Source organism: Microbacterium sp. NPDC055312, assembly GCF_053645675.1.
In genome coordinates, this window is the sequence record NZ_JBSHMU010000002.1 from 112,531 (window position 1) to 224,007 (window position 111,477).

Sequence of the window (111,477 nt, forward strand, 5' to 3'; positions counted from 1 at the left end):
CTTGTCCAGCTCCAGCATGGGATCGCCGTCTTTATCAAGAACGGGCGCACCGTTCTCATCGAGCACGGGAACCTTCGGCCAAGCGACGGAACCTGGGCCGACAACATAGCCGCCAGTGCCGCGAGTGTCGATCGCTGAGGCGAGATCGCCAGAGGCGGTTTTCAGCCAGGTTCCCTCAGGTGCCTTGAAGTAGTAGTGGTATCCGCCGGATGTGGTGGCCACCGTCAGGGTCTTGGGCTGAGTGGCTCCCTGCTCTTCAAGGATGGCCTCCCACTGTTCGACTCCGTCTACTAGCTCGCCATCCTTGGCCTGGTGGTTGCGGTCCACATCGATCACAAGAAGGCCGGAAGCTGAGCAGTCAACTCCATAGCCGGTAGCGCTCTTGGGAAGAGCCTTGGGGTAGTTTCGCCAGCTCTTGACTCCACTTGCGAGCTTGGGATTCTTGTCGAGAGCGACAGGGAAAACGGTAGCGCCCGCGAGAGCGGGATGAACGATAGCAGCCATTTCGGCATCTCCTGATTTTGGATCTGATTGCCCGACCGTGCGACGGGGCAAAGTCCCATATCAAAACGGCCGAACAGCAGTCAGAGGATCGAGCTACCCATAAGAAAAGCCCTCGGATTGTGAAGAGGATCCGAGGCCAGGAGGCCAACTCATTCACAATCCGAGGGCTGAAGCGTTGGGCACGACTCCAAGCTCCCCGAGAAGGTAAGACTCTTATATCAATACGGGAGCATCTGGCTTGCGTGAGTGCTCAAGCGCTCCTGAGTTGAGGAGGACACCACTTAGGGCACCGGAGGACACCACTTCTGAAAAAGTGGTGTCCTCCCAGAGGCCCGATCTCATACGCCCTGTAGCCTGTTGGGTCGCCTGAGGACACCAAGACACCGCTTTGGCAGCAACTGCTCCAATGTAGGAGAAAAGCGATTCCCCTTCTCTCCTTTTTCCTCTCGCGTAAAACTTCAGAAAAAGTGGTGTCTTGGTGTCCTCAGTGAGAAAAAACAGCTAGAGCCCCGATATCTGCGCGGTTCTAGGAGGACACCACTTTTTGGCGAGTGGTGTCCTCCGGTGTCCAAGTGGTGTCCTCGCTCCAGCCCGTATCCTCAGTCGTGGTGTCGCACACAAGCAGCAGAGAACCCCTCCCGACACAGGACTGCCCGCCCCAGCCTGTAGATAGGAGAGGCGGGCAGGTTGTGCGTTGGACTGTCGAAAGTGTCTCAGAACGCAGGAGCTGGTGAGTCAAAGGGGAATCTTCGTGAGCCCCAGCTCTTCGATTGCTGGATCGAGCCTGCCCGTGTCCTTGAGCCTCTCCCGGTCAGGCACCTCGCCATCGATCTCCCAGTTCTCCAGCCTCGTATGGCAGACCATCCAGCCTCTACCCTTAGAGCGCTTGTCCATACAGAGAGCGATCGCATCCCGCCTGCTCATGGCGAAAAGTGCTCTAGGGGGCCTGGTGGATAGGGGGCCGTAGGCGAGGAAGATCACGGAGAGCCGTCCGCTGTCCTCCAGCCACTCCTCATAGGCCGCATCCTCTTCTGGAGTGTTCTCCCGAGCGATCATGCTGATGCCTCCTGCATGAGTGAACGGACCCGGCTGCGAAAGCCACCGGCTTTCAGCCCACGCGCCCGCTCGTAGGAACCGGGGTCAACTTCCCTGAGTCGTGAATCAACGGCTGCTGGCGTCGAAGGATTCCCCGCGAGACTGAACCGCATCCAGTAGGTGTCTTCCTGTGCCAGGGATTCGAGTACATCTGGCGGTGTCATCAGATTTGCAGCCACGCTCTGGCGAACATCGGCACTTGGATCTTCGGCAAGCTGACGGAGCACACTCTCAGGTGTGCTCCAGTTGAGAGCAACCCTAGATCTGATCTCCAGATCCCGACTGCTGGCGTAGTCAGCCAAACGCTCCGGGCCTCGCTCGTCCTGTACTTCGACCTCCAGCTCCCTGTTTCGGTAGCACTGGCGTAGGCGCTCCTGCTCAGCGTAGAACGGCTGCATATTCACACTCATCTTGTTCTCCTCCAGGTGAAGATCCGCCCGTCTGAGCGGTTCTGCTGTTCTTCTACCGAGATTCCGAGTGAGTGTGCGCGCACCAACAAAAAGATGGGCCGGTGCCGAAGCACCAGCCCATCTGCCGCAGAACTACCCGCTCCTCAGCGAGTGAGGAAATCCTGAGCGTAGGTAGTAGCCGTGAGATCGATGGCGTTGATCTTCTTGGCTACATCCTTTCCAGCCTTGGAGATATTGCCGTTCTTGCCGAAGAGGTCGCCGCCGAAGAAGACGAAGAGAGCAGCGAGCACGGCCATGGCGGCGAAGGTCAGGAAGCCAGCGAACTGACGCTTCCAGAGTAGGACGACAGCCACGACGGCGATGATGCCGACGAGTACGGGGCCGATCCAATCGCTGATTGCCGAATCAACGAGGTTGCCGAGCGCAACGGGGATGAGTTGGTGCATGGTGATTCCTCCAGATGAGTGCTGTCCCTGCTGGGACGCGACTCATATCGAGGCGGTAGCTGCGCCTCTGAGGCTGTCTCACCTCCAGATCGTCGGGATGTGCGCCTCCTGCCCGTGAGCGTCTTAGATCGCAGGATCTGGCGAGTCAGGGGCGATCGCTGCCTGTTCCGCGCTGCGCTGTGCCCTCATCGCGCCTCTACGAGAGTTCGGTGCAGTTGGAACACGATCCTGCTGATTTCTCGATATGACATCTCATCGCCAACCACGGCGGGATCACAGGAGGTAGACCCATGGCAAACCCAATCGCAATCAGGACCGCAAAGAAGATCGCAGAAGAGGCGGCAGGCCGGAGCGTGAGCTACGACCGGGTATGGATCGAGAAGGGGATGAACGCTCATCTCAACGGCTACGAGGTTCGCTTCACCCTGCCCCGCACTGATGGATTCTTCATCTGCGACGAAACGCTCGATCTCACAGCGGAGGAGTTCGCAGACTACGAGGCCTGGCAGGAAGCTCGCTGACATCCACAACACGAACCCCGGCACCTACCATCAGGTGCCGGGGTTCTTTGCTGTCGGCAGGCTACTCCGCCTGTTCCCTCGCTCGCTTCGCTGCGAGGAAAGCGTCGTAGCCGCTCAGCCCCGGCTTCCTCCTCGGCGCTGGCACGACAACTTCAGGCTGCACGAGCATCTTGGCCCGCCGTCGAGCTTCCATCTCGGCAGCGTGCTGTGCTGCCTTCTCTCGCTGGGTGAGTGGTTCTAGCACATGCTCAACCTTGCCGCGCTCCACGATCTCATCGATCGCCTGCTGTGTCTCCACTTTCTTCCTCCATGCTCTCGCCTCGGTGGGCGTCATCCGTGTTCCGTCCGCCCAGAAGGTCTGGGATCGCTCTGCAGTCCTGATGGCGTAGCCGCCTCGAATCAGCGGGGCTATTGTCTGGGGCCGCTTATGGATGGCAACTTCGCCGCCTCCAGCCTCAGCAATACCGAGCGGTGTGCTGTGCTCGTTGTACCAACAGGCCCGCTCAGCTATGCAGGGCATCCATCTACTGGTTCTGCTGGAGTAGTGCAGTCTGTGATCTGTCATGGTTCCCCCCATCTGCCTGGGATCCATATCAGTTCGGTGCAGTTAGAACACTCGGTGAGCGTGTGCGGTTGTGTCGCACACCTCGCGCGCGAGGCCGGCAACAATCGCCAGGAAAACAGGATCCATGTATCGTCATGCGCGCTGGACGGTATCAGGCAAAGGTTGCAGCCTTGGGGCTGAGACGCCCGCCAGAGCATCGAGGGGACCGACGCTCTAGGCTGCGCGCTCAGACTGCGATTTCGGCATGTCCTGAAGGCACGAGAAAGCCCCCGGCCGATGGGGTGGCCGGGGGCTTTCCTGTTGGCACTGATCAGGCCTGGATGCTCATGGTTGAGCAAGAACCGCTGCCGTAGGAATCCAGTGAAGCGGAGCTGTCGTAGCGGTAGATGACTTCGCCGTCCGCGAGGACCTGAGTCTCAACGGTGAAGCTGCCGAGCGGCAGATCGCTGATGGTGATCTCCTGACCGACAGCCCTGGCATCGTGGGCGGTCATGGTGGGAGCACCTGCGCCCCGGACTGTAGTGCGAATCTCATCCAGCTCGGGGAACTCGCTGGCATCCCAGCTCAAGATGAGCTGCGCCGTGCCGAGCTGGCTGTTGGGATCCAGGCGGCAAGTGAGGTTCGGCGCAAGCGTAGGATCCTCGGCAGCCTGCTGAGTGGATTCCTCCTCGCTGCAATCCTTCCCGCCGTGGAGCGTCTGGAGCAGCCTCTCCTCATCAGTCCTGGCCTCGATGCAGAAGCTTCCAGCAGACTGGCCGCCGAGAGCGGGTGCGGGGATGAGCGAGTTGGGGCCGCCGAAGATGAGCATGGCGAGGCCGATGCAGATGAAGTAGGCGCCCGTGCTGAGCCTCTCCCGCTTGGTGCTCTTCGCCTTTGCGATTTCTTGAGTGTTCTTGTCCATGATGATCTCCTCCAAGGTCAATCAGGTTGAGAAGCCATATCAATATGCAAGTGCGAGCGCAGTTAGGTAGATGTTGGCGGCATGAGAGAAGCCCCCGGAGCTGGAGGCATCCGGGGGCTTTGTGCGTTTTCAGATCAGGGGTTCATGGTGAAGGTGCTGGAAGTAGCCGGTTCTTCGAGTTTCAGAGTTGCGCCCTTGCCGTAGGGATCTACCCTCCAACCCGTCGCGTCGCTTCCCTTGAGCTTGATCTTCTGGTTGGAGGGAGCGTAGCGGAGGGTGTAGGACTCGCCCGAGAAATGGGCGTTTATGCGTATTGGCGCTATTACCGTTGCTGAATCCACCTCTTCTCCGCGAAAAATCGGGTGATCACTTGGGATCCATTGCCCGCATTTGATGACCGCAACAGTCTCGTGTTCCACGTTTCCAAAGCGCATGCGGCCACATTGTCCTCCACTCTCGAAGACATCGACGGGTTCTCTACTCTCGTCGATGGCAAAGAAATCGATCACCTGCGCCATCCCATATGCATCTGGTATCGGAACATCGATCTGGAATGACACCATTACTGCAGTATGAGTTGCGGTCGGAGGCAATGTCGTGGGTGGCTGCGGGGTGGGCGGCTGGGTAGTAGGCGGCTCGCTCGGCTCAGGGGACGCGACGGCTTGACTCCCTGCGTAGCCCACATTGCTGTCAGTGTCAGAGGCTTTGATCAGGAACTCGCCATCACCGGGTGCGGCTGATGCGCCGCCAGCCATCAGGGGTAGGGCGAGTGCGAGAGCTGCTGCGCCTGCGATACCGATCCACAGTCCGCGCCTGGGCGGCTTGCTGTTGGTGAGCTGGGTCTCTTGAGTCTTGATTCTCATAGTGATCTTCCTCCATTTGTCGAGATCGAGATCCCATATCAATACGCAAGTGCGAGCGCAGTTAGGTAGATGCTCACGGCAAAGAAGGAGGGCCACAGCCGCTAGGTCGGCTATGGCCCTCTTGATCTGGAGGAGATCATTCTTCACAACACCAAGGAATCCGAGAGTAGAGATCAGCACCCTCGGCGGATGGATATCAGAACGGTGCTCATGCCAGACCGAAGGAGCGAGCAAGCTGCTTCCTCACCCGCGCCTGTGCCCGGGCATCGCCCTCCATGCTTCCGAAGAAGTCCAGCATCCATCCCGTGATCTGGGGAAGGTGCAGCTCCTTGCTGAGGCGGCTGGGGAGCTCGACGAGCCACACGCCATCGCTACCGAGCACCCGCTTGGCCACCACATTCCGAGTCCAGCCAGTGATCCGCACCGCCCGCCTGGTCAGCCTCCCGAGCTGTTCCACCGCGAGCCGGATGAGGCTACGGCGTGCCTGGGTCGGCTTCCGTTCCCAGACCTTCTTGGGAGTCGTAGCGAGCACAGCGGCGGCGGGCGCCTCTTCAGTGAGCCGGGGAAGAACCCCGTCGCGCTCCATGCGCGCGCAGGCTTCCCGCTCAGCCTCATCCCGCTCATCCTGATAGCGGGCGCTCAGCTCTTCTCGCGCGGCGAGCCGGTAGAGCTTCCAGCCCTTGTCCTCGCTGAGCGCAAGCTGCTCGAGGGTGTGGGTGGCTGTTGCAGGATTGCGGACAACAGTCAATCTGATGGCAGGGTCGGTGGAGCTTGCGAGCATCGCGAGCGCCCCGGGGTCCGTACTCTTTTCGGCGAGCTCGAAGGGCTTGTAGCCGGTGGGGACAACAGCCGGCCCGGAGGCTGGAGCACTCTCGGGATCGCTGGCCTTGGCCTCAGCCTTGGCCTCAGCCTTGGCTTCGGCCTCAGCCTTGGCTTCAGCCGCAGCACGCGCCTCTTCCTCGGCCTTCGCCCTTTTCGCCCTCCAGCGCAATGACTCGCCACGAGGGAGCTTGTTGCCCGCCTCATCGTAGACCTGGCATCGCTGCTCCGTGCCCATCGAATACTTCCCATCGATGAGGCCGCTGATGGTGAGCACCGTGCTGTGGCCGTGGGTGGAGATCTCAGCTCCACCGGCCTTGGCGATCCCGACTGGATCGGTGTGAGCCTCTCCGTAGGGGCATCGGTACTCAGCGACGCAGCGCATGTAGCGTTGTGTCGCATCACTCCAGTGGTAGCGCATTGTGATTGCCTTGCTCATTACCAACCCTCCTGCCTTAGCTCGAAAATCGATCTGCCTGTTCGCTCGCTCTCGCCAAGCAGTGGCAGATCCCTCTTGGTGAATGACGGCAGCAGCTTGGCCGCTGCCGAGTCTCGATGCCCTCGCATCTGTTCAGCCGCCTCGATGCCGACCACATGCTCGCCGCCGGTTGAGCAGCTTGCTGGGTCTTCGCACCATTCGGGTTCGGTAGCTCCCCAGGGCAAGTGAAAAACCAGAGTGGCGAGCGTTGCTTTCTCCTCCGGCGTTAGCTTGTGCTGATCCATAGTTGATCCCCTCCTTAGTGGGTCAGGAGCTATATCGGAGTTGCCACCATCGGCGCAGTTAGGAGATCACTTCCGCAGCTCTGCGAGCACCTTCTCGGCCTCCGCCTCATCCTCGTAGCGGATCATCCCTCCCCGGCAGTCGCTACAGGGAGGCCAGCACACTGTCGGTTCGGGCCAATCTGGATCTGCGTGGTAGCCGACCCTCTCACCCATGAGCTTCTTCGATTCCATACGCCATCACCCCTGCGAGGACTATCAGCCGAAGGCTTGCCACCATCGGCGCAGTTAGGAAAGTCGGTGAGCGCGATCCTCCTAGTCCCGAGCTGACTGTTTCCATCAACTGCTGTTGTCATTTGCTCAGGATCAAGGAGGAGCTGTGTCCCAAGCCTCACGCTCGAAAACAATCCAAAAAAGACCAGAGGATACTGCCGCCGCTGCTGCTCCCGCTTCCGCTGCTTAGGAAGCTCAGATTCCTGTTAGTCGGCTCATCGTTTGGAGCTGGGTAGTGCTGTTGCGTAAAGGTGCCAGTACTTGATGGCAGCTTTCAGCACTCCACGGGCTGTAGTAGTGGAACTGGTCTCGACAGTTGGGAATGCGTCGAGCGCTGGATGAAGGTGTGCGCACACTTCCGTAGTCCACTGGGCGGGTTCGCAGTGGAGAGGAGTGAAGACTGCTGGTGCAGCCTTCGGCGGGTTCTCAGAGGCCTACGGCCTGAGAGCAGGTTGGAAGGGTGCTTACACCTTCCAGCGGGAGACCAGAGAGGCTTCGGTCTCTGGCGGGGAGCGTAGCTCCTCGGCCCGCGCAGCGCTGGCGGGATACCGAAGATGCCTCAAGGTCTTCGGCTGGGAGCATCGCTCCTAGGGCACCGGCCACGCCGGGGCCTGATGACGAGCGGAGCTCGGCATCCTGCTTTTCCCCCCCGGGAGGTCAGCGGAGCTGTCCTCCTCACCCGCAGTCTTGAAGGCGAGTGGGGCAAAACGCACCGACGCAAGTGAAGTTTGCAGCCATGTTTGCAGTTGATTCCCTCCCGCTTTGATATCCGATGTGTGTAGTTCGCGATTCCTATGTGATCAGTCGTAGGAGCGCGATCCTAAGCCTCACTCATCGGAAAAGGAGAACAAAGATGAGCACTGCAAACACCAAGGACGCCCCCTCAACGGTTCCAAACTTCATGGAGGACGACGAGTATGAGAGCGGCGTCGCCACTCAGCCAGGGGCTGTCCAACAGCCTCAGAAGGTCGCTCAGCCATCAAGGCAGACCGTAGATAAGGCAGTGGAGAAGCCCGCAGATGCCACCATCGGCGCAGTTATGAAGGCGGAAGAGGTCGAGTCTAACCCAGTTCTCGCCACCGATCAGGATGAGTTCGACGGTGAAAGCACCGTCGAGAAGGCACCCGAAGCCACCGCTGCACCCACGGGGAAGGAGTGGAAGCAGCGCGTAGCAGCCGGTGAAGTGAAGGGGTGGGAGCACCCGAACCGGGGCAGGGATGCAGCCAGCCGGACGAAGAAGAACGGCTCTACCTATCGCAGGAAGCGGCTCGGTGAGAAGGATTTCACGGTGCTCGCGGTGCTTATGCTCCACGAGTTCCTGACCACAAAACAGGTTGGAATCATCCGTGGGATCAGCGCTCCCAGCGCTCGAAGGCTCATGCTCGGACTCCAGGAGCTGGGCGTAGTCAACCAAGAGAAGTTCCCCTATGGTCCTCAGCTCTGGTACCTCACAGGCAAGGGACTGACCTTCCTCGGGGGCGTTATGGAGATCCCGCCAACGGCTCAGCCGCTCCATCGCAAGGGCCACTTCGACATCTCAAAGATCCGTCCGAACCTACTCGCAGCGCAGATCACGGCACAGCTCATCGCTGGCACTGACACGATCCGACAGTTCGTCGAGATTCCGCTCAGCACTGGCATCGATCTGATTCCGCACATCATCCCGGAGTCCTACATCCGTAGTGAGTTCACGAAGGCGATTCAGAAGTCGGGCGGTAAGGGTGTCTTCGGAGACAGACAGAAGCGGGTCATTGCGATCCGAGACCACTGGGTGAAGCTGCGGCAAGAACCGACCGAGGACAAGCAGACGCTGTTGCGGAATCACCCGGAAGTGTGGATGACTACTGGCCGCTCAGTGATCGACGGCGGTGAAGCAAAGCACTTCCACCCCGCCGATCTGATCCTCAATCTGCTCCCCGCTGGTGGTCTCCCCGTCCATGTGGAGATCGAAACGAGCATCAAGAGCGAGAGCGAGATTCGGAAGATCATCGGCACCTACATGGATCCAAACACTCCAGCAGCGGTCGGCCCGGTGGTCTATCTCACTCATGAGAAGGCCATCGCACAGCGCGTTATGGAGATCGCTCAAGAGGTCTACGAGAAGACCACCAACATGAAGAGCAAGCCTAAGTCCGAGTGGAAGAAGCAATCTCTGGTCCGAGTCGGGCTACTTCAAGACGCTGACGGCAAACCGTTCTCAGGCAAGGTCTGGGATCTCTGAGAGCAAACGAACTGCACACAGCAGACAACCAACTGACCTTAGGAGGTCAACAACCATGGATATGAAACTGAGTAGAACTGTAAGCGCGATGGCGACCATAGCGGAGCTTGTGGGCAAGGCAAGCCTGCCCCATTCTGGCTGGGTCTCACTGGAGAAGGCGGTTCTGCACGCATTCTCTGGTGTCCATCCAACCAGCGGCGCCAGCCTGCGGAATGATCACGGTCAGCTGATCAACCTGATGGCTGACATGGAGGCCCTGCTGAAGGATGACGGCCACAGCACTGAGCTTGAGGTTCGCCGTTCAGGTCGCTACCTCCACGAAGGTGAGCAGCTCATCCGCTGGAGTGCGGCCTACGAGCTGATTCGGGAGTACAACAGCAACGACGCCGCTCGGCACTTCATCGAGCGCGAGATCGGGATTAGCAACATGCTCGACATGTGGACCCCCGGCAACACTGGACGGCTGAACTCTCCCCAGACAGCAAGCACCTGGGAGGATGCAGCATAAGAGGTGCGCGCATACCAACGGCGGCGAGGATCTACCACCCTCGCCGCCGTTCTCGTTTCGTCTTAGTAGTTCGGCCCATGCCCCTTTACGGGGTATCCGAGTTCGACTTCACGCTGGCCGTAGGGTTCCCAGCTGTACTCGTTGAAGAGAGGGATGGGTTCTCCATCTGAGTCGAAGCCGACCACCGAATAGCCGTCGATGATGTGGTTCTTATCCCCGAGCGTGTGGATGCCAACGGTTCTACTGATGGGGAGTGCGGCACGCTCATTGATGAACTCCCGGCGTACCTTCTCCAGCGCAACCGGCTCTGTGAGCCCCTGCCTAACCCAGAAGGAAACCGCCTCCTTGGCCTCCGCTGTTCCGGCGTCCCACTGAGCGGCGAAGTGCTCTTGAAGCCAGTCGAACGCATCGAACCATCGGACGATCCAGTGGTTCCCGCTGTGGTCTCGCCCTACGGAGTAGCGCTGGCCGAGGATCTGGAACAGCTCGTCCGCATCGACTCCGGCGTGCTCAGCGATGACGCCGAGCTTGATCCAACCTGAACGTGCTTCTTCCGCCAATTCCGACGCCCCTATCTCTCTGCGGACAACTTCCGGCCATCGTATCGATCGGCCAGCTACCTACAGGAATCGATGCCTCGCGCATCGTCATCCAGGATGAGCACTCTCCGGCTGTGGTAGCGCTTCCAAGACTGGAGCGCAGCCCAGAGGGTCAATGTCATCGGGGCTGTAGCAGGCGCGCCCAGACCAGCTTTCCTGCATCCTGCCGATCAGCAGCTTCAGCGCGGTCCGATGGTGTCGCCCCGGTAGAGATCGCCTTCCACATAGCTGATCACTTCGCCTGTCCGGGAGGTTCCGAGCCAAAGGTAGTCGCCCTCGATCCACTCGATATGCCAGCCTGCCGCCGAGAGAGAATCGCCCAGGGTTTCATCGGCTCCTCCGGGGAAGAAGGCTTCGCCGGAGGACGGAGGCCAGAACTCATCGAGTATGGCTTTCACCCCATCGAAGGTCTGTGGCTTCTCTGCCTCGATCCTGTCGAGCGTGAGCTGATACTGCTTCCAGTAGCTATCCATGCGGCGACGATACGCGGATGCTGGCGGGAAGGAAAACCCAGGTCAAAAGAGTTTTCCAGGGGAGTTGACTCCTACCAGGAGTCCATGAATATTTGGCCATGCGACACCACATCCACTGCTTCGAAAGGCAAACATCATGGCAAACGCAACCGCTTCCCAGACCACCGCTCCCAAGGCCGACGACTTCGACCGCAAGGACATCACTCGGATGTTCGCTCGCCTCAAGCACGAGGTCGGTGGCCTCGTCGACGACGCGAACCGCACCCGTCCCTTCTACGCCAAGAGCCGCGAGGAGGCCGTGGCCAAGCGCAACGCTGCCGTCAAGGTGCTCAACGAGCTGGCCGACCGTATCGACACCCTCAAGAAGGATGCCTGATCGGAACCAGCAGGGCCGGGGATGATCCCCGGCCCTTCCTCGTTAACCATCTACCAGAAAGCAGACCATGGCCAGTCAGGTTCTCCTCAACATCTCCGACAACGGCGGCTACTCACCCGATCAGATCAACACGAGCTTCACGCTGGGCCGGCTCCTCGAAGAGGTCGAGCAGGCAATCGAGGTCTACGGTGCAGACTCGGTCATCGTGCTCAACAACGGCCAGCGCTACGGCGCTACCTACGGCTCGATCATCGACTCTGAGTTCGGTGATCTCTTCTACAGCCCCGAGGAGGAGGAGAACTGATGGACATCGACGGCCTGCTTGAACTCATGCGAGTCTCTGCCGCCATCGCCTTCGATGCGGTGCTCGACGGCTACGAGATCATCCGCCCCTCGCTCCACTCTGCCGCCCAATCGCTGGCCGACTTCCTCGCGAAGTAGCCCGCTGATCCCAGCCCCCGGCCAATGGCCGGGGGCCTTCTCGTGCTTCATTTGAGCTGGTCTGCGAATCGTGGCGCAAGCTCGTGATCGTCGTCCGCGATCTGCTTGGCTGTGAGGCCGAAGAGTTCAGCCGCTCGCTGCACCCGCTTGAAGTAGGCGCAGTCGCATGTGTGGTCGCAGTGAGCGCGCTCGGTGTCGGTAAGTTCAGCTCGAAAGCCGCCCATCAGGATGTCGGGGTCTTCGAGCGGGGGAGTGATCTCGCACATGAGCGCGTGCCAGCATCCATCGATGTTCTGCTCAACTTCTGGCAAGCCGAAGTGCTCAGCGAAGAACTCGATGATCTCGGCATCCGTTGCTGCTGCTGCACTGTTGCTGGAGACGGCGCTCATCAACTGAGCGCCACCCGCCGACTTGTTCGAGCCGGAGAGAGGGTCGCCGCACTTTGAGCACGACACCGCTGCCTCGTGCAGAGGAAGCTCGATGAGCAGGTCGTGCACGACGGCATCAAGTTGGTCAGCCGAGAAGTGTCTCCCGAAGATCAGCGCATAGACATTGAGCTGCCTGACAAACTCAACGATCTGCGTGTTATTCGAAGAATGCGACTGCTCCAGCTCGCGCCTCAGCTCATTTGCATAGTCCTCAGCGCAGTGATCGTGGACGATGCGGCAAGTGTCCTCGGCATCGACGCAAAGAGATGCGAGGAAGTCCCGTAGCGCACCGCCGAAGATCGTCGCGATTGCCTCGGTGGGCGCGAGATCCATGAGGTAGGGATCGTCAGCACCTTCTCCCCAGCCGATCAGCGAATCGAGCAGCGCTATCCTCTGCTGTGAGGTGAGGCTGGCTCCGATCCCGCGGAGCACTTCGCGATTCACGGCAATGGCTGTCATGTTCATAGCGGATTCCTTTCTGTCTAGTTTCAGACTTCGATTGAGCCGTGGATTTCGCGATCGCCCCAGTACATGACGGCGTGATCAGCGGCGCGGCGAAGGTGATCGGCTGCACTGCAGCGCAGATCCGCGGTGAGCGCTTCAGAGTCGTCCTTGAACCCGGCAAGGAACTCTTCGACAAGCCGCTCCGGCGCTTCAGACCAGAACTTCTTGAAATCCGCATCGCCGCCGGTCTCGTCGATCAGCAGGAGCTTGCGGAATCGCTCACCGGCTGCGCGAGCGCTGCGCTCCTCCGCCTTCTTTGCCCTACTCTTGGCCTTCCTGAGCTTCCTCTCAGTCCTCGCAAGCAGCTGAAGCGAGGACTCTTCGCCGAGCTGGTCGGCGAGCTCACCCGCGAGCCCTTCGAGGAGGAACATTACGCTCATCTTTTCACCCGCGGTCTCGACCTCTTCGAGGAGGGCAACCAGGAGTTCACGCGTGAAGCCGAGCGGGCTTTCAGATGCCCACACCTGCTGGACGATGGCGTTGATCTGAGCAGTCTTGTTCGTAGTCATGGATAGTCCGTTCTGTTGTTTCAGGGGGTGAGTCGCAGCGGTTCGGTTTCCGCTGTCGGCTCTCACACCGTTGGTTTGCCGAAGCGCGAACCAGATCTGCGGAACATCCTCGAAAAACATTGATCTTTTCGGTTTCCTACAACTGATCGGGTTGATTTGACGGACATCGACTCGTGCTTTTGTAGACTATCTACAATGCGGTGGAGAAGCGATGCCGGCCACGGGAGGCGATCTCAGCGCCCGAGCCGGGTAGCCGGTGTGATCGTTCGCCCTCAGTGCGGTGGACGCAGGAGCAGGCAGCTACGACAAAGCCCGGGGCATGGATGCCCCGGGCTCATGTGTGCAGCGTGCTGACTGGTCAGTCCCGCCAGACGGGATCGATCCGCGCCTTGAACTGCGCCTCACTCTGCCGCCCCGCCTTGCCCTTCTTGATCACGACCATCTCAAGCTCACTCCGCAGGAGCCGATTGAGTTCTTCCGTCTCCTCGGGGGATGCCACATAGGGCAGCTCTTGCGGACGCTCCTTCTTGACCTTGGATTCCTCGGGGTGTCCAGGGCTCGCAGCGCGTTCGTCGATGGGATCGAAACTCTCCCCGGGCTTCTGCCCGTCTTCGAGCTGACCAGGCGTCTCACGGAGGAACGGCCCCTGGATTTCCATGAGCCATTCGAGCACTTCGCTGGTCCTCCTCAGCGGGCTCTGGGGTGCTGGCTGCACAGCGAGGAAGGCATCGAGCTGCTTCTGTAGATCGCTGCGCTCCCGGTCCAGCTCGTCGACCTGAGCGAAGGCGATAGCCGCTGGGAGTTTGCCCGCCTTGTACCCGTCCATCAGCTCATCGATCAAGCGGCTCTTCTCGCGCAGCTCATCGAACTTCGGCCAATCCTCAGCCACCTTCGGCTTCGGTCGATCAGCCGACCGCTTCTTGCTCGCCTCGTAGGCGCGGCGAACGCTCTCCTTGATCAGGTATTGCTCAAGGAGGCCCGCCGAGATCCCCACATGGCCCTTCTTACAGGCGTAGATCGCTCTGCTCCGGGTGCCTGACGGCAGCTGACCATAGAGCGGCTTGGTGCACTCACCACAGCGAAGAATGCCGGCGAGCGGCCAGCTCCCAGTGCGCAGCTTCTTCCGGGAAAGCCTGCCGAGCATGGCGAGCGCCTGCTCCCGATCCTCCAAGCTGATGATCGGTTCCCAGGTGCCGCGCACGAGTTGTCCATCAGCTCCTCTCAGTGGCTCTCGGTGCCGGGTTCGGATGCCAGCCGTTCTCCAGCCGAGGAGCACGCGGTAGACCACCGACCACTCCCATTGCCCGTCAGGCTTCTCTTCCTTCTTGGACTGCTCCGGATCGACGGCGGTTCGGACCCCAGCGTGGTTCCATTTGTGCTGGATGCTTGCGATGGATGCTCCAGCCTTGATGTCCTCTACGGCCTGACGGATCAGGGCCGCTTCGCTCTCTCGGATAGTGATGCCATTCTCTTCCCACCCGAAAGCTCGCTGGCGCTGGCGCTTCGGCTTCCCAGCGTATGCGTGGCGCTCGAAGGTGAGCCTCTGTCGCTCGGAGATCAGCCGAGCTTCGTTGGCAGCGATTGCGCTCATGATTCGAGCGTTAACCACACCGGGCCCGGTAGATAGGTCGTAGTTTTCTACCCGATGCGTGCGGATCTTGAGGCCGGTATCCTCGACGAGCTTGATCAACACTTCGAGCTCCATGGGCCGTCGTGTCAAGCGGTCATCAGCGTAGGCAAGCACATATTCGAACTCGCGGTTTCGAGCAGCGGCGAGCATCCTGTCATACTCCACTCGCTTCTTTGCGGTGGACTTTTCTGAGGCTCCAGTGCCATCAGGTTCCCGGTAGATGGCCACAACATCGAGCCCATACTTGTCAGCCAGCTTCCGGCATAGGTCGATCTGACCGTCCAGGGTGTCGCCGTCATCCTTCTTGTCTCGGCTGATCCTGGCGTAGATTGCTGCCCTCTTGCCCGTGCCCTCACCCATCTTTCGAATGTACATCAATAGGCATGCCGAATCAGCTCGGTCCCGAGTACAACCTGCACGTGCTGCAGGCGTTCGCCGAGCACGTCGCGCCGGCGCTGGGCTGGAAGCCGAACACCGAGGGCCCCGTGCAGGGCGACCCGATTCCCTGACGCCGGGGCGAGAAACCACTTCTCGCATGAGGCATGCGCGCTGAGCGCGAGCCTCGTGCAGGAAGTGGTTGCTCAGCGGGCGCTCACGACCCGCCGGGCGGGCCGAACAGCCCGTCGCCGTGCTCGTGCAGCAGACGGTAAGCGTCGGCGAACGTCTCGGGCTCCGGCTCGTCGGGCCGGCCGTACCGGGCGATGAGCAGACCCAGCAGCCCCCGAGCGGGTTGCGTGAGCGGCTTGAGCTTCGCGGCCTCGCCCGGCGCGGGCGCCGTGCTCTCGGGATTCGGCGGCGTGTACGCGGGAGAGGTGACGGGCCAATCGGCCGGATGCCGGGGCTGCTCGAGATTGACGACGGTGAACAGTGTGTTCGCCGAGGCGTCGCGGTCGTTGAGCGGCTGCAGCCCGTGCAATCGGCTGAGCGTGGCCGTCACCGACCCGTGATGCATCTCGTCGTGGATGATCGTGCCGCGCCGGGTGTACGCCGACACCGCGATGGCCGGCACCCGGCATCCGAGACGATCGAAGGTGAAGCCCATCTCGCCAGGCCCCGTGTCGGCGGTCGGCCGGGTGGCCGGCGGAGGCGGCACGTGGTCGAAGCATCCACCGTGCTCGTCGAACGTGATCAGCAGCAGCGTGTTGACGGCGTTCGAGCCGTCGGGTGACGCGCTCGTGCGCACCGCCTCGTAGACGTCGTGGACGAGCCGGTCGCCGGCGCGCACGTCGGAGACGGCGCTGTCGAACACCTCCTCGCCGTCAGCGGTGCTCTCGCGCAGCGCACCGAAGGGCGGATGGAAGTCGTTGTGGTCGTAGACCATCCGCGGCTCGATGAACGCGTACGCCGGCAGGGAGCCGTTCTTCGCATCGGCGTAGAAGTCCTCCATCGTGCCGAAGTGCTCGGTTCGCCAGTACTTCTCGAGCACGGATGCGTGCAGCATGCCGGTGAACGAGACCAGCTGGAGGCGGTCGATGTAGATCCGCCAGCTGAGCCTCTTCTCCTCCAGCCGGTTGAAGATCGTGGGGGCGGCCGGCGCCTCCAGCCACTTCAGATAGCCGTCGCCGGCCTGATTGGTGACGAAGCCGTGCGAGGTGGAGGCGTGGAAGAACGAGCGGTTGCAGAACGTCTGGGACGGAACCGCCGCGTACCAGTGGTCGAAGACGGCGAACTCGGACGCGAGCGTCGACAGCACAGGCAGCATGTCGGGCGAGAACGAGCCCATGCTGTGCGCGGCTTCCTCGGGCGTGGGCTCGGCGCCATGACGCAGCCGCCGGACGTTGATCAGGTAGTCCTCGAGAAAGCCCGACATGGTCGCCTTCTCGCCGTGAGTCGGGGCGTTGAACGGCGCCGCCATCCGGTCGACGAAGAGCTCGGCGTTGGTCTTCGGATCGACCGTCCCGAAGATCTGGGTGTTCACGTGAGGGTATTCCTCGCCCGGGTCGGGATCGGGGAGGCTCATGATCCGGTCGGTGTTTCCCGTGTAGACGTGCGCGGCGACCACCGTGCCGTCGGATGCCGTGTTGCTGTGCGCCCCGAAAGCGAGCCCCTCGAACGTCTCGCCGTCGGGCAGGTTCTCGGCGGAGTACAGGTAGCCGAGCAGGTTGTCGAAGGATCGGTTCTCGCCCATCAGCACCACGATGTGATCGAACCCGGGCTCGCGGCGCGGGGCGAGGGCGGCGAACGGGTCGGGCTCGCTGGCGAAGCCGCCTCGGTGCCGGGATACCAGCGACGCCCCGATCGCCGCTCCGCCTGCGCCGCCGACGACCGCGCCAGCGAGAGCGGCCCCGCTCATCTTGAGGAAGCCGCGCCGGGAGGGCTCCTCCGCGGGTTCGTGCGCGGGTGGTGGTGCGTCGTCGGCCACGAGGTGATTCTAGGCGGGTGAAGTCAGCGGCGGAATGCCTCGGCGCAGCGGTCACAAGGGCACCCGATCTGAGCGGCGATCGTGGGAAACACACAACGGAAAGGCGTTTCCAACCCGTCGCACCCCACGGATGCCGAAACCGGCGCGCCAGCGTGGGAGAACCAGCGGTTCATCACCAACCCGGCCAGCGGTGCCACCGACTACTTCCAGACGCTGCCGGTGGCGAAGCTGACCGTCGTGCAGTACGAGACCGTCGAGCTGAAGAAGGTCATCGTCGCCAGCGGCACGATCTACACGGTCGACAGCCCCGACCCGTCGCAGGGAAGCGTGTACTCGGGCACCACCGATCTGTCGACCTGACCCGCGGGGCGCTGGCCATCTGCGCCCGCCCCGGCTGCCGCCCGATCCACCTGGCCTGCGCAGCAGCATCCGCCCCGGAACACCACAACGCGCCGCACCCCGAAGGGATGCGGCGCGTTGCACAACGAGCGGGTAGGGCTACTGCGCAGGCTTCAGCACCCAGGTCGCACCGGACAGCGTGAGGGTGGGCTCATCAGGACCGGAGTACTGGCTTCCGGTCACCGTGAAGATCCGCGCGGAGCGCTGCACATTCGCGGCGAACTGCTCGAGCGCCGCGCGATCGCCCGAGGCGCTGAGGGTGACGGGCACCTGCACGAGGGTGCCGCTGGCGGGTGGCGCCAGATCGACCCCGGTGGGAGCCGTGTACGACACGGGAGCCTCGGAGGTCAGCGTCGTGACGGTCACTCCGGCCGCTGCGGCGGCGGCGTGGATCTGGTCGATCATCGGCTGCTGGGCGCGGTCTGCGGGGATCTGCGTGCGGTTGGTCTCGAGCGTGCCGCGATACTCGTCGATGCGCTCGTTGTCGGCGGCGAGGGCGGCGTTCCTGGCCTCCTGCACGGTGTTCTGCTGCACGGCGGCGGCGGTCTGCGTCTCGGCACGACCGATGCGGTCGAGCTGCGGCTGCACGCCGACGAAGAAGGCTCCGAGCAGGATGCCGGCGGCGAGCACGCCGATGACGATGAGACTCAGGCGGTACTTGTCCATGTGCTTACTCCTGGGTCGCTGCCGTGTCGTCGGCGGTCTCGTCGTCCGTGCTCTCCGCAGCAGCGGGAGGAGCGGTCACGGCCGTCTCCAGCGCCTGGCGCAGCGCCGTCAGCTTCTCGGGGTCGAGTCGGCCGCCGCGCTCGGTGCCGCCGAGGGCAGCGGCGGTGAGGTGCACCACGCCGGTGATGACGTAGCCGTCTTCGCCGCCGCCCGAGACCGCGGTGACCGTGGCGCTCGAGTAGCCGGTGAGCGACTGCAGCGCGCCCAGCAGCGGGCTCGAGGTCTCGAAGACGTCGGCGGTGGCGGTGAAGGTGATCTCGATCACACCGGGCGCGTCGAGCCCGACCTCGTCGACGGGGCTGTCGGATGCGGTGGACAGGCCCTTGATCGTCACCGCTTCCGAGCTCAGCACGACGCCGGCGGGCAGTGCGGCGTCGAGCTCGCGCATCAGCCGCGGCCAGTCCGTCTCGGCGAACAGCGCCGAGAGCTCCGCCGACTCGTAGTCGGCGAGCTGGGCCGTGATGGCCTGCACCTCGGTGTACTGCTGCTGCTCTTCGACCAGCTGCACGCTGCGCGCCTGCTCGTCGGCGAGCCGCTGCTCGGCGGAGCCGGCGAAGAACGACACGGCGAAGCTGCCGGTCACCGAGATCAGCAGCAGCCCGGCCAGCCCCAGGCCGAGCAGACGCAGGGTGGCGCTCTGCCGGCGGCGCACCTCGACGCTCGGCGGCAGCAGGTCGACGCGCGCGATGAGCGCCGGCTGCACACCACCCCCGCGGCGTCGCGCGGGCGCCGCAGCGGCATCCTTCTTCCGCGTCTTCGAGATCGTCCGCGTCTTCTCGATCGTCGCCATCATCGTCTCTCTCCCACGGTGGCTCCCATGCTGGCGGCGAGCTCGAGCGCCCACCGGTCCACACCCGATTCGCGCACGCCCCTGCCGAGCGCGAACGCGGCCAGCGGATCGGCGTGCTCGGTCGGCACGCCGAGCGCCCGGCTGAGCACCGGTGCCAGTCCGATCAGGCGGCTGCCGCCGCCGGTGAGCAGCACGCGTGCGATCGGCGTGTCGGGGTGCGCCCCGACGTAGAAGTTCAGGGTGTTGCGGATGCTGTCGATCAGCGCCGCGACGTTCTCGCGCAGCACGGTCTCGGCCTCGATGTCGCGAGGGTTGGTCGCTCCGCCCTGCAGGCCGCGGCTGATCTTGTCGTGCTCGGCCTCCGCGAAGTCGATGCCCAGGGCGCGCTCGATGCTGCGGGTGATGTCGTCGCCACCGCTCGGCACCATGCGCACGAACTCCGGGGTGGTGCCGTTCGCGATGACGACCGTCGTGCTCGACGCGCCCACGTTGATGATGGCCTGTGCCTGCCCGGGGGTGCCGGGCAGGATGCGCAGCAGCGAGAACCCGGCGAAGTCGATGGCGTCGACGAACCGGCCGGAGCGCTCGATCACGTTGACGGTCGACTCGAGGCTGCTGCGGGCGGTGGCCACCAGCAGGCCCTCCTGCTTCGCGCTGCCGTCGGCGGCGGGGCGCAGCGGCAGGAAGTCGAGCACGGCGTCGTCGAGGTCGATCGGCACCTGGCCCTCGACGGCGAAGCGCAGCGCGGCGCGGTTGCCGGCGAGTTCGGGCAGAGCGACCTCGCGCACGACGACCTTGCGGTTGCCGAGCGCGAGGGCGACCTTCTTGGTCGTGAAGCCGCCGCTGCGCCACAGGTCTTTGAGTGCGGCGATGCCGCGGCGCTCATCCACGATCTCGCCGTCGAACACCGTGCCCTCGGGCAGGTCGACGGCGGCGAAACGGGTGATCTTGGGTCGAGCGGTGTACGGAGCGTCGATCTGCACGCCGCGCAGGGTGCGGCGACTCAGATCGAGAGCGACGACGGCTGCCATGGTGGTCCTTAGCTGGTTCGGTGGGGAGAAGTCGGGATGCCGGGGTCAGGAGAGTCCGGTCAGGCTCAGGTAGAGGTCGGCGAGAGTGGGTCCGGCGGCGATGCCGATGACGGCGCCGAGCAGCATGAACGGACCGAACGGCACGCCGGACTTGCGGCCGGCTCGGCCGGTGAGCATCAGCACGACGCCGACCACCCCGCCGACGACGAAGGCGCTGAAGCCGCCGACGATGAGTTGCGGCCAGCCGAGCCAGGCGAGCAGCATGCCGAGCGAGCCCGACAGCTTCACGTCTCCCAGCCCCATCCCGGCCGGATAGGCGAGGGCGAGCAGCAGGTACATGCCGCCGAGCGCGATCAGGCCGATCGTGGCCTGCAGCATCCGCCCCCACTCGCCGGTCACCCACGACGCCGCGAGCAGCGACACCGCGGTGATCGGATAGGCGGGCAGGGTGATCACGTTCGGCAGGCGGTGGTGATCGACGTCGATCAGCGCCAGCGCGAGACCGCCGGCAGCCCAGATCAGCAGCGCTGGGGCGACCGCGGGCGGCAGGTCGCCGAAGACAGCGCCCGCCGCGACGGCGGTGAAGAGCACGGCCGTCGCGGCCTCGACGAGCGGATAGCGGATGCTGATGCCCTCGGCGCAGTGCCGGCAGCGCGCCCGCAGCAGCAGCCACGACACGATCGGCAGGTTGTCGTACCAGGCGATCGGGCGCTCGCACCGGGGGCAGGCGCTGCCCGGCGACACGATGCTGAGGCCCTGCGGCACCCGCCACACGACGACGTTGAGGAACGAGCCGATCAGCGCGCCGAACACCGCGGCGAACCCGATCGGCACCCACGCGGGCAGCACGCCGGCGATCATCCGATCTCCTTGTAGCCGCCGAGGGACGAGCCGGTGATCAGTGCGGGCGCGTTCCACTTCTGGGTGGTGGAGCCGCTGCACGGCACGAGTCGCACGTGCGACCAGGCGTAGCCCGACTCGGGTACGGCCGCCAGGCACCGGGTGCGGTCATCGGCGAGCTGGAAGGTGTAGCTGGTGAGCGTGTTGCCGGTGTTGCCGTTGCGGATGAACTTCTGCTGGCTGTTCAGCGATCCGACATTGACCGGGTCGCACGACTTGAAGTGCACGTCGGTGTTCGCCGCCCCGCTCGTGGTCAGGCAGTACGGCGTCGTGTTGTTCAGCTTGACCGAGATGCTCTGCGCGGCGCTCGTGGTCGCGGCACCAGTCGGCTCGGAGTAGTACCACTTGTGGTTCCACTTGAGGTTCGCGCCCGACTTGGTCGGGTCCTGCTTGCACGGGTAGACGATCATGAACGCCTTGCCGATCTGCTCGTCGGTGACGTCCATGCAGCGTCCGAACTCGCTGTAGTTCACGATCTGGTTCGTGTTGTAGCTGGCTGCCCCGGCTCCGACGCTCGGAGCCGGATTGAACAGCCCGGTCGTGGAGGACTTCTCGACGACCTTTCCGCTCTCGAGACTGAGCCAGCGATTCGAGCGCGCGTCGTTCGCCTTGTTCTGCCCCACCCACGACCCCGGAGGCTCCCAGCTCCACAGCTGGTTGCCGTCCGAGCTCTGCAGCTTCCCCTCTGCACACGGCTGGAGTGTTGCGTCGTCGCTGGTCGCTCCGGACCACTTCTTCCCGGTGATGCACAGCGTCGTGGCCTTGCCGATGGTGCTGGCGAGCTTGAGACGGTAGTCGGTGTCGTAGACCCACAGGTTCAGCTTGTCGTCAGTGCATTCGGCGGAGGGCCGCATGTTGATGCGGCTGCCCATCTTGTCGTTGACGGCCTTCAGGCAGCTGTTTCCATCGGAGCTGTTGATGCGGCCGCCGGGGATGTTCACGTTCGTGGTTGTGAAGGTGTACAGCGCGGTGACGGTGCGGTTGATCGCCGTGCCCGCGGCCGCGCCGGCGTCGCTTCCCGTGGAGACGATCCTTGCGAAGCGCGGTTGCTTCAGCGGCTTTGTTCCTGCCGCGAACTTCAGCTCGTTCGCGTCGAGCCACGTGCTGTCCTTGTTCGTGGGATCTTCGGCGTAGTACTTCACGGTCACTGAGTAGGCCAGGTCACCGTCGTCGACCTTGCCCGTGATCGTTTGGGGAAGCTTCGACGGATTGCCGTAGTCGGCGGCCGTGCCCGCGACGACCTTGCTCTCGGTGTTCGAGCGCAGCGTCGAGAGCGTGGACTGGATGCCGGCCTGCGCGGCGTAGCCGGTGCGCGTGTTCTTCTGCGCCAGCTGGATGGCTTGCATCTGCGAGAGCAGCACCGACAGCAGCACGAGCATGATCCCACCGGCGAAGAGGGTGAACACGACGGTCAGCAGCAGTGCGGAGCCCTCATCGTCGCGACCGAGGTGACGGCGCCGCCGCGCGGCGCGCAGGTGGTACAGACGCATCATGAGCGGTACCCGCTTCCTGCGCAGATCGGGGTAGTGCTCTGACCCCCGGCGTTGACGGTGTTCGAGGGCGATTCGACCGAGCTGTTCTTGGCGTAGATGGTGGTCATCGCCTCGGATCCGGCGCGGTCGTCGAGGCCGGCGCGAATGTGCACGGTCAGGCCCTGGTAGTTGCTCACTCCGGCAGCGGCGACCATCGTGGCGAAGGGGTAGGTCGTGGTGGCCGTGCCGATCACATCGCGCATGATGACGCTCCACTTTCCGGTCGACGGCGATTGGGTCGCGGGCCAGCTGCGCAGGGCGATGGTGCCGTCGTCAGCGCGGTAGCGCAGCTGCGTGCAGGTGGTGACATCGGTCGACGACGAGACGGCGTCGGTGCGCCATTCGACGTAGGCGGCGGTGCCCACCGCTCCCGGCTGGTTGATGGCATCGGCGTAGCGCGCCGAGCGCTCGATGCGCTGCAGGGCGATGCCGGCGGCGCTCGAGGTCTGCGCGTCGACACGCGCCTCGGTCGATGCCCGCGAGACGGCGACGACGGCCCCGATGAACAGGGCGAGGAAGACCGAGAAGACGGTCATCGCGACGGTGAGCTCGACGAGCGTGTGGCCGGATTCGGCGTCGCGGCGGTGCTGTGCGCGCCCCGCACGCAGGCGGCGCGAGGTCAGTACGCGATCCACGGCACGTCACCCTTCGTGTCGAACAGCGCGGAGGTGGTGAACGCGCACGAGTCCGATCCGCCGCAGACACTGTCGTACTGCACGATCACGATCACGCGAACCATGCGGCTGAGAGTCTTCGGGGTCGGCGCGGGCGGCGAGGCCGCTTCGGGGTCGGTGGTCTGGCCGGCGATCTTCGTGCAGTCACCGCCGGCGATCGGCTGATAGCAGGTTCCGATGAGCACCGTGGAGTGGAAGTCAGTTCCGCTGCGGCGCACGGTCTGGGTGATCGGGATGACGGCCGTCGCGCCGGAGCTCGTCGAGGCCGGGTATGTGGTCGAGACACCGGTGATACCGGCGGATGCGTGAAACGCGGCGGTCACGGCCGCGGCACGGCGCCCGGAGACGAGCGTCGCGAGCTGTGCGTTCGAGCCGGTGAGCCGCTGTACCTCGTCCATGCGGGCCGAGGCCACCGAGACAGCGAGCTGCGCGCGCTGCTGATCGGCTGCGAGGCGCAGCCCCTGCATGGCGAAGGCGCCCAGGGCGACGGCGACGCCGAGCAGCAGGACGACCGCGATGATGACCTCGATGAGCGTGAAACCCTCGTCGTCGCGTGCGGCGGGATCGGACACGTCAGCTCCTCTCGGTCGGATGGGGGAGAAGGGTTGCGCCTGCACGGCGAACCGTGCAGGCGCAACCACTGTCAGGAATCTGCGCTTACGGCGTCACCTTGCTCCAGGTGCCCTTGCCGGTTGAGCTGTTGTACGTGTACTTCTCGTTCGTGATGTTCTCGTTGTCGCCCACGATCGTGTAGGCGCCGTCCTTGGCCGTCGGGAAGGTGAACGTCACCAGGTTGCCCGCAGAGACTGTGCCCTCCACGATGTCAGGCTTGGCTGTGGTGCCCAGCTTGTAGGCGGTTCCGCGTGCAGGCGTAGCCGGCGTCGTCTGGGAGAGGCCGCTGGCGCTGCCATTGTTGGCGGTTGTTGCCTGCTCGACGACGAGAACGGCGTTGGTGACGTCGCTCTCCACGGACGCCTTCCACGCGCCCTGGCGCATGTTCAGGAAGACGGGGATGGCGACGGCGGCGAGGATGCCGATGATGATGACGACGACGAGCAGCTCGATGAGCGTGAAGCCCTTTTCGCCGTCCTGACGCTTCTTGAGGACGTTGGCGATTGCCTTGTTCATGGTGTTCCTTATCTGGGGTCGGGACTGAAAGTGATGAGGCGTCGAGGTGGGTGGTCCCGACGCTTTGACACTACTGATGAAGTGCAAGGTTTCTGCAAAGAAAACCCTGGTTGTTGCGCAATTCTCGATTTGGGGAGGGCACGCCGATCAGCGCCTGCTCATTCGCGAGACACGCGCGTCGGGCGGCGCGGAGATTCGGGTCTCCGCGCCCGGGTCACATCGACTGGATCTGCTGGAAGATCATGAACATGGGCATGTAGAGGGCGACAATCATGTAACCGAGCAGACCGCCCATGAACACGATCATCAGCGGCTCGAGCAGCGCGGTCAGCTGCGAGCTCATGGTCTCGACTTCGTCGTCGTAGAAGTTCGCCGTCTTCTCGAGCATGGTGTCGATCGCGCCCGACTCCTCGCCGATCCCGATCATCTGCACCATCATGTCGGGGAACACGTCGGCCCCCGACAGAGCCTCGGCGATGGGGCGGCCCTGCCGCACGGCATCCGCCACCTCTTCCAGCGCATTCGTGATCACCTGGTTGTCGGCGGTCGCCCCGACGATGCTCAGCGACTGCAGAATCGGCACGCCCGACGCGAGCATGGTCGAGAAGTTGCGCGCGAAGCGCGTCAGCGCGATCTTCGAGTTGAGCTTGCCGAACACCGGCACCTTCAGCTTCAACGGGTCGACGATCTGCCGCACGGCGGGCGTGTTCTTCGCCCGCCACCACCACATCGAGAACGCGATCAGGGCGACGACGAGGATCGGCAGCACGATCGGCATGGCGTGCGAGAGGTCGACGAGCATCTGCGTCGGCCCGGGCAGCTGGCCGCCGAGATCCGTGAACATGTTCTCGAACACGGGGACGATGAACACGAGCATGGCGGCGACCGCGACCACCGCGATGATGAGCACCACGATGGGGTAGGTGAGCGCCGACTTCACCTTGGCGCGCAGCTTGGTCTCGGCTTCGAAGTTGTCGGCCACCATGATCAGCGAGCGATCCAGGAACCCGCCGGTCTCGCCGGCGCGGATCAGGTGCACCATGATCGGCGGGAAGATCAGCGGAAACTCCTCGAGCGCGAGCGACAGTGCCGTGCCGCCCTCGACCCGGCTGGCCACCTCGGCCACCGTGCGCTTGAGCTTGGGGTTCTCGGTCTGCGCCTGCACGATCGTCATGGCCCGCAGGATCGACACACCGGAGCTGACCATCGTCGACATCTGCCGCGTGAGGATCGCCAGGTCCTTCAGCTTCGGGTTGCGCTCGAGGCCCGGGATGGTGATCTCGCGCTGCAGGCCCGTGCCGCCGCCCTTCGCGGCGAGCTTGTCGGGGAACACGCCGCGGGCTTTCAGCTGCTGGATCGCCGCGGCCTCAGAGGGCGCCTCGAGCACGCCCTTCACGGCCTTGCCGTCGCTTCCCATGCCGCGGTACGTCCACTGCGGTGTCTGCGTCGCGGCCATCTCAGTGCGCTCCCGTCGTTCCGGCGGTGCTCTGGCGCACGCCTTCGGGGGTGAGATCGCCGGCCGCGGCGCGACTGATGCCGCGGTTGCGCACCATCTGATCGAACTCGGTGACGTCCTGCGCGAGTTCGACGGCCGCGCCGTACTCGATCTCGCCGGCCAGCACCAGGCGCGCGAGATCCTGGTCGAGGGTGTGCATGCCGATGTCGTTTCCGGCCTGCAGGGCGGTGCGCAGCTGGTGCGTCTTCCCCGCGCGGATCAGGCTCTGGATCGCCGGGTTGGCGAACATCACCTCGGTCGCCACCGCGCGGCCGGTGCCGCCCGCCCGCGGGATGAGGGTCTGCACGATCACCGCGCGCAGCGTCGCCGCAAGCTGCGTGCGCACCTGCGCCTGTTGGTGCGCGGGGTACACGTCGATCACACGGTCGATCGTCTGCCCGGCATCCTGCGTGTGCAGGGTCGCGAAGACGAGGTGGCCGGTCTCGGCGGCGGTGAGGGCGGTCGAGATGGTCTCGAGGTCGCGCATCTCGCCGACGAGGATGATGTCGGGGTCCTGACGCAGTGCGTGCTTGAGGGCGTCCGAGAAGCTGCGTGTGTCGGCGCCCACCTCGCGCTGGTTGATGATGCCGCGCTTGTGGTGATGCAGGAACTCGATCGGATCCTCGACGGTGACGATGTGCGAGGCGCGGGTGCTGTTCGCCTTGTCGATGATCGCGGCGAGCGTGGTCGACTTGCCCGACCCGGTCGGGCCGCACACGAGCACCAGCCCGCGCGGCAGGTTGGCGAGCTCGACGAGCTCGCGCGGCAGCCCGAGCTGACCGACCGACTTGATCTCGGTGGGGATGATGCGCAGCGCCGCACCCAGTCCGCGCTGGTCTTGGAAGATGTTCACCCGGAAGCGGGCGATGTCGCCCACCGAATAGGCGAGGTCGAGCTCGAGTTCGCGGTGGAACACCTGCATCTGCTCGGCGGGCACGAAGCTCTCGATGACCCGGCGGATGCGGTCGCGATCCCAGATCGACGTGCCCGAGACCGAGCGCAGCTGACCATCGATGCGCACCACGGGCGTCGACTCGGCGACCAGGTGCAGGTCGGAGGCGCCGTCGTCGATGATCGACGCGATCGAGCGGATGAACTCGGGATCAGCATCCGGGATCTCGGCGCGGATGACGCGCTCGACGTCGGCCGCGCGCGACTCGCGCACCGGCTTCGCCGTGGCGCGACTGAAGTCGGGCAGGAGGTCGCCCGCGAAAACCGGAACGGGCGCGACGGATACCGGTGCGGGCGCCGTCGGCAGCGGCACAGTCGGCGCGGGCGCGGTCGCAGCCGTCTCGGCCGGTGCGGTCACGATCGGCACCGTCAGCTCGACGGGAGCGAGCACGGGTTCGACGGGAGCGAGCACGGGTTCGACGGGAGCGAGCACGGGTTCGGACAGCTCAGCCGGAGTGAGCACCGGCTCGTCGAAGGGCGACTCGATCACCGGCATCGCGCCGGTCATCGCACGACTGCGCCGCGTCGGCTGCGCAGCGGGGGCGCCGCCCGGCAGCGTGACCCCGGCGACCCCGTCGAGGAACGAGCGCAGCTCGGGGTCGACGTCGACGCCCCCGAGGAGCGCGTCGAAACGCGGTGACGTCGCAACGGGAGTCGTCCCATCGTCGTGGTTCACGGTGTTGCCCTCTCGTGAAAGGAAGTCATGTCGGAGCGGAGGGAGTCGCGCGGGCCGGTCATACGGTGACCCGCAGCACTTCCTCGATCGAGGTGTGCCCGAGCAGCACCTTCGCCCAGCCGTCCATCCGCAGTCGTGTCATGCCGGCGGCCTCGGCATGCGCGGTGATCTGAGCGGTCGGGGCGTTCGCCGAGGCGAGACGTTCGATCTCGTCGTCCACGGCCATCACCTCGTGCAGCGCGACGCGTCCGCGATAGCCCGTGTTCGAGCACTGCGAGCATCCGGCGGGCCGGAACACGGTCGGCGGCTCCTGGCGCGGATCGAGCAGCCCGCCCACCATCCGCATCTCGACCTCGGTGGCGACGGACTCGGTCTTGCACCGCGCGCAGAGGCGACGCGCCAGTCGCTGGGCGACCACGGCATCCAGCGCCGACCCGACGAGGAACGGCTCGACGCCCATCTCGATCAGCCGGGTGACCGAGCTCGGGGCGTCGTTGGTGTGCAGGGTCGAGAGCACGAGGTGGCCGGTGAGCGACGACTCGATGGCGATCTTCGCCGTCTCCTCGTCACGGATCTCACCGAGCAGGATCACGTCGGGGTCGGAGCGCAGGATCGAGCGCAGCGCCGACGCGAACGTCAAGCCGGCGCGAGGGTTCACCTGCACCTGGTTGATGCCGGCCATGCGGTACTCGACCGGGTCTTCGACGGTGATGACGTTCACCGTCGGCTTCGAAATCGCAGCGAGCGTCGTGTAGAGCGTGGTCGACTTACCCGACCCGGTCGGCCCGGTGACGAGGATCATGCCGTAGGGCTTGGTGAAGCTCTTGCGGTAGACGTCCATGTTGCGATCGAGCATCGACAGGTCGCTGAGCTGCAGGCTGGCGACCGGTGCGTCGAGCACACGGGCGACCACCTTCTCGCCCCACACCGTGGGCAGGGTGGCGACGCGCAGGTCGACGCTGCGACCGCTGTGCACCACCGTGATCCGGCCGTCCTGCGGGCGACGGCGCTCGCCGATGTCGAGCTCGGCCATGACCTTCAGGCGGCTGATCACACCGGCGATCATCGAGCGCGGCACGCTCTGCACGGCGACGAGCACGCCGTCGATGCGATAGCGCACCCGCAGCTCGTCGCGCGTGGGCTCGATGTGGATGTCGGAGGCGCGGTCGGTGATCGCCTGGCTGATGATCAGGTTCACGAACCGGATGATCGGGGCTTCGTCGCTGGCGGCGTCGACGTCCTGGCTCCACAGGTCGCTGTCGCTCTCGCCGCCCTCGAAGGCCGACGTCAGCTCTTCCAGCTCGGAGTCGACGCGGTGGTAGCGGTCGATGGCGGCGAGGATCGCCTCGGCTTCGGCGACCACCGGGATGACGGGAGTCTGCAGCACGGCGGCCACGTCGTCGAGCACGATGACGTTCGCGGGGTCGGCGACGGCCACCATGATCCGCTCCCCGATGCGCGAGATGGGCAGCGCGACGTGGCGGCGGCACAGCTGGTCGGGGATCAGCGTGACCACCGACAGCTCGACGGCGAACTCGGTGAGATCGACGAACGCGAGCCCGAACCGCTGGGCCAGCGCGACCGCGCGCTCGCGCGGTGTGGCAGGTTCCGCCTCCTGCTCGGGTTCGGCGGGCGACGCCGGCTCGGGTTCGGCCTGAGGCTCGGGATCGGACTCCGGCGCGTCGTCGTCTGCGCCGGGCAGCGCGTGCGTCGCCGGCGGCACGGCGACGGTCGTGCGCTCGTCGGCCGCGAACTCCTGCAGCAGCGCGAACGTGCTGTCGCTGGCGGGCGGCAGCGTGCTGGCAGGCGGCAGCAGGCTGTCGTGCGCGGCGGGCGTGTATCCGGACGGGGACTCCGCGGTCGCCTTCACGGTGGGCACGGTCTGTGCCGCCGCCCCTTCTGCGGGCGTCGCGTCCGCGGGCGGCTCCTCTGCATCCGCCGCTGCGGCGAGGGCATCCGGCTCCGCGTCGAGTGCGGCAGTGGCATCCGGATCGGGGGAGGTGCGCCGCTCCTGGGCGGCCGGCGCGTCGAGCTGCCCGGCCGTGAGCAGCTGCTCGGTCGCGAGCCGCTGGCGCTCGGCGCGACGGCGCGAGCGGCGCGACAGCGGCTCGTCGGCGGCGGCCGGTCGCTGACCGGCGACCTGATCGACGGGAGCGCCGGTGAGAAGCGCGTGCCAGATGGCTTCGGAGGTCGCGGCGGACTGCAGGGTGAGCGGGCCTGCATCGGTCGAGGGCTCGCTGAGCGAGCCGAGCGAGTCCGGCCCTTCTCCGTCCTCGAACCGTGCATGACGAAACATCGTCATGGTCCCCTCCCCAATATCCAGTTCTTCAGCGGTGACTGTCAGCCGCTGCGCCTCGCAGACATCCTCCGAAACGGGGAGTGTGACCGAGAGCGTCGCCCGGGTGAAGCGATGCGCCACTGCATTCCTCTCGTAATGGTGCTGGAGTTGTCGCAGGATCTGCTCAGGCGGGCAACTGCTTAGCCTGAGGATCTGCTCAAGACGACGTGTCGGGGCCGGCGCGGCGTTCGGGGTCTTCGCCCATCTGCGGCGGGCCGGAGTTCACTGAGGGTTCACACAGCCGTCGAAGAAGCAGGCATCCAGACACCTGGGCGACACATCGGATGACTACGAAGAGAAACGGCATTCGCCGTCTCCCTTCCTGAAGAGGTTCTTTCTCCATGCCCCACTCCTCACTCCGCCGTGCCGGAGCCGGAGCGCTCGCTGCGGTGGTCGTCGCCACCGCGCTGGTGTCCGGTGCCGTTCCGCAGATGGCACCGGCCGCGTACGCCGCAGACGGCGCCTCGACGCCGGCACCCGAGAACAGCACTGCCGCCCCGCAGCCCGAGCCCACCGCCCCGCAGCAGACCTCGCCCCCGGAGGCGTCCGCCGCGCCCGAAGAGACGGTGACCCCTGCTCCGGATCCGTCGTCCTCCCCGACGGCAGAAGCCGGCCATGCAGAACCGGCCCCCTCCGAGCCTGATCCCGTAGAGATCGCTCCGAGCACCGAAGACGCCACGCCCGCGGCATCCGACGACGCGCCCGCCACCGGCGAGAGCGGCAACGCGGCTGAGCACTCGCCGCTGCTGATCACCGAGATCAACGGTGACAACGTCGGTGCCGACACCTATGAGTTCGTCGAGGTCACGAACACGACTGCCGAGCCCATCGACCTCACCGCCGAGGGTTTGCAGATCAGGTACCACACGAGCCAGTGGAACGCCGGCACCGCGCAGCCGCTGATCCACCTCGACGGCGAGGGCGACAGCCCGGCTGTCATCCCCGCCGGCGGCACCGCGGTGCTGTGGATGAACTACGCCGATGGCGACACGCGCCGCAGCCTGACGAAAGAGCAGTTCCGCGCGTTCTACGGCGTGTCCGAGACGGTGCAGGTGCTGCGCTTCGGCCCGCAGGGTGGGTTCGCGAACAGCGGGTCGCGCGGTTTCAGCTTGACGGATGCCGAGGGCGCTCCCCTCACGCGCGCCTGGGTTCCCGCCGATGACGGCGTGAGCTCGACCCCGTGGAACGCGCAGTTCGCCGTGCCGAACCAGATCGGCTCGACCGACGCACGCCTGGTCGACTTCGACCCGACCGGCGCGGCCGCAGCACCGACCCCGGGGTCGATCACGATCGATCAGGTCACCAGCGAGCTGATTCCCGCCCCGAAGCCCACCGACCCTGACGCGACGGGCCCGATCCTGCAGATCACCGAGGTCGCTCCCGACACGGCGAACGTCGCGGGCTCCGACGCGTTCGAGTTCATCGAGGTGTACAACGCCTCGGACGCGCCCGTCGGCTTCGGCGACTACGCGCTCAGCTATCTCACGACCGACAACGCGCTGACCGGGCCGACGACGAACGCGTCCACGCTGTGGCCGGCTGGGCCGGGTGAACCCGCCATCGCCCCGGGCGAGACGCTCGTGCTGTGGATCCAGAACCCTGCGGTGCTGAGCGCCGGATACACGGTGGCCGACTTCAACGCTGCCTTCGGCACCGAGCTGGTGCTCGGCGAGAGCATCCTGACCATCGCATCCGGAGGCATGGCCAACGGCGGATCACGAGGGCTGCAGCTGAGCACGAAGAGCGGGCACGACATCTCCCGCGCGTACTACTTCGACGACGCGCAGACCACCGCCTCCACGGCGATCCAGTACGGCTGGAACCCCGCTGACGTCAGCGGCGCCCTGTGGGTTCCGGCAGATCCCGCCGGCACCGGCCAGACGATGCTGGGCCTTGCGACGCCCACCCCGGGTGCCGTGAGCGAAGGACAGGTCGCGGATTCCTACGTGCCGTACCCCGCCGCCGGCACGGCGCCGACGATCGTCGACCTCACCGGGGGCTCGGAGCTGCCTGGCGGTGAGGGGGTAGAGCTCGGTTTCGACATCGCCGACGACGTGCTCGTACGGCGGGTGACCGTGACACTGACCGACGATCTGGGCGCCACCGAGACGCGCGAGCTCACCTTCACCACCGCCGGCCGCTACGTCTACGGCATCCCGTCGGTCGACGTCTACGGCAAGCGATGGCTGGAGTACTCCGTCACCGCGGGTGACGGCAGCCAGACCGTCACGCTCGGGCCGGTGCGTCTCACGCTCGACGACAGTGCCGATGAACCCGTGCGGCTCAATCTCGCCGAGGAGCAGTACGTCGGCGGGCAGACCCCCGTCGTCGCGACGACCGACGGCGATCCGGCATCCTTGTCCCTGTCGATCGATGGTGAGCCGGTCGGCGAGACGACTGCCTCGCTCGAGCGCGCACCCCGATTCGCCATCGAGGCGACGAGCACCGACGCCTTCTTCCGCAACGGGCTCAAGCTCGGCGACACCGTGCTCACGGTGTTCGACGAGGGCTATTACGACCGCATCGTCACGGTCGACGCCGAGGTTCCCGTGCAGGAGGTGGTGCGCGGCGAGCAGCTGACCCTCGGCGTTTACGCCGGCACGAAGGCCTGGCCGCAGCCCGACCCGAACGAGAACAACGACGACTACACGGCGATGAACCCGCGTCTGGTGCTGCCCGACGGACGAGTGCTGCGACCGACGTCCTGCGCGGGAGCCGGCGAGGGGCAGGAGCCGACGGCGCGGGCATGCCCCACCACCTCGACCGAGCGGATCAACTTCAGCGACGCGAACCTGGTGTACTTCCTCGCGACGTTCACCATCCCCGACGACGCCTTCGACTCGGTCTCCACCCTGTGGGACACCACGACCGTCGCTGACGGCGAGCACGTCGTCACCGCTGTCGAGTCGAACGACGCGGCTCGCGCCGAGGCGCCGGATGCCCGGACCGCGACCCGCACGGTGCTCGTCGACAACACGGCCCCCCAGATCGACGCCACGCTCGTGGACGGGCGCCAGTACCGCGGCGAGTTCACTATCGACGCGACGGTCACCGACACCGGGTCGGGTTTCGAATCGGTGACGGCCGTGCTCGACGAGAAGGAGATCACGCTGCCGCTGGCGACATCTTCGCTCGCGCTGTCGCCTGGCGACCACACGGCCGTCATCACGGCGAAGGACGCGGTGGGCAACGTCTCGACGAGCACGACTGCGTTCTCGACGGCCGATGAGAAGCCGCGCACGCAGCTGATCAGCCCCGACGACGGCGCCGAGCTTACCGGCGACGAGGTCGACCTGGTCGCGCGTCCCGGTTCCCAGGTCGACGACCGTCTGGAGCTGTGCTTCGCCGAGGGGTACTCGTACACGCCGCTTGATAGCGCGGTGCGGGTCTGGTCGGGCGCGACGTCGAACTCGCGCTCGACCGACCGCACCGAGGCGAGGCCGCTCAGCGAAGACCAGCTGGCGCGCATCGCCCACCTCGACGGAATCGAGGTCGCCGAGAGCTCGGACACCGCCATGCCATACCAGCTGTTCACCGTGCGGGTCCCGGCTCGTGTCGGTGCCGATGCGCAGGTGCGGGTGGCATGGGAGGGGTCATCGAACGCGGACGCCAAGGTGCTGCTCTACGTGCAGAAGACAGACGGGTCGTGGCGCGAGATCGACCGTCACGTGACCACCGGAGGGGCGCCCACCTCCTTCTCGCTGGACGCGGAGGTCGCCGTCGACGGGCACGCGAAGAACGGGGAGCTGACTCTGCTGGTGCAGCACTCCGAGGGCTGGGCGGGCAGCGACACCAGTGCGCGCGACTCCCAGACGACGCCGTTCCATCCCGGTGCGACACCTCGCGATCAGTACGACTTCACCTTCGGGTGGCTGTCTGACACGCAGTACTACAACCGCAACGAGGGAGATCTGGGCGGCAGCGGCGGCTCGGACATCTGGTACCAGCATCAGGTGAAGATGAACGACTTCCTCGTCGCGCAGCGAGACGCGCTCAACCTGCAGTACGTGACGCACACCGGCGACATCGTCGACAACTATGATCAGCCGCACCAGTGGAAGAACGCCGACGAGGCGTACCGCAAGCTCGACGACGCAGGCATCCCGTACGGCGTGCTGGCGGGCAACCACGACGTCGGTCACTGGGACGGCGACTACACCGCGTACAGCGCCACCTTCGGCGAGGCGCGCTTCGCCGAGAATCCCTGGTACGGCGGGTCGTACAAGGACAACCGCGGCCACTACGACCTCGTGACCGCCGGCGGGATCGACATGCTCATGATGTACATGGGCTGGCCCGACCCCAACGACGAGGCCTCGAACTCCGAGGACATCGCGTGGATGAACTCGGTGATCCGGCAGTACCCCGAGCGCAAGGTCATGATCAACCTGCACGAGTACATGCTCACGACGGGTGGGCTCGGGCCGTTCCCGCAGCGCATCTACGACGAGGTCGTGGCGCCCAACGCGAATGTGATCTCGGTGGGCTCCGGCCACTATCACGACGCGTACACGCGGCTCGACGAGTTCGATGACGACGGAGACGGAGCGGCCGACCGGACGGTCTACTCGATGCTGTTCGACTACCAGGGTCTTCCTGAGGGCGGCCAGGGATACCTGCGCCTGCTGCACTTCGACAACGAGCAGGGCCGGATCATCGTGCGCACGTACTCGCCGTCGCTCGACGACTTCGACTCCGACGACGCGTCGCTGAACAACCCGGCCGGTATGCAGGAGTTCGAGATCCCATACGCCGCCGGCGGCATCGCGCCGGTGACGAAGGTGCTGTCGACCGACGCGTTCCGCGCCGACATCCTCACCACCAACGTCATCGACTGCGTCCAGGACGTGGTGAGCGGTGAGCAGACGGCGGTCTCCTGGGCAGGGCTGGATGCCGGTGAGCACGGCTGGTACGTGCGCACCACCGGCCCGTTCGGCGGTGCCGAGAGCACCGAGGTGCGCTCGTTCACCGTCGACGGCAAAGCGACGACCGACCCCGACGAGGGCGGCCCCGGTGGCGGCTCCGGCGGCGACGGTGGAGACGGAGGCTCGGGTGGCGGAGGCTCGGGAGGCGCTGACGGTTCGAGTGGATCGGGCGCCGACGGTTCGGACGGTGGCGAGAACCCGACCGTGGCCGGTCTCGGCAACCCGCTCGCGACCACCGGAGCGTCGGGCACATGGACGATCGGCCTCGGCATCATCGCGGTGCTCGCGCTCGTCGCCGGCGGCATCCTGTTCCGCGGCCGACGACCCCGCGACTGACTGCTGAGCACGAAGACCTCGTCGGCGCAGGCCGGCGAGGTCTTCGTGCTCAGCCCGGATGTGCTGACCCGGGTCGCCGGTGCCACCCCGGTACCCTTGAATCCATGCTCAATATGGCCGAGGGACTGTCCCGACTCGGCGCGCTCGCCGCGAATCCCGTCGTCGCCGCGCTCGCGACCGCCTTCGCCGATGCGGGCTTCGACCTCGCCGTCGTCGGCGGCCCGGTGCGCGACGCGCTGCTGGGCCGTGAGACGCACGACCTCGACTTCACGACGAACGCCCGCCCCGACGAAATCCTCCGCATCGTCACGCCGATCTCGAGCACTCAGTGGGACATCGGCCGCGCCTTCGGCACCATCGGCGCGCGCGTTCGGGGCGAGCAGGTCGAGATCACCACGTACCGCGCCGACAGCTACGACGGCGTCACCCGCAAGCCGGTCGTCGAGTTCGGCGACACCATCGAGGGCGACCTGCTGCGGCGCGACTTCACCGTCAACGCGATGGCACTGCAGGTTCCGGCCGTCAAGCTGATCGATCCGACGGGCGGCGTCGAAGACCTCGTCTCGGGCATCCTGCGCACCCCGATCGATCCCGAGATCAGCTTCGGCGACGACCCGCTGCGGATGCTGCGCGCGGCGCGCTTCAGTGCCCAGCTCGACTTCGCGATCGATGACGCCACCTTCGCCGCCATCGAGAAGCTGCGCGAGACGCTGACGATCGTCAGTCCCGAGCGCGTGCAGGGCGAGCTCGTGCGGCTGATGCAGACCGACGACCCGATCCGCGGCATCCGGGTGCTGGTCGAGAGCGGGCTCATCGAGGAGTTCTTGCCTGAGGTGAGCGCGCTGCGGCTCGAGGTCGACGAGCACCACCACCACAAAGACGTCTACGAGCACTCGCTCACGGTGGTGCGTCAGGCGATCGACCTCGAGAAGGCGCGCAACCCCGATTCCGCCCCCGACGTGCCGCTGCGCCTGGCCGCGCTGCTGCACGACATCGGCAAGCCGCGCACCCGCAAGCTCGAGAGCGGGGGAGGGGTCACTTTCCACCACCACGACGTCGTCGGTGCGCGCATGGCGCGCAAGCGCCTGCAGGCGCTGCGCTTCGACGGCGGCACGATCGATGCGGTCGCCAAGCTCATCGAGCTGCATCTGCGCTTCTTCGGTTACGCCGAGGGCGCGTGGACCGACAGCGCGGTGCGACGGTACGTGCGCGACGCCGGTGACGTGATCGAGCGCCTGCACATCCTCGTGCGCGCCGACGTCACCACCCGCAACAGGCGCAAGGCGGCTCGCCTCGCCTCCGCCTATGACGACATCGAGCGGCGCATCGTCGAGCTGCGCGAGCAGGAGCAGCTCGACAGCATCCGCCCCGAACTCGACGGCAATCAGATCCAGCAGATCCTCGGCATCGCGCCGGGCCGCGAGGTCGGCGAGGCGTACCGGTTCCTGCTCGAGGTGCGGCTCGACGAGGGAGTGATCGGCCCGGATGCCGCCGAGCAGCGTCTGCGCGAGTGGTGGGCTGCTCGCGGCTGAGCTGCGCGGCTTTGCCACGTTTTCGCAATCTCCGTCGCGAGACTTGGCTTGCAGCACGAGACAGGGCTTACACAGGCAGGTCTCGTGCTGGAACGGAAGTCTCGGCGCCGCCCGCGCGCGCGGCGCTGCGCGGGCGGGGGTCAGCGGGCGAGCTCGGCCGCGACGGCCCCACGCAGCCACTGCATATAGGTGTCGGCGTCCCATCCCGACTGTGCGACAAGCTGCTGATAGCTCTCGGGCGAGAGCAGGAACGACAGCGTCGCAGCGGTCGCCTGGGGGGCGGCCTTCGGGGCGGCCAGACCGCGGGCGATGAGTTCGTCGACCAGGCGTCGGTAGTCGTCGGCGCGACGATGCAGGATCTGCGTGAGCACCTCGTCCACCCGCTCATCCGACAGGGCTGCGCCCAGCAGCACCGTCCACAGCCGATGCCCGCGTGCGTTCGCGTCGGTGATCTGAGCCAGCACGGCGTCGAGGAACACATCGTCGGGCAGCTCCAGCACGCCGGCGGCGACATCCGTGTCCGTGAGCGATTCGGCGCCCTCGTATCCCGAGAACGTCACCTCGAACGCCGCGATCAGCAGTTCGGCCTTCGAGGCGGCCGTCTTGACGGTCTCACCGGAGACGCCGGCCGCGCGCGCGATCGCGGCGATGGTGGTCGCCTGGTACCCCTGTCGGGCGAACAGCTCCCCGGCCGCGGCGATGATCCGGGCGCGCGTCTCACGTGCCTGGCGGGCACGGAGTTCGGAGCGGTAGACGCGAGCGGTCGATTCCGTCATTGACTTTCCTTGCAAGCAGATGAATACTGTCTCGGTATATCGATCTTAGAGAAGGAGTGCCATGTCCACCCACCTCATCGCCTGCACACCGGCGCACGGGCATGTCATGCCGCTGCTGCAGATCGCTCGCCATCTCATCGAGCGCGGTGACGATGTGACGTTCCTCACCAGTTCCCGCTACGGCGAACGAGTCGCGAGCACGGGAGCCCGGTTCGTCGCTCTTCCTGCTGCGGCCGACATCGACCTCGACGACGCCGACGCCGCGTTCCCGGAGCGCGTGGGACTGACCGGAGCGGCAGCTCTGCGCTTCGACATGAGCAATCTGTTCGTGAGGCCGGGAGTCGCTCAGCTCGCCGCTGTGCGCGCCGTGCTGGCAGAGCAGCGCATCGACACCGTGCTCGCCGAACCCCTCTTCCTCGGCGCCGCTCTGCTGCAGCAGCTGCCTCGGCACGACCGGCCGCCGGTGATCGCGCTCGGAATCTTCCCGCTCGGGGTCCGCAGTCGCGATACGGCGCCGTTCGGCCTCGGCGTCACGCCGATGGCCGGTCCCCTTGGGCGACTGCGCAACGCCGCGCTGCGGACCATCGCGGAGCGGCTGATCTTCCGCCGCGTGCAGCGGGAGGCCGATCGGCTCGCCGCTCGCGAGACAGGTCGTGGCCTCGGAGGGTTCGTCCTCGACTGGGCCGGGCGAGCCGACGCCTACATCCAGTTCACCGTTCCCGAGTTCGAATACCCCCGATCGGATCTGCCCCCGACGGTGCACTACGCCGGAGCGATTCCCGCCGTGATCTCCACTCCCGCTCTGCCGGAGTGGTGGAGCGATCTCGACGCCGGCACACCCGTCGTGCACGTGACCCAGGGAACCATCGCGAACCGCGACTTCTCGCAGCTCGTGCTGCCGACCCTCGAGGCGCTGCGCGACAGCGATGTGCTCGTCGTCGCATCCACCGGGGGGCGTGCCCTCGGAGACCTGGCATCCGATCTGCCGGCGAACGCCCGAGTAGCCGAGTACCTTCCGTACGATCAGCTGCTGCCCAAGGTCGACGCCATGGTGACCAACGGCGGCTATGGCGGTGTTCAGCAGGCGCTGCGGCACGGCATCCCACTGGTCGTAGCAGGACGAACCGAAGACAAGGTCGAGGTCTGCGCGAGGGTCGGCTGGTCGGGAGCGGGGATCGACCTGCGCACGCAGACGGCCGATGCGCCGAAGATCCGGGACGCCGTGCACCGCGTGCTGAACGAGCCCGCATTCCGGGCGACCGCCGCGCAGATCGGTCACGCCCTGCGCGCCGCCGATCCCTGGCGGACGCTCGACGAGGTCATCGACGCGAGCACGATCCAGCGCACCGCCCTCACCTGATCCGGGTGCGGTGAAACGCGTGACCGAACAGGTCGCGCACACATACACTGGGCACACCCATCAGCGCCGATCGGAGCCAGCGTGCCGTCCCCCTGGTCGTCATCGCGTGACGCCTCCCCGGAGGTCTCGCGCCTTCTCATCGAGCGCGCACACGAAGAGCTCGTCGCCGGGAACCTCGACGATCGCCGCCTGCAGCAGGTGCGCCCGCTCGTGCGGGCATCGTGGGAGCGTGCCTGGCAGGGGCGCGTGGGCGCCGAGGGACTGCCGCCGCTCGATTTCGGCCACGATGCCCTGGAGGCGTACCGCACCGGGCATCCGCTCGCCGGGGTGATGGATCTCATCCGCTCGCTGCTGCTGCCGGGCAGCGCCGAGGACTCGGGAGTCGTCGTCGCGGTCGGCGACCACGCCGGCCGGCTGCTGTGGGTCGAGGGCGACCTTCGACAGCGCGTGCTCTCGGGCGAGATGGGATTCGTCGCGGGCGCGAACTGGTCCGAGCAGACCGTCGGCACCTCCGCCCCCGGCACGGCGCTCGCCGTCGGCGAGTCGGTGCAGATCCACCACGCCGAGCACTACAACCGACTCGTGCAGCCGTGGTCGTGCACGGCGGCCCCCGTGTTCGACCCCGAGACCCGCCGCATCCTCGGGGTGATCGACGTGACCGGCGGGGCCGAGGCCGTCACACCGCAGGCCCGGATGCTGGTGGATGCCACGGCGCGAGCCGTCGAATCCGAACTGCTCGTCGCGCGCCTGCGGGCACGCAGCGAGGCACCCCGCGGCTCGGAACGATCGCCGCGCCGCTCGCCGCGTGACACCAGGCACGCGCGCCTGCAGGTGCTGGCACGCGACCGCGCCCGCCTCGAGGTCGACTCCGCCGATGGGGAGACGACGATCGAGCTCAGCGCCAGGCACGCCGAGATCCTGCTCATGCTCGCCGTGCACCGACAGGGCCTGTCGGCCGAGCGGCTCAGCGAGCTCGTCTACGGCGAGGGCGCGTCCCCCGACACCCTACGGCCCGAGATGGTGCGTCTGCGCAAAGTGCTCGAGCGGGTCTCGCCAGACCTCGCGCCGCAGTCCCGGCCGTATCGGCTGACCGCACCGCTCGAGACCGACGCGCAGAACGTGCTCTCGCTGCTCGACCGCGGTGCGCACCGCGTCGCGCTCAGCGCCTATCCGGGTGCGGTGCTGCCCGAGTCGGCATCACCCGGCGTCGAGGAGTTCCGCGAGACGGTGCGCGCGGCCCTGCACGAGGTGATGGTCAGCGAGGCCAGTCTCGACGTGCTGCTCGCGTACGCCGAGATCCCCGAGGGGCAGAATGACGCCGAGGCGCTGCGCCTCGCCCTCGAGATGCTTCCCGCCCGCTCGCCGAGACGCTCGGGTCTCGTCGCGCGGATCGAGCGTCTCGACGTCGAGTGACCGCAACCGACTGCAACGTTGCGCACGGGGGCGCAACCTGACGCCACCTACCTTCGAACCCAACAGCCGCGCAGCATCGAGGCCGCGGCCCGTCGAAGGAGTCAACGATGCCCATCGTCGAAGAAGACGTGTCCACCGCGTACGCCGCCCCCGGCCAGCCCGGTGCCGTCGCGAACTACCGCGCCCGGTACGGCCACTACATCGGCGGCGAGTTCGTCGAACCCGCCAAGGGCCAGTACTTCGAGGACATCAGCCCGGTCAACGGCAAGCCGTTCACCGAGGTCGCCCGTGGCACCGCCGAAGACATCGACCGCGCTGTTGACGTCGCCTGGAAGGCGTTCGAGTCGTGGAAGCGCACCTCACCCGCTGAGCGGTCGGTCATCCTCAACCGGATCGCCGATCGCATCGAGGAGAACCTCGAGGCGATCGCCGTCGCCGAGACGTGGGAGAACGGCAAGCCCGTGCGCGAGACGCTCGCCGCCGACATCCCGCTCGCCGTCGACCACTTCCGCTACTTCGCCGGCGTGCTGCGCGGACAGGAAGGCGGCATCAGCCAGCTCGACGAGAACACCGTCGCCTACCACTTCCAGGAACCACTGGGCGTAGTCGGGCAGATCATCCCGTGGAACTTCCCGATCCTCATGGCGACCTGGAAACTGGCTCCTGCGCTCGCCGCGGGCAACTGCATCGTGATCAAGCCAGCCGAGCAGACCCCGGCATCCATCCTCTTCCTCTTCGAGATCATCGGCGACCTGCTGCCCGCCGGCGTCGTGAACATCGTCAACGGCTTCGGCATCGAAGCCGGCGCACCTCTGGCGCAGCACAAGCGCATCCGCAAGGTCGCATTCACCGGCGAGACCACCACGGGCCGGCTGATCATGCAGTACGCCTCGCAGAACCTCATCCCGGTCACACTCGAGCTCGGAGGCAAGTCGCCGAATGTCTTCTTCGAAGACGTCGCCCGCGCCGACGACCCGTTCTACGACAAGGCGCTCGAGGGCTTCACGATGTTCGCGCTCAACCAGGGCGAGATCTGCACCTGTCCGTCGCGCGCGCTCATCCAGCGCTCGATCTACGACGGCTTCCTCGCCGACGGACTGGAACGTGTCGGCAAGGTCATCCAGGGCAATCCGCTCGACCCCGCCACGATGATCGGCGCGCAGGCGTCGAACGACCAGCTCGAGAAGATCCTCAGCTACATCGACATCGGCAAGCAGGAGGGCGCGAAGCTGCTCACCGGAGGCGGGAGGGCAGACCTCGGCGGCGACCTCAGCGAAGGCTTCTACGTCGAGCCGACAGTGTTCGAGGGCAGCAACAGCATGCGCATCTTCCAGGAGGAGATCTTCGGCCCCGTGCTGTCGGTGACAAGTTTCAGCGACTTCGACGACGCCATCTCGATCGCCAACGACACGCTCTACGGTCTCGGCGCCGGCGTGTGGAGCCGCAGCGGCGACACCGCGTATCGAGCCGGCCGTGCCATTCAGGCCGGTCGCGTATGGACGAACACTTACCACCAGTACCCGGCCCACGCCGCGTTCGGCGGGTACAAGCAGTCGGGCGTCGGCCGCGAGAACCACAAGATGATGCTCGATCACTACCAGCAGACGAAGAACCTGCTGGTGTCGTACGCCGAAGGCCCGATGGGCTTCTTCTGATCGGCCTCCCCAGTGCCGGGCGGGCGTCGCGTGACGTCCGCCCGGCAGCCGTTCCCGAGCGAAGGAGTCGCAGATGGTCAGCATCGGAAGGTACGAGCGGGTGGATGTGTCGGATGCCGCGGCCGAGCTGCTGCGCGAGCTGACGACGCAGCACGGGCCCCTGATGTTCCATCAGTCTGGCGGATGCTGCGATGGCTCGTCGCCCATGTGCTACCCGATCGGCATGTTCATCACCGGACCGAGCGACGTGCGCCTCGGTGAGCTCGACATCGCGGGCCTCGAACCGATCGAGGTGTTCATGTCGGAGGCGCAGTTCGAGTACTGGAAGTACACGCACCTCACGATCGACGTCGTGCCCGGCCGCGGGGCGGGCTTCAGCGTCGAGGGTCCGACGGGCATGCGCTTCCTCATCCGGTCCCGGATGCTGAACGATGCCGAGCTGGAGTACTTCGGCCTCGCTCCGGCCTAGGCATCCGGATCAGAGCATCCGACCATCTCGGCGTACCGCGTGCCGACGCGTCACACCGCCGTCAGGGCACGACGACCGCGCGTCCCTGCACCCTCCCGTCGTGCAGCCGCGTGTATGCCTGAACCGCCTGGTCCATCGAATAGCGCTCGACGTGCACACCCACCGATCCGCCGCGGGCCAGTGCCAGCACCTCCATGAGTTCGCTGCGGGTGCCCCAGTACGGGGCACGAACCGATGCGCCGAACGGGGTGGAGAAGAAGCCGGTCGGCAGCAGGCCGCCGCCGATCCCGACGATCTGGATGTCGCCGTCGACGGCGACGACCTGGCGCGCGATGTCGAGAGTCGGCTGCACGCCCGTGAAGTCGAACACGGCTTCGGCTCCGCGACCCTCGGTGAGGCGGCGGATCTCATCGACGGCCGACTCGTCCGACATCAGCGCGTGATGGGCTCCGACATCCCGCGCCAGCGCGAGCTTCTCCTCGGCGATGTCGAGAGCGATGACGGTCGCGGATGAGATCGCGCGCAGCAGCTGGATGCCGACGTGGCCAAGTCCGCCGGTGCCGATGACGACGGCCGTCGACCCGGCGACGAGCTTGTCCCTCGACGACATGATCGCGTGGTACGGAGTCAGACCGGCGTCGGTCAGCGACACCGTCTCGACCGGGTCGAGGTCGCCGATGGGAACGAGATGGCGCGCGTCGTCGACGATCAGGTACTCCGCCATCGCACCCGGCGAGCCGAGGCCCGGAGGCTGGATGCCGAGTTCCGCGGCCCTCGTGCAGTAGTTCTCCGCACCCCGTGCGCAGGCGTGGCACTGCCCGCACCCCCATGGGCCGTAGACGGCGTACGAGGCCCCGAGCTCGATGCCCTCCACGCCGTCGCCGAGCTTCTCGGCCACACCCACTCCTTCGTGCCCGAGCGTGAGGGGAAGGCCGTACACGTACTGCTCGGCCGGGAGGTTCATGACGAACCAGTCGGAGTGGCACAGGCCGGCGGCGGTGACCTTCAGACGGATCCGGCCCGGCCCGGGTTCCGGCGTCTCGATGTCGACGAGCTCCGGTCCTCTGCCGATCGTGCGGTACTGGATGGCCTTCATCGTGCAACCTCCTGATCGAGCTGCGGCGGCGGGCGCGGCCGCATGCTCGTCCAGCATCCTCCATCCGGGGATCGACCGAAAGCCCGCCGCCCCGGATATATTCCGGCCGTGTCAGCGGAAGAAGACGAAGGACAGCAGGCCGAGGAAGTGCGGCAGAAGCGTCACGCCGAACACGACGATGATGATCACGAGCGTCACCCACGAGAAGCCCTTGCGCAGGCGGCGGCCCTGCGGTGCGACCCCTGCCGGCGGCCGCAGCATGGCAGCAGGCGGGGCGAAGGGCAGCGCCGCGGGCGAAGCCGGGGGCGGCGGCAGCCGGGTCGCCGGATGCGGCGCGGCAACGTGCTGCGCCGATCGCAGCCGGTCGTCGCGCCAGCGCGCCCATTGATCGAACTTGCCCAGCAGCGCACCGACCGTGCTGAACAGCCAGGCCCAGGTGCTGACGTCGGTGGTCGAGGCGGGCCGTCGCATGTAGAGGAACAGCCAGTCGTCCACGATCTCGACATCGAGCTGCGCCGCATGGTCGATGAAGCGCGCCATGATGTCCGGCGTGAACAGGTAGAGCGCGTCGGCCTCGTACCCGCTCGGGCAGTACAGCGTGAAGTGCCGGTCGAAGTCGCCCTCGAGTGAGAGGCGCTGGTCCTTCGAGAACGTCGACGGCAGATTCGACCCGAGCCCGTTGTTGCCCAGTGCGTCGAGGACGATGTTCGGCAACGGCACATCGAGCTTCACGGCGACGTAGCCCCAGCTGTGCGTCGTCTTGTTCTTGCCCGACCCGGTCGTGTACCGGTAGTTGCCGAACTCGACGAAGCGCGGCTCCTGCCCGCGGACGAGCTGTGACCCCATGCGCGAGTGGCCAAGGTGGAAGATCATGCCCGGAAGCGGCGGGTCGCTGACGAACGGGCGGAACGTCATGCCGTTCGCCTGCGCGAACCGGGCTATCCGGTAGGTGCTCTCGCGTGTGCGGCCGCGAGAGATCACGAGAAGCGGGATGGCGATTGCGGCGATCACGAACGGGATCAGCGCCGGCAGCGAGAACAGCGCCCCGAACCCGGCGTCCCCGGAGGCGATGCCTGCCATCAGTCCGAACAGGGTGAAGCCGATGGTCGGCAGGAACACCATGCCGAAGACGACCGCGACGATCACGCCGATGACGATCTGGGCACCCGACGTAGGGTTCTGCGCCTTGACCGTCCGCCAGAACGCGCTCACCGCGCGCGGGTCGACCGGTTCCGTCAGCGGCCGCGTCTCGAACGGGTGCTGCTGCGCCGGCGCCGGATCCATCCGTCCACGGTACCTGCCATGATCGATGGGTGACTCAGACTCGAACCCTGCCCACTCTCGACGGCCGCACGTTCAAGATGGTGTCGTCGACGACGTCGGTCGTCGACCACGACGCCCCGAGCGTGTTCCACTACTTCGAGCAGGACGGTGCGATCTGGGGCGACTACGCCGGCGACACCGTCACGATCGGCCGCTTCGTGGGAACCCGCACCGGCGACACCATCTGGGTGTCTTTCGTGCACGTGCTGGCCGCCACGGGCGAGGTCGTGACCGGCGACGGCGAGAGCGAGATCGAGATCGGCGACGACGGGATGCTGCGCCTGGTCGAGCATTACGAGATGCACGGCGCCGCGCAGCTCAGCGTGTGCGTCGAGACCGCCGCGGCCTGACCCGGTCGTCGCGGTCACCGCGGCGGCAGGGCATCCCGTCCCGCCGTCGCCGGCGTCCACTGGGTCATGCCCAGCGGCACGTCGAGGCTGCGCTCGGGCAGGTCCGGGGGAAGCACGAACGGCCGACGGATCACCTCGTCGAGCACGACGACGCTGACCACCGTGCGCACCTCGGGAAGCTGAGCGATCACCCCGGTCGAGAACTCGTGCACGCCGCTGACGTCAGTCGCGCGGATCAGCAGCATGGCGTCGTGCTCTCCCGTCGTCACAGCGCAGTACTCGATGTCGGGCATGTCAGCGATCTGCGCTCGGAATGCCGCCCACGCCTGCGGATACACCGTGACGAAGATCAACGCCCCGATCGAGAGTCCCGCCTTGGCGGGGTCGACCCGCGCGCTGAAGCCGGTGATGACGCCGTCGCTCACGAGCGACTCCACCCGGGTGTACGCGTTGGCTCGCGAGATGCCGACTTTCTCGGCCAGCGCGGCGATCGAGATGCGCCCGTTCTCGCGAAGAAGATCGAGGATCCGATACGAGACCGGATCGAGGGCAGCGGCATTTCGTCCAGAATCCCGGTTGTCTTCAGCGTCAGTGCTGGACATTCTGCATCCCAATCTCCATTGTTCGGACAGGCTTTGTCTACATGACGCAATGTCATTGGACAAATCGTCGCACACCATGGGAATCTGATCACGGTCGTCCACCGTTGGATGCCCAGGACTCCCGATCCACCCTGCCAATGGAGGTACCCATGCTGTCGACGCTGCGCACGCCGGCGATCGCCCTCGGAGCGGTCGCGCTCCTCGCCCTGACCGGATGTTCGGGAGGAAACTCTGCGAACAGCAACGGCGGGGCGAAGTCCGGTGGTTCCCTGGTCATCGACACCGCGTTCTCGGTCGAGACCGCCGACCCCGGGCACACCTACGACCCGACCGGCAACATGCTCGCCAAGGCGATGTACGAGACGCTCGTCGACTTCAAGGGCTCGGATGTCTCGACCCCGATCCCCGGCCTCGCGTCGTGGGAGGCCAACGACTCCGCCACCGAGTTCACGTTCACGCTCGAAGACGGCCGCGTCTTCTCGGACGGCACCCCGATCGAGGCGAAGGACGTCGTCTTCTCGCTGCAGCGCATCCAGGGCATGGCCGACGCCAAGCCGAACTTCCTCCTCTCCGGCGTCACCATCACGGAGGTCGACGAGAAGACGATCCTCTTCAGCACCGAGACGCCCCTGCTGCAGCTGCCCGCCATCCTCGCCAACCCCGCTCTCGGCATCGTCAACGCCGACGTGGTGATGAAGAACGGCGGCAGCACCGACGGCTCCGACTCCGCGCAGAAGTACTTCGACGGTGCCTCCGCAGGTTCCGGCCCCTTCGTTCTCGACACCCTCGACCTCAGCTCGCAGATCGTGCTGAAGAAGAACGACGAGTACAACGGCGACGAGAAGCCGGCCTACGACCGCGTCGTCATCCGCAACGTCTCCGAGAGCGCCACCCAGCTCGCCAACCTCAAGGGCGGCGACTCGATGGTCGCCATGGACCTGAACGGCGACCAGGTCAGCGGTCTCGGTGACGGCCTCAACGTCGACTCGGTGCCGTCCGGGCAGACCATCTTCCTGCTGCTGAACCAGTCGACCGGCGTCGCCGGCGACCTGGCCAACGTGAAGCTCGCCGAAGGCATCCGGTACGCACTCGACTACCCGGCTCTGCTCGAGCTCGCCGGCGCCGGTGCCGAGCAGGCCACCGGCGTGATCCCGCCCGGATTCGAGGGCGCCCTCGACAAGGGCGTCACCCAGGACCTCGGCAAGGCGAAGGCGGCCTTCGACGCGGCCGGCTACACCGGTCAGACACTGAAGCTGCAGTTCCCGAACGACTACCCCGTCGGCGGTGTGGAGTTCACGCCGCTCGCCGAGCGCATCCAGGCGCAGCTGAAGGACGCCGGCGTCACGGTCGAGCTCGCCCCCGCACCGTTCGCCACCGAGCTCGACGCGTACGTGAACGGCACCGAGGGCTTCGGCCTCTGGTTCTGGGGCCCGGACTACGCCGACTCCGCGAACTTCCTGCCCTTCGGTCCCGGTCTGAAGGTCGGTCTGCGTGCGGGCTGGGAGCAGTCGGCCAACCCCGAGATCGCCGCCATCGCCGCGGATGCCGCCAGCGCGACCGACCCCGACGAGCGCACCGCCGCGTTCACGAAATTCGCCGAGACGATGCAGGCGAGCGGCCCGTTCGTTCCTCTGATCGTGCCCGGACGCAACATCGCGACCTCCGACAAGGTCGACGGCGCTGTCTACAACTCCGTGTGGGAGATGGACATCGCCGAGATCACTCCCGCCGGCTGAACGGATCGACCGTGATGACGACAGTGGCTGTGCAGACACAGGCGCAGCGCAAGAAGTCGCCCCTGGCGGGGTACCTGCTGCGCCGGGCCGGCACCTCGGTGCTGCTGCTGATCGGCGTCACGGTCGTGACGTTCCTGCTCACCAACCTGGTGCCCGGAGACCCCGTCTCCGCGGCACTGGGTGAGGGGGCCTCTCAGAACCCCGCGACGCGCGAAGCCTTCATCAAGGCGCAGGGGCTCGACCAGCCCCTGTTCGTGCAGTACTTCATCTACATGGGCAAGCTGCTGCGCGGCGACCTCGGAACCTCGCTCGTCACCGGACAGCCCGTGACCGCGGATCTCGCCACGGCCGTGCCCGCCACGATCGAGATCGCGCTCTGCGCGATCGTGCTGAGCCTCGCGGTCAGCCTCGTGCTCGGCACGCTCGCCGCGTACCGGCGGGGCATGGTCACAGACCAGATCGTGCGAGTGGTCACCCTGATCGGGCTCAGCGTGCCGACCTTCTGGCTCGCGCTCGTGAGCTTCTACGTGTTCTTCCTCAACCTGCGCATCGCGCCCGGGTCCGGTCGCATCTCGCCGTCGATCATCCCGCCGCCCCGGGTGACCGGGCTGTACACGATCGACTACCTGCTGAACGGCGACGGTGTGGGCTGGGCCGACGCCATGGCGCATCTGGCGCTGCCGGTGATGGTGCTGTCGCTGGTGACGATCGGTCTGCTGACCCGGTTCATCCGCACGTCCGTGCTCGAGGTGCTCGACAGCGACTACGTGCGGGCGGCTCGTGCGAAGGGCCTGCCGGCCATGCGCGTGGTGCTCGACTACGTGCTGCGCGGAGCTGCTCTGCCGGTGCTGACCGTCGTCGGTGTCGCCTTCGGCGCACTGCTCTCGGGCACCGTGCTCGTCGAGTCGGTGTTCGCCTGGCCGGGCCTGGGCACGTACGCCTACAACTCGGCGGCCAATCTCGACCTGCCCGGGATCATGGGCGTCGGCCTCATCGTCGGCGTCATCTACCTGGTCATCAACTTCGTCGTCGACCTGCTGTACGGCGTCCTCGACCCGAGAGTGAGGATCGCATGAGCTCTCGCGAACCCCGCATGCCGGGGCGGCTCAAGCTGCGCTGGCCCCGTGCTTGGCGCACCCCGCTCGGCGTCATCGGCACCGTCATCGCCGCGGCGTGGATCCTCGTCGCCTTCACCGCGCAGTGGTGGGTGCCGTTCGAACCGAACGCCCAGGTGCTGCCCCGCCTGCAGGCCCCCGGCATCGACACGCTGCTGGGCACCGACGGCAACGGGCGCGACATCTTCTCGCGCCTGATGACGGGCGCGACCGTCACCATCCCGCTCGCGCTCACCCTCGTCGTCGCCGCCCTCGTCATCGGCGCCGTGATCGGCGCGCTCGCGGGATACTTCGGCGGCTGGATCGACGAGACCCTCATGCGCATCACCGACCTGTTCATGGCGTTCCCGACCGTGATCCTCGCGATGGTCGTCGCCGCGTCGCTCGGCCCGTCGCTGTTCAACGCGGTGATCGCCGCGGTGGTCGTGTCGTGGCCGCAGTACTCGCGCGTCACCCGCAGCATCGTGCTGTCGCTGCGCAATCAGAACTACGTGATCGCCGGTCGCCTGCTGGGCCACTCGCCGGCACGCACGCTCGTGGTCGACATCCTCCCCAACGTCGCCGGCCCGCTGCTGGTGCTCGCGACGCTCGACATCGGTTCGGCGATCCTGCTGCTGTCGGGCCTGTCGTTCCTCGGTCTGGGCGCGCAGCCGCCCACGGCCGAATGGGGTTCGATGATCTCGGCCGCGATGCAGAACTTCGACGCGTGGTGGCTCGGAGTCTTCCCCGGTCTCGCCATCCTCACCGTCGTGCTCGCGTTCAACTTCCTCGGCGACGCGCTGCGCGACATCCTCGATCCGACCGCCGAGGTGACGCACGAGAAGCAGACCGAACTGGTCGCATCGAGCGGAGGCGGCGCATGAGCATCCTCGACATCCGCGACCTCACGGTCGACATCGGCCGCCCTCTCGTGAAGGGCCTGTCGGTGCAGCTCGACGCCGGGCGCATCCACGGGCTCGCCGGGGAATCCGGATCGGGCAAGACGCTGACCGCCATGGCGGTGCTGGGTCTGCTTCCGCGTCACGCACGCACAGGCGGCTCGATCCGGCTGGGCGACACCGAGCTGCTCGGACTCGGCAGGCGGGCTCTGAACCGCATCCGCGGCAAGCGCATCGCGATGGTCTTCCAGGACCCGTCGTCGTCACTGCACCCGCAGATCCCGATCGGGCGTCAGCTGACCGACCACATGCGCGTGCACCTCGGACTGCGCGGGGCGCCCGCCCGCCAGCGCGCCGTCGAGATGCTCGAGCGCGTGCAGGTGCCGAACCCGGACGAGGCGCTGCGCCGCTACCCGCACCAGTTCTCGGGCGGGCAGAGGCAGCGCATCGCGATCGCCTGCGCTCTCGCGTGCGATCCCGATGTGCTGCTCGCCGACGAGCCGACGACCGCGCTCGACGTGACCGTGCAGGCCGGCATCCTGACATTGCTGCGCGACCTGGCCGGCGAGCGGCAGATCGCCGTTCTGCTCGTCACACACGACCTCGGGGTGATGAGCGCGATCGCCGACGTCGTCACCGTGATGAAGGACGGCAGAGTCGTCGAGCACGCCGATCGGGAGACGCTGTTCCGTCACCCGCAGCACGAGTACACCCGGCAGCTGCTCGCCGCCCTGCCGGGTTCACGCATCGAAGGAGGCGACGATCATGGCGCATGAGACCGTCCTCGACGCTCAGGGCATCGTCGTCCGCTACCCCGGCAACCCGCCCGTCGTCGCGGTCGACGACGTGTCGCTCCAGGTGCACGCCGGTGAGACCGTCGCCCTGGTCGGAGAATCCGGCAGCGGCAAGTCGAGCCTCGCCCGCGCGGCCGTCGGCATCGAGAAGCTCGCGGGCGGCACGGCCCGCTTTCTCGACGGCGAGGTGACGCCGCTGCGCGTGCGCCGGCGCCCGAAGCACCTCACCGGAATCCAGATGGTGTTCCAGGATCCGTCGACCTCGCTCAACCCCCGTCGCCGGATCGGCGACCAGATCGCCGACGGCATCGCCACCGCGCGAGCGCGCGGTGCGGAGGGCTCGACGGTCGAGGAGTGGCTCGAGAAGGTCGGCCTGCCCGCGGCATCCGTCTCGAAGTTCCCGCACCAGTTCTCGGGCGGTCAGAAGCAGCGCATCGCGATCGCGCGAGCCCTCGCCGCCCGCCCGCAGCTGCTCGTCGCCGACGAGCCGATCTCGGCTCTCGACGCGTCGACCCAGACGAGCGTGGCCGCGCTCATGCGCGATCTCGTCAAAGAGGCGGGCGCAGGGATGCTGTTCATCTCGCACGACCTCGCCGTCGTGCAGCGCATCGCCGACCGGACGTTCGTGATGTTCGGCGGGCGCGTGCTCGAATCCGGGCCGACCGCGCAGCTCTGGGCCGACCCGCAGCACCCGTACACGCAGGCCCTCCTCGCCGCGATTCCCGAGCCCGACGGCGCGGGCCGCATCCCCGCGGCGCCGTCGGCCGCCGAGCGCGCGGTCTGGGCCGACGTGCCCGCCATCCAGCGCTGACGACGTCACCCGCTGTTCACCGGGCGGACCGACGCCCGTAAGAGCGGCCAGGCACGATGACGCCGTGCCCGCACCGTCGATGACCGTGATCGTCCCCGCGAAGGACGCCGGCAGGTTCATCGGCACGGCTCTCGAGACCCTCGTCCGCCAGTTCCCCGACGATCACGCGCTGAAGCTCGTCGCGATCGACGACGGCTCGAGCGATGACACCGGGGTGATCATGCGCCGGTACGCCGAGCGGTTCGCGCATGCCGAGGTGATTCGCAACGGCACCCCCAGAGGGCTCGCCACAGCCCGCAATCAGGGCCTGGCGTACGTCGAGGGCGACTCCTTCTGCTTCCTCGACGGTGATGACTGGATGCAGCCCGGCCGGTTGCCTGCCCTGCAGCGCGCACTGCGCGCCCTCGGCTGCGACTTCGTGCGCACCGATCACGTCACGGTTCAGGGAGCGGAGCGGCGGCTCGTGCGCGCCCCGTTCACCCATCGCGGGATCGTCGTCGATCCGCGCGAGGCGATCCTGCCCGTCGAGGACCGCACGATGGTCGACTATCCGTTCGCGTGGGCGGGTCTGCTGCACCGCCGGATGCTCGACAGCGGCGTCGCCGCGTTCAGCAATGGTCTGTTCACCGCCGAGGACCGCCCCTGGATCTGGCGGCTGCACCTGCACGCGCGGTCGTTCGCCGTCGTCGACGCCCCGCACCTGCTGTACCGCCGGGGTCTCTCCGACTCGCTCTCCAAGACGCTCGATCGGCGCCAGTTGCACTTCTCCAGGGCTCTGAGCGAGGTGCTCGATCTCGTCGAGGCGGATCGGGATGCCGATCAGCTGCTGCCCAAGGCGGTGTTCAGCGTGCTCGCGCTCAGTTCGCATCACCTCGTGCGCGCTCGCCGCATGCGGCCTGCCGTGCGGAGAGAGCTGCGTGCCGGCATCCGGGATCTCCTCGCTCGCCTGCCTGGCGACCAGGCGCGGACGGCGATCGACCGCATCGGCGGCTCCCGTAGGCGGGTGCTCGCGCGGGTGCTCAGGGACGCGGATCACGCATGAGCGGGACGATTCAGCTGTTCGCCCTGCACAGCGCCTACGGGCTGATGACGGCAGTCGCCGCCATCGACGCAGGGCTGCTGGGAGATGACGATGTCGAGCGCATCCTCGTGCCGATGAACACCGCCGCGGTGCCCGAGACCGCACCCGATCTCGAGAGCGTGCCCCGGCTGGCCCCGCTGCGCGCACGGTTCGACCGCATCGAGCCGCTGAACCCGCTGCTCGATCCGCTGCACCCGACCACCTGGCGCCCCGATGAGCAGGATCTGCCGATACTTGAGCGGCTGCTGAGGCGTACGTGGGCCCTCGACGACGCCCGGCTCGAGCTGTTCGTGCAGTCGCCGCAGGTCGCACCGGCGCGCACGCTGATGGCGCTGTTCTCGCAGGCGCAGCTGAATGTCATCGGCGACGGGCTCATGACGTACTCGCCGATCCGCAGCGCCATGCCACGGCAGGTCACCGAGCGCGTCGCCCGCGTCGTGCACCCCGATGTCGTGCCGGGCGTCGTACCGCTCGTCTTCGCCGAGACCGGCGCGATCCCGGTGCCGGTCGACCCTGCGGATCACGGGCGGGTGCTGTGCGAGGTGGGGCAGGCGCAGCCGGATGCCGCTCTGGACGCCCTCGTGTCGCCCGACGTCCCGACGGCGCTGGTCCTCGGGCAGTACCTGTCGGCTCTCGGGCTGATGAGCCAAGACGACGAGACGTCATTGCAGACGCGGATGATCGACCGGGCGGTGGATGCCGGCGCGCAGCGCGTCGTGTTCAAACCGCACCCCTCCGCGCCGCCTGCGCTCTCGGATGCGCTCGGGCAGCGGGCATCCGCTCGAGGGGTCGCCTTCGCCACCTACGCCGGCGACCAGCCGGCGGAGTACGTCGCGCACCGCCTGGGGGCAGCGGCGGTCATCGCCGGGTTCTCGACCGCTCTGCCGACAGCGCGAACGGTGTTCGGGATCCCCGGACACGCCGTGGGATCCGACACGGTGCTCGCACGACTCACACCGTACGAGAACAGCAACCGAGTGCCCGCCGCCATCGTCGACGCCCTCGAGCGCGGCGTCGCGACGGATGAGCTGCAGGGCATCGTCGACGCCGTCGGATACGCCATGCAGCCCCACATCGTCGGGCATCTTCGGCCGCGCGCGATCGCGGCGCTGGCGCCCATGACCGGCCGCGACCGTGAGCGATACGTGCCATCCGACCGACTGCGCGCCCTCGACCTGCCCGGTGCGCCCGCGCGGGGTCGGTGGCAGCGGCCGGGTGGCCAGGCCGGGGGAGTCGGGCGCTGGGAGGAGCTGCAGCTCACCGCAGCGGGCGCGAAGCGCCGCGCCCGCAGAGTCTGGAAGGCGGCAACCGGCCGATGACCGAGAACGAGCTCACTGTCGCGATCATCCCCGCGCGCGGCGGGTCGAAGGGCGTGCCGGGCAAGAACCTGCGGCGGGTCGGCGGGATATCGCTGGTCGAACGCGCGGTTCGCGCTGCTGTCGAGGCTCGAGGCGTCGACCTGGTGGTCGTCAGCACCGACGATGCCGAGATCGCACGCGTCGCCGCCGCGGCGGGTGCGCGGGTCATCACGCGCCCAGCCGATCTGTCGAGCGACACCGCGACGTCCGAGAGCGCGGTGCTGCACGCCCTCGACGCGCTCGCCGCCGACGGCGTCTTGGTCGGCACCGTGGTCTTCGTGCAGGCGACGTCCCCCTTCATCCCGAGCGAGGGCATCGCCGAGGCCGCCGCGCACATCGCGACCGACCGCTACGACAGCGTTTTCTCCGCTCACGAGACCTATGGCTTCCTCTGGCGACGGGATGCCGATCAGCTGGCCACCGCGGTCAACCACGACGCCTCGAACAGGCCGCGCCGGCAGGACCGCGAGCCGCACCACCTCGAGACCGGGGCGTTCTACGCCTTCACCGCCGATGGCTTCCGCGCGGCGGGTCACCGGTTCTTCGGCCGCATCGGCATCGTCGACGTGCCCGAGACCTCCGCCATCGAGATCGACGACGAGCACCAGCTCGCCGTCGCAGACGCTCTCGCGGCGCTCGACCCCGCACCGGATGCCCCGATCCCGGCATCCGTGCTCGTCACCGACTTCGACGGGGTGCACACCGACGACACGGCCACGGTCGACACCGAGGGCCGCGAGTCGGTGCGGGTGAGCCGGGAAGACGGTATGGGCGTCTCGCGGCTGCGCCGCGCGGGTATCCCGATGCTCATCCTCTCCACCGAACTGAACCCCGTCGTCGCTCGTCGGGCTGAGAAGCTGCAGGTGCCGGTGCTGCACGGCATCGAAGACAAGACCGCCGCTCTGGAGTCGTGGGCCGCCGAGAACGGCATCGCGCTCGCCGACATCGCCTACGTCGGCAACGACGTGAACGACCTCGCCGCCCTCGACATCGTCGGCTGGCCGATCGCCGTGGCGAACGCCCACCCCGCCGTGAGGGCGGCCGCGCGCGTCGTCCTGACTCGTCGCGGTGGCGAGGGAGCGGTGCGCGAGGTTGCCGAGCGCATGCTCGCCGCGCGCTGATTCCCGCCGCCCCGGTTCGCCGTACGAGCGTCGGCAGCCGGTCACCGGCTCGACGCCGCAGGTTCACCCGAGCCGCGTAGACCGGGAGGACACGACCGGAAACGGAGGGTCCTCATGACCGTCACCATCGCAGACCGCGTGATCGGCGGGGGCCGTCCCACGTACGTCATCGCCGAGATCGGCCTGAATCACAACGGCGATGTCGAGATCGCCAAGCAGCTCATCGACGTGGCCCGCGCCGCCGGCGCCGACGCCGTGAAGTTCCAGAAGCGCACTCCGGAGATCGCCACTCCCGAGCACATGCGCGACGTGTCCCGCGAGACGCCCTGGGGCACCATGAGCTACCTCGACTACCGCCGCAGGGTCGAGTTCGACCGCGAGCAGTACATCGAGATCGGCGACTACGCGACGATGGCAGGCCTGCACTGGTTCGCCTCGCCGTGGGATGTGCCGAGCGTCGAGTTCCTCGAGGACCTGAACGTGGTCGCCCACAAGGTGGCATCCGCCAGCCTCACCGACACCGAGCTGCTGCAGGCGCTGCGCGCGACCGGCAAGCCCGTCATCCTCTCCACCGGCATGTCGACGATCGAGCAGATCGACCGGGCGCTCGACACGCTGGGCACCGACCGCACCATCCTCATGCACGCCACCTCGACGTATCCGATGGAGTCGGGTGAGGCGAACCTGAAGATGATCGCCACGCTGCGCGACCGCTACGCGGGCGTGCCGGTCGGCTACTCCGGCCATGAGCGCGGCCTGCAGATCTCGCTCGCCGCCGTCGCGCTCGGCGCAGTGGGGGTCGAGCGCCACGTCACACTCGACCGCGCCATGTGGGGCTCGGATCACGCCGCGTCCCTCGAACCGGCGGGTCTCGAGCGCCTGGTTCGCGACATCCGCGTCATCGAGGAAGCACTCGGTGACGGAGTCAAGCGCGTCTATCCGGGCGAGCTCGCTCCCATGGCCAAGCTGCGTCGCGTCGGGGCATGACTTTCCCCGGCAGCCGGCCGCCCCGCCTGCGGGTGGTCGCCATCGGCGACGCCGACTCGTTCGTGAAGTGGGCCGCCCACCTCATCGACCAGGTAGACGACATCAGTCAGCACCTGCTGCTGGTGCACACGCCGCTGGTCGTGAGCGATGCGCAGCGGGATGCCGCGGTCGCCGGCACCCGCTTCGCTGACCACCCCGCGTCGATCACGCGGATCGCCTTCGACGACGTCGCCGACTGGCTCGCCAGAGACACTCCCGACGTCGTCGTGCTCGCGGGTCGCGCCCCGTTCGTGCGTCTGCTCGGACGCGAGATCGACCGGCTCACCCGCCGTCCTGTCGTGGTCAGCGGTCTGCCGGGTATGTCGATCCCAGCGCTGCGCGGCGCACTCGAGTATCGCCGGCACTGCGACCTCGTCGTGGTGCACTCGCACCGCGAGGTCACCGCGTACACGCGCCTCGGCCGTGCCCTCGGCGCCACGGTGCCCGTGGGGCTCGCGACGCTTCCGTTCGCGAAGCCGGCTCGGGTGGCGAGCACAGGCACCGACCTCGTGTTCGCCGCGCAGGCGCTCGTGCCGGGTGATCGTGCCGAGCGGCGCCGCATCGCCGAGGTCCTGCGCCTCGCGGCGGTGGCCGACCCGTCGCGCCGCGTCGTCGTCAAGCTGCGCTCGCGGCCAGGTGAAGTCGAAGCGCATCAGGAGCGCGACGGCTACACCGACCTGCTCGAGAACGCCCCCGAGAACCTCGTCTTCTCGTTCGCGCCGATGGCCGAGGCACTGGCCACTGCCGAAGGCCTGGTCACGGTGAGTTCGACGGCGGCCGTGGAGGCGCTGGCCGCGGGCGTCCCGGTGATCGCACTCGACGACTTCGGCATCCGGCCCGACCTGCTCAACCGCGTCTTCGACCGCAGCGGGCTGCTCGGCGGCGGAGACGACGTGGTGGCGCGGCGCTTCCGGCATCCGGACCCGCAGTGGGCGGCGGCCAACTACTTCCACGATTCGCGCGATTCGCGATGGTGGGAGCAGGTGCGCGCGCTGGTCGCGCAGCGACGCCGCGGCGCCCTGCCCGCGTGCACGGTGCCATTGCCGCGCGGCGGTGCCCTGCACGCAGCGTGGCACCGCCGGATGGTGCTCGGCGACGCCGACCGCACACCGTCGGGACGCATCGCGGCCGTGCTGGTGACGCCGGCGATCGCAGCGCTGGCCGCGCTGAAGCGCCGCCGTAGCCGAGCGGCTGTTCCGGATGCCCTGGCAGCGGACTTCACGCTCGCGCCGAGCCCGCTCGCAGAGCCGGTGCGACGACGGTCGGCGGCATCCGAGTCGATCCGGTAGACTGCTGTGGTTGTCTGCCCGTCGGCATCCATTCGGGAAGCCGCGTCAGACGACGTGCTACACACCCTCCTGCTTCCGGGAAAGTCCCGGGAGCCGTTCTAGTCCGAAGGAGGTGGGTAAGTGACGCACCAGTACGAGCTCATGGTCATTCTGACCCCCGAGCTGGACGAGCGCCAGGTTGCCCCCAACCTCGACAAGTTCCTGAAGGTCATCACCAACGATGGTGGCTCGATTGACAAGGTCGACATCTGGGGCAAGCGTCGTTTCGCCTACGAGATCAACAAGAAGAACGAGGGCATCTACGCCGTCGTCAACTTCACCGCCACCAGCGAGGCCACGCAGGAGCTCGACCGTCAGCTCGGTCTGAGCGAGCTCGTGTTCCGCACCAAGGTCCTGCGTGCCGAAGAGGCACAGGCCATGGTCGCCGCCGAGGCCAAGCGCGCAGCCGACAGGGCCGCTCGCAAGCCCAAGGTCGCAAAGGCCTAAGGCTCATGGCCGGCGAAACCGTCATCACCGTGGTGGGCAACCTCACCGCAGATCCCGAGCTGCGCTACACGCAGAACGGCCTGCCGGTGGCGAACTTCACCATCGCCTCGACCCCGCGCACGTTCGACCGTCAGGCCAACGAGTGGAAGGACGGCGAAGCGCTGTTCCTCCGCGCGTCGGTGTGGCGCGAGTTCGCCGAGCACGTGGCGGGCTCGCTGACGAAGGGCATGCGCGTCATCGCGCAGGGTCGTCTGCGTCAGCGCTCCTACCAGGACCGCGAAGGCAACCAGCGCACCTCGATCGAGCTGGAGGTTGACGAGATCGGTCCGTCGCTGCGATACGCGACGGCACAGGTCACGCGGGCCGCATCCAACGGCGGCGGTGGACAGTCGCGTCCGCAGCAGCAGCAGCAGCAGGTCTCGGACGAGCCGTGGTCGACCCCCGGCTCCTCGAGCGCTGACGCCTGGAGCACTCCGGGCAGCTTCGGCGACGACACCCCGTTCTAATCGCTGGGTCCCTGAGCCTGTCGAAGGGCCGGGGCATCCGCAACTTCTTCTTAAGGAAAACTCATGGCTGGAAAGTCGAGCGGCGATCGCCGCAAGCCGCGGAAGGGTGGCAAGCCCACCGCTCCCGCGAAGTCCATCCGCGTTGGCGTCATCGACTACAAGGATGTCGCAACGCTTCGCAAGTTCATCTCGGAGCGCGGCAAGATCCGCGCCCGTCGTATCACCGGTGTCTCGGTGCAGGAGCAGCGTCTGATCGCCAAGGCGATCAAGAACGCTCGCGAGATGGCCCTGCTGCCCTACGCCGGCGCTGGCCGCTGAGGGGTGCTGACATGGCAAAGCTGATTCTCACGAACGAGGTCGCCGGGCTGGGTAGCGCCGGTGACGTCATCGAGGTCAAGAACGGGTACGCCCGCAACTACCTCGTCCCCAAGGGCTACGCCGTGGCGTGGACCCGTGGTGGCCAGAAGCAGGTCGAGTCGATCCAGGCAGCCCGCAAGGCCCGCCAGATCCACGACCTCGACGAGGCGACCGCACTCAAGAACAAGCTCGAGGGCACCAAGGTGCGTCTGGCCGTCAAGGCCGGCGCCGAGGGTCGCCTGTTCGGCTCGGTGAAGACCGCCGACGTGGCCGACGCTGTCGCCGCCGAGGGCCTCGGCTCGATCGACAAGCGCAAGGTTCACTTCGCCGCTCCGATCAAGTCGACGGGCGAGCACGAGGCGACGGTTCGTCTGCACGACGACGTCACCGCCGTGATCACCCTTCAGGTCATCGCCGCGAAGTAATCCCGCTGCACCAGCAGGCCCCCGACATCTCCGGATGCCGGGGGCCTTCTGCGTGCGCGGGATTGTGCCTTCTTGGCTCGGTGCGGGGTCAAGAATGTACGTTCTGCAGCGTGTTTGTGTGCGTTTCTGACCTCGGCAGGTCGGGTGGGGCGGATGCCGGGGGGCACGCCTCTGCGGCGGATGCGACCTCACGGGTCGCATCCGCCGCAAGGGCGGGCGTCAGGCCGTTGCGCGTGCGCGGCGGACCAGCGCTCCACCCACGAGCAGCATCAGGCCGGCGAACAGGGCGAGGGCCGGGGCCCACTCACCGCCACCGGTCGCGGCCAGTGCCGGGGTGCCGGTCGCTGCTGCCGACATCACCGGAACCCGAGGCGAGGTCACCAGAGCCGCCGTGACGATTCCGGGGTCCGTCACCTGGTCGGTTCCGGGCTCGGTGCCCGGGTCGGTTCCGGGCTCGGTGCCGGGGTCCGTGCCAGGGTCCGTGCCCGGGTCCGTGCCCGGGTCCGTTCCCGGGTCGGTTCCGGGGTCGGTGCCCGGGTCCGTTCCCGGGTCGGTGCCCGGGGTCTCGACCGTGCTGTCGCCGATCAGCGAGATGCTGTTGCCGCCGATGGTGATCGGTGCGGTGATCGGCAGCAGCACCTGGGTGCCACCGAGGATGCCGCCGTTCCCACCCGTCGAGGCGTCGGTCGTGGGGGCTTCAGCGGGTGCTGACGCTCCGTCCGAGCCGGTCACGGCAGAGTCGCCCAGCACGGCGATGCCGTTGCCAGTAACAGTGACGGGAGCGGTGATCGGTGCGAGCACCTGCGTGCCCCCGAGGATGCCGTCGCTTCCGCCGGTGGTGGCATCGATCGATGGTGCTTCAGCGGGTGCCGAAGCACCATCCGAGCCGGTCACGGCAGACTCACCCAGCACCGCGATAGCGTTGCCGCCGATCGTGATCGGTGCGGTGATGGGTGCGAGCACCTGGGTGCCACCGAGGATCCCGTCGTCTCCGCCGGTGGTGGCGTCGGTCATGGGGGCTTCAGCGGGTGCTGACGCTCCGTCCGAGCTGGCCACGGCAGACTCACCCAGCACGGCGATGCCGTTACCGGCAACAGTGACCGGTGCGGTGATCGGTGCGAGCACCTGCGTGCCCCCGAGGATGCCATCGTCTCCGCTGGTGGTGGCGGCGGTCGCGGGTGCTTCAGCAGGTGCCGAAGCTTCCCCCGCGCCACCGGCGACGGCAGAGTCACCCAGCACCGAGATGCTGTTGCCGGTCACGGTGATCGGTGCGGTGACAGACACGAGACCCTGCGTACCCGACAGGATGCCGTCCGACCCCGAGGTGGCGGCCGCAGCCGGCTCAGGCGCCTGCGCCGACTCAGGTGCCGGCGCAGCGGCATCCGATTCAGCGGCGGACGATCCGAGAACGCTCACGGCGTTCCCCGAGACGGTCACCGGAACGACCACATCGACGAGCGCCTGCGTGCCCGAAGCCACACCTCCCTCGCCGGTCGTGACGGCTGAAGACGGGGAAGGCGCCGCGGGTGCGGCATCCGTGCTCGATCCGGTGGCCGCAGTGCCGAGCGCCGAGACGGCGTTGCCGACGATGTCGATGGGTGCGGTGACCGGCGCGAGGATCTGCGTCCCCGAGAGAAGACCTTCGTCTCCGTTCGTTTCGGCCGCGCTGGCGGCCGTGGCGCCGAGCAGCGAGACGCCGCCGGCGATGAGCACGCCCCACATGGCGTGCTTGACGATAGTGCGCATGAGTATTGCTCCTGATCTGTGCGAGATGAAGACCACACGGTCGCGTGGTCCGGGCATGCCGATGCAGAATCGGCCGCCCTCTCGTCAGTCAGGAGAGACGTCGGTGCCGCCCGCCGGAGAAGCGGGCAGGGCGGCATCCGAGGGGATGCCCGTGCGCCACGACGCATCGATGTCGACGCGCGCGGAGGCAGGACGGTCAGAGGTCGCGCTGGACGCCGATCCGCCGCTGCCGGCGGCAGACGCCGGACTCACACCCGGAGCGCTCGCCGGCCCACCGGGCAGATCGCCGGACGGCGCGGACTGCTGAGCGCCGGCATCAGGCGGCGCCACGCCGCTGCCGCGCGGGACGACACGCGGGGCGGATGCCGCGGGCTGCGCCGTAGGCGTCAGCGTCGCCACGGCCTCGAGCCTGAACTCGGCAGCCGGCACGGCCGCGCTGTCCACGTCAGGGGCAATCGCAGAGTCGCCGAGCGGAAGCTCCGGCTCGGGGAGGCCGGCATCGTCGGAGCCCGGGATGCCCGGCTGCAGAGCGTCGACGACGGGAGTGACCGTGCTGTCGATGACCGGAGGCACGACGTCGAGAACCCCGTCGACGCCGGTCGCCAGCTCGTCGACGAGGTCGGTCGCGCCGAGCCCGTCGACCGCCGCGCCCAGCACGGGAACGCTGCTCACGGCATCCGTCACCGGTGTCACGATCGCGCTCACCGGAGCCGATGCCACCACGTCGTCGACGGCCTGCGTCACGTTCGACACCGTCTCGCCGGTCTTCGCCACCACCTGCGCGGTGGGCGCTCCGACCACGGGCACAGACGCCACGGTGGTCGTCGTCTTCGCCACGACCTTCTCCACAGTCGACACGACGGGTGCGGCGACATGCTCGACGGTCGAGGTGGCCGCCTTCGCGACCGGAGTCACGACATCGCCCAGCGTGTCGCCGACGAGTGAGGTGAGTCCCGACAGAGGCGCCGGGGTCTCGTCATCCGCTCGGGCCTCACCACCGGCGAACACGGCGCTGAGCAGGCCCCACGCGAGCACGAAGAGCGCGCCCCAGAGGTACACCGCTGATCTGCGGCCCTCTGTCGTCTCCACCTTCATGCTCACCCCCCTGGGCAATCTGCGAAGTCTCTCCGATCGTGCCCGAGACGTTACCCGAGGCCACAGAGATCGTCCACCCCCGTCGCCCCGAGGATGGGGCGGCGCAGCGCGGCGCGCCCGGGCGAGATCGCACTTGACTTTCCCCAGGTTCTGCACATCGGACGTCCCGGTGCACCAACCTTCAATCTCACGTTGAGGCGGAAATCCGTCCACAGGGTGGGGAACCGGAGAAAGCCCGATCAGACCGAAGAAAAATTGTTGAACGGAAAACTCTCCACCGAGTTGTCCACACCTGTTCTGCACAGACACTCCAGAGTTCTTCGCAGACTCTCCACAGAGTTATCCACAGGCCCGCTTGCATGGGGATAACCCGCCTTCTAGCTTGAGGGAGACCGGATGTCGGTGGCGCGTGTTCTGCTTGTGCTCGAGGCCGACTGCCCGCCGGTCTCAAGTGCCGGTGACGAGCGTCCAGTCGTGCCGGCCGGGAGGAGCACGGTGTCGATCGCAGATATCTCGAATGAGCGTCTCGGTAGTTCTCGCGCGCCCGAGCGCACCCCGCCCCACGACCTTCTCGCCGAGCAGAGCGCCCTGGGCGGCATGCTGCTGTCGAAGGATGCCGTCGCCGATGTGATCGAGATGCTCAAGGGCGCCGACTTCTACGTGCCCAAGCACGAGCTGATCTTCGAGGCGATCCTCTCGCTGTACTCGCACGGCGAGCCCACCGACGTGGTCGCCGTGACCGACGAGCTGATCAAGACCGGTGAGCTGGGGCGCGCCGGCGGTGCCGACTACCTGCACACGCTCACCTCGATCGTCCCGACCGCGGCCAACGCAGGATATTACGCGGGCATCGTGGCCGAGCGCGCGATCCTCCGTCGCCTCGTCGACGCGGGCACCCGCATCGTGCAGCTCGGCTACGCCGGCGAGGGCGACGCCGCCGACATCGTCAACAACGCCCAGGCCGAGATCTACTCGGTGACCGGCTCCGAGACGGCCGAAGACTACGTGCCGCTCACGATCGCCGTCGACGCGGCTGTCGAAGAGATCGAGGCGGCCAACGGTCGCGACGGCACGATGACCGGTATCCCGACCGGATTCCGCGAGCTCGACGAACTGACCAACGGCCTGCACGGTGGTCAGATGATCGTCGTCGCGGCGAGGCCGGCCATGGGCAAGGCGCTGGCGCTCGACACCCCACTGCCCACCCCGACCGGGTGGACCACGATGGGCGCGGTGCGGGTCGGCGACGAGCTCTACGATGCGCATGGTCGCCCCACTCGGGTGGTCGCGGCGACGGATGTCATGCTCGAGCGTCCTTGCTACGAGGTCGAGTTCTCGGACGGATCGGTCATCATCGCTGACGCACAGCACCAGTGGGTGACCGAGACGCGCGCGACGCGTCGTTCACCGGCGGGCGGATCGGTGACGGTCACCACCGAGCAGATCCGCGACACCCTCACCGTCGGAGCCGACGCCCGCGCCAACCACTCGGTGCAGAACGCGGCCGCGCTGCGCGCACCGGATGCAGCGTTGCCGATCCCTCCGTATGCGCTGGGTGCCTGGCTCGGCGACGGGCACAGCGACGGTGCGCGCATGACGAGCGAGACCGAGGAGATCCCTGGACTCATCGCAGCGACCGGCATCCGCGCCGAAGCACGCGGCAACATGCTCTACGCGCTGAAGCTCCCCACCCAGACCATCGTGCGCGACTGCGAGGTGTGCGACACGTCATTCACTGCCCGTCATCCGCACGTGCGCACGTGCGGCCGCACCTGCGGACCGAAGAACAAGGGAGCTCACCCCGAGCGGCTGCGCTGCCCCGACTGCGGTTCGCCGTTCTCGGGGGAAGCGCAGCGGTGCGCGGACTGCTATCGCGATCACGGCTCGTTCACCGCCCTGCTGCGCGGTCTCGGTGTGCTCGGTGACAAGCACATTCCCACGCAGTATCTGCGCGCCTCGGTCAGCCAGCGTCGCGAACTGCTCGCGGGTCTGATGGACACCGACGGCACGGTCGTGCGCGGTGTCGGGTCATGCCAGTTCGCGGTGACGAACAAGCGGCTCGCCGACAGCGTGTATGAGCTGATCGTGAGCCTCGGATACAAGTGCGGGCGCACGTCCAAGCGGGTGGCCGGACGGTCCGAATCGTCGTCGACGTGCCACATCCTCAATTTCTCGACCGTCGACGACGTGTTCCGCCTCGAGCGCAAGCGTCGCCTGCACGAGCAGGAGCGGCCGGTCAGCGTCGCCCGGATCGGCCGTCGCTATGTGAAGGCCGTGCGCCCGATCGCCAGCGTTCCGGTGCGGTGCGTTCAGGTCGACAACGCCGCGCATCTCTACCTCGCCGGCGACTCGATGATCCCGACCCACAACTCCACGCTCGCCCTCGACTTCGCCCGGGCTGCAGCCATCGGCCACAACGAGCCGTCGATCTTCTTCTCGCTCGAGATGGGCAAGAGCGAGATCGCGATGCGCCTGCTCAGTGCCGAGGGAGCGATCCCGCTGCAGAACATGCGTAAGGGAACGCTCGACCCGCGCGACTGGACCACCGTCGCTGCCACCCGTGGTCGTATCAACGACGCGCCGCTGTACATCGACGACAGCCCGAACATGACCCTCGTCGAGATCCGCGCGAAGTGCCGTCGCCTCAAGCAGCGCGAAGGCCTGCGGCTGGTGGTCATCGACTACCTGCAGCTGATGACGAGCGGCAAGCGCGTCGAGTCGCGTCAGCAGGAGGTCTCGGAGTTCTCGCGTGCCCTCAAGCTGCTCGCGAAGGAACTTCAGGTGCCGGTGATCGCGCTGTCGCAGCTGAACCGTGGCGCCGAGCAGCGCTCCGACAAGAAGCCCGCGATCAGCGACCTGCGCGAGTCCGGCTCGATCGAGCAGGACGCCGACATGGTGATCCTGCTGCACCGCGAGGCCGCGTACGACAAGGACATCCGTCCGGGCGAGGCCGACCTGATCGTCGCCAAGCACCGCAACGGTCCCACGGCGACGATCACCGTCGCCTTCCAGGGCCACTACTCGCGGTTCAAGGACATGGCACCGGGTGACTTCGGCGGCGGCGGGGGCGGCGACTTCAACTGACCCGGCGCTGCGGCCCGAGGCTCAGAGCACGATCGCGTCCGACCCCGCCAGCAGCGGCAGCGGCGTCGTCCAGCTCCTGCAGCGGCCGTCGCGGACCACGTCAGTCGTTCCGCATCACCTGCGCGACGAGGGTGTCGGCAAGCCACGCCTCGAACCGATCAGGGCTCCACCCCGAGGCGCCGACGAGCTCGCCGTAGACGCCCGTCGCGCCGAGAGCGCGGAAGATCGCCTGTGCATCGTCGAGTGGGATGCGGAGGTCGTCGCGAACCGATGCGATCAGCTCGTCCATGACACGGTTGCGCCCGCGCAGCTTGCCGCGCAGCAGCGCACGCGTGTCGGCGTCTTCATCGACGGCCGAATCGAGGATCAGCGCGACGTCGAAGTCGGTCGCGTACAGGGTGGCCATCCAGTGCGCCGCGCCACGCAGCCGCGACTCGGCATCCGGCAGGGAGAGCACCTCGCGGGCGAGCGGTCGTGCGCCCGCGCGCTCGAGCCAGCGCTCGCAGATCAGATTGAGGATCTCGCGCTTCGCGCCGAACGCCGCGTACACCGTGCGCGTCGCGACGCCCGCGCGCGCGGCGATCGACTCCATGCTCGTGACGCTGTAGCCCTCGCCGGCGAACAGCTCTCGCGCGGACTCGGCGATCCGCACCTTCGTCGCCTCGGCCTGCTGCTGCCGATAGGTCATGGTCTCGCTCTTGACACCGTCCGCCATTCCGACATACTATCCCTGCATTCAATGCAGTACGCCTGCAATGAATACAGGCAATCTGTAAAGGAGTCCATCATGACTGACACCACGACCGCGCGCGAGATGCTCGCCGTGGTCGAACGCATGCTCGTGGAGGGGTTCGCCGGCGGGCGCCTCGACGTCGCCGAAGAACTCTGCTCGCCCGATATGATCGAGCACCAGTTCGGGCTGGCCGGCCGCGGACCCGAGGCGATCGCGAAGGTCCGAGCCGGCATGAAGACCGTGCACGACGCCTTCCCCGACCTGCACTTCACGATCGGGGACTGGGCGGTCGCCGACGACATCATCTGGGTGCGCGCCGAAGCGACCGGCACGAACACCGGTCCGTTCATCGGGCCGCCGACGGGCCGACCGGTGCAGTTCACCGTCTACGACTCGGCACGCGTCGTCGACGGCCGCATCGTGGAGCACTGGGGCGTGCCCGACCGCTTCGAGATCATGGTCCGCCTCGGCCGGATCCCTGAACCGCAGGCCGCCTGACACCGATCTCGACGGATCGCACGCTCGTCGATCCGGCCCGCCGGTGACACGGGTCGCTCGGGGTGGTTTACTGGCGCGATGGCAGCCACGGCGATGTTCCCGCTGGAGACGGTGCTGTTCCCGCACACGCCTCTCGCGCTGCGCGTCTTCGAGGAGCGCTACCTGAAGATGCTCGGCGCGGCTCTCGAATCCCGCGAGCCGTCGTTCGGGGTCGTGCTCATCGAACGCGGGTCCGAGGCCGGGGGAGGGGACACCCGATTCCGCACCGGCACGATGGCGCGGATCGTCGAGGTCGCCGCGACCGAACGCGACATCGAGCTGCTCGTCGTGGGCGGGGAGCGCATCGAAGTGAGCGCCTGGTGGACCGACGAGGCCTACCCGACCGCCGAGGTGCATCCGATCCCCGAGCTGACCTGGGATCCTGCGCTCGCCCCCCTGCGCGATGAGGCCGAGAAGCATGTGCGCCGCGTGCTCACCCGCGCCGCGCTGACCTCGGGGAGCCGGTGGGACCCGAACATCGAGATCTCCGACGACCCGCTGGAGTCGTCCTGGCAGCTCGCCGCGATCGCGCCGCTCGGGCCGATCGACCAGCTCGAACTGCTGCAGGCCACCTCGCTCGCCGGGCTGCTCGCCCGCATCATCGACCTCACGCTCGAGGCTGAGCAGATCCTCACGGCGACCTTCGACGGCGGTCACGACAACGACGGGCCAGGTCTCACCGCCTGACGGTGCTCACCGCCTGACAGGTCTCACCGCCTGACCCGGGTCATCACCACCCCATCGAGCCCGGTGCGCCCTTGAACGGGCCGCGGATGCGTGAGGTGATCCAGCCGCCGTAGAAGCGACCCGGCTGCGGCGTGACCTGCTCGTCGCCCACGGCGCACGCATCCATGTCTCCGGCGTAGACCGCGACCCGCCTAGTCAGCGCCTCGAATCCGCGCGCGGGGCGCGGGTAGGTCCATGCGGCTCCGGGCACGACATGGTCGCCGCCGTGCACGTCGAAGTACGCCGCCTCGCCCTTGAACTCGCAGAACGACGATCCGGATGCCGCGACGAGCGCCCCCTCGATGAACGCGTCGCTCGGCAGGTAGTACACCGGCGGATGGCTGGTCTCGAGCACCCGGACGGCATCGACCGTGTCGGCGATCAGCACGCCTCCGAGCCGGATCGTGATCCGCTCGGGCACCGGTTCGACGCGCGGCGGGCGTGGGTAATCCCACACCGACTCCTCGCCCGCGTGGATGGGGTCGGGTACCGGCCGTCTCATACCGCGAGAGTACCCTCCGCCCGCTGAACCGGCGTCGTCACACCCGCGCCGCGATGACCCGCGCGGTCGCCGTCGGATCGGGGCGGTGCATGACCGACTCGGGCACGATCACCAGCTCGGCGCCGTCGACCTGCTCCGCGAGCCGGTCGGACGACGCGATGAGGAACGGGAAGGTCTGCGCACCGCGCAGCACCGTCACCGGCACATCGACGTCGAGCAGAGCGGCATCCGGATGCCGATAGCGCAGCGTCAGCCGTGCGTCGTACACGGTCGACTGCGCGAGCGGGGCGAGGGCGGCCAGCTGACCGCTCGCACGGCCCGCCTCCACCATCTCGGCGGGCAGTCCGACGGCGTCGCGCTGGAATGCCGCGACGGCGTCTTCGCCGCGCCCGGTGTCGATCAGCTCCTGCAGCCGACGCGGCAGCTCCTCGCCCCAGCCCTGCGCGTCGAAGTCGATCGGCGGCTCCGACAGGAACAGCGCACCGGTCGGCACCCCGCGCGATGCGGCGAACAGTGCGAGGATCGCGCCCGATGAGTGGCCGAGCACGGCATCCGCCCCGCCGACCGCCCCGATGACGGCGGCCAGATCGTCGGCCTCGTCAGCCGGCGCCGACTCCGCGCGGTCGCCGCTCGCTCCGCGCGCCCGGCGATCCCAGGTGACCGCGCGGAAGCCCGCTTCGGCCAGCGCTTCGGCCAGCGGCCCGGCATCCGCGGCGGTCGACAATGCGCCGTTCACGACGACGACCGCGGGCCCCGCTCCGGTCGTCGTGTAGGAGATCTCGGTTCCGTCTTGAGAGGTCGCGATGCTCATCACGCCACGCAACCACCTCGGCGGTTCCGACGCGACGGGTTCTCGACGACCGCCTCAGGCCACGTCGACGGCAGTGCTGTGCGACGCCTGCGGCTCACGCGGCTTGCGTCGGGCCCACTTCGCCGGCAGGTGCTCGCCGTCCCACACCTGGATGATGCCCCACACCGCGGCGGTCGTCGGCACGGCGAGCACCGCGCCGATCAGGCCGCTGAGGGCGGTGCCGACCGCCAGAGCCACCAGGATGACGAACGCGTGCAGCTTCATCGTGCGTCCCATCAGGAACGGCTGCAGCAGGTTGCCCTCCAGCTGGTTGACCAGCACGACGACGCCGACGACGAGCAGGGCGCTCACCCAGCCGTTGGCGACGAGGGCCACCAGCGCCGCCAGTACGCCGGCCAGCGTGGCACCGACGATGGGGATGAACGCCAGCAGGAACACGAGCACGGCGAGGGGGATCGCCAGCGGCACCTGCAGGATGAGAAGACCGATGAGGATGCCGACGGCATCCACCAGCGCGACCGTCGCCGTCCCGCGCACGTACGACCCGAGCACACCCACGGTCTTGTGGCCGATCCGGCGCACCCGGTTCTCGTTCTCACCGTGGAACGGCCGCAGCAGGAACTCCCACATCTGCGGGCCGTCCTTGAGGAAGAAGAAGAGGATGGTGACCAGCAGCACGAACCCGGTGACGAAGCTCGCCACCGCGCTGACGCCGGCGAGGGCACCCGAGCCGAACTGTGCACTGGTGACGAAGTCGGTGAGGGTCTTCGTCCACTCCTCGATCTGGTCGGGGGTGAACAGCTGGAACGGCAGCGTGTCGACCCAGTCGAGCACGTGATCGATTCCCTGCAGGGCCTGCGAGTACAGGTCGTCCCACTGATCGCGAACCGCCCACACGATCAGCCAGCTCAGCCCGCTGAGCACGACGACGATCGTCAGCAGGGTGATGACCGTGGCCAGCAGATCCGGCACGCGGTGTCGACGCAGCCAGTTCATCGCCGGCGCGAACGCGCATGCCAGGATCAGCGCGATGGCGAGCGGGATGGTCACCAGGGTGAGGTACTGGATGACGTAGACGATGCCCGCCGCGACGGCCACGACCAGCAGGATCTGGATCGAGCGGATGCCGAGGCGGCCGAACGCGTCGGCCCACAGGCTCCACGGTGGCCGGGTCGCACGCGGCTCCACCGTCGGATGGTCGAGCTGGATGCGGCGGGGACGATCGCTGCTGCGGAACAGGGGCATGACGCGAGCCTAAACGCCGCGCGTCACGCGCGGCGAGCGGTTGACCGCGCGCCGGAAACGCCGCAGAATGCCCGGCCTACGCGCGCGGTCACCGCCGGCGGGCATCCCGATCGGCGAGCAGGATGCGCGCGGCGCGATCCCCTGAGACCAGCGCTCCTTCGATCGACGGACTCGTGCGGTGATCTCCCGCGAGGTAGAGGTGGTCGGCGGCGCGCACCGGCGACGGACGCAGCGGGGCAGGCCGGGCGGGCAGCGCGGAGCGGATGTCGTCGCGGCGCAGCAGCGGCCAGCTTCGGGCATCCGCTCGCCAGATCTCGCCCAGCTGGGTGCGCACCTCCGCCTCGGGCGCGCCCGCGTCGGCGAGCAGGCAGGTGGCCTGCACCAGGTGACGGCCGGCCGGCGCGTACGTCGGCGCGGTGCGGGAGATGATCGCCGTGTTCACGATCGGTCCTCGCCGTCGTCCGTCGACGGCCAGCATGCCGGATGCCGAGGGTGCGACCTCGGGCGCGAACCACCACGTCTGCAGCCCGCGCATCGGCGCAGCGCCGACGCCGGTCAGTGAGGTGAGGTGCGGCGCATCGACGGCCACGATGACCGCGGCCGCGCTCGCCGCGTCGGCGCCGACGATGTCGACGTCGACGCGCCCCCGGTCGCGGCGCACGCCGGCGACGCGATGCTCCAGACGGATCTCGGCACCCGCAGAACGAGCCCGCGCCGCCAGCTGGGTGGGCAGCGCCTGGATCCCGTCCGCCGGCAGCCCGGGAGTGCCCCGCAGGAACAGGCTCACCAGCCACCGCACGAACGTGTCGGACGTGTCGAAGCGGTCGTCGGCGAGCACCCCGGCCAGGAACGGCTCAACGACCTCGGCACGCAGCGCACCGTGGAATCCCGCCGCGTCCCACCCGTCTCGCACCGCGCGATCGGCCCCGCCCGCGGCCCGCCGCAGCAGCCGTCGCGGCGCGAGCACGGCCGGCGCCGCCCAGCGTGCGAGTGCGAACAGGGCGCCGGGGTCGACCAGCCCGCTGCGCAGACTCGCCGGGATCAACAGCGGATCGCGGCGGGGGTCGGCCAGCGTCGCCAGCCCGATCGGATCGCCAGGGATGTCGTCCGCGCGGCGCACGTGCACCCCGACCGGGAACGGCTGCAGCTGCAGGCCCGGCACATCCGCCCACCGCCGCACGGAGCGGTACGCGGGGTTGAGCACCTGGAATCCGCGGTCCAGCCGGAACCCGTCGACGACGTCGGTGCGCTGGCGCCCGCCGACATCGTCCGAGGCTTCGAGCACCACGACGTCGAGACCCGCTTCGGCGAGCACGGTCGCGGCGCGCAGTCCTGCCAGCCCCGCGCCGACGACGATCACGTCGTGATCCACTGCGCTGCTCATGCGTCCCCGATCTCGTCTCAGGACTCGGCGGGCTGCATGGGCAGGCGCGGTCCGTGGTTCCAGGCGAGGATCGCCGGCTGCTCGCGGGCGTACCCCAGCACCGACACAGACCCGGCATCCAGCGAGATCGACGCGCCGAACCGCGGCGCCTGCCGCAGGAACACCGCGGTGAGGATGCGCAGGTAGTGCCCGTGCGCGACGAGCGCGACATCTCCGGATGCCATCGCCGGCAGCACCCTGGTCAGCACGCGGGATGCCCGGGCGGCGACCTCCTCGACCGTCTCGCCCGGCGTCGCGCCGCGGATCACGCCGTGCTCGAAGGTGGTCCAGTTGTAGCCCAGCTCCGCCCGGATCTCCTTCGTGGTGCGGCCCTCGTATCCGCCGTAGTCCCACTCCACCAGCAGCGGATCGATCGCCGCCGTCAGCCCGGCGAGCTCGGCCGTGCGGCGGGCGCGCTGCAGCGGCGAGGTCAGCACGAGCCCGAAGTCGTAGCCCGTCACCAGCTCGCCCGCCGACCGGGCGAGCTCTTCGCCGTGCGGAGTGAGCGGGATGTTGGTCAGGCCGGTGTGCCGGCCGGTGCGCGACCACTCGGTCTCGCCGTGACGCAGCAGCACGAGCTTGCCCTCCGGGGCGTCCGGGGCGGGGCGATCGGGCAGCGGGTCGGTGGCATCCACGTTCTCACCGTAACCCTCGCGGCCGCGTCCGGCGCGGGCATCCGATCCTCCGCGGGATGTCAGGGGGAGAGCACGCGGGCGCTGTGCGTCAATCGGCTGCGCACGTCGAACGCCTCGTTGCCGCCGAGCACACGGGCTCCCGGAACCCCGCCGCGCAGCACCGTGCGCAGCGCGCTGCGGCGCACGACCACGACCGGCACACCGCGCACCGAGCCCAGCGGCGTGACCGCCTCGTCGAGGTCGTCGTCGGGGAGGATGAGGATCGCGCCGCCGAAGCGCACGCGCGCAGTGCGCGCCACGATCCGCATGCCGGCGAGCAGGTCGCCGATCGGTGTGGCACCGCCGACGTGGCTGCCGATGACCTCGCCCTGACGGAACCGGACGGGCCCGCCGAAATCCTCGGACATGAGTCCGTACAGCCCGGTCGGGCTGAGTACGACGTGGTCGAGCTTCGCGTCGTCGTCCTCGCCGGTGGTGACGTCGTGCCAGGCGGTGAACCCGATGCCGAGCTCCTCGATCGCCGCGGCGGTGGCCTCCTCGGCCAGCGCGTCGGCCAGCATGCGCCGCGCCTCCCACGATGCCGCGCGCACGACGAGCGGGTCGTATGCCTCGGCATCCGTCACCGCGTGACCGAGCTGGTCGGCGAGAAGATCCCGGTAGCGGCGCCGCCGCCAGGCGCCCGCCCGGCCGTGCGAGCGGCCGCGGGGGCGAGTGCCGGTCGCGCCGGGAGCCGGCCAGCGCTCCGCCCAGGACGCCTCGCCGCGGCCGCGGTCGTAGGCGGCGCGCGCCGCCGGGGTGCCGACGAGTTCCCACGCCCGCTGCACCCGCACGAACACCGCGGCGTCGCCGCCGGTGTCGGGGTGCGTCTGGCGCAGTCGCAGCCGGTAGGCGCGGCGCAGGTCGTCGTCTGAGACGGTGGCGTCGACCCCGAGCAGCTCGTACGCGGATGCCGAGAGCGGGCCGTCGAAGGTCACCATCACACGGTAGACGCTTCTAGGCTGAGGGCATGACCAAGAGCACCGTCTGGACCATCGTCGCCGTCGTCGTCTCGGTGATCATCGCGTTCTGGATCGTGAACGCCCTTTTCTCGCTGATCTGGTTCATCGCCAAACTCGCGATCGTCGCCGTCGTCGCGCTGATCGTCTTCGCGGTCATCCGCACGCTGATGGCGCGCTCCAGCGGCGATCGACGCTGAGCCTCAGCCCTGCAGGAACTCCAGCGCGGCCAGGCGGAACGCCTTCGATCCCGGCGCGTTGAAGTGGTGCCGGCCGGGGATCTCGAAGAACGTCGCCTGCGGGGCCGCCTCGGCGAGCCGCCGCGATCCCTCGAGCACGCCGTCCTTGTCACCGGTGGCGAAGAGCACCGGCTGCTGCGGGGCGTGGGCGGGGTCGGGGTCGATCGAGCGCGAATCGCGCATGCCCTCGGCCAGGGCGAGCAGCGCCTGCATGTCGTTGCCCGACACCCGCTCGGCGAGGGCGATGTAGTTCTGCGTCACGGGGTCGATGACCGGGGTGCCGTCGGCGGCGTAGCGGCGCACCTGATCGGTGTCGAGCCGGTCGAGTGGGATGCCGTCGGGAACCCCGCCGAGCACCGCCCGTGGGATGCGGTCGCCGAGATCCAGCGCCACCTGCCACCCCACACGTGCGCCGAGGGAGTAACCCGCGTACAGCGCCTCGTCGAGGAGGAACGTGTCGAGCACGGCCTCGATGTCGCGGGCGAGGTTGCGTACCGTGTACCCGGCGGAGTCGTGCGGCTTCTGGCTCGCGCCGTGCCCGCGCTGGTCGATGCCGAGCACCCGGAAGCCCTCGCGCTCGAGCATGCGCACCCAGCCGGTGTGCACCCAGGTGTCGGCCGTGCTCGACGCGAACCCGTGCACGAGAACGACGGTGGGCCCGTTATCGTCACCCCACGAGTACGTCGCGAGGGCGACGCCGTCGCCCACCTCGACGTATTGGGGCTCGGGCATCGTCGAGAGCGCGGAGAGGATGTCGACCACACCTCCATCATGCTCCTGCGCGGCGCGGTGAGCGCTGTTCTTCGAAGCCGCGCCTCAGCCCTCGGCCTGTGACGGATGGCCCGTCGTGTCGGGATCGGGCCGCGTCGGCGGGTCCTCCGGATCCTCGCCTTCGGCCTGACTGGGGTGATCGCCGCCGCCCGAGCGGCCGCTGGTGTCTGTCTCCTGCCTGCCCTCGTCGCGGGGTTCGAGGTCTTCGGTGCCGCGCTCATCGGCTGAGGCGTCGTCGTTCATCGCTCCTCCTTCATCATGAGCCGGTGACGATAGCCCGGGCATCCGGCGTGGCCCACCGGGTTGACAAGCTCAGCTGAACAGCGTCACGAGCTGGCCCTCGACGCGTCGCGACGGGTCGACCACGACCCCCTCGTCATACAGGTCGAACACGCGTGGGTCGATGTAGCTGGCGCGGGCGACGGCGGGCGTGTTCCCGAGGGCGGATGCCGCCACACGCACCGCCTGCGCGGCGGCGCGCGAGCGCGCGGTCGCCGTCGGCTTCACCCCGATCTGGGCCAGGGCGACAGCCGCCGAGATCGTGCCGTGCAGGGTTCGGAAGTCCTTCGCCGTGAAGTCCCCGCCGGTGCGGAGACGGACGTCGTCGTTGATGTCGGCCGCGCGAAGCGGATGCCACGCGGCGCGTGCCGTGTCGTCCTGCCAGCTCAGCAGCAGCGAGCGTCCGCCGCGGCGCTTGAGTCCCGCGATGAGCCCCGCGAGGTCGGCGTCGTCGATCTCGGATTCCCAGGGCTGACCGCTCTTGCCGGGAAAGCGCAACTCCACGACCCGGCCGCCGCGCACCCGTGCGTGCGATCCGCGCAGGGTGACCAGCCCGATGCTGCCGTGTGCTCTGGCGTACTGCTCCGATCCGACACGCAGCAGAGCCGAGTCGAGCATCCGGAATGCCCCCGCGAGCAGCCGGGGCCGACCGAACCCGTCGGTGCGCAGGTCGCGGGTCACGCCGCCCCGGGCGGCGGGGAGCACGTCGGCGAGCTGCAGCATGCGATCGAACTTCTCCCGCGCCATGCGCTCGTGCCAGGCCGGGTGGTAGATGTACTGACGCCGGCCGGCGGCATCGATCCCGGTCGCGAGGATGTGCCCGTTCGCGTAGGGGCACATCCACACGTCGCTCCACGCCGGCGGCACGACGAGCTCGCGCAGCCGCGCGAGCATTGCCGGGTCGTCGACCGCGGTCCCGTCGGCCGCGAGAAACCGGTATCCGCGGCCGTGACGCACGCGCCGGATGCCGGGGGCGTGCGGATCGCTTCGACGCAGGCGGGTCATGCATCCGGACTACCCAACCCGACCGGTCGCGGGCAAGCCCCTGGCGGCGCGACATGGAAACGAATACTCCCGCCGTGACGACCCGGTCGAAACGATTCGATACACTGGGTGAGCGGCGCCGTGACGATCCACGGTGCCGCCGTCTTTTCGCCGGCATCCCTCGTCCCCCGGATCATCATGGCCACCACCCTCATCACCGGCCGCCCCTGGCGCGTCATCCTGCTCTTCTCCGTGCCTCTGCTCATCGGCAACGTTGTGCAGCAGCTCTACCAGTTCGTCGACACGATCGTCGTCGGACGACAGCTCGGCGTCGACTCGCTGGCCGCGGTCGGCGCGACCGGCGCCTTGATCTTCCTCATCATCGGCTTCGCGTGGGGTCTCGCCAGCGGCTTCGCGATTCCCACCGCGCAGGCGTTCGGCGCGGGGGATGCCCGAGGCGTGAGCCGCTCGGTCGCCACGGGCACTGTGCTCACCGCGGTCACCAGCCTGATCCTGACCGTGCTCGGGCCGCTCATCGCGCGCCCGTTCCTCGAGCTGCTGCAGACACCGCCCGAGCTCCTCGCCGAGGCGACGACGTTCACGCAGGTGACGTTCATCGGCGGCAGCACGATCATGTTCTTCAACTACCTGGCGGCCATCATCCGCGCGATCGGCGACTCGACGACGCCGCTGGTGTTCCTCACCATCTCGTGCGGGCTGAACGTCGGCCTCGTCATCCTCATGGTCGGACCGCTGGGCTGGGGTGTCGCCGGCGCGGCCCTGGCCACGGTGATCGCGCAGGCCATCTCGGTGCTGCTCTGCCTCGGATACCTGTGGCGGAAGCTGCCCGTGCTGCACGTGCACCGCGACGACTGGAGGGTGCGTCGTGCCGACGCCCTTGAGCACCTCAGGCTCGGCCTGCCGATGGGCTTCCAGGCCTCGATCATCGCGATCGGCACCCTCACCGTGCAGGTGGCGCTGAACAGGCTCGGCGCTGAGGAGGTCGCGGCGTACACCGCTGCTTCCCGCATCGACGGCCTCGCCGTCGCGCTGCTCGCCTCGCTGGGGCTCGCGTCGTCGATGTACGCCGCGCAGAACCTCGGCGCTCGTCGCCCCGACCGCATCCGGCGGGGCACGATCCAGGCGCTGTGGATGGCGATCGCCACCTCGGTGCTGCTCGGCGTGATCATGATCGCGTTCGGCGCCTCGGTGGTGCGGCTGTTCGTCGGCGACGGCTCCGAGCGGGTCGTCGACCTCGCCCACCAGATGCTCATCATCAACGGCGTGAGCTACGCGGCCCTCGGTGTGCTGTTCGTGCTGCGTGGTGTGCTGCAGGGTGTCGGCCGGGTCGCCATCCCCACCATCACGGGCGTGGTCGAGCTGATCGCACGGGTGATCGCCGCCGTCGCGCTGGGCGCGGTCTGGGGCTTCGCGGGCGTCGCGCTCAGCAATCCGCTCGCGTGGATCGGCGCGGTCGTGATCCTCGTGCCGGCCTACCTCTCGGCGCACCGGGCGTTCAGTCGCATGCCGGTCGAGCCGATCGAGACGACCCTCACGACGCCCATCCCGGTGATCGGTCCGACGGAGGGGTCGCGGATGGTGGATGCCGTGTTCACCGCCCCCGTGCCCGTCGTCGTCGGCCGGTTGAGCGCGCTGCGACTTCCCCGGAGGGGGCGGCGGACGCGCTGAGTGACCGCCTGCGGGAGATGCGCGCGGGTCATCCGTCAGGATGATGCCGAATCGTTCCCCGGGGCGATGCCCAAACGGGATCTTCGCGCGTAACGTGGCTGGCACGAGCACGCCGCGACGCGGGGTGCGGATGACCGGGGGGTCGGGGACATGTCCAGTCTTGCAATGGCCAACGCGTTGGCAGCAGTGCTCGTGCCGATCGGCAGTGCGGGTGCGGTTCTCGCCGTCGTCTGCGCGCTCGTGACCGCCTTCGCGCTCGCGCGCGGCGCGGCCGGGCTGGCAGGGGGCGGCGTGGGCGTCTGGATCCTGGGGGCCCTGCTGAGTCTGTGCGCATCGTTCGCCACGGTGTGGACGCCGGTGTTCGTGTCGCTGGGCGCGCTCGCCGCGGCCTTCGTGATCGGGGGTCTCGCGCGGACGCTGCTGCGCGGCATCCGCCGCTCGCACACCGAGGCGGCCGTCGCGGCCCCGTCGGTCGAACCCGCACCGGAGCCGGCGAAGGCGAGCGCGTCGCGCACGACGGGGCGCAGCGCGCCGGCGCGCACCGTCGGCGATTCCGTGCGCGTCGCCTCCTGACCCCTCGGGTTTCGCTCGCGTGATCGGGCGTGTCTTTGTGGATCATAAACAGAAACTGAGTGTCACCGAGTAGGGAACTTGGTGTCGGGATTCAAGGTACCGTCGCGGCTGAGCATCCGCCCATACGCTCACCGAGGGCGACGAGGCCCCCCGACCCTGGAGTGCTCAATGACGAGTGGTACCCCTCACGCGCACGGAATCGGCATGCGCGTCTTGGTCATCGTGCTCAGCATCATGCTGGCCGCGATGGTGTTCCTGTATTTCGCGACGACCGGCCGCATCGCCGCCGGTGCCGCCGAGCTCGCCGACGGATCGTCGGTCGCGCACGACGGCTCGACGCAGCTGGCGACCGGTGCGACCACGCTCGCCGACGGCGCCGGTGAGCTCGCCGACGGCACCTCCGCTCTCGCGCAGGGCGCGACGGATGCCGACGCCGGCGCGACAAAGCTCAGCGAAGGAGCCGCGAGCGCCGCGACCGGCGCGCAGACCCTCGCCGACGGAGCCACCTCGCTGAGCGCCGGTGCCTCGAGCGCCGCGGTCGGAGCCGCCAAACTCGACGCCGGCGCCTCCTCGGCGTACGGCGGTGCCCTCAAGCTCTCGGGCGGCGCGAGCAGCGCCCACGCGGGCGCGCAGAAGCTCGCCGGCGGTGCGCAGGAACTGACATCGAAGTCCGCGGAGCTCGCGACGGGCGCGGCCGACGTGATGAACGGCGCCAGAACGCTGAACGCGGGTGCGAGCGAACTCGTTGCGGGAACCGCGGGCGCTCACACGATCGCAGGCGAGGTGCTCGGCGGGGCGAAGACGCTGAGCACCGAGCTCTCCAAGGGAGTGACCGCTGACGTGACCGTGCTCGCGGACCCCGCGACGCTGACGGCGCTCACCGGCCTCGCGACCTCCGCATCCGACAACTCCAAGACGCTCGCCGAGAAGCTCAAGGCGCTCTCGGACGCCACTCCCGCCGACGCCAACCTGAAGACGCTCGCAGCTCTCGCGGCCGGTGTCAACCAGCAGGTCACCGCGATGTCGGGTCCGACCGTTGCGGCTCCCAAGCTCGCGAAGGGTCTGACCGACGCATCCGCCGGCGCCACCAAGGTCCTCGGCGGGGCGAACCTCCTGGTGAACGGCGGAGAGGTCACGCGCGATGGAGCCACGATCCCGTGGCCGGGAACAGGCGTTGTCGCCGAGGGGGCCTCGAAGCTGAAGGCGGGGGGAGACCAGCTCGTCGCCGGTACCTCCGCCGTCGCATCTGGCGCTGCCCGGCTGTCGGCGGGCGCCGGAACACTGGCCGCGGGCGCGGGCGATCTGCGTGACGGCACGGGCAAGCTCTCGACCGGAGCGAACGATCTCACCACCGGACTCGGCACCCTGTCATCCGGGGCCGGCCAGTTGAACACCGGCGCGCAGAACCTCAGCGCCGGAGCCGCCAAGCTCGACGCCGGTGCGGGAGACCTCGCCGCCGGCACGTCGACGCTCAGCACCGGGGCATCCGACCTCAGTGCCGGCGTCACCAAGCTCTCCGACGGCGCTGCCGCGGTCGACGAGGGCACCGCGAAGCTGGCCGCCGGTGGCGGCGAGCTGTCGGGCGGGGCCGGAGAGCTCCGTGACGGCAACGGCAAGCTCGCGGCCGGCTCCGTGCAGCTCGCGTCGGCGACCGCGGGCGCGGCGCCGTCGACGCTGCCCTGGATGCTCGGCCTGGGACTCGTCGGGCTCATCGCCATCGGCTTCTGGGTCGGTCACCGCATCAGCCACCGTCGCACGGTCGCGGCCGGGTAGCGACCCGGGCCGGCCTCCACGGGCCGCGGCCGGAAGACGCTCATCCATGATGCGTCCGACGGCCGCGGCCCGTTCGCCTGCGCGATGGCCGCTCGGACGCCCCGCGCCGCGCTGCGGGGTCGATTGTGTACGGTTTTCCGCCGCGAAGCCGTACGAAACTGACCTCGGATGCCCCGAGCCCGGCCACGAAGTGCGGCCGGCGCATCGCGGCTTGAAGAGCCGCCAGGCTAGCCAGCCGTGGCTGCAGTTCGTCCAGCAGGATGACCGAGGCGAGCTGACGCTTCTTGCGATCAGCGAGTGCTCGCGGCCAAGAGCAGGTGGATGGAGAGAACCCGCCGCGGATCGCTCAGCGGCAGTCCGAGCACCTGCGCCCGCCGCAACCGCTGTTGCAGCGTGTTCCGATGAAGTCCCAGCGCGGCCGCCGCCCTGGACACCGAACCCTGATGCGCCAGATACGCGGTGACGCTCGCGGTCAGCTGTGCGGCATCCGGCTCGGCGACGAAGCGGGGGTACGCGAGACCCAGCAACTGCTCGGCGAGCGAGGGTGGCAACAACCGCGGTACGAGCTCGTCGTCGATGGCGTCGAACTCAAGAAACGGGCGCGTCGCGCTGGCGACCCGGGCCGTCAGCCACGCCTCGTGCACGCTGGCCGCAGCTTCTGCGGCACCTTCGTGCCTGCGGGAGGCCCCCACCCGGACTCCGAGGAGGTGCAGTGGCGCGAAGCCGGAGAGCGCGTGCATGGTCTCCGCGCCGTCGAGGGCGTCAGCGGACGCCGGTACGAATGCGAACCAGCCCTCGGTGAAGCGTGTGAGCGGGATCTCGCCGAACTCCGAGAGCCAAGCCTCGTGCACGGCGCTGGAGAGACGGGACGCATCATCTGAGAGCACGCAGACTCCGCGGTATTCGCCCTGGATCGGCCACGCCGGGTTCTCTACGGCGACTACCTCGGGGCCGTCGATCGTCGCCATGGGCGCCGCCCCCGTGAGCGCGGTCGCCGACAGGAGGGGGAGGGATGCGCGGATCGCGGCGAGGCGCGACTCGGCAAGCAGCGCTTTGACCGTGGGCGCGATGGCCCGCAGGAGCTGTGCGGCCGCATCGACCTGCGAGTGATGCACCGTGGCCGTCAGCAGATCGCCGCTGGAGCCGGAAGCGTCCACGGCCACGCGTACGCGATGGGATCCGGCACCGGGCGCCGGGCGGTGTTCGACGCCCGGTGCGTCAGCATGCGGGGAGGCGGTATGGAGCCCGCTCTCCGTCTCGACTCGCACGGCCGCGCCGGCCAGCTCGTCCGAGGTCAGGCGGAGCACGTCTTCGAGGCGGGGCTGGCGGGAGACGCGGTCGACGAAGGCCTGGATCCTCGTGATGGCGCCCGCGCGCGACAAGCCGATCTGCTCGGCGAGCTCCAATGCGAGCGGAACGATCTCGCTGCTGGTGCTCAGCAGGCTGATACCGAGCCGTCTGGCGAGCTCGACGGCCCCACTCGTGGACGCCTGCGCCGGCACGACCAGCGCGCAGGCCCGTCGTTCCCATGCGTAGCGCAGCGCGGTCGAGATCGTCCAGCCGCCATGTGCCACCTCGGCCGTGAGGAGGATGATCGTGTCCGGCCCCACTGAGGCGATGCCATCGATGTCGCTCACCACGACGAGGTCGCGCACCTGATCGAGAGACGGGACGACATGCAGGAAGGTGAGATCCGACGATTCGCGCTGTGCGACCAGCTCGGCGAGGCTTGGCGAGACAGCAGGTGGCGTCATGCTCGCCTCCCCTCGCGCCGCGAGGCGGAGACGTCATGTGCCTCGGGGCTGACCAGCTGCAGGCCCTCGGGCGTGTACCAGCGGGCTGCGCCGGGGAGGATCACGATGTCGAGCGTGTTCCCCACCCACAGATCTTCGAGGCTGGCGACACTGGCGGTGAGGGGGTCGAGCAGGGTGATGATGTCGGGCATCGCCCCTTCCACGACCCCGTCGACGAGCACCATGAGCAGCTCGTTCTGGATCTCGAGCTGCACGATCTTCCCTTGCTCCTCCTCGATGAGCACGACGCTCGAAGGGCGGTCCGGCTGGCCGGGGGAGGAGGGGCGGGACAATCCCGCGACGTCGCTGACGCGGGCGTGGATGATGCGAGAGACCCCCTCGTGCCGTCGGAGCTGGTCGTACTTGGTGCTCGTCTCGTCGTCGGAGTCGAGGATTCTTCCGATGCGGAGCAGACGAGACATGCTGCCCAGCAGGCCGTGCTGACGCAACTCCGAGCCGCGCATCGGATAGAGAGCCGTCGCGCTCCATCCGCCGAACTCCGACGCGAGCGAGCGCACCAGCCGTTCGACGCGCAGTGGGTCCGTCACGTCCAGAACGGCGGACTCGCCCAGCGGCCCCGTCGCCGCCACCGGTCCGGCAGGCAGGCCCGCGAGGGTGAACACCGATTGGTGCAGCAGCGGGAAGACGCGGCCCTGCGGGTCGGCGTCGATGACCGGCACATCCACCTGCATCGCGGTGAGGACCGGCACGAGGGCGTTCACGTTCGCCCCCGCGAGCGGAATGATGCCACCAGCGCGTTCCCCGAGTTCGCGCTCGAGCAGACGCAGGCTGCGCACGAACTCGTCGCCTGCCGGGCGCAGATCGGAGAGCGGCAGGCCGTTGTTCACGAAGCCGAGGGCGACCACCAGGGCGTCGTCCTCGAGATCTCGGACGTCACGGAGCTCGGCCGCCGCGTCGTGCGCGCGCATGTACCCGAGAGCGCGTTCGGTCTGCTCCGTGCACCAGAGTGGGTCCACGGAGCAGGCGAGGAAGAGGGCACCTTTGCGGATGTGCTGCAGATCTTCGGCACTCAGTCTCATCGAGATCCCCCTCCCTGGGCGACGGCGTGGTCACCGAGGACGTGCGGCCGCGGAGAGTCGCCGGCGATCCCTCTCACCCGCACGGCGACGACGTTCGCGGTCTCGTACGCGGTGGTCTCGACCCGCGACTCCACGATTCTGGTCTGAGACGGTGGAGCTCCTGCATCGATCAGACGAGCCGTCACGCGGGCCTCGCCGAGAGCCAACTCTCTCGTCATCTCCTCGGGGTTGGCGACACGGATGAACCGATTGATCCACTCCGTGTGGAAGGTGCAGGCGGCGCCGAATGCGCGCAGGTCGTACGCTACCCGCGACATCGGTCCGGAAACAGGTCCCGCGAGTTCGGCATCCGCTTGCACGACCATCGCGAGAGGGCGCCCAGCGTTCGAGGGCGACCTGAGACGGTCGCCTACGGTCGCAGGGTCGACGGGGTGGGTGTTCGCGGACTGCGTGGCGAGCCGACCGACGGGCGAGCGGGCGGCGAACGGCGTCACCGCGGGTACCCCGTTGAGCATCTCCCCCGAGAGTAACGCGCCGTCACTGCTGTAGATCAGCTGGCCGTCGGCGACGCCCACGACTGCCGCCGCGCCGACGAGCTCGGCTGCTCGCCCGGACAGGAGCGAGTGCACCGGAGCGACTGAGAGCCGGGAGAGAGGCGCCCGTCCGCCGTCGTTCGTGGCCACGTAGAGCCTCGCTCGCGGCACAGCCTCACCGGCCACGAGAGCGAGTGTCGTGCCAAGGGCCTCCGCCTGCGGCAGCAGCGCCTGATTCACCAGCGCTGTGCGCTCGCGAGTGGCGAAGGAGCTGCTGTGAAACGAGCGAGAGCTCTCGACCTTCACCGTGAGGGGAGAGCCGGAGAGCAGCTGCTCTGCCCGGATCTCATGCTGTGGATGCGCCAGAGACCCGACGCTCGTGATCACGTAGCGTGTGGGTCGATCCCGGGAGGCTGCGAGCGCTGCGAGGGCTTCGAGATCGAGTCTCGCCAGCTCTTCTCCCAGCGCATTGTGCCCGCCCCGCACATGCGTGACATCCGCCCCCTCGAATGAACGCAGATCGGTGGCCAGCTCATGCTCGACGTCGATCGGAGGACGCGGGGCGATGCGGACGACCGTGATGGACGGCGCGGGGTTCGTGCTCAGGGCGGCGCTCACGTCGAACACGACGGTGTCGGGTGAGTCGGCCTGTGCATCGCCTCGTCGCAGGAGCCTCGGGAACAGGCGCGTCAGCGCGCGGGAGTAGTCGAACTCCCGCACGGGCTCGCGTGCCTCGTGCACTTGTCCGTCCTGCACCCGCACCCCGACGATCGCCGTGGGGGACACGGAGACACCGAAGAGCATCGGCTCTCACCTCCTTTGGTTCGTCGAGCGCTGCCTCTGCGGTGAGGGCATGCATCGCTTCCACCATGATGCACGCAGTCCTGCAGGGGAGATGTGCAAAGCGCTGCTTTCGCGATGTTGCAGGCGGATAGATTTCGCGTATCAGCCCGCTCGAGTGCGGGACTGGGACACGAAGAGGTGCACCAGGAATGGCTGGATCACCTCACCGACGCCGCATCGCCCCGCCGCGCCCGAGCGCTCAGGCGTTGCGAGTGAGAAGAACGGAGAACAGCTGTGACGAAGATACTGTGGATCAATCCATTGGGAAGTGACGAGTTCGACCTGCCCATCGCCGATGCGCTCGCCACTGAGTCAGACGCACGCATCGACGTCGCCTCCCTGAGCGAGGGTCCGAGGAACCTGGACTACAACTCGTCGGCAGCGGTCGTCGCGAAGGAGACGCTGGGCGTGATCCGATGGGCCGAGGAAGAGTCCTACGACGCGGCGATCATCGGCTGCTTCTACGACCCATATCTGCGCGCTGCTCGCGAGATCACGACCGACCTGGTGGTCGCCGCGCCCGCGGAGTCGTCGCTGCGACTCGCGTCGACACTAGGAGACAGCTACTCGATCCTGGTGGGCGGCCGGAAGAACGTCCCCGAGATGCACGAGAACGTGGTGCGCTACGGCCACGAGAACAAGCTCGCCTCATTCCGGGTCCTCGGCATCGGCGTGAACGGCTATCAGGGCGATCTGGAGACCACCAGACGCCGGATGTTCGAGGAGGCCAGGGCGGCGGTGGAAGAGGATCGCGCCGACGCGATCGTGCTCGGATGCACGGCACAGTTCGGCCTGTACCGGGAGCTGCAGGACGAGTTGCAGGTGCCGGTCATCGATTCCGCCGTCGCGGCGCTGCGCTACGCCGAGTTCCTCGTTGACGCGAGGGAGCGGAACGGCTGGCGGGTGAGCAAGGCGAGCGGTTTCGAGGCGCCGCCGAGCGGGGAGCTCCAGCAGTGGATTCCTGCTGTGCGACCAGAACGGCTGATTGTGAGAAACGAATGGAGAGAGCTGTGAAGACGAAGACGATGACCTTCCTGGCCGTTGCGTCAGCAAGTGCGCTGGTGCTCGCCGGATGCGCCGACACCGGGGCGGGGAGTGGGAAGAGCGCCGGTACGAGTGTCGCGGTGCTTCTCGCGTCGACGCAGAACGCGTACAACCAGGCGGTTCTCGCCGGTGTCGAGGAAGTTGCAAAGGAGGCCGGAGTCGAACTGAAGGTCCTGGACGGGCAGTTCGATTCGAACGTTCAGCTCTCGCAGCTGGAGAACCTCCAGGCGAGTCAGTTCGACGGTGTCGTCGTGCTGCCCAACGACGGCGTGAGCCTCGCCTCCGCGTTTCCTCTCGCGGGGGATCTGCCGGTCGTGACGGTGACGAACCCCATCGGCCCCGACATCCTCGCCATGGAGTCGCAGGTCGAGGGCGTGATCTCCACAGTCGGCATCTCGCCCGACCTCATCGGCCAGACCCAGGCCGAGGACGTCGTCGAGTACTGTGCGGATCGCGACCCCTGCAAGGTCGTGCAGGTGGTCGGCTTCACGACCGCTCCGCTCGACGTCGCCATCCTCGCGGCGTACGAGCGAGTCCTCGGCAAGCATGACAACATCGAGGTCGTCGGAACCGTGGAGGGGGAGTACGACCGAGACAAAGCGCTGACGGCGGTGACGAACGTGCTGCAGGCGAACCCCGATGTCGACGTCTTCCTCTCGAACACCGACCAGCAGACGTCCGGTATCGTCGTGGCACTCGAAGCGGCAGGTGTAGACCCGGGGGAGCGATACGTGACCGGGACCGGAGGCACGACCGAGGCGATCGACGGAGTCCGGGCGGGCACCTGGAAGAGCACCTACGCTGCGTTCCCTGTTCAGCGGGGGGCGGCGGCGCTGACACAGCTTCTCAACCACCTCGCGGGCGAGAGCGTCGAGGAGTCGGTGAACGCGGACGAGCTCGGCAGCATCCCCGCGTGGATCACCGCCGATGTGCTGGCACGGAACGAGGACTTCCAGAGCGACTGGAACGGCTAGAAGCCGGCGGGCACGGCAGCGCGCGGTGAAGCGCGTGCGGCGACGGCGGATCCGACCGTCTGCGCGGGAACGCGGTGCGGCGCTTAGCGTCGAGGCGGCACAAAGGCGGCGCGACGTAGACTGGTCGGGTCACCGATCTGAGGACTCTCATGCCCGCCGCTTCCCGCTCGCGCACCGCGCGTCCCGCTCCGGGGCGCCCCTTCACCGTGCGCTCCGTGCAGCTCGCGCGTGCCGTGATGGCGGCCGTCGCCGCCCTCATGATCACGTTCTCTCCCGATCACTCCGCCGCCGTCGGCCTGTCGGTGTTCGGCGGGTTCGCGATCGTCACCTCTCTCGTGCTGATCGTCGCCGCGATCGTCGTGCACCGCGCGGGCCAGCGCTGGCCGTCGGTGCTGATGGGCGCGATCACCCTCGTTCTCGGCATGGCCGCGAGCATCCCGACCTGGCGCACCGACGCGCTGTTCTTCGTGCTCGTGATCACATGGGCGGCGCTGACGGGTCTCGTCGAGCTGATCTCGGGCATCCGGACGCGCGGCCAGGACGGCTCTCGCGACGCCATCACCATCGGCGCGCTGGGACTGCTGCTGGCGGCGCTGCTGCTGCTCGTCCCCGCCGGATTCGTGCAGGACTACACCGTCGAGGGACACGCCATGTCGCTCACCGGCATCATCATCGGCGTGGGACTGTTCGGCGGGTACGCCGCGATCGTGGCGGTGTTCCTCGGCATCGCCGGGCTCGCGCCCGCCGCGAAGAGCACGGCGACCGGTGAGAAGACTGCCGGGGCCGACCGCCTGGCCGACCACGGAGGAGAGGCATGACCGACAACAAGCCGACGCGCAAAGAGATCCTGCGCCCGCTGCACCTCGTGGGCATCGCCCTCGCCGCCGGCGTCTTCGCGACCGTCGTGACCCTGGTCTCGACCGGCGCCTTCACCGAGCGCGTGAACATGTCCATCGCCAAGGGCACCTACGAGGGCCTCACCCCCGTCGGCCTGGGTCTCGTCGTCGGCGGCGCCTCGTTCATCGTCACCCTGCTCGGGCTCGCCATGCTCATGCTCGCGATCGACCCGGCCGACGTGACCAAGACCATCGATCGGCCGGTGCTCTTCGACGCCGACCCGTCGTCGCCCGAGTCCGACGGCGGCCCGACCGGCGCGCCGAAGAGCGGTGAGCGTCCGGATGCCGGTGACGGGCCGGCCACGGCATCCTGACCCGCCTCATCCCTCCGGCAGCGTGAGCTGCAGCAGCCGATCGTCGTCACGCCCGGGCGATCCCCGACCGTCGGTGTTGTTCGTCAGCACCCAGAAGGTGTCGCCGGGACCGGCGGCGACGTCGCGCAGCCGGCCGAACTCGCCGGTGTACACCGGCCAGGGTTCGATGCTCGGTGTCGTCGTGTCGTACAGCCAGAGCCGCTGACCGCGCAGCCCCGCGACGTACACGACGTCGTCGATCACGGCGATGCCGCTGGGGCTCGCCTCGTCGGGCGCCCACACGGCGACTGGATCGATCGCGTCGTCGGCGCGCGCGAACCCCTCGTGGTCGGGCCAGCCGTAGTCGCCGCCCGCCTCGATCCGGTTCAGCTCGTCCCACGTGTCCTGCCCGAACTCGCTCGCCCACAGGGTGCCGTCGTCACTCCACGCCAAGCCCTGCACGTTGCGGTGCCCGAGGCTGTACACCGCGGTGCCGAACGGGTTGCCGGACGCCGGCTCGCCCTCCGGCGTCACCCGCAGGATCTTCCCGCCGAGGAAGTCCCGCCCCCGAGCACGATCACGCTGTCCCGCGTCGCCGGTGGCGATGTACAGCATCCCGTCCGGTCCGAAGGCGATCCGCCCGCCGTCGTGATTCGACGCCCGCGGGATGCCGGCGACCACCACCTCGGCCGCGTCGACGTCGAGCGTCAGCGAGCCGGCCTCGCCGGTCAGCGGCATCCGCACGACCCGGTTGTCGTCCGCCGCCCCGTGATAGGCGTACAACCAGCGCGTCTCGCCGTCGACGAGCAGCGCGAGGCCGTGCAGGCCCGACTCACCACCCGAGACGACACCGGGCACGACGCCCGCCTCGCGCAGGTCTCCGGATGCCGTCAGCTCGAGCACCTCGCCGCCGTCGCGCTGCGAGATCAGCGCGCCGCCGCCGTCGAGGCGCACCACCGACCACGGCGCCGCCAGCCCCGACGCGAGCGTGACCGGCTCGGCGTTCGCCGCGTCGGTCGGGTCGACCGCGGGCGGGGTCGGGATGCCGGGTGCCGAGCACCCCGCAAGAACGAGAGTCCCGAGCACCAGCGCCGGTGCGACGCGTCGTCTCATCGGCCGCTCCTCTCACGCGTGTGCCCTCCAGCATCCGTCACTTCGCGCCGCCGATCCACCCTCAGCGGGAATACTTCCGGCGCGTGCCGCCTTGGCCCTGTCATGACCGTCTCCGTCGATCGCGCCTCTGTCGGCCTGCGATCGGAGCGCGGCCCCGTGCTCGGCGCGCTCATGCTCGCCACCGGACTCATCGCGATCGACACGACGATCCTCGCCACGGCCGTCCCGACGATCGTCCGGGATCTCGGCGACTATCAGCTGTTCCCGTGGCTGTTCTCGGTCTACCTCCTCGCGCAGGCGGTGAGCGTGCCGATCTACTCACGCTTCGCCGACACGACCGGCCGCAAGCCGGTCATCCTGATCGGCATCGGGATGTTCCTCGCGGGGTCTGTGCTGTGCGGGTTCGCGTGGAGCATGCTCACGCTCATCCTGTTCCGCGTCGTGCAGGGCCTCGGCGCGGGCGCCGTCGGCCCGATGGCCATGACGATCGTGGGCGACATCTACACGGTCGCCGAGCGCGCCAAGGTGCAGGGCTACATGGCGAGCGTGTGGGCGATCTCGTCGGTCGTCGGCCCGTCGCTCGGCGGGATCTTCGCTCAGCTGGATGCGTGGCGATGGATCTTCTTCGTCAACGTCCCGCTGTGTCTGCTGGCCGGATGGATGCTGGTGACGAGGTATCACGAGCAGGTGGAGCGCAAGCAGCACCGGATCGACTACCTCGGCGCCGTTCTGCTCACCCTCGGACTGACAGGGATCATCCTCGGGCTGCTCGAGGGTGACAGCGCGTGGGCCTGGCTGTCGTGGCAGAGCGCGATCTGCTTCGTGGGGGGCGCGCTGCTGCTCGTCGTCTTCGCCTTCGTCGAGAAGCGGGCAGTGGAGCCGATCATCGACTTCGCCCTCATCACCCGGCGCCTCATCCTCACCTGCACCGCGGTCGCCTTCGGCGTCGGTGCGCTCACGATCGGCGTGACGAGCTTCGGGCCCGCCTACCTCGAAGGCGCGGGCGGAGCCATCCCGCTCGTCTCCGGGCTCGCGGTCGCGGCGTTGAGCATGGGCTGGCCGCTCGCGGCATCCCTCGTCGGCCGGCTGTACCTGCGCATCGGGTTCCGCCGCACGGTGCTGATCGGCATGTCGATCACGACCATCGCGGCCGCCGGTCTGGTGCTGATCGCACCGTGGCCGAACCCGCTGCTGTTCGCCGCCGTCGCCTTCGTGCTCGGATTCGGCCTGGGGTGGACCGCCGCGCCGACCCTGATCGGCGCACAGGCGGCGGTCGGCTGGGGCGAGCGCGGGGCCGTCACGGGAATGAACGGCTTCGCCCGATCGGCGGGCAGCGCGGTCGGCGTGGCCGTGCTCGGCGCGATCTCGAACTCCCTGCTCGACGCCGGCAGCGGAGCGGGAGACCCCGCCACCGTCGTGTGGGCGTCGACGTGGGTGTTCGTCGGCGCCGCCGTGTTCGCCGCACTCACCTTGCTCGCCGCGGTGCTCATGCCGCGCGACGACGTGCCGGACCCGGACGCGGTCTGAGGATCCTCAGCGCGCCAGGCGCTCGGCGATGCCGGTGTACGTCGCAGGCGTCAGCGCGAGCAGGCGCTTCTTCGCGGCATCCCCGATCTCGAGCTTCTCGACGAACTCGGCCAGCTCCGCCGCACCCACCCGGTGTCCGCGGGTGAGCTCCTTCAGCAGCGCGTACGGGTCGCTGATGCTCGAGCGTCCTGCGACGACCTCGGCCCGGATCACGGTCTGGATCGCCTCGGCGAGCACCTCCCAGTTCTGGTCCAGGTCGTCGAGCAGCACGTCACGGCGCAGCGAGATCGCGTTCAGGCCGCGGCGCAGGTTGTCGAGCGCGAGCAGCGAGTGCCCGAACGCGACGCCGATGTTGCGCTGCGTGGTCGAATCGGTGAGGTCGCGCTGCAGGCGGCTCGTGACGAGGGTCTGCGAGAGGGAGTTCAGCAGCGCGCCTGAGATCTCGAGGTTCGCCTCGGCGTTCTCGAAGCGGATCGGGTTGATCTTGTGCGGCATGGTCGACGAGCCGGTGGCGCCCGCCACGGGGATCTGCGCGAAGTAGCCGAGTGAGATGTACGTCCAGATGTCGGTCGCGAGGTTGTGCAGGATGCCGCCGGCGTGCCGCACCCGGTCGTACAGCTCGACCTGCCAGTCGTGCGACTCGATCTGCGTGGTGAGCACGTTGAATCCGAGGCCCATGCCCTCGATGTACTCGCGGGCGATCGTCGGCCAGTCGGCATCCGGATCGGCCGACAGGTGCGCCGACCAGGTGCCGGTCGCACCCGAGAACTTCGCCAGGTACTCGGATGCCGCGATCTGACCGCGCACGCGCTCGAGGCGCCACGTGAAGACGGCGAGCTCCTTGCCCATCGTCGAGGGGGTGGCGGGCTGACCATGGGTGCGTGAGAGCATGGCCGCGTCGGCGTGCTGGACGGCCAGCTCGCGCAGCTTCGCGATGACCAGATCGAGGGCGGGCAGCCAGACCTCCTCCACCGCGCGCTTCACGGTGAGCGCGTAAGAGGCCGAGTTGATGTCCTCGCTCGTGCAGGCGAAGTGGGTGAGTTCGGCGATGGCATCCAGGCCCAGCGTCTGAAGCCGGTCGCGCACCAGGTACTCGATGGCCTTCACGTCGTGCTGGGTGACGGCCTCCTTCTCGGCCAGCCAGTCGATCTCGGCCTGACCGAAGTCGCGGTACAGCGCGCGCAGGCGCTCCTTGTCGGCATCCGTCAGCGGTGTCGTCTCGAACAGCGACCGATCGGTGAGGGCGATCAGCCACTCCACCTCGACCTCGACGCGGGCGCGATTCAGACCCGCCTCCGAGAGGTAGTCGGCGAGACCTGCGACGGCGGCCTGGTAGCGGCCGTCGAGCGGGCTGAGCGGCTGGGTCGGGAGCGAGGGCAGAGAAGTCAGGGCAGGTCCTCCTGCTCAGGGTCCCGCGTCAGGCGAGACGGCGATGGGATGCCCGCACAGCCGGTTCGAGCTGGGCGAAGAGGCCGCGGGTGGCGGTCTCAATCATACCGAGCACCGAATCGAACATCTCAGGGCCCGCGTAGTACGGATCGGGCACATCCATGCTCGACGCGTGCGGGTCGAAGGCGCGCAGCAGAGTGACCTTGCCCTCGTCATCTTCGTCACGCGCCCACGCCCGCAGGATGCGCTCGTGGGTGCGATCGAGCGCGACGATCAGGTCGTTCTCGGCGAACGACCCCGCGCTGAACTGCTTCGCGCGGTGCGTCGACCCGTCGAGTCCGCGGCGGCTCAGCGCGTCGAGGGTGCGGCCGTCGGCGCGCTCGCCGACGTGCCAGTCGCCCGTGCCGGCGCTGCGCGAGACGACGCGCGCGCCGAGTCCGTTCTGCACGGAGAGCGCACGAAGCACCACTTCGGCCATCGGGGAGCGACAGATGTTGCCTGTGCAGACGAAGATGACGCGGAAGGGATCCGGGTCGGTCATCTCACCATTGTGCCGGTATCGGCGCATCACACCAGCGTGGATCCTTGACGTCACGCCCGCTCGCGCCGGGTCAGGGCGGCTAGGGCTGGGCCGACAGGGCGTCGCGCGCGGCCAGCGCGCCGACGGGATCGTTGGTGATGATCCCGCTCATTCCCTCGACGACGTACTGCGCCCATAGCTCGGGGTCGTCGACCGTCCACGCCCGCACCACGAAGTTCTCATCAAGGAGCCGGTCGAGCACGCCGGGGTCGAGCAGTGTCGAGAAATGCGGATGCACCTGGGAGATGCCGATGGATGTGAAGTAGGTCCAGGGCTCGATCAGGCCGTCGGCGTAGAGCGCGGCCGTCTGGATCGCGGAGTCGTGCTGCTGCAGTTCGGTCAGCAGGCTGTGCTGAAACGACGAGACGGTGATGCGCTCGATCATCCCCGATTCGCGCAGCGAGCGCCGGAGCTGCTCGGCGATGCCGGGGTAGCGGTGCACGAGGTTCTTCACCTCGACGTTCAGCTGCATCTCGGTGGGGCCCAGCAACTCGTACACGTCGCGGAGGAGGGGGATGCGGGTGGGGCCGGTGGTCGCGTCGCCGACTTCTACGCGGGCGAGGTCTTCGACGGTGGCGGCGCCCACGGTCAGTGTCGTGCCGTCCGGCAGTGGCAGGTGCCCGTCGTGGCAGCACACGAGGTGCCCGTCGCCGGTGAGGTGCACGTCGAGCTCAAGGCCGTCGGCCCCCTCGGCGACGGCCTGGGCGTACGACTCGAGCGTGTTGAACGCGGTCAATGCCGATGAGCGGGCGTGGGCCCAGATGAGGGTCATACGTGCGTCTCGCTTCCCGGTCGGTGGTTGCTGCGCAGGGCGTGCCAGGCAGGGATGTGCTGGCGGGCGGCGAGAGTCTCCGCCGAGCGCTGCGGATTGCGCTGCGCGGCCCGGGTGTAAAGGATGTCGAGCACCAGCAACTGGGCGTGGCGGGCCGCGAAGGAGGCGGTGCGGTACGGCATCTCCCGGCCGATGGCGGTGAGGTGGATGTCGGCTATACGCGCGATCGGGGAATTCGCATCGCCGGTGACGGCGATGGTCAGCGCCCCCCGCGACTTCGCCTCAGCGAGGGCATCATGCACTTCGCGTGTGCGACCGGAGGCGGAGATCGCAAGGGCGACGTCGCCGGGGCGGCGCACGGAGGCAGAGCTGAGCGCGCTGTGCAGGGCCGTCCACGCGCGGATCTGCACGCCGATGCCGAGCAGGCGCAGTTCGAGTTCGTTCGCGACGACCGCGCTCGCGCCTGCACCGTACACGTCGACGGTGCGGGCTTCGGCCACAGCCGTCGCCGCTGCCTCCAAAGCTTCACGGTCGAGTGAGCGGGCCGCGAACTGCATCGCGTCGACGTCGACGCTCGTCATCACCTGGATGACGTGCTCCAGGTCGTCGTCGGGGCCGATCTCCTCGTAGCCGGCCGAGCTCCAGCGTGGCTCTCTGCTGCGCCCGGCCTCCTGCGCGATGTGCAGCAGGAGCGCCTGGTAGCTGGTGAGGCCGAGCGCCTGGCAGAACCGGGTGACGGTCGGCTGCGAGACGCCGACTTCGGCGGCCAGCTGTGCCGCCGAGAGGGAGGCGACCCCCTCAGGGTCATCGAGCACGCGCTTCGCGACGCGGGCCATCGAGGGTGACAGGCCCGGCAGCGCGAGGCGGATCTGATCGGTGACCGCAGGCTGATCCGGGGCGAGCAGGCCGCTGCGCGACGGCTCGCTGTGTGAACGTGCGGTCATCGGCGCTCTCCCTGCGGGTACCGGTTCATGAATCTCAGCTGAACTCTCTCATGCGGGGTGGACAGGCGGCTTGCGGGTATGCATGAATGATACATACAAACACAATGTGATGTATGAATGAGTCAGCCGGACCGGCATCCCCTTCGATCCCCCAGGAGAATAGATGATCAACGAGACAGCCTCCCGCTTCGAGCTCGAAGTGCGCAGCCGGATCGCCCACATCACCGATGGTGCGCAGAACGGAGAGCTCGATGAGGCGATCACGGTGATCGCCGATGCGCTCAGCGCCGACGGCGTGATCCACGCCTTCGGCACGGGGCACTCGGAGGCCTTCGCAATGGAGATCGCCGGCCGCGCGGGAGGACTGATCCCCAGCAATAAGGTCGCGCTGCGCGACACCGTGCTGTGGGGCGAGCGCACGAGCGCCGAGCTGGTCGCCGACCCGCCGCTGGAGCGCGACCCCCGGATTGCCGAGGAGATCTTCGCGACCATTCCGCGCCAGAGCACCGACGTGTTCATCATCGCCTCCAACTCCGGCGTCAACGGCTCAATCGTCGGGATGGCTCTGCTGGCGAAGTCGCACGGTCACAAGGTCATCGCCGTCACCAGCCTGCAGCACACCGTCCGCGTCAGCCCGCTGCACCCCAGCGGCAAGCGACTCAGCGAGATCGCCGACGTCGTGATCGACAATCGCGCCCCCTACGGCGACGCGGTGCTCGAGGGCGCGGTGCCGATGGGCGCCGTCTCATCGATCACCTCGGCGTACATCGCGCAGCTGCTGACCGTCGGAGTCGCCTCCGCCCTCGAGGCGAAGGGCGAAGTCGTGCCGGTCTTCCTCTCAGCCAACATCCCCGGCGGCGACGAGCACAACCGCTCCCTGCAAGCCCGCTACGGCGCACGCATCCGTCGCGTCGCCTGACCCGCCCGCGAACCTCTCTGTCCCTAACCCTGCCCTTCCCCTGCAAACGGAGTACACGATGGTCTCTTCTCAGCAGCCGATGAATCGGCGACAGCTTCTCTCGCTTATGGGCATGACGGCGCTCGCCGTTCCGCTCGCCGCCTGCGCCGTCTCGCCCGGCGGCGGCGCAGGCGGCGGCGGCCCGGCCTCAAGCGGACCGGTCGATGCGGCCAACCCGTTCGGCGTGGCCGCTGGGAGCACCGTCGACAGCGTCATCTTTGACAACGCCAAGAACGCCGAGTTCTTCGCCTACCTGACCAAGGAGCTGGAGAAGAGCAGGAAGGTGACCCTCAAGGTCACCGCATCGACCCAGATCGCGCAGCAGGTGCAGCCGCGCTTCGTCGCCGGCAACCCGCCGGACCTGCTGCACTCGGCCGGCGCGGGCTCGATCCCGGTGGCCACGCTGCTGCCGAGCGTGCTCGATCTCACCGAGCTCGTGGCCGCCCCCAACCTGGATGGCGACGTCATCAAGGACATCGTCTACCCCGGGGTGCTGGAGCTTGCGTCGTTCGACGGCAAGCTCGCGGCGATCAACTATTCGCTGAGCGTGCACGCGCTGTGGTACTCGCGCAGCCTGTTCGCCGCGAAGGGCTGGAAGGCCCCCCGCACCTGGGACGACGCGATGGACCTCGGCGCCGCGGCGAAGAAGGACGGCAAGTACCTCTTCACCTGGGGCAAGGAGGCAGCGGCGTACTACCTGTCGATGGCCATCGACAGCGCGATCAAGGAGGGCGGCGACGAGGTGCGTGTGGCGCTGGCCAACCTCGAGCCCAAGTCGTGGAGCCAACCTACGGTCATCGCGGCGTTCACCGCCATGAAGAAGGTCGTCGACGCCGGCTACTTTCTCCCCGGCGGCGCGGGAACCCAGTTCAAGGCCGCGCAGGCGCAGTGGAGCCTGCGCCAGGAGGCGATCATGTACCCGTCCGGCTCGTGGATCGAAGCCGAGATGGGCGATGAGATCGCCGACGGCTTCGAGATGGTCGGCGCACCCAACCCGACTGTGACCACGACGTCTGCGCTGCCCTACGAGGCGATCCGCTTCGCCGGTGGCAACCGCTTCGTGGTGCCCACGGAAGGTGCCAACGTCGCGGGCGCCAAGGAGACGCTTCGCACCATGCTCTCGCGCGACGCCGCCACCGAATTCGCTCGGATCAACAAGTCGCCCACGATCGTGCGCAACACCGTTCCCGAGGACGGCTACGGCTCGACCGCGCTGGTCTCCTCGACGCAGCTGCTCGAGCAGGCCGGTGACGACGCCTACGCGTGGGACTTCACCGACGCGTACCCGTTCGGCGACGACAAGAACCGGATCATGAACGACTTCCTCTCGGGCGGCATGACCGTCGCCGAGGCGCTGGCCGAGCTGCAGAAGGCGTCGGACCGCATCCGCGAGGACGACTCCATCGTCAAGGTCAAGGCGTCGTGACGACACCCGCACTCGATCTGCCTCAGGGGGCCGCGACCCGTGGTCGCGGCCCCCGCGCCGGGCGGTTCGACCGCCTGTCGCTGCTGCTGGTCTTCATCGGCGCGCCGCTGACGCTGTACGTCGGCTTCGTCGTCTGGCCGATGCTGCAGGCCGTCGTCTACTCGCTCACCGACTGGTCGGGCTTCACCGCCGGGTTCGAGTTCATCGGCCTGGCCAACTACGCGCAGCTGGCGAACGACGAATCGTTCCTCATCGCGATCCGCAACAACCTCACCATGCTCGCCATCATGCCCGTCGTGACGCTGGCGATCGGATTCGCCCTCGCCATCATGGTCACCATCGGCGGAGACATGCGCGGCGGGGTGTCGGGTGTGAAGGGGGCGTCCTTCTACCGCGTCGCCGCGTTCTTCCCCGGTGTCATCCCCTCGATCATCGTCGGCATCATCTTCGCGCAGGTGTACGACCCCAACAACGGCATCCTCAACGGCATCCTCACCGGTGCCGGGTTCGAGAACTTCCGCTCCTTCGCCTGGCTGGGCGACCCGGCCACGGCCATGGGCGCGACGATCGCGGCGGTGGTCTGGGCTTCGGCCGGCTTCTACATGGTGCTCTTCGTCGCCGCGATCCGCGGCATCGACACCGAGCTGTTCGACGCTGCGCGCTTGGACGGCGCGGGCCGTGTGCGCATCGCCCTGTCGATCGTGCTGCCCGGGATCGCGAAGAACGTGAAGTCGGCATACATCTACGTGGGCATCGCCGCCCTCGACGTGTTCGTCTTCCTGCAGGCGTTCAACGCCGACGGAGGCCCGCAGCGCTCGACGCTGGGCATCACGCAGGAGATCTACGGGGCGGCGTTCCTCGACGGTCGTTTCGGCCTCGCCTGCGCCATGGGCGTCGTGCTCACCCTGCTCACCTTCGTTTTCGTCGGGCTGGTCGGCGTGGCAGGAAGGATCGGAAGACGATGACCCAGACACTCACTGCACCCACCACGCGCGCGCATGCACGCCGCGAGCAGCAGCGCCGGCGCTCGGCAGCGCCGCCGCCGCGCCCCCGCCGACGCAGGGCCAGCGAGCCGATCGTCACCTTCTCGGCGCAGACGGTGATGATCCTCTGGACCGCACTGGTGTTCATCCCGCTGCTGTGGACGCTCATGTCGTCGTTCAAGACGAGTCGCGAGATCCTCGAGTCGCCGTTCGGGCTGCCCGCGCGATGGAGCTGGGACAACTACGTCAACGCCTGGACGCAGGCCGGGATCGGCCAGTTCTTCGCCAACACGGTGATCGTCGTGGCCGGTGCGCTGGTGGCGACCATGCTGCTGGGGGCGATGTGCGCCTACGCGCTCGCGCGATTCGACTTCCCCGGCCGGCGCTTCATCCGCAACCTGATCCTGGCGGGACTCACCTTCCCGGTGTTTCTGGCGGTCGTGCCCCTGTTCTTCGTGGTGCAGAACTTCGGCCTGCTCAACTCGCATCTCGGGCTTATCGTCACTTACACGGCGTACGCCCTGCCGTTCACGATCTTCTTCCTCGCGGCGTTCTTCGAACAGCTTCCCGAGGAGATCGCGGAGGCGGCCGCCATCGATGGTGCGTCGCAGTGGCGCACCTTCTTCTCGGTGATGCTGCCGATGGCGGCCCCGGGCATGTCGGCGATCGCCCTGCTGAACTTCGTGGGGCTGTGGAATCAGTACCTGCTTCCCCTCGTGCTCATCAGCGACCCCTCGAAGTCGGTGCTCACCCAGGGCATGCAGACCTTCGCGGTGCAGGCCGGCTTCAACGTCGACTTCGGCGCTCTGTTCGCCGCGGCGGTGATGACGGTCGTTCCGGTGCTGATCGTGTACCTGCTGTTCCAGAAGAAGCTGCTCTCGTCGGTGTCGCAGGGGGCGCTGAAGTGACTGCGGTCCTCGCCGTCGACGCAGGCGGCTCGCACACCCGAGCCGCCTGCATCGATGAGACAGGAAGGGTCATCGGGTGGGGCACCGCGACCGGCGGGAACGCGACCTCGTTGGGTGAGCAGGGCCTGGATGCCATCGAGCAGGCCTGCCGAACGGCGATCGAGCAGGCCGGCGCCGATGCAGCGACGCTCACCGCGGTGCTGTGCGCCGCAGGCGAAGCGCCGACCTCGCGGCGCGCGCTGCTGGCCTCCCGGCTCGGGTTCGATGACGACACGTCGTGGCACATCGTCGGCGACGCACTCGGCGCCTACTTCTCCGGCTCGAGTGCCCCTGAGGGGATCGTTCTGGTGGCCGGCACCGGCGCCGTCGCCGCGCGGATCGAGCAGTCGCGTCTGGTCGAGGTCGTCGACGGACTCGGCTGGCTGATCGGCGACAAAGGCGGCGGGTTCTGGATCGGCAGGGAGGTCGTCTCGTGCGCCGCAGAGGCTGCCGATGGGCGTGGTCCCGCCACCTCGCTGGTCGAGCACCTGCTGGCGCGGATGCCGCGCGAGCAGCGCCCCTGGTCGGGGGTGCGCAGGTCCGAGATCGCCGCGATCCTGCGCGGTGTCTACGACCGCACCCCGACCGTGCTCGCCGACCTCGCTCCGCTCGCCTTCGCCGCCGCCGCTGAGGGTGATGCCGTCGCGTCGTCGATTCTCTCTGCCGCAGCCGGGCATCTGGCCCGCACGGTGATGACGGTGCGCAGCGGATACGAGCAGCTGCCGGTGGTGGTGGCAGGCAGCGTGCTCACCCGCGGTCTGCTCGGCGCCCCCGGTGCCTTCTCCTCCGAGCTGCACGAGGCGTTGCGTGGAGCGGATGTGCGCCATGCCACCGATGGTGTTGTGGGCGCGGCGGTGCTCGCGCTGCAGCGTGGCGGGATCGAGGTGTCGGATTCCGTGCGTGTGTTGCTGGCGGAAGAGGTGGCCCGTAGACGGCGATGATGCACATCCAATGGTTCAGCCAGTCCACGCTCACCGAGCTGACGCTGCTGCTGCTGGCCTTCGCGCTGTCGGCGCTGATCGGCTGGGAGCGGCATCGCAAGCTCAAGAGCGCCGGCATGCGCACGCACACCCTTGTCGGGGTGGGATCAGCGGTGTTCACGCTGGTCTCGGCGTATGGCTTCGGCGGTGTCAGCGGTGCCGAGGGGGTCATGGACCCGTCACGGATCGCCGCGCAGATCGTCTCGGGGATCGGCTTTCTGGGGGCGGGGCTGATCTTCGTGCGCCAGAACGTCGTGTCGGGACTGACCACCGCCGCCTCGATCTGGGCCACCGCTGCCGTGGGCATGGCCTGCGGGGCCGGCTCACCGCTGCTGGCGATCATGGCCACAGCCCTGCAGCTCGTCGCGGTCACCTCGCTGGGACGCGGGCGCAGAAGGCGTCAGGGGCGAGGAAGACAGCACACGGTCGTCCTGCGATACCGGCCAGGTGAGGGGGCGCTGGCCCGTGCGCTGACGGTAGCCAGGAGTCAGGAGGCGAAGGCCGTCGTGATCGACTCGCGGGTGCTGGAGCGTGATGGACGCCCGCAGCGCTGGGAGGCAACCGTGTCGGTCGAGCCGAATGCCGCGCGGCTCGAGCAGCTGCTCGCCGACTTCTCTGATGTGCCCGGGATCAGACGCGTCCGGCTCGTTGATGAGGACGCTGCCTAGATCTGCGCCGGCGAGAGGGCATTCTGCGGGCCTCGACTCGTCTCCCCAATCGGGGGTCGTCCCGGGTTATTCACAGTCCGTGGGTTGCCGGCTGGGCGCATGCGGCGCGTCGCGCAGGCTAGGGTCATGTTCACCACTATTCACCCGGCGGCTCCCTCCGGCGACGAGCTCGCGGAGCTTGTCACCGGCGTCCGCCTGCTCGATGACGCGCTCGACGCGCTCGCGCAGGTGCGGGCCGAGCTCGACCGCCTGATCGACGACTCCCACTGGGAGGCGGCGGCGGTGCGGATGCTGCGTGCCGCGCTGATCGGGCGGGCGGGCCGGCTCGTCGTCGCCTGCGCCGACATCGCCTCGTACCGAGACGAATGCCTGGCGGCGGTCGTATGACCCTGGAAATCACCGGCGGCGGGGCGATAGCCGTCGACCCGAACGAGATGCGCGCGGTCGCCGACCGGATGGCGGCGACCGCCGCACGGCTGAGCGCCGCCGCCGATGACCTGCGCCGCGCGCATCACGCCGTCTCATCGGCGTGGCGCGCAGGCAGCCGAGTCGGTGCGGGCGGTCTGTGGGCGACGGCGCAGCACGTGGCTGAAGACGCAGACGAGCTCGGCGACGACGCGCGCGGCACCACGATCATGGCGGATGCTTTCGAGCTGGCCGACCTGCGTTCCGAACAGCAGCTGCTCGCGGTGGAGCATCCCCTCGAGGCGGAGCTGCTGCAAGGGCGGATCGACGAGCTGGTCGCGTCGTACCCTGCCCTCGACGGGATGGCGCTGCAGCTGACCGCAGCATGGGAGCGCTCGTCGGTGGACGGGATGCTGGATGCGCCCGTCGACCAGCTCGCGGCCATTCTCGGCGACAGCGCGTTCCACATGCCGCTGTGGCTGCTGGCCCCGCTGCTGCAGCGCATCACGACGAGCGCGGGCACGATCCTGAACGGCACGCGGCTCAGCGGCGAGGCGCCGCCGGTCGTGGTGCGGCGGGCGTCGACGCACGCCGTCGAGCGCGCGGCCACTACTCTCGCTCAGCTCACGCAGCGCCTGCCCGACGGAAAGGCGCAGGTCGCGGTCGAGAAGCGCACCCACGCCGACGGCACCACGTCGTTCGTCGCGTACATCGACGGCACCCGCACCATCAGAAGCGGCTTCGAGGAGCCCTGGGACTCCGGCTCGAACTGGGACCTCTACATCGACCGCGAGCAGAGCGCCTCGTACGCGGCGACGATGGAGGCGCTGCGACAGGCGGGCGCCGAGCCCGGGGCGCGCGTCGACCTCGTGGGGTACTCGCAGGGCGGTGCGATCGCTGCGGCGGTGGCGGTGAGCGGGGTGTACACCACGTCGCGGGTGATGACCGTGGGGAGCCCGACGGTTCCGGTGCTCGACGCGGACCAGACGCTCATCCGGGTCGTCCACCCCGACGATCCCGTCGGCGCCGGCCTCACCTCCGGCGGTCCTGCGGCCAGTATCGGCTCACCCGACAGCATGACCATCTCACGTGACGACGCGGCGAACGGGAAGGCATCGACGTTCGGCGCGCACATGCGGGATGCGTACGACGAGACGCTCGCCCTCGCCGACGAGACGGGAGACGCCCGCGTCGAGCGGATGCACGACACGCTGCGTTCGGAGGCGGACGACATCGTCTCGGTCGAGCGGACCGAGTTCCACGCGACCAGGCCGTGACTGGGTCGGGAAGGCGCCGGTGCCGCCCGATCGCGCCGCGTCAGCGGCGGGTCTTCTTCTCCTGCGGGCGCAGGATGGCACCGAGGATCGCGTTGATGACCGAGATGAGGAACGCCGCGACCACGCCCCACCAGAACGACTCGACCGTCAGGCCCCAGCTGAACGCGCTGGTGATCCACGCCGTGATCCACAGCAGCAGGCCGTTGATGATGAACGAGATCAGCCCGAGCGTGAGGATGTACAGCGGGAACGCGACGATGCGGATCACCGTGCCGATGATCGAGTTGACCAGCGCGAAGACCGCGCCCACCGCGAGCAGGGTCAGGGCGAGACGCAGGTCGTCGCCCGGCTCGAACGGCCGGATGCCGATCCCGAGCACCGGGATGAGCGTGACGACCCAGATGGCGAAGGCGTTGATGACGACGCGGATGAGGAATCGCATGTTCCGATCCTGTCACGTCAGGAGCGGATGCCGCTCTTAGACTGATGCCGTGACCGAGCCGATGCTGCCCCGAATCCGTCCTGAGATCGCCGCGCTGCCGCCGTACCGCCAGGGCAAGCAGGCAGGTCCCGACGCTTTCAAGCTCTCCAGCAACGAGAACCCGTTCGAGCCGCTGCCCTCGGTGCTCGAGGCGCTGCAGTCCACCACCCCGGTGAACCGCTACCCCGACGCGTCGGCGGCGGCGCTGCGCGCCCGCCTCGGCGAGAAGCACGGCGTCGAGCCCGACGCGGTGCACGTGGCCGCCGGATCCGTGTCGATCCTGCACCAGCTGGTGCTCGGAACATCTTCGGTCGGCGACGAGGTCGTCTACGCCTGGCGCTCGTTCGAGGCCTATCCGAGCCTTCCGCTGGTCGCCGGCGCGACCGGCGTGCAGGTACCCCTTCGACAGGCTCAGGGACCCGATTCCGGGGGCAGGCACGATCTCGACGCCATGGCGGATGCCGTCACCGACCGCACCCGCGTGGTGATCGTCTGCACGCCGAACAACCCGACCGGCCCGATCGTCACCAGCGCGGAGTTCGCCGCGTTCGTCGACCGCGTACCCCGCGACGTGCTGATCATCCTCGACGAGGCGTACGCCGAGTTCGTCACCGCACCCGACGCGGTCGACGGCCTCGCGGAGCGCATCTTCGAGCGTCATCCGAACGTCGTCGTGCTGCGCACCTTCTCAAAGGCGTACGGGCTCGCCGGTCTGCGCGTGGGCTACGCGATCGGGCATCCGCGGGTGCTCGACGCCGCACGGACCACCGGCATCCCGCTGTCGGTGACCAGCGCGGCCGAGCGCGCGGCGATCGCCAGTCTCGACGCCGAGCCCGAGCTGCGCGAGCGCGTGTCGGTGATCGTCGAGCGGCGCACGCGCCTGCTCGGCGGCCTGCGCGCGCAGGGCTGGCAGGTGCCAGACTCGCAGGCGAACTTCGTCTGGCTGCCCACCGGTGAGCGCACCGACGAGGTCGCCGCGGCCTTCGACGCCGCCGACCTGATGGTGCGCCCGTTCTCGGGCGACGGCATCCGCATCTCGGTCGGCGAAGAGGAGTCGATCGACCGCGTGCTGGCCGTCGCGAAGTCGGTGCTCTGACACGAGAAGTCCAGGTGCCGGGCACTTACTAGGGCCCCCTAAGTATGCGTGACCTGGCATGCCGGCGTGGGTAGCGTGGTCGGGTGACCCCGATCGAAGCACCCCTCGTTCGCGTCCTCGCCGACGACGGCAGCTACGCCCCCTCGGCCGAGGCTGAGCGCTACCTGACCCTCATCGACGCGCTGACCGACGCCGAGCTCGAGCAGTTCTACCGAGACATGGTCGTGATCCGCGCGATCGACACGCAGGCGACCAACCTGCAGCGCCAGGGCCAGCTCGCCCTGTGGCCGCCGAGCCGCGGGCAGGAGGCGGCTCAAGTCGGATCCGCGCGCGCCGCCCGCACGCAGGACACCCTGTTCCCGTCGTACCGCGAGCACGCCGTCACCCGGATCCGCGGCGTTGATCCCGTCGACATCCTCAAGGTGATGCGCGGCACCTCGCACGGCGGCTGGAACCCCACCGACGCGAAGAACGGCAACACCCGCATCTACACCCTGGTGCTCGGGTCGCAGACCTTGCACGCCGCCGGATACGCGATGGGTCTCACCTTCGACGGACGCACCGGCACGGGTGACGTCGACCGCGACGAGGCCGTCGTCGTCTACTACGGCGACGGCGCATCGAGCCAGGGCGACGTGCACGAGGCGATGGTGTTCGCCGCGAGCTACGACGCCCCCGTGCTGTTCTTCCTGCAGAACAACCACTGGGCCATCTCGGTGCCCGTCGAGACGCAGTCGAAGGTGCCGCTGGTCGACCGAGGCGCGGGATACGGCATCCCGTCGGTGCGCGTCGACGGCAACGACGTGCTCGCCAGCTACGCCGTCTCGCGCGCCCTGCTCGACGAGACCCGCAGCGGCCTCGGCCCTCGGGCGATCGAAGCGGTGACGTACCGCATGGGCGCGCACACCACCAGCGACGACCCGACCAAGTACCGCCACTCCGACGAGGAGCAGCGGTGGGCGCAGCGCGACCCGATCGCGCGCATGCGCGCCTTCCTCGAGGGGCGGGGCGCGCCGGCCTCCCTCTTCGAGCAGACGGATGCGGAGGCGGCGGACGCCGCGGAAGACCTGCGCAGCCGCGCCGTCGCCCTCACCTCACCCGAGCGGTCGCTGATCTTCGACCACGTGTACAGCGATCCGCATCCGCTGATGGTGGAGCAGAAGGCCTGGCTGAACGAGTACGAAGCCTCGTTCGAGGGAGGGACGGACCGATGACCATCGAGACGATGCCGATGTCGAAGGCGTTGAACGCCGGTCTGCGCAAGGCGATGGAAGACGACCCCCGCGTTCTGCTGATGGGTGAGGACATCGGTCGCCTTGGCGGGGTGTTCCGCATCACCGAGCACCTGCAGCGCGATTTCGGCGATCGCCGCGTGCTCGACACCCCGCTCGCCGAGTCGGGCATAGTCGGCACCGCGATCGGTCTGGCCATGGCGGGATTCCGGCCGGTGATCGAGATCCAGTTCGACGGCTTCGTATTCCCCGCCTTCGACCAGATCACCTCGCAGCTCGCCAAACTCACGAACAGGCACGAGGGTGCGCTGTCGATGCCCGTCGTGATCCGCATCCCGTACGGCGGTCACATCGGCGCCGTCGAGCACCACCAGGAGAGCCCGGAGGCGTACTTCGCGCACACCCCGGGCCTGCGGGTGGTCGCGCCGTCGACGTCGAACGACGCGTACTGGATGATCCAGGAGGCGATCCGCTCGAACGACCCGGTGATCTTCCTCGAGCCCAAGAGTCGCTACTGGCAGAAGGGCGAGGTCGAGCTCGAGGCCTCCGCCCTGCCCCTGCACGCCTCACGTGTCGTGCGTCGCGGCGGCGACGTGACCCTGGTCGGACACGGTGCCATGGTCACCACGCTGCTACAGGCGGCCGCGCTCGCCGAGGCCGAGGGCACGAGCTGCGAGGTCGTCGACGTGCGCTCGCTCTCACCGGTCGACTACGGCCCCATCCTCGACTCGGTGCGCTCGACGGGCCGCATGATCTACGCGCAGGAGGCGCCGGGTCATGCCAGCGTCGGCGGCGAGATCGCCGCGACGGTCATGGAGCGCGCCTTCTACGCCCTCGAGGCGCCGGTGCTGCGCGTGTCGGGCTTCGACGCGCCGTTCCCGCCCGCCAAGCTCGAGGGCACCTACCTGCCCGATGCCGACCGCATCCTCGAAGCCGTCGACCGCTCCCTCGCCTACTGATCCCCGCCGGAGGACATCTCTCATGACCACCGAAACCTTCACCCTGCCCGACGTCGGCGAGGGTCTCACCGAGGCCGAGCTCGTCGCCTGGAAGGTCGTCCCGGGCGACGCCGTGGCGATCAACGACGTCATCTGCGAGATCGAGACGGCGAAGTCGCTCGTCGAACTGCCCTCACCGCATGCGGGTGTCGTCGGCGAGCTGCTGGTCGCCGAGGGCGTGACCGTGGAGGTCGGGTCGCCGATCATCACCTTCGTGTCGGAGGCCGAGGCGGCGGATGCCGGTATCGCGGCGAACCCCAAGGATCCGGCCGCTCCGCCCGCCACCGACGAGGGCGGAGGTTCGGTGCTCGTCGGCTACGGCACCGGGGGAGGGGCGACCTCGCGCCGCCGCACCCTTCGACAGGCTCAGGGACCCAGCGCACAAGGCCCGGTGCGGTCGTCGGTCGGTGTGATCGCGAAGCCGCCGATCCGCAAGCTGGCGCGTGACCTGAACGTCGACCTCGCCGACGTCACGCCGTCGGGCGCCGACGGCGAGGTCACCCGAGACGATGTCGTCAAGCACGCCGAGCAGGCGAGCGTGTTCCGCAATATCGAGACGCCCGCGCGCAGCGCTGTCCGCGAGGAGACGCTGCCGGTCACGCCGCAGATCGACGGGGGGCGCTCCGAGTCGATCCCGGTCAAGGGCGTGCGCAAGGCGACCTCGTCGGCGATGGTGCGCAGCGCGTACTCCGCCCCGCACGTGACGGTGTGGAAGGAGATCGACGCGACCCGCACGATGGAGCTCGTGAAGCGGCTGAAGGCCTCGCCCGACTATGCCGACATCCGCATCTCACCGCTGCTGATCATGGCACGCGCCGTGATCTGGGCCGCCCGTCGCACCCCGACGGTCAACGCCGCCTGGGTCGACACTGACTCCGGCGCCGAGATCGTCGTGCGTCACTACGTGAACCTGGGCATCGCGGCCGCCACCCCGCGCGGTCTGCTGGTGCCGAACATCAAAGACGCGCAGGATCTCAGCATGAAGGATCTCGCGCGCTCGCTGAATCGCCTGACCGTGACCGCTCGCGAGGGCAAGACGAGCCCCGCCGACCAGCAGGGCGGCACCATCACGATCACCAACATCGGCGTCTTCGGCATGGACGCCGGCACCCCGATCATCAACCCCGGCGAGGCCGGCATCGTCGCCATGGGCACGATCGCCCAGAAGCCGTGGGTGGTCGACGGCGAGGTGCGCCCCCGCTGGGTCACCACGGTGTCGGGCTCGTTCGATCACCGGGTGATCGACGGCGACGGCATGAGTCGCTTCATCGCCGATGTCGCGTCGATCCTCGAGGAGCCCGCCCTGCTCGTCGACTGATCCTCGCCCGGCGCGGTCGCAGATGGGCAACACCGCAGCTACCGCACCACGGGAGCGATTGCAACCCAGAGTGCAGGCGCCCGCGGCTCTGCCATCCTTCGGGTATGAAACTTGTCTCCTACGCGGGCCAGCAGCTGCTCACCACCGACGACGTCGCCGACGCGCTCGTGGAGCTGGCGGCCGCCATCGCACGTGACGGCGAGACCGAGGCACTGCAGATCCCGGTCGTCGTGAACGGCGTCAAAGACAGCGCAGACCTGCTCGTGGGGGTCGGCAACGACCTCCTCGTCGGCCCTCAGGCATCCGACGGAGCAGATCCGGACTTCTCTCAGGATGCCGCGAGGATGCGCTCGCATCGGCTCTACCCGCGCAGCCGGCCCGAGCCGGACGACGACGACGAATTCGACGGGTCTCTCGGCTCAGGGTTCGATCCGGAGTACTGACGTGGGCAAGCTCGAGTACAACAGCTCTCATCCGGCGATCGAGATCGACGACGACACGCTCGCGCACGTGAAGATCCTCATCGCCACCAAGCTCCGCCGTCAAGAGAGCTTCATGATGACCTGGCTGCCCCGCGAGTCCGGTGCGGGGCGGCTGTCGGCGTGGATGCATCCCAGCATCCCCCTGGTCGTGGAATTCGACGCCGAGCCGCCACCTCAGGTGGCGCCGGAGCGGGTCGCGAAGATGATGGAGCAGCTCAACGCTCGCGGTGAGCTCGTGCTGAACTGATCGACATCTCCAGCAGCGGCGCGCGTCATCAGACCGCGGCGAGGCGCCGTTCGGCCAGCAGCGGAACGGCGCGCTCGCGCGCTGCGCGCCGCGCGGTGGCCACGGCGCCGAGGGCGACGACCTCGGCGCCCAGCGTCGACGCGAGCACTTCGGGTGCCGGCAGATGCATCTGCGACGGCAGCACTGCGCGAGCGGCGTCGATCACGGGGGCGATGCTCTCGGCGATCGCGCCGCACACGATCACGCGAGCCGGGTCGTACATGCTGCCGAGCACGCCCACGATGCGCGCGAGTTTCTCACCCACTCGAGAGCAGACGAGCACGGCATCCGGGTCCCCCTCGGCAGCCGCGACGAGCACGACGCGGGGATCGATGCGGGCCGCGTCCGAGAGGCGCCCCACCGGTCCACGCCAGCCGATCTCGTCGCTGGTGACGGCGGCGCGCACCTCGTCCTGCACCGCGTAGCTGAGGCCGAAGGCCGAGCCCACGCCGATGATGTGGTCGAACACCACGCCCTCGCCGACGCCGCCGTGCGCTCCGTGCAGCAGGTGACCGTCGACGACGACCCCGCCGCCGAAGCGCTCGCCGGCGAGCAGGGCGACGTAGTCGCGGCATCCGACCGCCGCGCCCAGCGAGCCCTCCGCGACGGCGGCGAGGAGGGCGTCGTTTTTCACCTCGACGACCGGTGCCCAGTCGGCGAGAGCGGCAGCGAGATCGGGGTTGGTGCGTTCCCAGAACCCCTGCGGATGGGGGGGAGAGGCGCCGTCGCGGTTGACCGGAGCGGCCACTCCGACGCAGATCGCCAGCAGCGACTCGCGTGTCTGGCCGGCGTCGGCCAGAGACTGCTCGAGGTGATGCAGGATCGTCGCTCGGCGCTGCGCGGGCGTCTGGTCGGGACTCAGCTCGACCCGGCGATGCGCGAGCGTGGTGTCGAGGAGATCGGCGACCGCGATCGCGAGATGCGTGTCGCCCGCATCGATGCCGACCACCGCGCCGAGACCGGGGGACAGCATGAAGCGGCGGGCGGGCCGTCCCGCGCGATACGCGCCGGCCGCCCTGGCGTTGGGCAGCTCGGTGAGAATCCCGGCGCCGACCAGCGTCGCGAGCGCCTCGATGGTGGTCGATCGGGTCAGAGCGGTGGATGCCATGGCATCCGTCGCCGTGAACTCTCCCGCGGTCCAGGCATAGTCGAGCACCGCTCCGACGCTGGCTCTGCCGGTGCCGAGATCTGCGGAGATATCGCTCACAGCTCTTGACCTCTTCTCTTCCCTCTGCGAGAGTACCGGCAAGCGAGTAAATCTAGCGACTAGATTTACTCCTCGGATCTTCAGGTCGGAAGGACGACGGTGTCTGTGAAATCTTCCCGCGCGGTGCGCGCGGCGGCGAGCGCTGCGGTGCTCGCGCTGCTCGGCTCCGCTCTTGTCGGCTGCTCGTCCGACGGCCGCGAGACCATCCGCTTCACGTTCAGCAAGCGCGAGGCGATCGAGTTCATGACGAAGCTCGTCGCCGACTACAACGACTCGCAGGACGACGTGCGCGTCGAGATCGACACCTCCGGAGTCGACGTGGTCTCGGCGAGCTTCGTGCGAGGAAACCCTCCCGACATCATGCTCGCCAACTACAACTACGAGGTCGCGCGGTTCGTGCAGCGCTGCGCACTCAGCGACCTCGGCGGCACCGACGCCGCGAAGAACGTGCGCGACGACCTGCAGCCGCTCATGGAGCAGTACGGCTCGTGCGAGGGGCGCACCAGTGCGCTGCCCTACTCGGTGATGGCCGCCTCGGTCATCTACAACAAGCAGATCTTCGACGAGCAGGGCCTCGAGGTGCCGCGCACCTGGGACGAGCTGCTGCAGGTCGGAGATCAGCTGAAAGCGGCGGGCATCACCCCGTTCTACGCCACATTCAAAGACGACTGGACGGTCGGTCAGGGCTGGTACGACTATTCCGTGGGCGGGTCGCTCGACGTGCTCGACTTCTTCGACGCCCTCGCGAAAGAGGGCACCGCGGTCGGCCCCGATGCGAAGGTCTCGTTCCAGAAGGACTTCGCCGAGCCGATGGATCGGATGCTGAAGCTCGCGACCGAGTACACCAACGACGACGCACCCAGCCGCGGCTACGGCGATGGCAACCTCGCCTTCTCGAAGGGCGAGGCTGCCATGTACCTGCAGGGGCCGTGGGCGTTCAGCGAGATCGCCAAGACCGCGCCCGACCTCGAGCTCGGCACCTTCCCGCTGCCGATGACCGATGACCCCGACGACCTCGCCGTGCGGGTGAACATGGACCTCGCGGCGATGATCCCGCAGGAGTCGCGGCACAAGGAGGCCGCCCGCGACTTCCTCGAGTACCTCTACCAGCCCGAGCACATCGAGGCGTACAACGCATCGCAGCTCGGGTTCACCCCGCTTCAGGATGCGGCTGCGCCGGACGACCCGCGCATCGAGGGGATGATCGAGTACTACGACGACGGCAGCATCTACCAGGGTCCGTCGGTGCTGGTGCCCAAGACGATCCCCGTCTTCAACTACGCGCAGGCCATGGTGCTCGGCGCCGACCCCGCCGGCATCCTGCGCACGATGGACGCCGACTGGGCGCGCATCGCCTTCCGCGCCCCGGCGCCCACCAGCCAGACGAAGGAGTCGGCAGAATGAGCACCACGTCCACGGTCATCACGCAGGGCGACCGCACTCGCCGGCGCAGCAGCCGCCGCGTCGAGCCGATCTACTACTTCTTCCTCGTTCCCACCCTCGTGCTGTTCACCCTGGCGATCACCCTTCCGGGCGTCATCGGCATCTTCTTCAGCTTCACCGACTCGATCGGACTCGGCGACTGGAGCTTCAACGGGCTGACGAACTACATCGCCATGTTCAGCGATCCGGCCATCCTGCAGAGCTACCTGTTCACGTTCGGCTTCTCGATCGCGACCGTGATCGTCGTGAACATCGTCGCGTTCCTGCTCGCGGTGGGGCTCACCTCTCGCATCCGGTTCAAGACCGGCCTGCGCACGATCTTCGTCATCCCGATGGTGATCTCGGGCATCATCATCGCCTACGTCTTCAACTTCCTCTTCTCGAACTCGATCCCGGCGGCGGGAGCGGCGACCGGAATCGGGTGGCTGCAGACCAGCCTGCTGGCGAACCCCGACCTCGCCTGGATCGCGATCGTGCTGGTCACCGCGTGGCAGGCCATTCCCGGCACGATGCTCATCTACATCGCCGGGCTCCTCTCGGTGCCGGGCGACGTGTACGAGGCCGCGTCGATCGATGGTGCGACCAAGACGCAGCAGCTCATGCGCATCACCGTCCCCCTGGTGGCCGGCTACGTGGTGATCAACGTGATCCTCGGGTTCAAGGGCTTCCTGAACGCGTACGACATCATCGTCGGCCTCACCAACGGCGGCCCCGGCACCGCCACCCGCAGCGTCGCGATGACCATCATCGCGGGCTTCAACGGCGGCGACTACGCCTACCAGATGGCGAACGCGACGATCTTCTTCATCGTCGCCGTGCTCATCTCCCTGCTCCAGCTCTCGCTGACGCGCGGAAGGAATGCGCTCTGATGACCACCCAGCCCGCTCTCACCTCGGCATCCACCGCCGCCCTCGTCCTCGAGCCGAACGGCCGGCGCCCCCGTCAGAAGATGGAGCGCGTCAACTGGTCGGGCACCATCATCCTGATCCTGTGCGCGGTCACCGTGCTGCTGCCGCTGTACGTCACCATCTCGATGGCGTTCAAGACCACCGGGCAGGCCGTCGACGGCAACGCGTTCTCGCTGCCGGCGCCGTTCAGCGTCGACGGCTTCGTGCAGGCCTGGACCCTGACGAAGTTCCCCGTCGGCGCGGCGATCTCGATGCTCGTCACGGCCGGGACGGTGATCGCGACGATCGTGCTCGCGGCCTTCGCGTCGTACGCGATCGTGCGCAACTGGGACCGGCGGTTCTTCCGGTACTCCTTCTTCTATCTGCTCGCGGCGATGTTCATCCCGTTCCCCGTCGTCGCGCTGCCGCAGATCCAGCTGACCGGCCGAGTCGGGCTCGACAACCCCATGGGCGTGATCATCCTCGCCACGATGTTCCAGCTCAGCTTCAGCGTGCTGCTGTTCACCGCGTTCCTGCGCTCGATCCCCATCGAACTCGAAGAGAGCGCCCGCATCGACGGCGCGTCGACCTGGCAGACCTTCTGGAAGCTGATCTTCCCGCTGCTCGCGCCGATGAGCGCCACTGTCGGTATCTTCGCGTTCCTGTACGCGTGGAACGACTTCATGATGCCGTCGCTGATCATCTCCGACCCGAACCTGCAGACCCTGCCCGTGCGGCAGAACCTGTTCCAGAACCAGTTCAGCAACAACTACAACGTCGCCTTCGCCTCGTACCTGATGGCGATGGCGCCCGCGATCGTCGCCTACCTGTTCACGCAACGCTGGGTGATGGAGGGCGTCACCCAGGGTGCCGTCAAGGGCTGATGCTTCGACAGGCTCAGCAACCCAGGGCGGAAGCTCAGCAACCCAGGGCGGAAGCTCAGCAACCCAGGGCGGAAGCTCTATGACCGACCAGACCACCCGCAAGACAAGGAGATCCATGACCGACCCGTCCCTCGCCGAACAGAACGCCATCGACGCCACCGCCTGGTGGCGTCAGGCCGCCGTCTATCAGATCTATCCGCGCAGCTTCGCGGACGGCAACGGGGACGGCATCGGCGACATCGCCGGCATCCTGTCCCGCGTCGACTACCTGGCCGAGCTGGGCATCGACGCGGTCTGGCTCAGTCCGTTCTACCCCTCTGCGCTCGCCGACGGCGGCTACGACGTGGCCGACTATCGCGACGTCGACCCCCGCATCGGCACGCTCGAGGAGTTCGACCGGATGGTTCAGGCGCTGCACGAGCGCGGCATCCACGTCATCGTCGACATCGTGCCGAACCACTCGTCGAACCTGCACGAGTGGTTCCAGGAGGCGCTCGCCGCGGGACGCGGCTCGGCCGCCCGTGAGCGGTACATCTTCCGCGAGGGCACGGGTCCCGACGGCAGCGAGCCGCCCACCGACTGGGTGTCGGTGTTCGGCGGTGGGGCCTGGGAGCGCGTGGAGGACGGCCAGTGGTACTTCCACCACTTCGCCGTCGAGCAGCCCGACCTGAACTGGTCGAACCCCGAGGTGCGCGCCGACTTCCTGAAGACCCTGCGGTTCTGGTCGGACCGCGGCGTCGACGGCTTCCGCATCGACGTCGCCCACATGCTCACCAAGGACCTCACTGAGCCGCTCCCCAGTCGCGCCGAGCTGGAGGCGATCGACAGCACCACGGGTCAGCATCCGATCACCGACCGCGACGACGTGCACGAGGTGTACGCCGAATGGCGCCGGGTGTTCGACGAGTACGACCCCCCGCGCACCGCCGTCGCCGAGGCGTGGGTGCAGACGCCCGAGCGGCGGGCCCGCTACGCGTCGGCGGAGGGCCTCGGCCAGGCGTTCAACTTCGATCTGCTGGAGGCCGACTTCGACGCCGAGCAGTTCCGCCGTCTCATCACGGTCAACCTCGCGCAGAGCGAGCTGACCGGATCGTCGACGACGTGGGTGCTCTCGAACCACGACGTCACCCGGCATGCCACCCGGTACGGGCTGCCTCAGCTGAACGGCCGGCCGGTCAAGCAGGGCACGGAGTGGGTGGCCGCCGGCGGTCCCGAGGACCAGCTCGATCGCGAGCAGGGGCGGCGGCGCGCCGAGGCGGCCACGATGCTGCTGCTCGGTCTGCCCGGCAGCACCTATCTCTACCAAGGCG

The 111,477-nt window shown here is 68.1% G+C and carries 110 protein-coding genes and 1 pseudogene (2 of these 111 cut by a window edge); 59 read left to right on the forward strand and 52 right to left on the reverse strand.

Annotation, left to right across the window (positions count from 1 at the left end):
• The 4 genes from ACWIDW_RS04890 to ACWIDW_RS04905 all read right to left on the reverse strand — a co-directional run.
• Positions 1–504, reverse strand: the 5' portion of a protein-coding gene (locus ACWIDW_RS04890; RefSeq protein WP_454123430.1) for a phage/plasmid primase, P4 family. It extends 2,286 nt beyond the left edge of the window; the window shows 504 of its 2,790 coding nt (coding positions 1–504); its start codon is at positions 502–504; the stop codon falls past the left edge of the window.
• Positions 505–1,239: 735 nt separating this feature from the next.
• The gene (locus tag ACWIDW_RS04895) at positions 1,240–1,560 is read right to left on the reverse strand and encodes a hypothetical protein (protein ID WP_454123432.1); all 321 of its coding nucleotides are present in this window, start codon (positions 1,558–1,560) and stop codon (positions 1,240–1,242) included.
• Positions 1,557–2,009, reverse strand: coding sequence for a hypothetical protein (locus ACWIDW_RS04900; RefSeq protein ID WP_454123434.1), 453 nt, complete (start codon positions 2,007–2,009; stop codon positions 1,557–1,559). Before ACWIDW_RS04900 ends, ACWIDW_RS04895 begins: the two co-directional genes overlap by 4 nt.
• 143 nt (positions 2,010–2,152) lie before the next feature.
• Entirely contained in the window at positions 2,153–2,455 is a 303-nt protein-coding gene (locus ACWIDW_RS04905; RefSeq protein ID WP_454123436.1) for a hypothetical protein, read from the reverse strand.
• Between the two features lie 290 nt (positions 2,456–2,745).
• On the opposite strand from ACWIDW_RS04905, the gene ACWIDW_RS04910 reads away from it, so the two are divergent.
• Positions 2,746–2,976 carry a hypothetical protein gene (locus tag ACWIDW_RS04910; protein ID WP_454123438.1) on the forward strand — a complete coding sequence of 77 codons (231 nt, stop codon included), beginning with the start codon at positions 2,746–2,748 and terminating at the stop codon, positions 2,974–2,976.
• A gap of 61 nt (positions 2,977–3,037) precedes the next feature.
• On the opposite strand, the gene ACWIDW_RS04915 is transcribed toward ACWIDW_RS04910, so the two are convergent.
• The 5 genes from ACWIDW_RS04915 to ACWIDW_RS04935 form a co-directional block, all read right to left on the reverse strand.
• Positions 3,038–3,541 (reverse strand): hypothetical protein, encoded by a 504-nt coding sequence (locus ACWIDW_RS04915; RefSeq protein ID WP_454123440.1) that lies wholly within the window; start codon positions 3,539–3,541, stop codon positions 3,038–3,040.
• A gap of 310 nt (positions 3,542–3,851) precedes the next feature.
• Complete coding sequence (locus ACWIDW_RS04920; RefSeq protein ID WP_454123442.1) at positions 3,852–4,442, reverse strand: hypothetical protein; 591 nt, start codon at positions 4,440–4,442, stop codon at positions 3,852–3,854.
• 134 nt (positions 4,443–4,576) lie between these two features.
• Entirely contained in the window at positions 4,577–5,485 is a 909-nt protein-coding gene (locus ACWIDW_RS04925) for a hypothetical protein (RefSeq protein WP_454123443.1), read from the reverse strand.
• Between the two features lie 28 nt (positions 5,486–5,513).
• On the reverse strand, positions 5,514–6,563 hold the full coding sequence (locus ACWIDW_RS04930; protein WP_454123445.1) for a hypothetical protein: 1,050 nt from the start codon (positions 6,561–6,563) through the stop codon (positions 5,514–5,516).
• A complete protein-coding gene (locus tag ACWIDW_RS04935; RefSeq protein WP_454123447.1) occupies positions 6,563–6,847 on the reverse strand; it encodes a hypothetical protein in 285 nt (94 codons plus the stop codon). Before ACWIDW_RS04935 ends, ACWIDW_RS04930 begins: the two co-directional genes overlap by 1 nt.
• Positions 6,848–7,970: 1,123 nt before the next feature.
• Between ACWIDW_RS04935 and ACWIDW_RS04940 the strand changes: the two genes are divergently transcribed.
• Both ACWIDW_RS04940 and ACWIDW_RS04945 read left to right on the forward strand, forming a co-directional pair.
• Complete coding sequence (locus ACWIDW_RS04940) at positions 7,971–9,338, forward strand: hypothetical protein (RefSeq protein ID WP_454123449.1); 1,368 nt, start codon at positions 7,971–7,973, stop codon at positions 9,336–9,338.
• Between the two features lie 55 nt (positions 9,339–9,393).
• Positions 9,394–9,846 (forward strand): hypothetical protein, encoded by a 453-nt coding sequence (locus tag ACWIDW_RS04945; protein WP_454123450.1) that lies wholly within the window; start codon positions 9,394–9,396, stop codon positions 9,844–9,846.
• Positions 9,847–9,908: 62 nt separating this feature from the next.
• On the opposite strand, the gene ACWIDW_RS04950 is transcribed toward ACWIDW_RS04945, so the two are convergent.
• Positions 9,909–10,406: a hypothetical protein gene (locus tag ACWIDW_RS04950; protein ID WP_454123452.1), complete on the reverse strand. Its 498-nt coding sequence runs from the start codon at positions 10,404–10,406 to the stop codon at positions 9,909–9,911.
• 218 nt (positions 10,407–10,624) lie between these two features.
• A complete protein-coding gene (locus ACWIDW_RS04955) occupies positions 10,625–10,918 on the reverse strand; it encodes a hypothetical protein (protein WP_454123453.1) in 294 nt (97 codons plus the stop codon).
• Positions 10,919–11,054: 136 nt separating this feature from the next.
• Here ACWIDW_RS04955 and ACWIDW_RS04960 point away from each other — a divergent pair, with 136 nt between their 5' ends.
• The 3 genes from ACWIDW_RS04960 to ACWIDW_RS04970 all read left to right on the forward strand — a co-directional run bounded on the left by ACWIDW_RS04960 (position 11,055) and on the right by ACWIDW_RS04970 (position 11,735).
• Positions 11,055–11,294, forward strand: a complete 240-nt coding sequence (locus ACWIDW_RS04960; protein WP_454123454.1) for a hypothetical protein — start codon at positions 11,055–11,057, stop codon at positions 11,292–11,294.
• 67 nt (positions 11,295–11,361) lie between these two features.
• Positions 11,362–11,598: a hypothetical protein gene (locus ACWIDW_RS04965; RefSeq protein WP_454123456.1), complete on the forward strand. Its 237-nt coding sequence runs from the start codon at positions 11,362–11,364 to the stop codon at positions 11,596–11,598.
• The gene (locus ACWIDW_RS04970) at positions 11,598–11,735 is read left to right on the forward strand and encodes a hypothetical protein (protein ID WP_454123457.1); all 138 of its coding nucleotides are present in this window, start codon (positions 11,598–11,600) and stop codon (positions 11,733–11,735) included. Before ACWIDW_RS04965 ends, ACWIDW_RS04970 begins: the two co-directional genes overlap by 1 nt.
• Positions 11,736–11,782: 47 nt before the next feature.
• Here ACWIDW_RS04970 and ACWIDW_RS04975 read toward each other — a convergent pair whose 3' ends face one another.
• From ACWIDW_RS04975 to ACWIDW_RS04985, 3 genes are all read right to left on the reverse strand, one after another.
• Positions 11,783–12,628: a hypothetical protein gene (locus ACWIDW_RS04975; RefSeq protein WP_454123459.1), complete on the reverse strand. Its 846-nt coding sequence runs from the start codon at positions 12,626–12,628 to the stop codon at positions 11,783–11,785.
• Between the two features lie 23 nt (positions 12,629–12,651).
• Entirely contained in the window at positions 12,652–13,176 is a 525-nt protein-coding gene (locus ACWIDW_RS04980; RefSeq protein WP_454123461.1) for a hypothetical protein, read from the reverse strand.
• A 358-nt stretch (positions 13,177–13,534) separates the two neighbouring features.
• Complete coding sequence (locus tag ACWIDW_RS04985) at positions 13,535–15,166, reverse strand: recombinase family protein (RefSeq protein ID WP_454123462.1); 1,632 nt, start codon at positions 15,164–15,166, stop codon at positions 13,535–13,537.
• A 23-nt stretch (positions 15,167–15,189) separates the two neighbouring features.
• Between ACWIDW_RS04985 and ACWIDW_RS04990 the strand changes: the two are divergent.
• A pseudogene (locus ACWIDW_RS04990) lies at positions 15,190–15,315 on the forward strand (flavin-dependent oxidoreductase); the annotation flags it as partial.
• 83 nt (positions 15,316–15,398) lie between these two features.
• Here the strand turns inward: ACWIDW_RS04990 and ACWIDW_RS04995 are convergent.
• Positions 15,399–17,168 carry an alkaline phosphatase family protein gene (locus ACWIDW_RS04995; RefSeq protein WP_454123464.1) on the reverse strand — a complete coding sequence of 590 codons (1,770 nt, stop codon included), beginning with the start codon at positions 17,166–17,168 and terminating at the stop codon, positions 15,399–15,401.
• Between the two features lie 81 nt (positions 17,169–17,249).
• Here ACWIDW_RS04995 and ACWIDW_RS05000 point away from each other — a divergent pair, with 81 nt between their 5' ends.
• Complete coding sequence (locus ACWIDW_RS05000) at positions 17,250–17,528, forward strand: hypothetical protein (protein ID WP_454123466.1); 279 nt, start codon at positions 17,250–17,252, stop codon at positions 17,526–17,528.
• Between the two features lie 138 nt (positions 17,529–17,666).
• Here ACWIDW_RS05000 and pilO read toward each other — a convergent pair whose 3' ends face one another.
• The 11 genes from pilO to ACWIDW_RS05055 form a co-directional block, all read right to left on the reverse strand.
• Positions 17,667–18,233 carry a type 4a pilus biogenesis protein PilO gene (gene pilO / locus ACWIDW_RS05005; RefSeq protein ID WP_454123468.1) on the reverse strand — a complete coding sequence of 189 codons (567 nt, stop codon included), beginning with the start codon at positions 18,231–18,233 and terminating at the stop codon, positions 17,667–17,669.
• Positions 18,234–18,237: 4 nt separating this feature from the next.
• Positions 18,238–19,086, reverse strand: a complete 849-nt coding sequence (locus ACWIDW_RS05010; RefSeq protein ID WP_454123469.1) for a hypothetical protein — start codon at positions 19,084–19,086, stop codon at positions 18,238–18,240.
• Positions 19,083–20,114, reverse strand: a complete 1,032-nt coding sequence (gene pilM, locus ACWIDW_RS05015) for a type IV pilus assembly protein PilM (protein ID WP_454123470.1) — start codon at positions 20,112–20,114, stop codon at positions 19,083–19,085. The genes ACWIDW_RS05010 and pilM overlap by 4 nt, the downstream gene beginning before the upstream one ends.
• Positions 20,115–20,159: 45 nt before the next feature.
• A complete protein-coding gene (locus ACWIDW_RS05020) occupies positions 20,160–20,975 on the reverse strand; it encodes a prepilin peptidase (protein WP_454123472.1) in 816 nt (271 codons plus the stop codon).
• Entirely contained in the window at positions 20,972–22,507 is a 1,536-nt protein-coding gene (locus ACWIDW_RS05025) for a hypothetical protein (protein ID WP_454123474.1), read from the reverse strand. Before ACWIDW_RS05025 ends, ACWIDW_RS05020 begins: the two co-directional genes overlap by 4 nt.
• Positions 22,504–23,181 carry a PulJ/GspJ family protein gene (locus tag ACWIDW_RS05030; protein WP_454123476.1) on the reverse strand — a complete coding sequence of 226 codons (678 nt, stop codon included), beginning with the start codon at positions 23,179–23,181 and terminating at the stop codon, positions 22,504–22,506. The genes ACWIDW_RS05025 and ACWIDW_RS05030 overlap by 4 nt, the downstream gene beginning before the upstream one ends.
• A complete protein-coding gene (locus ACWIDW_RS05035) occupies positions 23,166–23,792 on the reverse strand; it encodes a type IV pilus modification PilV family protein (RefSeq protein ID WP_454123478.1) in 627 nt (208 codons plus the stop codon). The genes ACWIDW_RS05030 and ACWIDW_RS05035 overlap by 16 nt, the downstream gene beginning before the upstream one ends.
• Before the next feature lie 85 nt (positions 23,793–23,877).
• Complete coding sequence (locus ACWIDW_RS05040) at positions 23,878–24,348, reverse strand: type IV pilin protein (protein ID WP_454123480.1); 471 nt, start codon at positions 24,346–24,348, stop codon at positions 23,878–23,880.
• 214 nt (positions 24,349–24,562) lie between these two features.
• The gene (locus ACWIDW_RS05045) at positions 24,563–25,804 is read right to left on the reverse strand and encodes a type II secretion system F family protein (RefSeq protein WP_454123482.1); all 1,242 of its coding nucleotides are present in this window, start codon (positions 25,802–25,804) and stop codon (positions 24,563–24,565) included.
• A 1-nt stretch (position 25,805) separates the two neighbouring features.
• The gene (locus ACWIDW_RS05050; protein WP_454123484.1) at positions 25,806–27,470 is read right to left on the reverse strand and encodes a PilT/PilU family type 4a pilus ATPase; all 1,665 of its coding nucleotides are present in this window, start codon (positions 27,468–27,470) and stop codon (positions 25,806–25,808) included.
• 58 nt (positions 27,471–27,528) lie between these two features.
• Positions 27,529–29,772, reverse strand: a complete 2,244-nt coding sequence (locus ACWIDW_RS05055; protein ID WP_454123486.1) for an ATPase, T2SS/T4P/T4SS family — start codon at positions 29,770–29,772, stop codon at positions 27,529–27,531.
• 377 nt (positions 29,773–30,149) lie between these two features.
• Between ACWIDW_RS05055 and ACWIDW_RS05060 the strand changes: the two genes are divergently transcribed.
• Together ACWIDW_RS05060 and ACWIDW_RS05065 are read left to right on the forward strand one after the other, a co-directional pair.
• The gene (locus ACWIDW_RS05060; protein WP_454123487.1) at positions 30,150–35,069 is read left to right on the forward strand and encodes a metallophosphoesterase; all 4,920 of its coding nucleotides are present in this window, start codon (positions 30,150–30,152) and stop codon (positions 35,067–35,069) included.
• Between the two features lie 104 nt (positions 35,070–35,173).
• Positions 35,174–36,601, forward strand: coding sequence for a CCA tRNA nucleotidyltransferase (locus tag ACWIDW_RS05065; protein WP_454123488.1), 1,428 nt, complete (start codon positions 35,174–35,176; stop codon positions 36,599–36,601).
• Positions 36,602–36,741: 140 nt separating this feature from the next.
• Here ACWIDW_RS05065 and ACWIDW_RS05070 read toward each other — a convergent pair whose 3' ends face one another.
• Positions 36,742–37,377: a TetR/AcrR family transcriptional regulator gene (locus ACWIDW_RS05070; protein ID WP_454123489.1), complete on the reverse strand. Its 636-nt coding sequence runs from the start codon at positions 37,375–37,377 to the stop codon at positions 36,742–36,744.
• A gap of 61 nt (positions 37,378–37,438) precedes the next feature.
• Between ACWIDW_RS05070 and ACWIDW_RS05075 the strand changes: the two genes are divergently transcribed.
• The 4 genes from ACWIDW_RS05075 to ACWIDW_RS05090 all read left to right on the forward strand — a co-directional run bounded on the left by ACWIDW_RS05075 (position 37,439) and on the right by ACWIDW_RS05090 (position 42,274).
• Entirely contained in the window at positions 37,439–38,737 is a 1,299-nt protein-coding gene (locus ACWIDW_RS05075) for a glycosyltransferase (protein ID WP_454123491.1), read from the forward strand.
• A gap of 81 nt (positions 38,738–38,818) precedes the next feature.
• On the forward strand, positions 38,819–40,150 hold the full coding sequence (locus tag ACWIDW_RS05080; RefSeq protein ID WP_454123493.1) for a GAF domain-containing protein: 1,332 nt from the start codon (positions 38,819–38,821) through the stop codon (positions 40,148–40,150).
• 107 nt (positions 40,151–40,257) lie between these two features.
• Positions 40,258–41,805, forward strand: coding sequence for an acetaldehyde dehydrogenase ExaC (exaC, locus tag ACWIDW_RS05085; RefSeq protein ID WP_454123494.1), 1,548 nt, complete (start codon positions 40,258–40,260; stop codon positions 41,803–41,805).
• A gap of 73 nt (positions 41,806–41,878) precedes the next feature.
• Positions 41,879–42,274 carry a DUF779 domain-containing protein gene (locus ACWIDW_RS05090; RefSeq protein ID WP_454123496.1) on the forward strand — a complete coding sequence of 132 codons (396 nt, stop codon included), beginning with the start codon at positions 41,879–41,881 and terminating at the stop codon, positions 42,272–42,274.
• Positions 42,275–42,335: 61 nt separating this feature from the next.
• Here the strand turns inward: ACWIDW_RS05090 and ACWIDW_RS05095 are convergent, their stop codons facing one another.
• Both ACWIDW_RS05095 and ACWIDW_RS05100 read right to left on the reverse strand, forming a co-directional pair.
• On the reverse strand, positions 42,336–43,370 hold the full coding sequence (locus ACWIDW_RS05095; protein WP_454123498.1) for an NAD(P)-dependent alcohol dehydrogenase: 1,035 nt from the start codon (positions 43,368–43,370) through the stop codon (positions 42,336–42,338).
• A gap of 111 nt (positions 43,371–43,481) precedes the next feature.
• Entirely contained in the window at positions 43,482–44,654 is a 1,173-nt protein-coding gene (locus ACWIDW_RS05100) for a hypothetical protein (protein ID WP_454123500.1), read from the reverse strand.
• 29 nt (positions 44,655–44,683) lie between these two features.
• On the opposite strand from ACWIDW_RS05100, the gene ACWIDW_RS05105 reads away from it, so the two are divergent.
• On the forward strand, positions 44,684–45,043 hold the full coding sequence (locus ACWIDW_RS05105; protein WP_454123502.1) for a hypothetical protein: 360 nt from the start codon (positions 44,684–44,686) through the stop codon (positions 45,041–45,043).
• Between the two features lie 14 nt (positions 45,044–45,057).
• Here the strand turns inward: ACWIDW_RS05105 and ACWIDW_RS05110 are convergent, their stop codons facing one another.
• Complete coding sequence (locus ACWIDW_RS05110; RefSeq protein ID WP_454123503.1) at positions 45,058–45,645, reverse strand: Lrp/AsnC family transcriptional regulator; 588 nt, start codon at positions 45,643–45,645, stop codon at positions 45,058–45,060.
• A 149-nt stretch (positions 45,646–45,794) separates the two neighbouring features.
• Here ACWIDW_RS05110 and ACWIDW_RS05115 point away from each other — a divergent pair, with 149 nt between their 5' ends.
• The 14 genes from ACWIDW_RS05115 (at position 45,795) to rplI (ending at position 58,628) form a co-directional block, all read left to right on the forward strand.
• A complete protein-coding gene (locus ACWIDW_RS05115; protein ID WP_454123505.1) occupies positions 45,795–47,381 on the forward strand; it encodes an ABC transporter substrate-binding protein in 1,587 nt (528 codons plus the stop codon).
• Positions 47,382–47,395: 14 nt separating this feature from the next.
• On the forward strand, positions 47,396–48,457 hold the full coding sequence (locus tag ACWIDW_RS05120; protein ID WP_454123506.1) for an ABC transporter permease: 1,062 nt from the start codon (positions 47,396–47,398) through the stop codon (positions 48,455–48,457).
• Positions 48,454–49,359, forward strand: a complete 906-nt coding sequence (locus ACWIDW_RS05125; protein WP_454123508.1) for an ABC transporter permease — start codon at positions 48,454–48,456, stop codon at positions 49,357–49,359. Before ACWIDW_RS05120 ends, ACWIDW_RS05125 begins: the two co-directional genes overlap by 4 nt.
• Positions 49,356–50,150 (forward strand): ATP-binding cassette domain-containing protein, encoded by a 795-nt coding sequence (locus ACWIDW_RS05130; protein ID WP_454123510.1) that lies wholly within the window; start codon positions 49,356–49,358, stop codon positions 50,148–50,150. The genes ACWIDW_RS05125 and ACWIDW_RS05130 overlap by 4 nt, the downstream gene beginning before the upstream one ends.
• Entirely contained in the window at positions 50,140–50,979 is an 840-nt protein-coding gene (locus ACWIDW_RS05135) for an ABC transporter ATP-binding protein (RefSeq protein WP_454123512.1), read from the forward strand. Before ACWIDW_RS05130 ends, ACWIDW_RS05135 begins: the two co-directional genes overlap by 11 nt.
• Before the next feature lie 64 nt (positions 50,980–51,043).
• Entirely contained in the window at positions 51,044–52,021 is a 978-nt protein-coding gene (locus tag ACWIDW_RS05140) for a glycosyltransferase family 2 protein (RefSeq protein ID WP_454123514.1), read from the forward strand.
• Positions 52,018–53,379, forward strand: coding sequence for a polysialyltransferase family glycosyltransferase (locus ACWIDW_RS05145; RefSeq protein WP_454123515.1), 1,362 nt, complete (start codon positions 52,018–52,020; stop codon positions 53,377–53,379). Before ACWIDW_RS05140 ends, ACWIDW_RS05145 begins: the two co-directional genes overlap by 4 nt.
• Entirely contained in the window at positions 53,376–54,539 is a 1,164-nt protein-coding gene (locus tag ACWIDW_RS05150; RefSeq protein ID WP_454123517.1) for a cytidylyltransferase domain-containing protein, read from the forward strand. The genes ACWIDW_RS05145 and ACWIDW_RS05150 overlap by 4 nt, the downstream gene beginning before the upstream one ends.
• Before the next feature lie 114 nt (positions 54,540–54,653).
• A complete protein-coding gene (locus ACWIDW_RS05155; protein WP_363384165.1) occupies positions 54,654–55,526 on the forward strand; it encodes an N-acetylneuraminate synthase family protein in 873 nt (290 codons plus the stop codon).
• Complete coding sequence (locus ACWIDW_RS05160; RefSeq protein WP_454123519.1) at positions 55,523–56,854, forward strand: DUF6716 putative glycosyltransferase; 1,332 nt, start codon at positions 55,523–55,525, stop codon at positions 56,852–56,854. The genes ACWIDW_RS05155 and ACWIDW_RS05160 overlap by 4 nt, the downstream gene beginning before the upstream one ends.
• Positions 56,855–56,974: 120 nt before the next feature.
• On the forward strand, positions 56,975–57,340 hold the full coding sequence (gene rpsF, locus ACWIDW_RS05165; protein WP_454123521.1) for a 30S ribosomal protein S6: 366 nt from the start codon (positions 56,975–56,977) through the stop codon (positions 57,338–57,340).
• Positions 57,341–57,345: 5 nt separating this feature from the next.
• On the forward strand, positions 57,346–57,846 hold the full coding sequence (locus ACWIDW_RS05170; RefSeq protein WP_452321828.1) for a single-stranded DNA-binding protein: 501 nt from the start codon (positions 57,346–57,348) through the stop codon (positions 57,844–57,846).
• 63 nt (positions 57,847–57,909) lie between these two features.
• Positions 57,910–58,164 carry a 30S ribosomal protein S18 gene (gene rpsR, locus ACWIDW_RS05175; RefSeq protein ID WP_071641238.1) on the forward strand — a complete coding sequence of 85 codons (255 nt, stop codon included), beginning with the start codon at positions 57,910–57,912 and terminating at the stop codon, positions 58,162–58,164.
• 11 nt (positions 58,165–58,175) lie between these two features.
• Positions 58,176–58,628: a 50S ribosomal protein L9 gene (gene rplI / locus ACWIDW_RS05180; protein ID WP_454123524.1), complete on the forward strand. Its 453-nt coding sequence runs from the start codon at positions 58,176–58,178 to the stop codon at positions 58,626–58,628.
• A gap of 219 nt (positions 58,629–58,847) precedes the next feature.
• Here rplI and ACWIDW_RS05185 read toward each other — a convergent pair whose 3' ends face one another.
• Together ACWIDW_RS05185 and ACWIDW_RS05190 are read right to left on the reverse strand one after the other, a co-directional pair.
• On the reverse strand, positions 58,848–60,374 hold the full coding sequence (locus tag ACWIDW_RS05185; protein ID WP_454123526.1) for a chaplin family protein: 1,527 nt from the start codon (positions 60,372–60,374) through the stop codon (positions 58,848–58,850).
• Positions 60,375–60,458: 84 nt separating this feature from the next.
• Positions 60,459–61,469, reverse strand: a complete 1,011-nt coding sequence (locus tag ACWIDW_RS05190; RefSeq protein ID WP_454123528.1) for a hypothetical protein — start codon at positions 61,467–61,469, stop codon at positions 60,459–60,461.
• A gap of 396 nt (positions 61,470–61,865) precedes the next feature.
• Here ACWIDW_RS05190 and dnaB point away from each other — a divergent pair, with 396 nt between their 5' ends.
• The gene (dnaB, locus tag ACWIDW_RS05195; RefSeq protein WP_454123530.1) at positions 61,866–64,553 is read left to right on the forward strand and encodes a replicative DNA helicase; all 2,688 of its coding nucleotides are present in this window, start codon (positions 61,866–61,868) and stop codon (positions 64,551–64,553) included.
• Between the two features lie 100 nt (positions 64,554–64,653).
• On the opposite strand, the gene ACWIDW_RS05200 is transcribed toward dnaB, so the two are convergent.
• Positions 64,654–65,268: a TetR/AcrR family transcriptional regulator gene (locus tag ACWIDW_RS05200; RefSeq protein WP_454123531.1), complete on the reverse strand. Its 615-nt coding sequence runs from the start codon at positions 65,266–65,268 to the stop codon at positions 64,654–64,656.
• 72 nt (positions 65,269–65,340) lie between these two features.
• Here ACWIDW_RS05200 and ACWIDW_RS05205 point away from each other — a divergent pair, with 72 nt between their 5' ends.
• Together ACWIDW_RS05205 and ACWIDW_RS05210 are read left to right on the forward strand one after the other, a co-directional pair.
• Positions 65,341–65,784 (forward strand): ester cyclase, encoded by a 444-nt coding sequence (locus ACWIDW_RS05205; RefSeq protein WP_454123532.1) that lies wholly within the window; start codon positions 65,341–65,343, stop codon positions 65,782–65,784.
• A gap of 78 nt (positions 65,785–65,862) precedes the next feature.
• Complete coding sequence (locus tag ACWIDW_RS05210) at positions 65,863–66,510, forward strand: LON peptidase substrate-binding domain-containing protein (protein ID WP_454123533.1); 648 nt, start codon at positions 65,863–65,865, stop codon at positions 66,508–66,510.
• 43 nt (positions 66,511–66,553) lie between these two features.
• On the opposite strand, the gene ACWIDW_RS05215 is transcribed toward ACWIDW_RS05210, so the two are convergent.
• The 6 genes from ACWIDW_RS05215 to ACWIDW_RS05240 form a co-directional block, all read right to left on the reverse strand.
• Positions 66,554–67,051: a DUF427 domain-containing protein gene (locus ACWIDW_RS05215; protein ID WP_454123534.1), complete on the reverse strand. Its 498-nt coding sequence runs from the start codon at positions 67,049–67,051 to the stop codon at positions 66,554–66,556.
• Positions 67,052–67,088: 37 nt separating this feature from the next.
• Positions 67,089–67,862, reverse strand: coding sequence for an alpha/beta fold hydrolase (locus tag ACWIDW_RS05220; RefSeq protein WP_454123535.1), 774 nt, complete (start codon positions 67,860–67,862; stop codon positions 67,089–67,091).
• Between the two features lie 54 nt (positions 67,863–67,916).
• A complete protein-coding gene (locus ACWIDW_RS05225) occupies positions 67,917–69,107 on the reverse strand; it encodes an AI-2E family transporter (protein WP_454123536.1) in 1,191 nt (396 codons plus the stop codon).
• Between the two features lie 88 nt (positions 69,108–69,195).
• Positions 69,196–70,491: an FAD-dependent oxidoreductase gene (locus tag ACWIDW_RS05230; RefSeq protein WP_454123538.1), complete on the reverse strand. Its 1,296-nt coding sequence runs from the start codon at positions 70,489–70,491 to the stop codon at positions 69,196–69,198.
• 17 nt (positions 70,492–70,508) lie between these two features.
• The gene (locus tag ACWIDW_RS05235; protein ID WP_454123540.1) at positions 70,509–71,165 is read right to left on the reverse strand and encodes a histidine phosphatase family protein; all 657 of its coding nucleotides are present in this window, start codon (positions 71,163–71,165) and stop codon (positions 70,509–70,511) included.
• 59 nt (positions 71,166–71,224) lie between these two features.
• The gene (locus ACWIDW_RS05240) at positions 71,225–72,139 is read right to left on the reverse strand and encodes a J domain-containing protein (RefSeq protein ID WP_454123541.1); all 915 of its coding nucleotides are present in this window, start codon (positions 72,137–72,139) and stop codon (positions 71,225–71,227) included.
• Positions 72,140–72,171: 32 nt separating this feature from the next.
• On the opposite strand from ACWIDW_RS05240, the gene ACWIDW_RS05245 reads away from it, so the two are divergent.
• A complete protein-coding gene (locus ACWIDW_RS05245) occupies positions 72,172–72,360 on the forward strand; it encodes a hypothetical protein (RefSeq protein ID WP_454123542.1) in 189 nt (62 codons plus the stop codon).
• 3 nt (positions 72,361–72,363) lie between these two features.
• On the opposite strand, the gene ACWIDW_RS05250 is transcribed toward ACWIDW_RS05245, so the two are convergent.
• The 3 genes from ACWIDW_RS05250 to ACWIDW_RS05260 all read right to left on the reverse strand — a co-directional run bounded on the left by ACWIDW_RS05250 (position 72,364) and on the right by ACWIDW_RS05260 (position 74,454).
• Positions 72,364–73,131, reverse strand: a complete 768-nt coding sequence (locus ACWIDW_RS05250) for an alpha/beta fold hydrolase (protein WP_454124485.1) — start codon at positions 73,129–73,131, stop codon at positions 72,364–72,366.
• 84 nt (positions 73,132–73,215) lie between these two features.
• Entirely contained in the window at positions 73,216–73,413 is a 198-nt protein-coding gene (locus ACWIDW_RS05255; RefSeq protein ID WP_452321847.1) for a hypothetical protein, read from the reverse strand.
• A gap of 69 nt (positions 73,414–73,482) precedes the next feature.
• Positions 73,483–74,454: a DNA topoisomerase IB gene (locus ACWIDW_RS05260; RefSeq protein WP_454123544.1), complete on the reverse strand. Its 972-nt coding sequence runs from the start codon at positions 74,452–74,454 to the stop codon at positions 73,483–73,485.
• A gap of 177 nt (positions 74,455–74,631) precedes the next feature.
• Between ACWIDW_RS05260 and ACWIDW_RS05265 the strand changes: the two genes are divergently transcribed.
• From ACWIDW_RS05265 to ACWIDW_RS05275, 3 genes are all read left to right on the forward strand, one after another.
• Positions 74,632–76,122, forward strand: a complete 1,491-nt coding sequence (locus ACWIDW_RS05265) for an MATE family efflux transporter (RefSeq protein ID WP_454124487.1) — start codon at positions 74,632–74,634, stop codon at positions 76,120–76,122.
• Between the two features lie 165 nt (positions 76,123–76,287).
• Positions 76,288–76,695, forward strand: a complete 408-nt coding sequence (locus ACWIDW_RS05270) for a hypothetical protein (protein WP_454123546.1) — start codon at positions 76,288–76,290, stop codon at positions 76,693–76,695.
• A gap of 204 nt (positions 76,696–76,899) precedes the next feature.
• Positions 76,900–78,468 carry a hypothetical protein gene (locus ACWIDW_RS05275; protein WP_454123548.1) on the forward strand — a complete coding sequence of 523 codons (1,569 nt, stop codon included), beginning with the start codon at positions 76,900–76,902 and terminating at the stop codon, positions 78,466–78,468.
• Between the two features lie 290 nt (positions 78,469–78,758).
• On the opposite strand, the gene ACWIDW_RS05280 is transcribed toward ACWIDW_RS05275, so the two are convergent.
• The 3 genes from ACWIDW_RS05280 to ACWIDW_RS05290 are packed head-to-tail and all read right to left on the reverse strand — an operon-like array spanning position 78,759 to position 82,620.
• On the reverse strand, positions 78,759–80,222 hold the full coding sequence (locus tag ACWIDW_RS05280) for a PucR family transcriptional regulator (protein ID WP_454123550.1): 1,464 nt from the start codon (positions 80,220–80,222) through the stop codon (positions 78,759–78,761).
• Complete coding sequence (locus ACWIDW_RS05285) at positions 80,219–81,301, reverse strand: DUF917 domain-containing protein (protein ID WP_454123552.1); 1,083 nt, start codon at positions 81,299–81,301, stop codon at positions 80,219–80,221. Before ACWIDW_RS05285 ends, ACWIDW_RS05280 begins: the two co-directional genes overlap by 4 nt.
• Positions 81,298–82,620, reverse strand: coding sequence for a hypothetical protein (locus ACWIDW_RS05290; protein WP_454123554.1), 1,323 nt, complete (start codon positions 82,618–82,620; stop codon positions 81,298–81,300). The genes ACWIDW_RS05285 and ACWIDW_RS05290 overlap by 4 nt, the downstream gene beginning before the upstream one ends.
• Before the next feature lie 291 nt (positions 82,621–82,911).
• Between ACWIDW_RS05290 and ACWIDW_RS05295 the strand changes: the two genes are divergently transcribed.
• From ACWIDW_RS05295 to ACWIDW_RS05310, 4 genes are all read left to right on the forward strand, one after another.
• On the forward strand, positions 82,912–83,691 hold the full coding sequence (locus ACWIDW_RS05295) for an aspartate/glutamate racemase family protein (RefSeq protein WP_454123555.1): 780 nt from the start codon (positions 82,912–82,914) through the stop codon (positions 83,689–83,691).
• A complete protein-coding gene (locus ACWIDW_RS05300) occupies positions 83,688–84,695 on the forward strand; it encodes a sugar ABC transporter substrate-binding protein (protein ID WP_454123557.1) in 1,008 nt (335 codons plus the stop codon). Before ACWIDW_RS05295 ends, ACWIDW_RS05300 begins: the two co-directional genes overlap by 4 nt.
• Before the next feature lie 149 nt (positions 84,696–84,844).
• Positions 84,845–85,513, forward strand: coding sequence for an acyl-CoA synthetase (locus tag ACWIDW_RS05305; protein WP_454123558.1), 669 nt, complete (start codon positions 84,845–84,847; stop codon positions 85,511–85,513).
• Entirely contained in the window at positions 85,510–85,905 is a 396-nt protein-coding gene (locus ACWIDW_RS05310) for a hypothetical protein (protein WP_454123560.1), read from the forward strand. Before ACWIDW_RS05305 ends, ACWIDW_RS05310 begins: the two co-directional genes overlap by 4 nt.
• 6 nt (positions 85,906–85,911) lie before the next feature.
• On the opposite strand, the gene ACWIDW_RS05315 is transcribed toward ACWIDW_RS05310, so the two are convergent.
• Positions 85,912–86,997, reverse strand: coding sequence for a PQQ-dependent sugar dehydrogenase (locus ACWIDW_RS05315; protein ID WP_454123561.1), 1,086 nt, complete (start codon positions 86,995–86,997; stop codon positions 85,912–85,914).
• 102 nt (positions 86,998–87,099) lie between these two features.
• On the opposite strand from ACWIDW_RS05315, the gene ACWIDW_RS05320 reads away from it, so the two are divergent.
• Positions 87,100–88,524 (forward strand): MFS transporter, encoded by a 1,425-nt coding sequence (locus ACWIDW_RS05320; protein WP_454123563.1) that lies wholly within the window; start codon positions 87,100–87,102, stop codon positions 88,522–88,524.
• Positions 88,525–88,530: 6 nt separating this feature from the next.
• Here ACWIDW_RS05320 and purB read toward each other — a convergent pair whose 3' ends face one another.
• The 4 genes from purB to ACWIDW_RS05340 all read right to left on the reverse strand — a co-directional run bounded on the left by purB (position 88,531) and on the right by ACWIDW_RS05340 (position 92,209).
• A complete protein-coding gene (gene purB / locus ACWIDW_RS05325) occupies positions 88,531–89,904 on the reverse strand; it encodes an adenylosuccinate lyase (protein WP_454124489.1) in 1,374 nt (457 codons plus the stop codon).
• A gap of 37 nt (positions 89,905–89,941) precedes the next feature.
• Positions 89,942–90,454, reverse strand: a complete 513-nt coding sequence (locus ACWIDW_RS05330; RefSeq protein WP_454123564.1) for a low molecular weight protein-tyrosine-phosphatase — start codon at positions 90,452–90,454, stop codon at positions 89,942–89,944.
• A gap of 79 nt (positions 90,455–90,533) precedes the next feature.
• Positions 90,534–91,265: a glycerophosphodiester phosphodiesterase family protein gene (locus tag ACWIDW_RS05335; RefSeq protein ID WP_454123565.1), complete on the reverse strand. Its 732-nt coding sequence runs from the start codon at positions 91,263–91,265 to the stop codon at positions 90,534–90,536.
• Entirely contained in the window at positions 91,262–92,209 is a 948-nt protein-coding gene (locus ACWIDW_RS05340; protein ID WP_454123566.1) for a MurR/RpiR family transcriptional regulator, read from the reverse strand. The genes ACWIDW_RS05335 and ACWIDW_RS05340 overlap by 4 nt, the downstream gene beginning before the upstream one ends.
• 163 nt (positions 92,210–92,372) lie before the next feature.
• On the opposite strand from ACWIDW_RS05340, the gene ACWIDW_RS05345 reads away from it, so the two are divergent.
• The 8 genes from ACWIDW_RS05345 to ACWIDW_RS05380 all read left to right on the forward strand — a co-directional run bounded on the left by ACWIDW_RS05345 (position 92,373) and on the right by ACWIDW_RS05380 (position 99,853).
• Complete coding sequence (locus tag ACWIDW_RS05345) at positions 92,373–93,128, forward strand: SIS domain-containing protein (RefSeq protein WP_271639109.1); 756 nt, start codon at positions 92,373–92,375, stop codon at positions 93,126–93,128.
• 112 nt (positions 93,129–93,240) lie between these two features.
• Positions 93,241–94,593: an N-acetylglucosamine/diacetylchitobiose ABC transporter substrate-binding protein gene (gene ngcE, locus ACWIDW_RS05350; RefSeq protein ID WP_454123568.1), complete on the forward strand. Its 1,353-nt coding sequence runs from the start codon at positions 93,241–93,243 to the stop codon at positions 94,591–94,593.
• Positions 94,590–95,558, forward strand: a complete 969-nt coding sequence (locus ACWIDW_RS05355) for a carbohydrate ABC transporter permease (protein ID WP_454123569.1) — start codon at positions 94,590–94,592, stop codon at positions 95,556–95,558. The genes ngcE and ACWIDW_RS05355 overlap by 4 nt, the downstream gene beginning before the upstream one ends.
• Positions 95,555–96,484 carry a carbohydrate ABC transporter permease gene (locus tag ACWIDW_RS05360; protein WP_454123571.1) on the forward strand — a complete coding sequence of 310 codons (930 nt, stop codon included), beginning with the start codon at positions 95,555–95,557 and terminating at the stop codon, positions 96,482–96,484. The genes ACWIDW_RS05355 and ACWIDW_RS05360 overlap by 4 nt, the downstream gene beginning before the upstream one ends.
• A complete protein-coding gene (locus tag ACWIDW_RS05365; RefSeq protein ID WP_454123573.1) occupies positions 96,481–97,464 on the forward strand; it encodes an N-acetylglucosamine kinase in 984 nt (327 codons plus the stop codon). The genes ACWIDW_RS05360 and ACWIDW_RS05365 overlap by 4 nt, the downstream gene beginning before the upstream one ends.
• Complete coding sequence (locus tag ACWIDW_RS05370) at positions 97,464–98,171, forward strand: MgtC/SapB family protein (RefSeq protein ID WP_454123575.1); 708 nt, start codon at positions 97,464–97,466, stop codon at positions 98,169–98,171. The genes ACWIDW_RS05365 and ACWIDW_RS05370 overlap by 1 nt, the downstream gene beginning before the upstream one ends.
• 126 nt (positions 98,172–98,297) lie before the next feature.
• Positions 98,298–98,558, forward strand: coding sequence for a hypothetical protein (locus tag ACWIDW_RS05375; protein WP_271639115.1), 261 nt, complete (start codon positions 98,298–98,300; stop codon positions 98,556–98,558).
• Complete coding sequence (locus ACWIDW_RS05380) at positions 98,555–99,853, forward strand: hypothetical protein (protein WP_454123577.1); 1,299 nt, start codon at positions 98,555–98,557, stop codon at positions 99,851–99,853. The genes ACWIDW_RS05375 and ACWIDW_RS05380 overlap by 4 nt, the downstream gene beginning before the upstream one ends.
• 40 nt (positions 99,854–99,893) lie before the next feature.
• Here the strand turns inward: ACWIDW_RS05380 and ACWIDW_RS05385 are convergent, their stop codons facing one another.
• On the reverse strand, positions 99,894–100,295 hold the full coding sequence (locus tag ACWIDW_RS05385) for a phage holin family protein (RefSeq protein WP_454123578.1): 402 nt from the start codon (positions 100,293–100,295) through the stop codon (positions 99,894–99,896).
• Positions 100,296–100,356: 61 nt separating this feature from the next.
• On the opposite strand from ACWIDW_RS05385, the gene ACWIDW_RS05390 reads away from it, so the two are divergent.
• The 6 genes from ACWIDW_RS05390 to ACWIDW_RS05415 all read left to right on the forward strand — a co-directional run bounded on the left by ACWIDW_RS05390 (position 100,357) and on the right by ACWIDW_RS05415 (position 105,707).
• Positions 100,357–101,430: a histidinol-phosphate transaminase gene (locus tag ACWIDW_RS05390; protein WP_454124491.1), complete on the forward strand. Its 1,074-nt coding sequence runs from the start codon at positions 100,357–100,359 to the stop codon at positions 101,428–101,430.
• Between the two features lie 83 nt (positions 101,431–101,513).
• Positions 101,514–102,644, forward strand: coding sequence for a thiamine pyrophosphate-dependent enzyme (locus ACWIDW_RS05395; RefSeq protein WP_454123580.1), 1,131 nt, complete (start codon positions 101,514–101,516; stop codon positions 102,642–102,644).
• On the forward strand, positions 102,641–103,621 hold the full coding sequence (locus ACWIDW_RS05400; RefSeq protein WP_454123582.1) for an alpha-ketoacid dehydrogenase subunit beta: 981 nt from the start codon (positions 102,641–102,643) through the stop codon (positions 103,619–103,621). The genes ACWIDW_RS05395 and ACWIDW_RS05400 overlap by 4 nt, the downstream gene beginning before the upstream one ends.
• A gap of 22 nt (positions 103,622–103,643) precedes the next feature.
• Positions 103,644–104,978, forward strand: a complete 1,335-nt coding sequence (locus ACWIDW_RS05405; protein ID WP_454123584.1) for a dihydrolipoamide acetyltransferase family protein — start codon at positions 103,644–103,646, stop codon at positions 104,976–104,978.
• Positions 104,979–105,082: 104 nt separating this feature from the next.
• On the forward strand, positions 105,083–105,421 hold the full coding sequence (locus tag ACWIDW_RS05410) for a hypothetical protein (protein ID WP_454123586.1): 339 nt from the start codon (positions 105,083–105,085) through the stop codon (positions 105,419–105,421).
• 1 nt (position 105,422) lies between these two features.
• Entirely contained in the window at positions 105,423–105,707 is a 285-nt protein-coding gene (locus tag ACWIDW_RS05415; RefSeq protein WP_454123587.1) for a DUF7882 family protein, read from the forward strand.
• 28 nt (positions 105,708–105,735) lie between these two features.
• Here ACWIDW_RS05415 and ACWIDW_RS05420 read toward each other — a convergent pair whose 3' ends face one another.
• Complete coding sequence (locus ACWIDW_RS05420) at positions 105,736–106,953, reverse strand: ROK family protein (protein WP_454123589.1); 1,218 nt, start codon at positions 106,951–106,953, stop codon at positions 105,736–105,738.
• A gap of 99 nt (positions 106,954–107,052) precedes the next feature.
• Here ACWIDW_RS05420 and ACWIDW_RS05425 point away from each other — a divergent pair, with 99 nt between their 5' ends.
• The 4 genes from ACWIDW_RS05425 to ACWIDW_RS05440 all read left to right on the forward strand — a co-directional run.
• Positions 107,053–108,357: an ABC transporter substrate-binding protein gene (locus ACWIDW_RS05425; RefSeq protein ID WP_454123591.1), complete on the forward strand. Its 1,305-nt coding sequence runs from the start codon at positions 107,053–107,055 to the stop codon at positions 108,355–108,357.
• On the forward strand, positions 108,354–109,265 hold the full coding sequence (locus ACWIDW_RS05430) for a carbohydrate ABC transporter permease (RefSeq protein ID WP_454123592.1): 912 nt from the start codon (positions 108,354–108,356) through the stop codon (positions 109,263–109,265). The genes ACWIDW_RS05425 and ACWIDW_RS05430 overlap by 4 nt, the downstream gene beginning before the upstream one ends.
• Complete coding sequence (locus tag ACWIDW_RS05435; protein WP_454123593.1) at positions 109,265–110,167, forward strand: carbohydrate ABC transporter permease; 903 nt, start codon at positions 109,265–109,267, stop codon at positions 110,165–110,167. Before ACWIDW_RS05430 ends, ACWIDW_RS05435 begins: the two co-directional genes overlap by 1 nt.
• Positions 110,168–110,282: 115 nt before the next feature.
• On the forward strand, positions 110,283–111,477 hold the 5' portion of the coding sequence (locus ACWIDW_RS05440; RefSeq protein WP_454123594.1) for a glycoside hydrolase family 13 protein. Its footprint extends 479 nt past the window's final position; 1,195 of the gene's 1,674 nt are visible here — the first part of the coding sequence; it begins with the start codon at positions 110,283–110,285; the stop codon falls past the right edge of the window.

What these genes read in the sequence shown, in the direction of transcription:
- ACWIDW_RS04895 (WP_454123432.1), bottom strand. Translation starts at nt 1,560, where the DNA reads ATGATCGCTCGGGAGAACACTCCAGAAGAGGATGCGGCCTATGAGGAG.
- ACWIDW_RS04900 (WP_454123434.1), bottom strand. Translation starts at nt 2,009, where the DNA reads ATGAGTGTGAATATGCAGCCGTTCTACGCTGAGCAGGAGCGCCTACGC.
- ACWIDW_RS04905 (WP_454123436.1), bottom strand. Translation starts at nt 2,455, where the DNA reads ATGCACCAACTCATCCCCGTTGCGCTCGGCAACCTCGTTGATTCGGCA.
- ACWIDW_RS04910 (WP_454123438.1), top strand. Translation starts at nt 2,746, where the DNA reads ATGGCAAACCCAATCGCAATCAGGACCGCAAAGAAGATCGCAGAAGAG.
- ACWIDW_RS04915 (WP_454123440.1), bottom strand. Translation starts at nt 3,541, where the DNA reads ATGACAGATCACAGACTGCACTACTCCAGCAGAACCAGTAGATGGATG.
- ACWIDW_RS04920 (WP_454123442.1), bottom strand. Translation starts at nt 4,442, where the DNA reads ATGGACAAGAACACTCAAGAAATCGCAAAGGCGAAGAGCACCAAGCGG.
- ACWIDW_RS04930 (WP_454123445.1), bottom strand. Translation starts at nt 6,563, where the DNA reads ATGAGCAAGGCAATCACAATGCGCTACCACTGGAGTGATGCGACACAA.
- ACWIDW_RS04935 (WP_454123447.1), bottom strand. Translation starts at nt 6,847, where the DNA reads ATGGATCAGCACAAGCTAACGCCGGAGGAGAAAGCAACGCTCGCCACT.
- ACWIDW_RS04940 (WP_454123449.1), top strand. Translation starts at nt 7,971, where the DNA reads ATGAGCACTGCAAACACCAAGGACGCCCCCTCAACGGTTCCAAACTTC.
- ACWIDW_RS04945 (WP_454123450.1), top strand. Translation starts at nt 9,394, where the DNA reads ATGGATATGAAACTGAGTAGAACTGTAAGCGCGATGGCGACCATAGCG.
- ACWIDW_RS04955 (WP_454123453.1), bottom strand. Translation starts at nt 10,918, where the DNA reads ATGGATAGCTACTGGAAGCAGTATCAGCTCACGCTCGACAGGATCGAG.
- ACWIDW_RS04960 (WP_454123454.1), top strand. Translation starts at nt 11,055, where the DNA reads ATGGCAAACGCAACCGCTTCCCAGACCACCGCTCCCAAGGCCGACGAC.
- ACWIDW_RS04965 (WP_454123456.1), top strand. Translation starts at nt 11,362, where the DNA reads ATGGCCAGTCAGGTTCTCCTCAACATCTCCGACAACGGCGGCTACTCA.
- ACWIDW_RS04970 (WP_454123457.1), top strand. Translation starts at nt 11,598, where the DNA reads ATGGACATCGACGGCCTGCTTGAACTCATGCGAGTCTCTGCCGCCATC.
- ACWIDW_RS04975 (WP_454123459.1), bottom strand. Translation starts at nt 12,628, where the DNA reads ATGAACATGACAGCCATTGCCGTGAATCGCGAAGTGCTCCGCGGGATC.
- ACWIDW_RS04980 (WP_454123461.1), bottom strand. Translation starts at nt 13,176, where the DNA reads ATGACTACGAACAAGACTGCTCAGATCAACGCCATCGTCCAGCAGGTG.
- ACWIDW_RS04985 (WP_454123462.1), bottom strand. Translation starts at nt 15,166, where the DNA reads ATGGGTGAGGGCACGGGCAAGAGGGCAGCAATCTACGCCAGGATCAGC.
- pilO (WP_454123468.1), bottom strand. Translation starts at nt 18,233, where the DNA reads ATGGACAAGTACCGCCTGAGTCTCATCGTCATCGGCGTGCTCGCCGCC.
- ACWIDW_RS05010 (WP_454123469.1), bottom strand. Translation starts at nt 19,086, where the DNA reads ATGATGGCGACGATCGAGAAGACGCGGACGATCTCGAAGACGCGGAAG.
- pilM (WP_454123470.1), bottom strand. Translation starts at nt 20,114, where the DNA reads ATGGCAGCCGTCGTCGCTCTCGATCTGAGTCGCCGCACCCTGCGCGGC.
- ACWIDW_RS05020 (WP_454123472.1), bottom strand. Translation starts at nt 20,975, where the DNA reads ATGATCGCCGGCGTGCTGCCCGCGTGGGTGCCGATCGGGTTCGCCGCG.
- ACWIDW_RS05025 (WP_454123474.1), bottom strand. Translation starts at nt 22,507, where the DNA reads ATGATGCGTCTGTACCACCTGCGCGCCGCGCGGCGGCGCCGTCACCTC.
- ACWIDW_RS05040 (WP_454123480.1), bottom strand. Translation starts at nt 24,348, where the DNA reads ATGAACAAGGCAATCGCCAACGTCCTCAAGAAGCGTCAGGACGGCGAA.
- ACWIDW_RS05045 (WP_454123482.1), bottom strand. Translation starts at nt 25,804, where the DNA reads ATGGCCGCGACGCAGACACCGCAGTGGACGTACCGCGGCATGGGAAGC.
- ACWIDW_RS05055 (WP_454123486.1), bottom strand. Translation starts at nt 29,772, where the DNA reads ATGACGATGTTTCGTCATGCACGGTTCGAGGACGGAGAAGGGCCGGAC.
- ACWIDW_RS05060 (WP_454123487.1), top strand. Translation starts at nt 30,150, where the DNA reads ATGCCCCACTCCTCACTCCGCCGTGCCGGAGCCGGAGCGCTCGCTGCG.
- ACWIDW_RS05065 (WP_454123488.1), top strand. Translation starts at nt 35,174, where the DNA reads ATGCTCAATATGGCCGAGGGACTGTCCCGACTCGGCGCGCTCGCCGCG.
- ACWIDW_RS05070 (WP_454123489.1), bottom strand. Translation starts at nt 37,377, where the DNA reads ATGACGGAATCGACCGCTCGCGTCTACCGCTCCGAACTCCGTGCCCGC.
- ACWIDW_RS05075 (WP_454123491.1), top strand. Translation starts at nt 37,439, where the DNA reads ATGTCCACCCACCTCATCGCCTGCACACCGGCGCACGGGCATGTCATG.
- exaC (WP_454123494.1), top strand. Translation starts at nt 40,258, where the DNA reads ATGCCCATCGTCGAAGAAGACGTGTCCACCGCGTACGCCGCCCCCGGC.
- ACWIDW_RS05090 (WP_454123496.1), top strand. Translation starts at nt 41,879, where the DNA reads ATGGTCAGCATCGGAAGGTACGAGCGGGTGGATGTGTCGGATGCCGCG.
- ACWIDW_RS05095 (WP_454123498.1), bottom strand. Translation starts at nt 43,370, where the DNA reads ATGAAGGCCATCCAGTACCGCACGATCGGCAGAGGACCGGAGCTCGTC.
- ACWIDW_RS05100 (WP_454123500.1), bottom strand. Translation starts at nt 44,654, where the DNA reads ATGGATCCGGCGCCGGCGCAGCAGCACCCGTTCGAGACGCGGCCGCTG.
- ACWIDW_RS05110 (WP_454123503.1), bottom strand. Translation starts at nt 45,645, where the DNA reads ATGTCCAGCACTGACGCTGAAGACAACCGGGATTCTGGACGAAATGCC.
- ACWIDW_RS05115 (WP_454123505.1), top strand. Translation starts at nt 45,795, where the DNA reads ATGCTGTCGACGCTGCGCACGCCGGCGATCGCCCTCGGAGCGGTCGCG.
- ACWIDW_RS05120 (WP_454123506.1), top strand. Translation starts at nt 47,396, where the DNA reads ATGACGACAGTGGCTGTGCAGACACAGGCGCAGCGCAAGAAGTCGCCC.
- ACWIDW_RS05125 (WP_454123508.1), top strand. Translation starts at nt 48,454, where the DNA reads ATGAGCTCTCGCGAACCCCGCATGCCGGGGCGGCTCAAGCTGCGCTGG.
- ACWIDW_RS05130 (WP_454123510.1), top strand. Translation starts at nt 49,356, where the DNA reads ATGAGCATCCTCGACATCCGCGACCTCACGGTCGACATCGGCCGCCCT.
- ACWIDW_RS05135 (WP_454123512.1), top strand. Translation starts at nt 50,140, where the DNA reads ATGGCGCATGAGACCGTCCTCGACGCTCAGGGCATCGTCGTCCGCTAC.
- ACWIDW_RS05145 (WP_454123515.1), top strand. Translation starts at nt 52,018, where the DNA reads ATGAGCGGGACGATTCAGCTGTTCGCCCTGCACAGCGCCTACGGGCTG.
- ACWIDW_RS05150 (WP_454123517.1), top strand. Translation starts at nt 53,376, where the DNA reads ATGACCGAGAACGAGCTCACTGTCGCGATCATCCCCGCGCGCGGCGGG.
- ACWIDW_RS05155 (WP_363384165.1), top strand. Translation starts at nt 54,654, where the DNA reads ATGACCGTCACCATCGCAGACCGCGTGATCGGCGGGGGCCGTCCCACG.
- ACWIDW_RS05160 (WP_454123519.1), top strand. Translation starts at nt 55,523, where the DNA reads ATGACTTTCCCCGGCAGCCGGCCGCCCCGCCTGCGGGTGGTCGCCATC.
- ACWIDW_RS05170 (WP_452321828.1), top strand. Translation starts at nt 57,346, where the DNA reads ATGGCCGGCGAAACCGTCATCACCGTGGTGGGCAACCTCACCGCAGAT.
- rpsR (WP_071641238.1), top strand. Translation starts at nt 57,910, where the DNA reads ATGGCTGGAAAGTCGAGCGGCGATCGCCGCAAGCCGCGGAAGGGTGGC.
- rplI (WP_454123524.1), top strand. Translation starts at nt 58,176, where the DNA reads ATGGCAAAGCTGATTCTCACGAACGAGGTCGCCGGGCTGGGTAGCGCC.
- ACWIDW_RS05185 (WP_454123526.1), bottom strand. Translation starts at nt 60,374, where the DNA reads ATGCGCACTATCGTCAAGCACGCCATGTGGGGCGTGCTCATCGCCGGC.
- ACWIDW_RS05190 (WP_454123528.1), bottom strand. Translation starts at nt 61,469, where the DNA reads ATGAAGGTGGAGACGACAGAGGGCCGCAGATCAGCGGTGTACCTCTGG.
- dnaB (WP_454123530.1), top strand. Translation starts at nt 61,866, where the DNA reads ATGTCGGTGGCGCGTGTTCTGCTTGTGCTCGAGGCCGACTGCCCGCCG.
- ACWIDW_RS05200 (WP_454123531.1), bottom strand. Translation starts at nt 65,268, where the DNA reads ATGGCGGACGGTGTCAAGAGCGAGACCATGACCTATCGGCAGCAGCAG.
- ACWIDW_RS05205 (WP_454123532.1), top strand. Translation starts at nt 65,341, where the DNA reads ATGACTGACACCACGACCGCGCGCGAGATGCTCGCCGTGGTCGAACGC.
- ACWIDW_RS05210 (WP_454123533.1), top strand. Translation starts at nt 65,863, where the DNA reads ATGGCAGCCACGGCGATGTTCCCGCTGGAGACGGTGCTGTTCCCGCAC.
- ACWIDW_RS05215 (WP_454123534.1), bottom strand. Translation starts at nt 67,051, where the DNA reads ATGAGACGGCCGGTACCCGACCCCATCCACGCGGGCGAGGAGTCGGTG.
- ACWIDW_RS05220 (WP_454123535.1), bottom strand. Translation starts at nt 67,862, where the DNA reads ATGAGCATCGCGACCTCTCAAGACGGAACCGAGATCTCCTACACGACG.
- ACWIDW_RS05225 (WP_454123536.1), bottom strand. Translation starts at nt 69,107, where the DNA reads ATGCCCCTGTTCCGCAGCAGCGATCGTCCCCGCCGCATCCAGCTCGAC.
- ACWIDW_RS05230 (WP_454123538.1), bottom strand. Translation starts at nt 70,491, where the DNA reads ATGAGCAGCGCAGTGGATCACGACGTGATCGTCGTCGGCGCGGGGCTG.
- ACWIDW_RS05245 (WP_454123542.1), top strand. Translation starts at nt 72,172, where the DNA reads ATGACCAAGAGCACCGTCTGGACCATCGTCGCCGTCGTCGTCTCGGTG.
- ACWIDW_RS05250 (WP_454124485.1), bottom strand. Translation starts at nt 73,131, where the DNA reads ATGCCCGAGCCCCAATACGTCGAGGTGGGCGACGGCGTCGCCCTCGCG.
- ACWIDW_RS05255 (WP_452321847.1), bottom strand. Translation starts at nt 73,413, where the DNA reads ATGAACGACGACGCCTCAGCCGATGAGCGCGGCACCGAAGACCTCGAA.
- ACWIDW_RS05260 (WP_454123544.1), bottom strand. Translation starts at nt 74,454, where the DNA reads ATGACCCGCCTGCGTCGAAGCGATCCGCACGCCCCCGGCATCCGGCGC.
- ACWIDW_RS05265 (WP_454124487.1), top strand. Translation starts at nt 74,632, where the DNA reads ATGGCCACCACCCTCATCACCGGCCGCCCCTGGCGCGTCATCCTGCTC.
- ACWIDW_RS05270 (WP_454123546.1), top strand. Translation starts at nt 76,288, where the DNA reads ATGGCCAACGCGTTGGCAGCAGTGCTCGTGCCGATCGGCAGTGCGGGT.
- ACWIDW_RS05275 (WP_454123548.1), top strand. Translation starts at nt 76,900, where the DNA reads ATGCGCGTCTTGGTCATCGTGCTCAGCATCATGCTGGCCGCGATGGTG.
- ACWIDW_RS05280 (WP_454123550.1), bottom strand. Translation starts at nt 80,222, where the DNA reads ATGACGCCACCTGCTGTCTCGCCAAGCCTCGCCGAGCTGGTCGCACAG.
- ACWIDW_RS05285 (WP_454123552.1), bottom strand. Translation starts at nt 81,301, where the DNA reads ATGAGACTGAGTGCCGAAGATCTGCAGCACATCCGCAAAGGTGCCCTC.
- ACWIDW_RS05305 (WP_454123558.1), top strand. Translation starts at nt 84,845, where the DNA reads ATGCCCGCCGCTTCCCGCTCGCGCACCGCGCGTCCCGCTCCGGGGCGC.
- ACWIDW_RS05310 (WP_454123560.1), top strand. Translation starts at nt 85,510, where the DNA reads ATGACCGACAACAAGCCGACGCGCAAAGAGATCCTGCGCCCGCTGCAC.
- ACWIDW_RS05315 (WP_454123561.1), bottom strand. Translation starts at nt 86,997, where the DNA reads ATGAGACGACGCGTCGCACCGGCGCTGGTGCTCGGGACTCTCGTTCTT.
- ACWIDW_RS05320 (WP_454123563.1), top strand. Translation starts at nt 87,100, where the DNA reads ATGACCGTCTCCGTCGATCGCGCCTCTGTCGGCCTGCGATCGGAGCGC.
- ACWIDW_RS05330 (WP_454123564.1), bottom strand. Translation starts at nt 90,454, where the DNA reads ATGACCGACCCGGATCCCTTCCGCGTCATCTTCGTCTGCACAGGCAAC.
- ACWIDW_RS05335 (WP_454123565.1), bottom strand. Translation starts at nt 91,265, where the DNA reads ATGACCCTCATCTGGGCCCACGCCCGCTCATCGGCATTGACCGCGTTC.
- ACWIDW_RS05340 (WP_454123566.1), bottom strand. Translation starts at nt 92,209, where the DNA reads ATGACCGCACGTTCACACAGCGAGCCGTCGCGCAGCGGCCTGCTCGCC.
- ACWIDW_RS05345 (WP_271639109.1), top strand. Translation starts at nt 92,373, where the DNA reads ATGATCAACGAGACAGCCTCCCGCTTCGAGCTCGAAGTGCGCAGCCGG.
- ngcE (WP_454123568.1), top strand. Translation starts at nt 93,241, where the DNA reads ATGACGGCGCTCGCCGTTCCGCTCGCCGCCTGCGCCGTCTCGCCCGGC.
- ACWIDW_RS05360 (WP_454123571.1), top strand. Translation starts at nt 95,555, where the DNA reads ATGACCCAGACACTCACTGCACCCACCACGCGCGCGCATGCACGCCGC.
- ACWIDW_RS05370 (WP_454123575.1), top strand. Translation starts at nt 97,464, where the DNA reads ATGCACATCCAATGGTTCAGCCAGTCCACGCTCACCGAGCTGACGCTG.
- ACWIDW_RS05375 (WP_271639115.1), top strand. Translation starts at nt 98,298, where the DNA reads ATGTTCACCACTATTCACCCGGCGGCTCCCTCCGGCGACGAGCTCGCG.
- ACWIDW_RS05380 (WP_454123577.1), top strand. Translation starts at nt 98,555, where the DNA reads ATGACCCTGGAAATCACCGGCGGCGGGGCGATAGCCGTCGACCCGAAC.
- ACWIDW_RS05385 (WP_454123578.1), bottom strand. Translation starts at nt 100,295, where the DNA reads ATGCGATTCCTCATCCGCGTCGTCATCAACGCCTTCGCCATCTGGGTC.
- ACWIDW_RS05390 (WP_454124491.1), top strand. Translation starts at nt 100,357, where the DNA reads ATGCTGCCCCGAATCCGTCCTGAGATCGCCGCGCTGCCGCCGTACCGC.
- ACWIDW_RS05400 (WP_454123582.1), top strand. Translation starts at nt 102,641, where the DNA reads ATGACCATCGAGACGATGCCGATGTCGAAGGCGTTGAACGCCGGTCTG.
- ACWIDW_RS05405 (WP_454123584.1), top strand. Translation starts at nt 103,644, where the DNA reads ATGACCACCGAAACCTTCACCCTGCCCGACGTCGGCGAGGGTCTCACC.
- ACWIDW_RS05410 (WP_454123586.1), top strand. Translation starts at nt 105,083, where the DNA reads ATGAAACTTGTCTCCTACGCGGGCCAGCAGCTGCTCACCACCGACGAC.
- ACWIDW_RS05430 (WP_454123592.1), top strand. Translation starts at nt 108,354, where the DNA reads ATGAGCACCACGTCCACGGTCATCACGCAGGGCGACCGCACTCGCCGG.
- ACWIDW_RS05435 (WP_454123593.1), top strand. Translation starts at nt 109,265, where the DNA reads ATGACCACCCAGCCCGCTCTCACCTCGGCATCCACCGCCGCCCTCGTC.